The sequence below is a fragment of the Halomonas citrativorans genome (assembly GCF_900163645.1).
Lineage (GTDB): Bacteria > Pseudomonadota > Gammaproteobacteria > Pseudomonadales > Halomonadaceae > Vreelandella > Vreelandella citrativorans.
This window is the reverse complement of sequence record NZ_FUKM01000017.1, coordinates 1-115,343: the sequence shown is the minus strand read 5'-3', so window position 1 is coordinate 115,343 and position 115,343 is coordinate 1. Positions and strand designations below refer to the sequence as shown.

Genomic DNA, 115,343 nt, shown 5'->3' with positions numbered 1-115,343 from the left:
TATCCAGGTAAGGGTTGTTCTCAAACCCGTCTTCATTGACGTTAGCGATGTACATGGTGGGCTTTAGGGTTAAAAAGCCAAAGCTTTTCACCTGACGCTTTTCGTCTTCATCCAGACCGAAGCTGCGCAGTGGGTGGCCTTCGGCCAGGTGCGGCTCAATCTTGTCGAGGATGGTTTTGGTCGCGATGGCATCTTTATCGCCGCCTTTAACCGAACGCAAGAGCCGCTGACTGGCCTTCTCAACGGTGTCCAGATCCGCCAGGGCGAGCTCAAGGTTAATCGTTTCGATGTCGGCGCGAGGATCAACCTGGTTGGCAACATGGATAACGTTGTCGTTATCAAAGCAGCGCACCACGTGGGCAATCGCTTGGGTTTCGCGAATGTTGGCAAGGAATTTATTGCCCAGACCTTCACCCTTGGAGGCACCTGCCACCAGGCCCGCGATATCGACAAACTCCATGGTCGTGGGCAGGACTCGTTCAGGTTTGACGATCGCTGCCAGCTTATCCAAACGTGGGTCAGGCATGGGGACGATGCCTACGTTGGGTTCTATCGTACAAAACGGGAAGTTTTCCGCATCAATGCCTGACTTTGTCAACGCATTGAAGAGCGTGGATTTGCCTACGTTGGGTAGGCCGACGATACCGCAGTTAAAGCCCATAAGTTCATTCCTGGCCGCTAGGCGCGCGCTAACGAAAGGATGTGTTCAGCGCGGGTCTAAAGTGAAAAAAAATCGATAGTAACTATTTTACGCTATGCAGGCGATTCATGGCTTTAGCCCAATCGCCATCAAGTGCAAGCGGGAGTGTGGCTTCGCATTCGTTAAGCACATGATCAATGGCCGCCTGCTCGTCTTTGCCGGGCCGACCAAGCACGTAGTGAGTTACCTGACGTGCCTCACCTGGGTGACCGATGCCGATGCGTAGACGGTGGAACTGCTTTTGATTGCCAAGTGCGCTGATGATATCGCGCAGGCCGTTATGACCACCGTGGCCACCGCCTGTTTTATAGCGCGCCTGCCCCGGGGGGAGGTCTAGCTCATCATGAGCGACCAGTAAATTCTCGGGGGCAAGTTTAAAAAACTGGGTAAGCGCTGCCACAGAGGCACCGCTTCGGTTCATGAAGGTGGTAGGGTTGAGCAGATGAAGCTCGTGGTCGCCCACGCGGGCCTTGGCATACAGGCCGAGGAATTTCTTCTCCGGGCGCAGTTCGGTATGGGCGCTGCGCGCAATGGCATCGACCAGCCAGAAACCCGCATTGTGCCGGGTGGCATCATACTCGGCGCCGGGGTTGCCTAGTCCTATCAGGGCCGTTACCTGACTCATTGACCTACCTCCAAAAAAATCCGGGCGTATTCTTGACGTCGTGCGTCATTGACGGCTTGAGGTGCAGTTGCAAAAAGGCAAGTCGCAAAAAAGATCAAGCGCCGAAGCGCTTGATCTTATCATTCCCGGGTCATACGGGTATGGCCCGGGCCAGGTACGTATTCAGCCATTAAGGCGATGCGCACCCTTATCGGCCTTACTCAGCGCTGGTGCTTTCTTCGCCTTCGCCTGCTTCTTCGTCATTACGTACTTTAACTTTCGTAATGCTGAGAATGGCGTTGTTGTGTTCCTCACCGTGAGACAGGTCAACGGAGGAAACGCCCTTCGGCAGTGTCAGGTCAGACAGGTGCAAAATCGTGCCCAGCTCAACCGCGGAAATATCAACTTCCAGGTAGTCAGGCAGGTCTTTCGGCAGGCAGCTGATAGCAACTTCGTTAGCCAGTACGTGCAGTTCGCCGCCCTGGTCTTTGATGCCCACACACTGCTCTTCGCCGATTACGTGAAGCGGTACGTTCATGGTGATTTCATGAGTAGCGTCAACACGCAGGAAGTCAGCGTGAGTCAGAAGCGGCTTGTAGGGGTGACGCTGAAGATCACGTACCACTACTTGCTCTTCTGTACCATCGATAACCAGCTTGATTACTGAGGAGAAGAAGACTTCGTCTTCAATCGCTTTGTAGAAAGCAGTCTTTTCTACAGAGATTGATTGCGCGCCTTTTTCACCGCCGTAAACAACGGCCGGTACTTGTTGGTTCGCACGACGCAGGCGGCGGCTCGCACCTTTCCCCAGGTCGTTACGAACGCTGGCTTTCAGGATAAAATCAGACATGTAATTTGCCTCTTGGTTTAAGTAAGGAAACGCCGCCGCCCGCGACCAGACGACGACGCTCCCAAGGCCCCAGAAGGGGGCTATATCGTTAGGCGATCAGTGGAACATCGCGCTAACAGATTCTTCGTTGCTAACCCGGCGGATCGCTTCTGCAATCAAACCGGCAACGCTCAACTGACGAATTTTTCCACTGCGACGCGCATGGTCGGCAAGCGGAATAGTGTCGGTCACGACAACTTCGTCCAGTACAGAGTTGGTGATATTGTCAACGGCAGGGCCGGACAAGATCGGATGTGTAGCATAGGCCACTACGCGTGCAGCGCCATGATCTTTCAGTGCTTCACCGGCTTTGCAAAGCGTACCAGCGGTGTCGATCATGTCGTCAACGACTACGCAAGTACGGCCTTCAATTTCACCGATGATGTGCATCACCTGAGCCTGATTGGCTTGGGGGCGACGCTTGTCGATAATCGCAAGATCAGCATTCAGCTGTTTGGCGATAGCGCGAGCACGAACGACACCGCCTACGTCGGGTGAAACCACGACCAGGTCAGCGTAGTTTTGGCGCTCGATATCATCCAGAAGGATCGGCGAGCCGTAGACGTTGTCTACCGGTACATCGAAGAAACCCTGAATTTGGTCGGCGTGCAGGTCCATCGTCATTACGCGATCAACACCCGCTTTTACCATCATGTCCGCAACCACTTTAGCGGAGATAGGTACACGAGCAGAGCGTACGCGGCGGTCCTGACGTGCATAGCCGAAATACGGCACGACCGCCGTAATCCGCGCCGCTGAGGCACGACGCAGAGCATCAACCATCAGGATCAGCTCCATCAGGTTGTCATTCGTCGGTGCACAGGTGGACTGGAGGATAAACACGTCCTTACCGCGCACGTTCTCATTGATCTCGACTGCGATTTCGCCATCGCTAAATTGGCCAACCGTGGCATTACCCATGCGGCTGTCCAAGCTCTCGGCAATTTTTTGAGCGAGTTCGGGATTGGCGTTCCCGGTGAAAACCATCAATTTTGACACGCGCAGCCACCTTTGCAGTGTTTGGAATCAGGGGAGAAAACGCAGATCATGTCAGGTTGGCTGGGGTACCAGGATTCGAACCTGGGAATGCCGATACCAAAAACCGGTGCCTTACCACTTGGCGATACCCCAGCAATAACCTAATGCGATGACCGGGCGCTTTCAGCAGCCCAGAGCATCTTGTAGGGGAGAGGTGTTCAGTCCGCGTGTGACCCATGTCGGCCAGCGTTGACCTGCCAATTCAGCGACGGTACGTGCGGTTTGTTCAGACTCAAACGTCGCAAACAGACAAGCGCCAGTACCGGTCAGCCGAACAGGTGCATACTGCGCGAGCCAATCAAGCGCTTCCGCCACCAGCGGATAGCGTTTTTTAACGATGGCCTCGCAGTCGTTACGCCACTCAGACGCTCCCCCCTGCAGTGCGCGCGCCATAGTAATGGGGCGACTGTCGCGTGTCAATTCCGGGTCCTGGAAGATCAGGGGGGTTGAGACACTCACTTTCGGATGAATAATCACAAACCAGGGCGTATCCAGCGTCACGGAGGTCAGCTTTTCACCGATACCTTCAGCCCAGGCGCTGTGTCCATAAATAAATACCGGGACATCGGCGCCAAGCTGCAAGCCCAGCTTGGCCAGTGCCGTCGCTGAAAACCCTAATTGCCACAGCTTATTTAACCCCAGTAACACGGTGGCAGCATTCGAACTCCCTCCGCCAAGCCCGCCTCCCATCGGGAGCTTTTTCTCTATGGTCAGCGTAGCCCCTGGCATAGCCCTTGGAATAGCCCCTTGCGCAGTGCCTGCTGAGCGCTGAAGCAGGCGGGCTGCGCGAACCATCAGGTTGTCATCGTGAGCCACACCGTTTACCGGAGTGGCGAGCGTGATATCGCCGTCATCGCGCAGGGTGAGTGTGAGCTGATCACTGATATCAACGATTTGAAACAGGGTTTGTAATTCGTGGTAGCCGTCGTCACGACGGCCCACAATATGCAGCATGCGATTGAGCTTCGCAGGGGCGGGCAGTGTTAAAGAAGCAGACATTAAAGCTCTCACGTGACTTGAATTAGGCGCGACAACTCAACGGGCGCATAAACCGTTATTGAGAGCGCCACTGGTTAACGACCAGGGTGATGCGTACATCGTCATAGTTCATCACCAGGCGGCGAGGTAGCCACATACCTTCAACCTCTTCCCAGTCGCGGTAATCAATTTCCCAGCCATCCTGCTGCATGTGCTGCGGAAAGCCCAGCTCGTCGGTTTCCAACTGATAACTTGCATGTTCACCGGGCAGGCCGCGCACCCAGTCAGGCATGGCGCTAACTGGAAGCGACCAGCCTAACTGCTCTTCCATCAGTGCTTCCGGTGTTTCTGCTTCAAATCGGCCATCACCCGTGGTTAGCGAGAAGCGACCTTCACGACCTTCAAGTACGCTGCGGCCCCCACCAAACGGCCCGCTGATCAGCATGCGAAAATAGTGGGGGTGTTGGCTCCAGTCCAGGTTGGCGCTCTGATTCTCTTGTGGTGTGCGAAGGCCTGCTTTGCCAATCAACGTCCAGGTATCAAAGGCGTCAATATCAGCTTGCTGGCGTTCCCATTGACCTGCTTGACGGCCACCTTCTTCCATCGGGCCTTGCGTCGCGCACCCGGCAAGTAGCAGTAACGCTATGCTGGCAAGAAAGAGGCGAGGGGCGCGTGCAGTGCTGGTAAAGCGCATAAAAGTGGGCAGTGTGTTCAACATAACAGGCTCCATGTCAATGTGTTGAAAGGGTAATGGCAGCATCTTAATGGCGTATCGAGCATAAAGGGAGGCGCCAGCCCCGTTAGGGAGCACCTGACGGGGTTAGTTCAGGATGACGTTCAAGTAACGCGTCAACCTGCGGGTGACGCGTTGTGCTATCAAGCACCATTTGGATTAACGTGCGAGCCTCATCGCTACGACCAAGGGCATGTAAGACTTCGGCCAAATGAGCGGCCACTTCTTGGTCGGGCATCTGGTTATAGGCACTTTCAAGCCAGGCAAGCGCTTCTTCATTTTGGTCCAGTCGGAAATATACCCAGCCCATGCTATCAAGTATCGCCGGGTTGCTGGGGTCTTCTTCGTAGGCGCGCTCAACCAGCTCGCGGGCTTCTTCCATGCGTCCTGGCAAGTTAAGATCTGCCAAGGTATAGCCCAGTGCATTTAAGGCATTTGCGTTGTTGGGTTCAATACGCAAAAGCTGACGTAAATCTTGCTCCATTCCTGGGAAGTTGCCTCTCTCCCAAGAGCGCATGGCACGTAAATAAAGCAGGTTAACGTCATCTGGCGTGCGAGCCAATTCGCGGTCAAGTAACGCTAGTGCTTCATCGGGCGCGTTCAGTTCGTCCAGCAGTTGAACTTCCAGGGCGACCAAGTCGCCAAAGTAATTTTCATAGCGCATTCGCTCAATGCGTAAAAAAGCCCGCGCATCCATCACACGGTCATCGTCAATCAACATTCGAGCGGCTGCCGCCCGGGCGGGTAAAAACTCGCCTCCCTCGCTTACCTGGCGGTAATAAATCAGTGCGTTATCGGTATCGCCTTGGGACTCCGTGATAGCGCCCAGCAGGTAGTAGGCAAGATCGGGAACGTTGTCCTGACTTGTGAGTGGCTGCAACAGGCGGTAAGCAGGCTCGCTGTAGCCTTCCTCAAGGTAAAGTTGCGTTAGGGCCAAGCGTAAACGCTGGTTACCGTCATGGCTTTCCAGTAGCGCATCCGTTTGTACTTCTGCGGCGGCAATATTATTCAAACGAATTTCGGCTTGAGCCAGCAGCAGCGTAAACCGTACGTCATCGGGGACAATGCTGGCGCCTTGTTGCGCGGCTCGCCTGGCGGTGTGTAGATCGCCAGCTTCGAGCGCCAGTTGCGCTTGGGCAAGCCAAAGCGTCGCCGATTCTGGCGCTTGCTTTGCAACGTCGTCCAGATGCGCTTGCGCTTGGCGGGTATTACCAAGCGCTGATTCAAGTAGCGCAGTGGCAAGCAAGGCATCGCTATGATACTCAAGCTGCTCTGCACTGGGTTGAGCCAAGTGGGCGCGCATCGACTGGGCCAGTAAGTTGAGCGGTGCGCTCCCTTCCGTGATAGCGATGTCGACGAAGGCCGTAAGCTCGCCATTGCCGCCTGCTTGAGTGATCGCTAGCCGCTGTTCAAGGCTGTCCAGCCAGTCACCTCGCTGCAAAGAGATCGCAGCCAGTAGCTGGTTGGGCGCTTCTGCCGAGGGGGCCAGCTCACGCCAACGCAGTGCGGATGCCTCCATTAACGCTACATCGTCACCAAACCGAGCCGCAAAGGTGGCGCGTTCAGCCAGCGCCGGAGCGCTATAACGTTGCGATGCCTCCAGGTAGCCTTGGCTGGCAGAGCGGTAATCGCCACGTTGGCCCGCTAATTCCGCCGTAAGCAGCGTACGTAGCCCATCGGCGTCCAGACCACGGGTAATAGGTGGGGCCGACTGCATGGGGTCAGAAGCTATCAGGTCTGGCAAGCCGCCTTTATAAGAGGGTGCTGACTGGCAGCCGCTCAGGAATACCACGGTGGCGGCCAAGGGCAGTAGGGATGAACCCAATTGTAGTGAGCGAAGGGGCATGCGTCTCTCATTTTAGTGGCCGAGCGTTCAGCATAGCGGCTTGGCTGGCTGCGGCAAAGTGATGTACGCCAGATGTTAGTCTGCTGTGATAGAATAGTCGGCCTTGAAAGGCTGGCAGATAAGCGCAATTGAGTAATGATCAGCCGTTGCCCAGACTTGCGCTAATTCAGCGTAAGACGTAAACCACTGAGACTTCAAGACCGATAGCAACGTGATGACCGAACCACTAGCGAAGACGCATACCGCATGACGCTTCTTGCCTTGGGAATCAATCACCGTACTGCCAGTGTGGCCGTACGCGAGCAGGTAGCCTTTACTCCGGCGCAGTTAGATCACGCGCTGGAGCAACTGCGTGGTCTGTCACATATTAGCGAAGCGGCGGTGCTCTCCACCTGCAACCGCACTGAGCTATATTGCGTAACGGACGCTGCTGGCGAGCAAGCCGTGCTTGAGTGGCTAGGGCGTTTTCATAACTTGAGTGTTGAAGAGCTGACCCGCTGCGCGTACCACTATTTAGACAACGACGCTGCGCGCCATTTAATGCGTGTGGCCGTTGGTCTGGACTCCATGGTATTGGGTGAGCCGCAAATACTTGGGCAATTGAAAGATGCCTATCAACAGGCGCGCCAAATGCAGGGGTTGGGTGGCGAACTTGAGCGTCTTTTTCAACATACCTTTGCAGTCGCCAAGCAGGTACGTACCGAAACCGGGATTGGCAAAAATCCGGTTTCGGTGGCCTATGCTGCGGTGAGTATGGCTAGCCGAATTTTTGATGACTTTAGCCGCTCGCGGGCGTTGCTAATTGGTGCGGGTGAAACCATCGAGCTGGTCGCGCGTCACCTACATGAAGCCGGTGTATGTCAATTAACCGTGGCTAACCGCACACGTGAGCGTGCTGAGCTTGTCTCCTCGCGACTGGGTGGTAAGGCAATTACGCTTTCTGAAATTCCGGCCGCGCTGGAAGACGCCGATATCGTTATTTCTTCCACCGCATCGCCTCTGCCAATTCTGGGCAAGGGGATGGTTGAAAGTGCACTCAAAAAGCGTCGCCACCGCCCGGTCTTTATGGTGGATATCGCCGTGCCACGGGATATTGAGTCCGAGGTAGGCGAGCTTGCCGATGTGTTCCTTTATACGGTCGATGATCTGGAAGAGGTGATCGAAGAGAATCGTCGCTATCGCCAAGTGGCTGCTGACCAGGCCGAGTCTCTGATTGAGCACGGTGTCAGTAGTTGGCAGCATGAAAAACGAATTCGTAACGGTGGTGAGTTGATTCGCGACTACCGTCAGCACGCCGAAACCCTGCGCGATCAATCGCGTGATCAGGCGTTGGAGCGCTTGGCGCGCGGTGAAGACCCAGCCAAAGTGATTGAGCGCCTGGCTCATCAACTGGCTAATCGCTTAATGCACCAGCCCACGCAAGCAATACGCGATGCCGCCTCGCAAGAGCAGCATGACTTGCTGGAGGCCGCGCCACGCTTACTATTGCCTGTTAAACCCGCTTTTGAAAAGCCCGCGCCCACGGCTAACCGCCAGAAGGATAATACGCCCGCATGAAAGATACCTTGCGCCAACGCCTCGATAGCTTTACCGAACGTTTTGAAGAGCTGGCGATGTTGCTGTCTGATCCTGAGGTCATTAATAATCAGCAGCGTTTTCGCGACTATTCACGCGAGTACGCCGAGCTGGATGAGCTGGTCGCGGCTTGGCAGCGCTATCGCAGCGTTGAAAACGATATTGAGGCAGCCCAGCAGCTTAGTCGGGACGATGATCCTGATATGCGTGAGCTTGCCGAGATGGAAGTCAGTGAAGGGCGCGAGCAGCTAGACCTACTGGATACTGAGCTAAAGCGTTTGCTGGTGCCTAAAGACCCGGATGATGGCCGAGGCGTGTTTTTGGAAGTACGTGCCGGTACCGGAGGCGATGAAGCAGCGATTTTTGCAGGTGATCTGTTTCGTATGTACTCACGCTATGCAGAAAAACGTGGCTGGCGTGTCGAAGTAGTGAGTACCAACCATGGTGAACAGGGCGGTTATAAAGAGATTATTTCCCGTGTTAAGGGCGATAGCGTCTACGCGCGTTTGAAATTTGAGTCGGGAGCCCATCGGGTACAACGCGTTCCCGCTACTGAATCTCAAGGTCGTATTCATACGTCTGCCTGTACGGTGGCGGTGATGCCTGAAGTTGATGATGTTGGCGATATCGATATTAATCCATCGGATTTACGCGTCGATACCTACCGTTCAAGTGGAGCCGGTGGCCAGCACGTTAACACCACCGACTCAGCGATTCGTATTACCCACATACCGACAGGCGTAGTGGTTGAGTGTCAGGAAGAGCGTAGTCAGCATAAAAACCGGGCCAAGGCGATGTCGCTGCTTGCCGCGAAGTTGAAGCGTAACGCGGTCGATAGCCAGCGCCAGGAGCAGGCGGATGCCCGCCGCTCACTGGTAGGCTCTGGTGATCGCAGCGAACGTATTCGCACTTACAACTTCCCTCAGGGTCGAATTACCGATCACCGTATCAACCTGACACTTTATAAGCTCAATGAAGTGGTGAGTGGTGAGCAGTTGGATGAGGTGATTGAGCCCTTGATCCACGAGTATCAAGCCGAACAGTTATCGGCGCTTCAGGACACGTAATGACGTTTGATGCGCTTTTACAGGCCGCGGCAGAACGCTTAAAAGCCGCGGGTTCAGCCTCGCCGCGGCTGGATGCCGACGTCCTGCTTGCCCACGTAATTAAACGGGACCGCACATGGCTTTATACCTGGGGCGACCGTGATTGTTCCGGGTGGGAGCATGCGCGCTTTGATGCACTGGTGGCGGCGCGTGCTCAGGGCCAGCCGGTAGCCTACCTGACTGGTGAGCGAGAGTTTTGGGGATTGCGGTTGGCCACTTCAAAAGAGACGCTAATACCGCGGCCGGATACCGAAACGCTGGTAGAAACAGCACTCAATCGCGTTGCCTCTCCTGCCGGGCGCCTGTTGGATTTAGGTACGGGCACCGGGGCCATTGCACTGGCCTTTGCCAGTGAGCAGCCTGGTTGGCAGGTGGTTGGTGTCGACCTTCGCTCAGAAGCGGTTTCTTTGGCACAGCAAAACGCAGCTGCATTAGGGATGAATAACGTAGCGTTCATGCAAAGCAATTGGTTTGCTGCCTTTGAGCAGGATGCGACACCCGTAGAGCGATTTGATCTTATTGTGAGTAATCCGCCGTATATTGCCGCTGACGATCCGCATTTGCACCAAGGGGATGTGCGCTTTGAGCCGCTGAGTGCTTTGGTGGCAGAGGGCGATGGGCTGGCCGATTTGATGCATTTAGTTGCCACGGCGCGGCGCTATTTAACAGCCTCAGGATGGTTGTTGCTAGAGCATGGCTATCGTCAGGCAGCCTCAGTGCGCGCAGCGCTGATAGATGCGGGTTATCAAAACGTTGAAAGTATTCGCGACCTCGGTGGGCATGAGCGTATTACCCTTGGGCGCTGTTAGCTCGTCTGGCTTATCTGTAATGGATCCTGCTATGAAACCTAAGAATAGAACGCTGGACCGTATCGACCTTAAAATCCTGCGCTGCCTGCAGGAAAATGCACGTATTTCCTACGTTGATTTGGCATCAGAGGTTGGTTTATCCACAACTCCTTGTTTGGAGCGCGTTAAGCGCCTGGAGCGCGCGGGTATTATTCGTGGCTACCAGGCTATTCTTGACCCACAGGCGCTAAAAGCCAATTTACTGGTCTTTGTTGAAATTAGCCTGGAAACTCAGTCGCCAGCCGTATTTGATGAATTTCGCCGAGCCGTTGAAAAGCTGCCGCAAATTCAGGAGTGCCATCTGGTCTCTGGTCAGTTTGACTACATTTTAAAATGCCGCATTCCAGAAATGGCCGCCTACCGTCAGCTATTAGGAGACGTGGTGCTTACTCTCCCCGGCGTCAAAGAGTCTAAAAGTTACGTGGTTATGGAAGAGGTGAAAGAAAGCTTTAGCCTGCATGTACCCGACGTTGAGCACTTTGAGGATAAGTAAGTCGATGATGGATGATCAGACACTGCTGCGCTACAGCCGTCAAATTATGCTGCCTGAAGTGGATATTGAAGGGCAAGAGCGCTTGCGTAGTGCCCACGTGCTGATCATCGGTGCGGGAGGGTTAGGCTCGCCGGCAGCACTTTACCTGGCCGCTGCGGGTGTCGGGCGGATAACGATTGCAGATGCTGATCATGTCGAGTTGTCTAACCTTCAGCGTCAAATTGCTCATCAGCAGGCAAGCATTGGGCAGAACAAGGCGGCTTCTGCCAAGGCCAGTATGAAGGCACTGAACCCGGATTGCTGTATTACAGCACTTGAAACGCATGCTGAGGGTGAAGCCCTGGAGCAGCTCGTTGCTTCTGTCGATGTGGTGCTGGATTGTACGGATCGTTTTTCCAGCCGTTATTCCATCAATGCTGCCACGCAAAAGGTAGGTGTTCCGTTGGTGTCAGGCGCTGCCATTCGCTTTTCCGGTCAGCTTGCAGTGTTTAACCCCCGTGACCCAAACTGCCCCTGCTATGCCTGCCTTTACCCGCCGGACGATATGGGCGATGAGGCTCTTGGCTGCGCAGAAAGTGGAGTCATGGCGCCGTTGGTGGGGTTAATCGGGTGTTTTCAAGCAGTTGAGGCGTTCAAATTGCTAAGCGGCGCCGGGCAAACCCACCAAGGGCTCGCAACCTTTGATGGTCTACGAGGCCAGTGGCGACACTTCAATGTACCGCGTGATCCGGCTTGCACTGTGTGCAGTGTGATACCTGAACAGGGCGATGTTTCGCAGAAGATGCATTAGTTGGTTCATTTGCAAGCGCTGCCCTGCTCAGAATCCCCCTCTTTTTGATGAGTTGCTGCGACTATCTTGTTGCTGGCCGGTGGGTTAAAGACAAAAAATCCGGCCTCCAGGGGAGAGGGCCGGATTTTCTTAGAGCCTTCGGTATCGGCAAGCCTTAGCCGAATAGCATTACGTAGGGCAGCGGGCGTGACGTCACGGTCTTATACGTCAAAGGGATAGAGGAGCGGGTAGTGGAAAACCACTACCCGCTTTTTGGTGTTGGTGCTTGGCGATTAGTTGCGGATCAGGTAATCAAACGCGCCAAGTGAGGCTTTAGCGCCTTCGCCCATGGCAATAATAATCTGCTTGTAAGGCACCGTGGTAACATCACCCGCGGCAAATACGCCGGGTACCGAGGTCATGCCGTGAGAGTCGACGATGATCTCCCCGCGCGGCGTCATTTCGATGGGCGAGCCTTTCAGCCACTCGGTATTTGGCACCAGGCCAATCTGGACAAAGATGCCTTCCAGCGCGATGTTTTTAGTCTCATCGGTGTTGCGGTCTTTGTAAGTCAGGCCATTAACGCGGCTGCCGTCACCGGTTACTTCGGTGGTTTGAGCATTTAAAATAATGTCCACGTTGGGCAGGCTCTTAAGCTTTTTCTGCAGTACCGCATCGGCACGCATTTCACCCATAAATTCGAAAAGGGTGACGTGAGCAACGATGCCTGCCAGATCAATGGCAGCTTCAACGCCAGAGTTGCCGCCGCCAATAACCGCGACGCGCTTGCCTTTAAATAGCGGACCGTCGCAGTGCGGGCAGTAAGCAACGCCTTTGTTGCGGTATTGCTGCTCGCCGGGGACATTCATTTCGCGCCAACGGGCTCCGGTCGCCAGAACCAGTGTTTTGCTCTTGAGTTTTGCACCTGACTCAAAGGTCACTTCGTGCAAGCCACCTTCGGCCTCAGCGGCTTTAAAGGCAGTTGCCGTTTGCAAGTTCATTACATCAACGTCGTAATCCTTGACGTGCTCTTCAAGCGCGCTAACAAGCTTGGGGCCTTCTGTATGAGTAACCGAAATAAAGTTTTCGATACCCATGGTATCTGATACCTGGCCACCAAAACGCTCAGCCGCAACACCAGTATTAATGCCTTTGCGTGCAGAATAAATGGCAGCCGCAGCACCAGCGGGGCCACCGCCGATCACCAGCGTATCGAATGCGGCTTTGGTGCTTAGCTTTTTGGCTTCGCGGTCGGCGGCGCCCGTGTCCACTTTGGCCAGAATTTGCTCAAGGGTCATACGGCCCTGATCGAACGGCTTACCGTTTAGATAAATACTGGGCACTGACATAATTTCACGCTCTTCAACTTCGTCCTGGAAGAGCGCCCCATCAATCGCCACATGGCGGACGTTGGGGTTAAAGATCGCCATCAGGTTTAACGCCTGAACCACATCAGGGCAGTTCTGGCAGGACAGCGAGTAGTAGGTCTCAAAGAGCATGTCGCCTTCGAGCGCTTTAATCTGGTTAAGCACCTCGTCAGAGGTTTTCGGTGGGTGTCCACCTACTTGCAGCAGTGCCAGAACCAGCGACGTAAACTCGTGGCCCATGGGAATACCGGCAAATACAACACCCGTCTCTTCACCTGTACGGTTGATCGCAAAAGAGGGCGTGCGGCTATCCTGACCATCCGTTTTCAGGGTGATCATGTCACTCAGCCCGTTGATATCTTCCAACAGGCCGTGAAGCTCACGTGACTTGTCACCGTCATCAAGGGACGCAACGATCTCGAACGGTTGAGTCACTTTTTCCAAATAAGCTTTCAACTGATTTTTTAAATTAGCGTCCAACATGACAGTGAATTCCTCGTAATCTGTAAAAGGTGTTCTCAACCCATAGCCACATTTAGCCCGCGCTTGTGAAAATCACAGCGAAGATCGGTATAAAAGGGAGAACAAATAGCGCGATGTAAAGAGAACACCCGGGTGAAAAAAGCCCGGGTGTCAGGCTGCCACCTGGTTAAGCCGTTATCGTAAGCGGCGCTTCAAGAGCGATTAAGATAACGAAGATGGCAGCACTCGCCGTTTAGATTTTGCCAACGAGGTCTAAAGAGGGCGCGAGTGTTTCTTCGCCTTCTTTCCATTTGGCCGGGCATACTTCGTTGGGGTTTTCACGAACATACTGGGCAGCTTTAACTTTGCGCAGTAGCTCTTCGGCATTACGGCCGATGTTGCCCGCATTGATTTCAACGATCTGAACTTTACCGTCGGGATCGATAACAAACGTGCCGCGCTCTGCAAGGCCTGCTTCTTCAATCAGGACTTCAAAGTTACGCGAGATTTGCAGCGTGGGGTCAGCCAGCATTGGGTACTGAAGCTTGCCGATCGTTTCGGAGCTATCGTGCCATGCTTTATGGGTGAAATGGGTATCGGTTGAAACGCTGTAAATTTCAACGCCCAGCTTTTTGAAGGCTTCGTAGTTGTCGGCCAGGTCGCCAAGCTCCGTTGGGCAAACAAACGTAAAGTCAGCCGGATAGAAGAAGAAGATGGACCATTTTCCCTTCAGGTCAGCTTCGGTGACATCGATAAATTCGCCATTTAGATAGGCGGTAGCTTTAAACGGTTTTACTTCAGTGTTGATCAAGGACATTCAGATTATCTCCGTGTCTTGTGAATGAAGGTGAAAATGTTATGGACTATAGTAGGGATATTTTTCTGATAGTTAAAATTGAAAAATGCCATTCAGCGTATAGTTTTTTACTATTTCGCAGCAGCCTATCTACGCTCCGCAGACCTTGAAGTGGGGGCAGGCCCACTATAATGCAAGAATCTTTCACATTGACTTGCGGTAGAGACCGCTGCGACGCAAAATTCGCACGTTCAGTAGAAAAGCCTACGCTAACGGCGAGTGGCTGATGGCTGGCGTTAATCTAGATGGTGCTGTTTTGAATAGCTGTTTTGAATAGCTGTTTTTGAATAACCGTTGTTGAATAACTGTTTTTTGGATAATGAGGAGCACGAAATGGGGAACATTCACAAACTTTCAGGCGCCGTTGCGGCCGTTTCTTTAGCCGCAGCGGCGACAGTCGCCCATGCCGATGAGGTACGGGTATATAACTGGTCAGATTATATAGCACCGGAGACGCTTGAAAAATTTACCGAGCGTACCGGCATTGATGTTACCTACGATGTTTACGATAGTAATGAGACGCTTGACGCTGCCTTGCTGGCAGGCCGTTCGGGGTATGACGTAGTGGTGCCTTCTACGCACTTTTTTACGCGTCAACGCCAAGCGGGCGTTTATCAAGCGCTTGATAAAGAGCAGTTACCTAACCTGGAAAATCTCAATACCGGGTTGATGGAAAATTTAGACGCGATTGACCCTGATGGCGACTACTCAGTGCCTTACATGTGGGGCACTAACGGTATTGGCTACAATGTTGAGCGCGTGAAAGAAATCCTGGGCGATGATGCGCCGGTCGATAGTTGGGCAATGCTATTTGACCCTGAAATTACCTCTGCGTTAAAAGATGCTGGTTGCGGTATTTCGATGCTGGATACGGGTGAGGAAATGCTGCCCGCGGCCATGGCATACCTGGGCCTGAGCCCGCTAAGCGAAAACGCGGAAGACTTTGAAGCCGCCGGTGAAGTGATTAGCGCCGTGCGCGATGATGTTACCTATTTCCACTCTTCACGCTACGTATCTGATTTGGCCAATGGCGATATTTGTGTGGCAGGCGGATATTCCGGCGATGTATTCCAGGCTGCTGAGCGTGCCGAGGAAGCAGGGCGTGATTTTGAAATTGGCTATAGCATTCCTAAAGAAGGCGCAGCCTTGTGGTTTGATGTTATGGCGGTCCCAGCGGACGCGCCCAATGTTGAAAACGCCCATGCTTTTATTAACTTTATCCTTGATCCGGAAATTGCCGCAGAAATTACCGATTACGTAAGCTATGCCAACCCCAATGCGGCGGCCGATGCTTACCTTCCGGAAGAAATTCTGAATGACCCGGCGATCTATCCCGAAGCCGAGGTTATGCAAAACCTGTATGTGGCGCTTGACATGCCACAGCCGGTACAACGTATCCGTACGCGTGTGTGGAACCGTGTAAAGTCTGGCCGTTAAGCTAAACCTCATCCGGCAGCGAGCCAGGCCCTATGCCTGTCTCGCTGTTCATCTTTTAATGCCCGGGTTTCCGGGCCTTTTGATGGGAGTGGCGAATGGTCACTACGCCCCTGTCGGACGGAAATTCGGCGAACGAACCCTCGGCAAACGAACCTTCAGTGAACGAAACGGCAGCGTCTGCCTTGGCGATACAACGCCCGCAAGGCAAAACGCCGCGGTTTGCAGAAGACATCGTGCTAGAAGTTAAAGGCTTATGTAAGCGCTTTGACGAGGCCTTGGCGGTAGATAATGTAAATTTACAGGTGAAGCGTGGTGAGATTTTTGCGCTTTTAGGCGGGTCGGGTTCGGGGAAGTCGACGCTGTTGCGTATGCTTGCCGGGTTTGAAACTCCCACGGACGGGCATATTTTGCTTGGCGGTAAAGACATTACTGCGGTCCCGCCCTACAAGCGCCCGATTAACATGATGTTTCAATCCTATGCGCTATTTCCGCACATGACGGTGGCGCAAAATATTGCCTTTGGGCTAAAACAGGACAGGCTTGCCAAGGGTGAAGTAGATGCGCGCGTGGCGCAAATGCTGAAACTGGTGCATATGGAGCGCTTTGCCAAGCGTAAGCCGCATCAGCTTTCCGGTGGCCAGCGTCAACGGGTGGCGCTGGCGCGTTCCCTCGCCAAACGGCCAAAACTGTTGCTGCTTGATGAGCCCATGGGCGCGTTGGATAAAAAGCTGCGTACCGAAATGCAGTTGGAAGTGGTCGAGATTATTGAGCAGGTCGGCGTGACCTGCATTATGGTGACCCACGATCAGGAAGAGGCCATGACCATGGCGGATCGTGTCGCCATTATGGCCGATGGCTGGATTGAGCAGGTCGGCTCGCCGGTCGATGTGTACGAAAGCCCAGCCAGCCGTATGGTGGCGGAATTTGTTGGTACGGTGAACCTGTTTGAAGGCGAGATTGTGGAAGATGCCGCTGACCACTGCCAAATCGTATCGCCTGAGCTTGAACGCCCCATTTATATTGACCACGGCATTACAACTCAAGCGGTTGATCGGCGGGTGTGGGCAGCGCTGCGTCCGGAAAAAATCTGGCTAACACGTGAAAAACCCACGTCGGACTACAACTGGGCAGAGGGTAAAGTCCACGATATCGCCTACCTGGGTGGTTTTTCGCTTTACTACGTACGCACCGCCTCGGGACAGTTGATTAAAGTCAGCATGGCGAATACCGAACGGCGGGGTGACCGGCCAACCTGGGAAGACAGTGTGTATGTCTACTGGGAAGACCACAGTGCCATCGTGTTGAACCGCTAATGGCCCTTTCTGGCTACTTGGGAGATTGCTTGCGATGATGCCATCTCAACTCACCGCCCTGTTCAAACGCTTACAGTTAGGGCGTCGGGCGGTGATTGCCTTGCCGCTTGTATGGCTACTGCTGTTTTTTTTGCTGCCCTTTGCCCTGGTACTGAAGATCAGTTTGTCGGAAGGTGTTGTGGCGATCCCCCCTTATGGGCCGCTGCTTGAGTATACCAACCAGACCCTGCATATCTTTTTAAACGTGGGCAACTATCTGTTCTTGCTCTCCGATTCGCTGTATGCAGCCGCCTATTGGGGGTCTGTAAAAACGGCGTTTATCTCAACCGCGGCCTGTTTGTTGATCGGCTACCCGATGGCGTACGCCATGGCCCGCGCCCCGGCACGTTGGCAGCTTCTATTGTTGTTGCTGGTGATGTTGCCCTCCTGGACCTCGTTTTTGATTCGGGTGTATGCCTGGATGGGGATTTTAAGTAACAGCGGCCTTATCAATAATCTACTAATAGGGCTTGGTCTGATCGACACGCCTTTACGAATGATGAACACGCAGCTTGCCGTGGTGATAGGTATTGTCTATGCCTATCTGCCCTTTATGGTGCTGCCTCTTTATGCCCATCTAACCCGGCTGGATAACTCACTACTGGAGGCCGCTTCGGACCTTGGGTCACGTAAGCTCAATACTTTTATCAAGGTAACACTGCCCCTTTCGATGGGAGGAATTATTGCGGGGTCAATGCTGGTATTTATCCCGGCCGTGGGCGAGTTTGTTATTCCTGAGCTATTGGGCGGCCCGGATACGCTGATGATTGGTAAGGTACTTTGGGAGGAGTTTTTCCTTAATCGCGATTGGCCCGTTGCCTCGGCGCTGGCAATGGTGATGTTACTGCTGCTGCTAATACCGATTGTTTGGTTTCACCGTTACCAGTCTCGGGGGCTTGAAGAATGAGCGGAGTACGACGGCGGCCGAATTTCTCAACCGTGATGCTGATACTCGGCCTGGTGTTCCTCTATCTGCCGATGGCGGTGTTGGTGGTGTACTCTTTCAACTCATCCAGGCTCGTTACCGTGTGGGCAGGCTTTTCAACCCAGTGGTACGGGGCGCTGTTCCAGGATCAACAAATTCTCTCGGCAGTATGGACGAGTCTAAAAATCGCGTTTTTTGCCGCGAGCATGGCGGTATGTTTGGGAACGGTCGCGGCGTTTGTAATGACGCGCTTTGGTCGCTTTCGTGGAAAAACGGCGCTTTCCAGCATGGTAACTGCACCACTTGTCATGCCCGAGGTCATTACCGGACTGTCGCTGCTACTGCTATTTGTTCAAATGGCACAGCTGACAGGCTGGCCCGCCGACCGGGGTGTAGGCACTATTTGGATTGCGCATACCACCTTTTGTAGTGCTTACGTTGCCATCGTAGTGGCGGCGCGCCTGCGCGAGCTGGATAGCTCGATAGAAGAGGCGGCAATGGATTTAGGTTCACCACCGCTTAAAACGTTCTTTTTTATCACGCTACCCATTATTGCCCCTGCGCTGGCGGCGGGCTGGCTGCTCGCCTTCACTCTGTCGTTGGATGACCTCGTCATCGCAAGCTTCGTGTCAGGCCCTGGCGCCAATACGCTGCCCATGGTGGTGTTTTCATCTGTACGCATGGGCGTATCGCCGAAAATTAACGCGCTGGCGACGTTGATTATTTTGACGGTATCGCTGGTGACGTTTTTGGCGTGGTACCTGATGCGTCGTAGCGAAGCCAAGCGGCAAATAAATTAGCAATAAGGAGGCGTCTGGCTAGAAAACGTCATCGTCTCGGCCGGTTAACACGGCTTCAAGTTCGCCGGTCATGGGCGAGATGATGATTTCAAGTTGAATAGGCGCACAGCATTGATGGCAGTCTTCCCACGTGGCGTGGCTGCCTTGAGAAGTATCGATGACAAACGTCAGAGGCGCATCGCAATAGGGGCAGTTAAAATCGTGGTTTACCAAGGCATCATCGTGCATAAGCAGCTACCTTTAAAAGTTTTGGAGCTTAGCGCCAGTGTAGCAGTCAGCGCGAAGCCGGGCATGGCGGTGATGAATCAGGTAGGATATAAGCGGTTTTCCACGGACTGTTTTTCAACGTGCTAAAGAGAGAAACGATGATGTTACGAAACATGGTAGTAGCGGCCACTTTGGCCTTCCCGATGGTCGCCTTGGCGGAAGCGCCGAATGTTACCCCAGGCGAGTGGGAGTTCGTCAGCGTGACCAGCATTAGTGGCGACATGGATATTCCAGATCAAACGGAAACCGAGCGTCAATGTATTACTCAGGATGACCTTGAAGGTGCCGAGTTTGGGTTTATCGAAGAAGAAGATGGTTGTGAGCTTCTCAATCAGGAAATGAGTGCTGACGGTCTCTCTTACAGCATGGTATGTCGCGCAGAGGGTGGTGAAGCCAATATTGATGGCGATATGAGCTTTATGGGCGAGCAAATCAGCGGCAGCGTTGATATTCTCACTCAGTCGCCAATGGGCGAGCTGACCATGAATACCGCTATTGAAGGTCAGCGTGTAGGTGAATGTGAATAATCACTTGCGTTGATGCCTGAGAAGGGCGCCTCTTTTTAAAGAGGCGTCCTTTTTTTGACCTATAGCCTTTTTTACCTCTAGAAAGAAAGTAGCAACACGTCGCTAACCGGCTGAGTCGGAAATTTCCTCTTCCAGACGCCGTTTAACCGCACCGGGGGAGCCGGTATGACGTGCCAGAAGGTCGTACGCAACGGGTACTACAAATAGCGTGAACAGTGTCGCCGCACCAACGCCTGCCATTATCACCGTGCCAATCACCAGGCGGGACTCAGCGCCTGGTCCGCTTGAAATAATCAGTGGTATGGCACCTGCCATGGTGGTAATTGCGGTCATCAAAATAGGCCGTAGCCGGGTGACGGAGGCTTCAATGAGCGCTGTACGAAAGGCTTTACCCTCATCACGTAGCTGGTTGGCAAACTCGACGATCAAAATACCGTTTTTGGCAGCCAGACCAATCAATAGTACCAGGCCAACCTGACTATAAATGTTAAGCGACTGCCCGCTTAGCAAAAGGGCCAGTAGAGCGCCGCTCATCGCAAGCGGTACCGTCAGCATAATAACAAGGGGGTGGATAAGGCTTTCAAACTGAGCGGCCAGCACTAGAAATACCACGATGGCACCTAACACCAGCAGAAAGGTGGTCGCACCACTTGCCTGCTGAAAATCACGTGAAGGGCCTGCCAAATTGGTTTGTGCTTCTTCGGGCAGCAGCGTGTCGGCGGTAGCTTGTAGGTATGCAAGCGCCTCGCCAAGCGGATAGCCGTCAGCCAGGTTGGCCTCGATGGTAATGGCTCGAATACGGTCAAAGCGGTTTAACGTGCTGGCGCCAGCAACGTCGGTAAGCGTCACGAGGCTTGCGAGAGGGATTAGTTCACCAGAGCGTGCCGAGCGTACCTGTATATTATCCAGGGCGCGGGGGCTGTTCTGCCGATCGCGATCACCTTCGATAATCACGTCGTACTCTTCGCCGTTATCCACGTAGCGGGTAACGTTGCGACCGCCTAACAGTACTTCAAGCGTACGGCCTATTTCGGTAATCGTTACGCCCAACGCTGCTGCCCGTTCATAGTTAATCTCGACACTTAGCTGTGGCTGGGTCTCGTTATAGTTGCTTTCAAGCGCAGTAATGCGTGGGTTATCTTCCCGCACATAGTCCATCAGCAGGGTGCGCCAGCGAGCGAGCTCTGCGTAATTACCGCCGCCAATCACAAACTGCACAGGCTTTTGTGTGCGTTGTCCGAAGCCTTGACGCATAACGGGGAATGCCTGAACGCCGGGCAGCGGCCTTAGCAGCGCTCGCACGTCATCTATTACCTCCCATGCGCTGCGGCGGCTGCCCCAATCGGCCATATTGATGATGACAAAACCGCCGTTAAAATTCTCGATATTGCCAAAGCCGCGTGGCGCACGTACGACCACACGCTCAAGCTCACCCGTTTCTATAAGGGGAGCAAGTCGTGCTTCGATTTCATCCATGTAGTCCATCATGTAATCGAAGGTGGCGCCTTCAGGACCATTCACCAATACGATAAAGTTGCCACGATCCTCTTGTGGGGTGTACTCATTGGGTAGCTCGGTGGCAAGCCATGCCGTCATGGCGATCAACAGCGCAAATACCCCGACAACTATCCAACTGCGTGCAAGCAGCCACTCAAGGATACGCTGGTAACGTCGCTGAGTAATACCCAGTAGCCACTGGACACCTTTACCCACGGCGCTGTCGTGCATGCCAGGTTTAAGAATCTTGGACGCCATCATGGGAGTTAGGGTAAGCGCCAAGAGTGTCGAGAAAACAACGGCTGCCGCCATCGTGAGGGCAAACTCGGAAAAGAGCCGACCGATGTCGCCCTGCAGCATGCTTAACGGAACAAATACCGCGACCAACACCAGCGTGGTGGCAATAACCGCAAACGCGATCTGGCGTGTTCCTCTAAAAGCGGCTACCAGCGGCGTTTCACCATAGTCGTGCATGCGGCGATTGATATTTTCCAGTACCACAATAGCATCATCAACAATCAAACCAATCGCCAATACCAGCGCCAGCAGAGTGAGTAAGTTGATTGAAAAGTTCATTACGGCAAGAGCGGTAAAAGCCCCAATGACCGCAATAGGAACGGTAACGGCAGGCACCAGCGTGGTCCGCAGATTACCCAGGAATAAAAAGATCACCACGACGACCAGGCCCATGGCAATAAACAGCGTCATCACGACTTGTTCAATGGCACCGGAAACAAAGACCGAGGCATCATGGGTTAGGCCAAGCGTCATGCCCTCGGGTAGCGTCTCTTGAAGGCGCTCCAATTCATTCCGAACTGCACTTGAAAGCTCAATGACATTAGCGGTCGACTGCATAACGATGCCAAGCCCGACCATGGGAATGCCATTGGCGCGAAATACGGAGCGATCTTCTACAGAGCCGACCTCTACCCGTGCAACATCAGCCAATCGGACCAGGTAGCCATTATCACTTTGATTAAGGGCCAGGCGTTTAAAGTCATCGGCAGTTGCAAAGCTGCGCGGGAGGCGAACGATAAACTGGCGGTCTTGTGATTCGATGGAGCCTGCCGGTAGCTCAACGTTTTCGGCGCGCAGGGCATCTTCAATATCGCCGACGGTCAGGCCGCGAGCGGCAAGCGCATTGCGGTCCAGCCATACGCGCATGGCATAGTCCCGGCCACCGCCGATACGAACGCGGGCAACGCCTGGTTGCACAGACAGGCTGTCAACCAGAAAGCGGTTGGCGTAATCCGTAAGCTCGGTAATTGAGTAGTCGGCGCCCGAGAGGCTTAGCCATACCACAATCTCTTCGCTGCTATCGGCCTTGGTGACTTCCGGAGCGTCGGCATCGTCGGGCAGGTTACGCAAGGCGCCCGAAATTCGGTCACGGATATCGTTCGCCGCCGCGTTGATATCCATTTCAATGCCAAACTCAATTTCAATGCGCGATCGGCCATCTTCGCTCCGTGAGGTGATTAACTCAATGCCCTCGACGCCTGCAATTCGGTCTTCCAATACTTGGGTAATGCGCGTTTCGACGACATTGGCAGAAGCGCCCGGATAGCGGGTATCAATACTAACGATGGGAGGATCCACGGTGGGATACTCTTGCAGAGGAAGCCGGTTAAGCGCCAGTAAGCCAAAGGCAATGATCAGTGCGGCGATGACCATGGCAAGCACGGGTCGCTGTACGGAAATGTCCGATAGACGCATTAGCGATCGGCCTCCAATAAGGCGCGAATACTCGTTTCATCGTCCACGATGCCCAGTAAACGTACTTCCAACCCATCTCTTGCCAGTTGCAATCCGTGAACAACCACCAGGTCGCCTGCTTCAACGCCTTCAAGAATTTCTACCTGCCCATAGCGCCGTTCACCTATCACTACGCTGTGCCTTTCAAGGCGCGGAGTAGGGCCACTTTGGTCAATCACCATGACATGGTGTTGGTCGCCACTGGGTTCGAGTGCCGCTTCGGGCAGCACGATGGCATCGCGTACGCGCTGTTGAACGACCACTTCCATCAACATACCCGGCCGAAGGCGCATATCCGGGTTTTCAAGCACGGCACGCACGTTAACGCTTCGCGAGATAGGATCAATGCGTGTACCGATACTGGCAATATCGCCACTAAATATGTCGTCGGGGTAGGCTGCTGTCGTAGCACTGAGCGGCAGCCCGATTGAGAGGCGGCTTAGAAAGCGTTCAGGAACGCTAAAATCAAGTTTCATCACATCCAGCTTGTCGAGCGTTACCAATTCCATGCCGGGCGTTACCAGTGTGCCGGTACTAATGGTACGCAACCCCACGCGGCCGCTGAAAGGAGCTTTGATTTGGTAGTTGGTAAGCCGCGCTTCGATAACCTGCGTGTTGGCCTGCGCTTGGCGAAGCTGTGCTTGAAAGTCTTCCAGGTCCGCCCGAGCGGCCAGGTTGCGCTCCTGTAGCTGGGTGGTACGACCAAGCGTGTTACGTCGTTCGTCACTGATGGCCTGAGCTGAGCGCAGCTGGGCTTGCTCTTCGGCATCGTCAAGGTGAATCAGTACTTGCCCCTGTTCAACCTGGTCACCATCCTCAAAATTGATCTCGGCCACAATATCGGTGACCGTTGCAGAAAGCGTAACGCTCTCATCGGCACGCAGGGTGCCCAAGGCTTCCAGTGGGTCAGACCACGTCATTATTTCTGCGCGGCTGCCAATCACAGAAGGTGCGGGGTGTGCTGCGGTTTGCCCCAGGGCGGGACTTGAGAGTAAAACGGTGAGCAAAACAAGCAAATACGGTCGGGCATACGCGGACATAGGCTTCTCGGTATCAGGCGTGGAGGTAATCCTGGTTAGCACTCTTATATGATGTCATGAAACGCGAAGAAACATTTTCTCCTTGCCTTGAACTGTTAAAATGCGGGTCTTCTCCCCCAAGAGCAATTCTCTATGGTTTATGATGTCGTGGTTATCGGCGCCGGTGCCGCAGGCCTAATGTGCGCTGCACAGGCTGGTTATGCAGGCCGACGCGTGCTGGTACTCGACCACGCCAACAAGGCAGGTAAAAAGATACTGATGTCAGGCGGTGGCCGCTGCAACTTTACCAACCTTGGCACCACACCTCAGCATTTTTACTCTGAAAATCCGCATTTTTGTATTTCCGCGCTTAAGCGCTATCGGCCGGAACACTTTGTAGAGCTGGTTGACCGGCATGGCGTCGAGTACGTGGAAAAAGCCCCTGGGCAGCTATTCTGTGCAACGTCGGCTAAAGAAATTGTGCGAGTGCTATGGACCGAGTGCGAATGGGCGGGCGTGGAGATAACCCTAAATACCCAGATCAAGACAGTCACCAGGCAAGGTGACGCCATGCGCCTGATGACATCGATGGGGAGCATTGATGCTGGGATTGTCGTGGTGGCGAGCGGCGGCTTATCGATTCCCACGATGGGCGCCACCGGGTTTGGTTATGAGCTTGCACGCCAGTTTGGCCTGGACGTGTTACCTACTCGGCCTGGGCTAGTGCCTTTTGCCCTGAGTGATTTCTGGAAGGAGCGCAGTGCTGCACTTTCCGGACTCAGCTTGCCTGTCGCGGTGAGCTGTGCAGGGCGGCGGTTTGTTGAGCCGATGCTGTTCACGCACCGGGGCTTGTCGGGCCCCTCTATGCTACAGATATCCAGCGTATGGCAGCCCGGTTCCTCCATAGAGATTGATACATTGCCGGGCGAGGATGCCGCCGCGTCACTGCGTGAGGCGCGTCAAACAACACCCAAACGTCAGTTATCCACCTGGCTGGGAGAGCGCTTTCCCAAACGCTTTGCACAGGCACTTTTAGAGTGGTACCCAGACGCGAATCAGGCAGCGCCGCTTGCTCAATACAGTAACGATGAAGTAGATCAATGGGCCTATCGGCTTAACCAATGGCAGCTTAAACCAGCGGGCACTGAAGGGTGGCGTACGGCAGAGGTAACCATGGGAGGGATCAATACAGACGCTATCTCATCGAAAACGTTTGAGGTGAAAGATGTGCCTCAACTGCGCTTTATAGGAGAAGTGCTGGATGTAACCGGTGAACTTGGAGGGTATAACTTTCAGTGGGCGTGGGCGAGTGGGGTTGCTTGTGGGCAAGCTTGCTAGGCCGCTTGTGCGGCCCGGCATTAAGTAACAACGTTAGAAAGCAGCTTCAATTTGCGAAATAGCATATAGCCTGCAAGCGCTTTTCTACCTGCTGCCATTACTCCGCCCGGTCTGCGTAAAAATTTGTAGGCGAGTAGGCCGCCAGCGGCATAAAGTGGCAGCTTGATGCTGCGCCACTTTTGATCAAGTGGGGAGGCCGAACGCTGTAGATAATCGCTGCATACCAAAATATCAACGCGCTGCTGCTCAAGCTGTGCAAGTAATGCTGCTTTGCGTTCCGCACGGCTTATACGCTCAGGGCGGTTGGCCGGCTTAACGCTCTTGTTGGTTTGCTTCATCGCCTTTCACCTCAAGCAGAGCACGATCAGCCGCTAGTTGTTTAAGCGTTTCTTTTAAAAACGTATGCCGTTTGGCCTGACGAATAGCAATGGCCGCCAATAATAAACTGGCTGCTATCAGGACACCCGCGCTGACACCGATCGCCAACAGCCTATAAGAGTCCCAAAAAACCACGATGACTAGCGCGGTAAGCGTTATTACACCTAGCAATAAAAGTAATAAGCTGGCGCCGGTCAACAGAAACAGTGTGACTAAACGAGCGCGCTCTTCTTCTAATTCTAAAACCGCCAAACGCAGTCGGGTTTCACTGTTAGCAACCAGTGACCTTACTAAGCGCTTGGCGGCAGAAAATACGCGTTGGGTTGGCCCCAAAGACATTAGCGGCGTCCGAGCAGCATACCTACCAATAGACCGACGGCTGCGCCGATACCGATGCTGGACCACGGGTTTTCGCGTACGTACCGATCACAGCAGTCGACTTGATTTGAAAGCGTTTCACGGGTTTCATCATAAATTCGCTCGCCGCGAGCTTCCAAGCGTTCACGGGCGCTTTTAAGACGGCTTTCAGCACGAGCACGAAGGTCGCGCATTTCGCCGCTGGCATCCTTGGACGTTGCGTTAACCAGTTCTTCTACGGTGTCGCTTAAGTGGCGCAGATCTTCTTTCCACTGATCAGCGCGGTGATCAGTATCGAATTGACGCTTAGCCATTTTGTCTTCCTTTGACGAATGAATGAATTAATCTATATCAGCATAGCAGCCGACACATGATAGACAAGGCCATTTTTTATCGGTTCAAACCCGTCGCACTAAACAGGGGATTTAAACTAAAACCAATGCTTAGACGATTAACACGATCATTATAGTCAATCATGCTTTCACCATAGCCATAGTAATACTGGATGTGTCCGCGCAGGTTGCCAAACGTAGGCCAACTATAGTCAATTTGAGTGCCGTAGTTACCTGCGCTCGGGTTCCCTCGTAGTAACGTGCTGATTTCATGATTATTGTTGAGCCGCTTGGCGATATGGATATCGCCATAGCCCATATAGTGCTCAATATCAGGGTTATCGTCGTCACTGGCAGATTCAGGGACGCGCCAAAAAGGAGCGAGCGTTACTGCCCAGTCGCCACGCTGAAACGTACTTTCCAGATACACGCGGTTCCAACTGCGCGAGAGGGGGTCTGAACGTCCATTGGACTGATGGTTAAAAGCAACCCGGTTGCGCGTGTTTACCCATCCAAGGGCATCCCAGGCATTATCGAAGTCGATAAACAGCTCGGGTTCATAGTTGGTTTCCCTAAACGGGGAGGACGCATCGGTATTGTAAGCCTGCCACCAACTGCGCTGGGTATAGCCAAAATAGAGATCGCCTACATCACCGAAAATATTTTCTGCCAAATTTGCTTTAACGCTTATCTGAAACTTGAGCTCATACCGCTCAGCGTCTGAATCGGTCGTGATATTACGAAAATTCTCAGCATTCGGTTTTGCGTTATAGCTGACGGGAAACAAGTAGTTAAGGCGGTGTGTGGTAATCGAAAAGGGATTACGTGTTGATTCTTGCTCAAGCAGCCTGCGTTCGATGATATCTTCACGAGCGGCTACTTCGGGTGGTTGCTCTACCGTTACTTTTGAAGGCGTGTCGCCAAGTGCTGCTTGGTTATCTAGCTGTTGTTGAAGCTGGTAGAGTTCACTATTGAGCTCACGAATACGCGCTTCAATTTCTTCCTGGGAGTCGGCTAAGGCAGGGCTACTGTACGTTACTGTGCTTAGCAAGGCTATTACGCTTGCATACAGCAGTTTTCGGGTGACCATTTTTCGGGTGACCATTGAAGCGACTCGCAAATAATAAGGGGAAGGATCAATTATCAGAATCGTTTCTATACATGCCAAGAGAGTAAGTCAACCTCTTCGTTGCGCAGATCAATGGAACCCCTGACAATGTCTGGTATTTAAATTTTACCACTATCAATTTTTTTCTGAGGGTATATCAACCGTGGTTAGATGTATCTGTAATTATACTTTGAAGGCGCTATTTGCGCTTTATTTGATGACGGTGTGCGTTAGCGTTCAGGGCGCCTTTGACGTTGATCAAGTCCCCTCACAAGAGACAGTAGCGGCGCGCTTGGCAACGCTCGATTCAGTAGACGGTGAACTGCCCGCGCAGCAGGTTAGCGAGCAGACCAATTTAAGGGCCGCGCTGGAAATTTATAAACGTCTGGATGCCAACGATGAACGTTTAAAGGTACTTAACCAGCGGGTTGATGAGGCGCCTGAGCAGTTGCACCAGTTAGAGTTTGAGCTGGGTGAGGTGGAAGAAAGTTCTCAGCAGCTGACTGCCCAAACGTTCGCCGATATGCCGTTGGACGATTTAACGTCACAGCAGGCAGATGCTGTCCTTGAGCTGCAGCAGCTGCAAGGGGAGTTGGCCGAAGTGAACTCGCAGTTACTGGCCTCGATTACGTTACCCGAGCGAGCCCAGCAGGCAATCTCCAATGCCCTTCAACGTGTTGAAACGCTACGTCGCGAGTACGATGATCGCGAAGCACTATTAACGGATAGCCAGCTCTCACTCTCAAAGGATGCGCAGCTCATACAGCTTGGCTTGGCACGTATCTTGGCGGAACGAGATGCCGCTTATAACCAACGGGAGTTAAGCGTTAATAGCCGATTGCGTGAACTCGCGCAACAACGGCGCGATCTCTTTTCGTTGCAAATTTATTATCAAGAAAAGCGCTTGGGTTTACTTGAGGATGCCATTGATCTTCAACGTACCCTTGAGTCTGAGCAAGTGGCGGCCGAGGCCATCGCGGATAATTTGCTTTTGGCTGAGGACAACCCTGTCATACTCAATGCCCGGCAAGATAATCAACGAATAAACCAGGAACTGCTGCAGGCAACTGACCGTATCAACATTCTCTTACGTGAAAATTTTGAGGCGCAGCGTGATCTGGATTATGTGCTCCAATTGCAGCGTAGTCTCAATGAACAGATCGATGCCATGCGTGGGAATCATTTGTTATCACTTATTTTAAATGAGCAGCGCCAATCATTGCCTACGCTCGTTCCGCATCGACATTTGCAGGATGAAATTGCTGATCTTCGATTGAAGCAGTTTGATTTAACCCGCCAGAGTGACCAGTTGCGCCACAGCAGGCGGTTAGCCATTCAGCGCGTGGAAGAGGCAGGCCTTGATGCAACCCCAAGTGTGATCGACGCATTGAACCAGATTTATAGAGTGCGTCGTGAGTTGGTAGAGCAACTGGAGCAATCCTACAGCAGCCTTTTAAGTTCTGCGATTGAGCTACAGCTTAATCAGCAGCAGTTGCTCACCACGACACGCGAGCTACGTACCACCATTGATGAGCAGTTATTCTGGGTCGCTAACAGTCAGCCTGTGGATATTAACTGGCTGCGCCAGTTGCCCAGCAATATTCGGCTGGAGTGGCGAGAAGGCGAGTGGCGAGTCATTTTTTCAAATCACTGGCAGGCTCTTTCCTGGAAAATAGTGTTTGGGCTGCCATGGATGCTGCTTGGTCTGTTGCTCATTGGCTTACGCGCGCGGATAAAAGAGCGCTTGGCGACGATCCATTCACAGATTGGCCGTTTAAAAAGCGATACTCAGTTACACACACCAAAAGCAGTGCTGTTAAACGCGCTATTGGCTATTCCGGGGCCGTTGATGCTAGCCGGTGTTGGAGTAGGGCTTCGTGAAACAGCCGATGTATTAGCCCACAGTATTGCGCCTGCTTTAATGCAACTCGCGTTAAGCTGGGTGGTGGTGGCGTGGGGGCGGCGTTTGCTCGCACCTGACGGCGTTGCCGAACGGCACTTTACCTGGCCTGCTCGTTATAACGCCCAGCTTCGTAAGCTATTACGTTGGCTGGGGTTTGCGCTGGTGCCGGTGATAGCGATTGCGACAATATCGGGGCAGGTGCAAGCACCTTTAGCCTTGCGTCCCATTGCACTGGGCCTGATGGTCGCGGGGTTGTTAGCCATGAGCTGGTGGCTCACGAAGCTGATTTTGGCACATGTTCCTTTTTTTGGGCTTCGCTTATTTCGTTTGGTGTTGGGACTCGCCATGGCCGCCATCCCGCTCATATTAGTTGGCTTGATCGTATGGGGATATGAATATACCGCACTACGCTTGGCGGGGCGGTTTGCTATCACGCTTTATTTATTGGGGCTGTGGGTGGTTGTTGAGGCGACGGTAGTGCGTAGTTTGGCTGTTGCTGCCAGACGCTTGGCTTACCGACGAGCGCTTGCCCGACGTGCTCAAGCGCAGGAGGAAGCTGAAGGGGGGCTTGAGGTGGTGGAAGAGCCGCCGCTGGATATGGAGAAAATCAATACTCAGTCGCTACGCCTCTCCAAGCTGATTTTGTTAATCGGCTTCAGCTTACTTTTATATCTTGTCTGGTCGGATCTTTTATCCGTGGTGGGATATCTGGATCATGTTTCCCTGTGGGATTCTGGCGATGAGGATTTGATTGGCAGTGAACTGTCTGTCACGGATGTTATTACCGCGCTGCTGGTGGTCGCAGTTACCTTTATTATGGCGCGCAATCTGCCTGGCCTTTTAGAGGTAATGGTCTTGTCTCGCTTGTCACTAAAACAGGGCAGTGCCTATGCCATCAGTTCGCTGCTCTCGTATGCGATTGTGGGCACGGGCATGCTGATTGCGCTGGCCACTCTGGGCGTTTCCTGGGACAAGTTACAGTGGCTGGTGGCGGCGCTCAGTGTGGGACTGGGCTTTGGGTTACAGGAAATCTTTGCCAACTTCATTTCAGGTTTGATTATCCTGTTCGAGCGGCCTATTCGCATTGGGGATACGATTACGCTGGGTAACTTGCACGGGACCGTGAACCGCATAAGGATACGAGCGACAACCGTTACTGACTTTGATCGAAAAGAAATTATTATTCCCAATAAAACCTTTGTGACTGATCAGCTTATTAACTGGTCACTTTCAGATAACGTGACCAGGGTCGTGCTGACGTATGGCGTTGCGCATAACTCGGACCTGGCCAAAGTGCATCAGCTTTTACGCCAGGCGGCAGATGAAAACGAGCGGGTGTTGATTGATCCGGAGCCACAGGTGTTCTGTTTGAGCTATGGCAACCATAGCTTCAATTTTGAGCTGCGCATTTTTGTTGATGACATCAAGGAGCGCTTGCCTGCGACGGATGAAATCAACTGTCGGGTAAATGAGCTGTTTCAAAAAGCAGGTGTTCGTGTGGCTTTTGAGCAGATGGATGTATGGCTGCACCGTGACCAAGGGGAGTCGGTCAAAGTGCAGTCAATTAATAAGTTACCGCCGTCTACGCATAGTTAGGCGTATTCAGAGGTGCAGGTTTAAGAGCATGAAGAAGAAACTCCCGGTTACCGTCTCCTCCGGTAATCGGGCTCCAGGGGCGTCGTCGAACAGTCGCTGTGTATCCTCTGGCTACTTTTCAACTGGCTAACCCTTTGGCTGACCAGTAGTTGATCAAGTCTTAACATTGATGACATGGTTAATTAAACGCGTGGCTATAGCGGGTTAAGTGGCGAGTGAGACCCTTCAAGGGCCTGTAACTCGGTATCTGGCACGCGAGAGGCTCCCCAACTGCGATATAAATACTGTTTGACGTTATCAAGCTCTTCATCCGTTACCGTGGCTAATTCACCGTGCTCCAGCGGGTCAAAGTGAAAGATATAGAGCCTCGACGTAAATTGGTCGAAGGGCAGTGATGCCTCGCCGAAGCGTTCGCCGTTACCTGCGGTACTCACAATAGCGCCATTACCCCAATCTTGACCGCTGTCATTATTGGGGTTGTAAAAATAGAGCCGCATTATATCGGTTGGATCAAGCGATGCGCGCAGTATCGTAATGGCATGCCAGCCGATAAAGCGGGCGGCGCTGTCGGTAATCGCAATGCCCGCAGGCTGAGGATGAATAAGCGGTTGGTTACCGTTATAAAAGGGGTGGTAACAGGCGTAAAAGTGGCGAATAAAAGCATCAAGGTTAGCGAGTTGCCCGGTGGCAACGTCGACATTGATACAAAAACCGCGGCCTGACCACCAGCCATGAAATTCCGGGTTCACCCAGCGGTGCGGGTCGCCTGCGCGGCCCTGGCAGCGTCGGCCCATTTCTGCGTAAATGCGGTCAAGATGAGGCACCACAATCAGTGAGACGGGGTCTAAATCGACAGGCAGTTCTGATGCGACACCCGACAGGCTCTCGTTTGAGGAGAGGGGCTGACCTTCAAAATGCATGATGATTTCATCATCTCGTGCGGCCCAAGCCACCATTTGCAGTAAATAGTCGGGGTCGTTGTAGGCCCACATGGAGAGCGCTCTGGCTGACTGGCAGGTAGGATTATTGCCTTGGCCCACACCTAAAGGCTGCCCCAGCATACATAAAACCCCTTCAAGCAGGCGCGCACGGGGTGTGGTTGTCTCGCCGTAGGCAAGGTTCAGGCGTGCCTGAGTCCAGTCGGAAAGCGACAGATTAAGCTGACGCCACATGGCGGGAGCAACCGGTGGCTGGTAAAGAATGCCCCGCTCAAGCAGAAGCGCCAAGCCATAAACGGCCTGCGCAGTGGCAGGGTAAACACTGCTGCGAATAAGCGCGTGGACAAGTTCACGATAACACAGCAGGCAGTCGCGGCCGGTAGAGGAGAGTCCCATCGCCTCGGTCAGTAGGTAGTCGCTCTCTTCAAGTAGGTAGCGCATCAACACGGCATGATACGGCGACACCAGCCCCGTATCGTGCATGGCGCGGGCACATCCTGTGGCCTCTGCTTGTAACGCGGTGGTGTCCATACGCTCAAGGCGCTCGCGGTAGACATCCACGCCGGGGTCTTCGCGGCACGCTTGGGTAGGCCCATAGAGTGAGCTCACCAGGCGATCAGCGCCTTGCCCGCTGGTGGCCAGGTCAATTTCCGGGTTGGCTTGGCACAGGGCAATCTGGGTAATCATCTGTTTAATAGCATCGACCTGGATAGGCCGCTGCTTCAAGATACGCCAGATTTCATCTATCAACTGATCAATAACATGCTCATAGCCGATGCGTTTGGCAAGGTGGTTAAACAACTGACGCGTAATGGTCGCAAGTCGCCCTTGGATTTCACGCTCGGCTTCGCTGGGCGCTGAAAACAGCAGCCACAGATTAATCGCCATTACTTGTGTCAGGTAGTGGTGCGCCTGCTCCTGGGAGAGCAGCGCATGTTGATAGTCACCTTTGGCGACCGCCAGCAGACGCAACTCGCTTAGCGCTTCAATAACGACCACATTGGCATCGGCACTTTTCAGTGAGAACGTGGTTAGCGTAGGCACCAGAAACTGAGGTGTTTCCCAGTCAGAACCCGCAAAAACGCCTGAGGCTTCAATCACTGCCGAACGCGCTTCAAGCGCCGCACTGCCACCGGGTTGCAAGAGTACCCGGCGAGCGGTGTCCAGGACGCGAGGCAGTTTTTCTAGCTTGGTAAAAGAGGGCGCCTCTGCCAATAAGGCGACAGCCTGGTCTAGTTTTAAAAGCAGCTCATCAAGCTTGCACGTATCGTTTGAAAGTGACTCGTTATGAGGCGTCACAATGACTCCTTGTCCCGGTGGTCACTGGGATTATACATAGAAGTCGAGGTCTTCCTGTCGTTTTAGAAGATCACGCAGGGTATGGGCATCATCGCCTTTGAAATAGATTAGCCCCCAGTGGGTGCCAAAGGCGGTGCGCTTGGTAACCGTCTCTTCAACGGGCGAGGTCAGCTCATGGGACTCAAAGTAAGCGTGGTCCTCTGTCTCTTCGGGAATCTCAAGACGGCTGACAACGCGTCGACGAGGATAAACACCAAAACAGCCAGCAAACCCATTGGCGTCCACTACTTCCTTGGGAAAGAAGGCGGCCACTTCCTCAGGCGTGCTTTTAGGGTCAAACACCAGTATGGAGGCCTGGTAAGCGTTAAAGCCATAAACCCGTTCCAGTAGCTCAAACACTTTAAAGCCTGGTGGCCGGTAGGCGACTTCGCCAAAGTACATTTCACCATCGCTGGTGACAAAGTATTCGGGATGAATCAAGCCAAATTCAATATCAAAGGCCTTGATCAGTTTTTCGATCTGAGCGGTGATTTGTTCGCGGTACCTTTCAAGTTCTGGAGAAGCGGGAACAAATACCGAGTAACCTAACGTGACGTATTCAGAAATATTCAAAAAAGCGATTTTGCCGTTATGAATCCACGCCTCGACGGCGAATTCCCAACCGTCAAGGTGGGACTCCATCAAGACAGGAAATTCCTCATCAGGAATAGCATCGATTTCATCCGGGGTACGGATGACGCGATGCCCCAGGCAGCCTGCTTTATCGAAGGCTTTAAGGTGGATGGGATCGTTGGGGTCGCCATCAAGCTTAAGCAGTGTTTGGTTAACGCGCTTTAGAAAACGCACCACATCTTCTTTATCGTGGGCTTCTTCAAATATGCCTACGCGGATGCCGCCCAACTGGGCGCGCCGCTTCATAAGGGCTTTGTCACGTAACAGCAGTGACTGCCCGTAAAGCCTAGGGTTATCCAGGAGTACTGAGTTAATGGCACCTGCCCACTCGACGGTCTCTTCAAAAAGTGGGATCGCCACATCAACGCCTTTCTCTTTGAGCGTTTCGGCGATCTCAAGTGAACGGTCGTTCAGACGTTCAAAATTCCACGAAACATAGGGAATCTCATGCTGTTGGCAATACTCCTCAGCCCAGTCAGGCGCTACCACGATATAGCGTCGGTCAAACTTTTCAGCCGCCTCGATAGCGTTTAGGCTCCAGCCTAGTAGCGCGATGTAGCCTTTGTTCGGATCCTTTTGCATGACCGTTACTCCTATAGGGTGAGAGCATTTCCGCTTCACTCTCTTCACCCTACACGAGGCCTGCTATATCGGCTAATTAGTAGATCGTAAAGTGGACAGTTAGCGTTTATTAACGCTTTGAGGCAGGTCAGCTAAGGCCCTGCTGATAGGGTTATGGTACGCTAGGGCGGAAAATTTTATGTTCATAGGGCAAGAGGGATAGGCCAAAATGGCGGCCAAGCCGATTTATCGAGTAGTGGTGCACCAACAGGGTGAAATTTGGGATTTATACGTTCGAGAAATATTTCAAAGCGAACTCTGGGGCTTTATTGAAGTCGAGGAGTTTGTCTTTGACGATGCGTCACGGGTAGTTGTTGATCCTGCAACTGAAAAATTGCAGCGAACCTTCGAGGGTGTCAAACGTAGCTACCTGCCTCTTAATGCGATTGTGCGTATTGATGAGGTGGAGCGTGAAGGCCCTTTGAAGGCAGTCAAAAGCGATGCCCGCGTTGCTGAGTTTCCTCGTCCCTTCCCCCTACCACCACGTAGCGAAGGGTAAGCGCTCAAGACAGGCGCGACGCTGTAAGCGCTGGTGGCCTCGTCCGCTATACAGCGTTTTTTTTAATCAGGACATGACGTTATGCAAGCAGATAAATTTCGTTTCTCTTATATCGCGGCCGGTGTTTTATTAAGTGTGGCCAGCGCACAAGCAATTGCACAAACCGACGGCCAAGCGTGGGTGAGCGATAAATTGAGCACTTACGTGCGCAGCGGGCCTACTGATGGATACCGCATTATTGGCACGTTAAATGCCGGTGAGCAGGTAGAGGTGCTGGAAGAGAGCGGTGATTACACCCGGGTACGTGGCCAAAGCGGCGACACCGTGTGGGTATTGACGAACGAAATCCAGGAAACGCCTAGTGCCCGCGAGCAGTTGCCGGTGCTTCAAGCCCGGGTCGATGAGCTCACCGCAGAGCTTGATGGTATTAACGATACCTGGGAGCAGCGCACCTCCTCGATGACCGAGACGCTTGAACTGCGCGAGCAGCGCATTGCTGACCTTGAAACGCGCAATAACGAGCTTGATAACGAGGCCGAGCAGTCGCGCCAGCAGGTGCGCGCGCTTCAGGCTCGGCTGGACACCCAGGAAGAAGACCTGTTAATGCGCTACTTCATGTATGGCGGCGGTGTGGCGGGTGCCGGGCTGTTAGTGGGGCTTATCGTTCCGCACTTGCCGCGTCGGCGTAAAAAGCGTGATCGCTGGTTCTAGGTTCTAGGTTCCAGGTTCCAGGTTCCAGGTTCCAGGTTCCAGGTTCTAAGCATCAGGACCAGTTTTTTAGGTTCTGGATTCAAGGGTAAAAGGGCGTCTAATGAGCACTTCCTGGCGGCAGCGCTGGCAAGAAGGCCGGATTGGTTTTCATCTATCTCAGCCACATCCAGCGCTGCTTGAGTACTGGCCCACATTGGGCGTTGAGCAGGGCACTAAAGTGCTGGTGCCCTTGTGTGGTAAAAGCCTGGACATGCGCTGACTGGCTGATGCGGGACATCCGGTGCTAGGCATTGAGTTGGCGCCTGAGGCAATAGCGCAATTCTTGACCCAGCGCCAGACGCCTGTATCGCGCTATACCCAAGCGGGATTTGAAATATCACGTCAAGGTAGCGTGGAACTCTGGTGTGGGGATTTTTTTCATTTGCACATACGCCAGGCCGCCGAAGTAGGCGCGTTTTATGATCGTGCGGCACTGATTGCGTTACCGCCTGCCACGCGAGAGCGCTATGCATTCCACTTGGCCCAGCTGGTCCCGCCCGGAGCCGCTGGGCTGTTGGTTAGCATAACGCACGAGGGTGAGGGCGCGGGCCCGCCGTATAGCGTGCCTGACCAGGAAGTGGCTCAATTGTTTACACCCAACTTTCGTGTCACGCTGCTTGAGCAAGGAAGCCCCGATGAACGGGGCCGAACTGAATCTGTTTGGTCATTAGAGCGGCGCGGACCACACAAGTAGTGCGTGCCAGCGCGCTCAATGTATATCAGCGGGCGAGTAGCTGACCAAGCTCTGGGTCGTTGAAGGCCCGGTTAAGGCCGTCGCTGAGCAGGTCATTCAGCATACGTGTATTAGCATCTTCGCCCGGCCTAACGGCATAGCCTTGTGTGCGGCGCGAGGTGTAGGTGCCGGTATACGTGGTGCCTTTATTCTGGGCAATGGCCCGGAAAACGCCCTCAATACGCGCCTCGTCTACCAAGGGCTGACCACTATCGCCACGACCATACTGTAGGCTAACAAGCTCCAGGGTAAGCGTGGGTCTGCCTTGGGCCTGCTCAGTGGTGGGGTTAAAGCCCATATCGTGAACCGCGCGCTCTGCTTCTGCTTGCAGTTGGGGAATAAGCTCATGGCTGCTCACGGTAATCTGAGCCGTTGACATGCTGCCGCCAGCCCTTGTACCAATAACCTCGCTTTCTCGACCATCAACGGCGACGACCGTGACGTGTTGGCCTGACCCGGTTTGCGGCACGTTCGTACTACGCTCCGGGCTAAGCTGAAGGTATTGAGGACCTGAGCAGCCTGCTAACCAGAGGCCTGCCAACAGCACTCCTGAAAGACGTAAAAACTGGCGCCGAAGCATATTTTCTCCCCCGCAGTAACGGTTTGTTCCAATAACTGGTTCTAGGCTTTGTACGAAAACTGCTTGCGCTCGACCATACGGCGTTAAAAATCAGCTCAAAATACTCATTTACCCATGTAAACTCCGTTTTTTCGATGATTTTTGCCTTGTCTGGCCTTCGCTCAGCAACTTTTCGTACAAACCCTGATAACCTGTTTCAAAGAGCTTGTTTCAAAGAGCCCCCTGAACAACTATGCCGTTGTTATACGTAAAACGCCAGCAGGATAAGTGGTGGGCGCTGTTGGCGATTTAAGCGGCTCGTGTCTGTTTTTCTGAATCCGTTACCCCGTCTTTAAAACGGTGCCACTGGCGCGGGTGGGCATAAAGGCGTTGTCCGCGGCGCATCGCTAAACGTTCAAAATCCGCATGACGCACGGTCGCAAGCCAGGGCTTCTCCAGCCAGTCAGCTTCCAGCTCAACACGCACTTCGGCACCCACGGGGGAGATCGCCGTTATCACTACCGGTAGATGGCAGGTATCGCTTGGCTGTTCTGCCAGGCGTACCTCATGAGGGCGCAAAAGTAGCTCTTCGCTACCTTCGGGTAGGTCAACGTGCAAATAGGCATCGCCGCAGGTCAAAATGCCGTTACGAACGCTGCCTTCCAAGTGGTTGACGTCACCCAGAAACTCGAAGACAAAGCGATTTTTTGGCGAATGATAGAGTGTGTCCGGAGCATCAATTTGCTCAATGCGCCCGTTGCTCATCACCACGACCCGATCGGAAAGCTCAAGCGCTTCTTCCTGGTCATGGGTAACAAAAACGCTGGTAAAATTTAGTTCGCTGTGCAAGCGTCGAAGCCAGCGGCGTAAGTCCTGGCGTACCTTGGCATCCAGCGCGCCAAACGGCTCATCAAGTAGCAGTACGTCGGGTTTTACCGCTAACGCACGGGCGAGAGAAACACGCTGCTGCTGGCCGCCTGAAAGCTGGGCGGGGTAACGCTTGGCCAGGTGTTCAAGCTGAACCATTTCAAGCAGACGAAACACACGCGCGCGAATTTCACCGCTGGAAGGGCGCTCTTTTTTGGCCATCACCGTCAAGCCAAACGCGACGTTATCGTAAACGCTCATATGACGAAACAGCGCATAGTGCTGAAATACGAAGCCGATACGCCGGTCGCGCACATGTACATTTGTGACATCGCGTTCGCCGAACATGATTCTGGCCGACTGGGTAGCGCGGTCAGCACTTTCAAGGCCGGCAATAATCCGCAAAAGCGTGGTCTTGCCTGACCCCGAGGGCCCCAGAAGGCCGACTAATTCGCCCTCATGGATATCCAGATTGACAGGCTCAAGGGCCTGCGTGTTGCCAAAGTGTTTTGCAATATTTTCTAAGCGAATGCTCATAAGAGCGCCTCCCGGCGCGATGCGCGCCATTCCAGGCTTGCCTTGGCCGCCAGGGTAAGCAGGGCAATCAGTGCTAACAGTGCCGCGCATGCAAATGCACCAACCGCATTGTAGTCCTGGTAAAGCTGTTCAAGGTGAAGAGGAAGTGTATTGGTTTGACCACGTATCGCGCCCGAGACCACCGATACCGCGCCAAATTCACCGACGGCGCGGGCGTTAGTTAAAATAATCCCGTAAAGCAGTGCCCAGCGGATATTCGGCAGCGTGACTCGCCAAAAGGTGGCCCATCCTTTGGCTCCTAGCGTGGCGGCTGCCTCTTCCTCACGCGAGCCCTGCGCCTGCATCAGCGGAATCAGCTCGCGGGCAACGAAGGGGCAGGTAACAAACACGGTCACCATCAAAATGCCAGGCCAGGCAAACATCAACTGAATATCATGGCCATCCAGCCAACTGCCGATCCACCCGTTGCGGCCGTAAAGCAGCAGGTAAATAAGACCGGCAACAACAGGGGAAACAGCAAAGGGGATATCAATCAAGGTTTGCAGAATGCGCCGACCAGGAAAGCTAAACCGCGTGACCAGCCACGCCAGGGCCACGCCAAACACCAGGCAGATAGGAATGGTGAGCAGGGCGATGACCAGCGTTAGACCAATAGCATGCAGGGTAAAATAATTGCTTACATTGACCCAGAAAGTCGCCACGCCCTGAGAAAAAGCCTGAGCGAAAATGGCGACAAGCGGCAGCAACAAAAACAGCGCCGACAGGATTAACGCCGCGCCAATTAACAGGCGCTTGACGCCCGGTGCATCACCAATTCTACGCATTATCCCTTACCTCCGTGCAGGCGGCGGACAAAACGGCCTTGCCAAATGTTGATGGCAAGCAGCAGCGCGAGCGAAACAAACAGCACCACGGAGGCCACTGCGGAGGCGCCTGCGTAGTCATACTCCTGCAGCTTGACGAAGATCATTAACGCGGTAATTTCCGTTTCGTAGGGCATATTGCCTGCGATAAAGATAATCGCGCCAAATTCGCCAAGCGAGCGCACAAACGCAAGGCCTGTTCCTGTAACCAAGGCGGGCCATAAATGCGGCATGATCACCCGGCGAAAGGCCACCCAGTCGGTCGCGCCCAGTGACATGGCAGCTTCGTCAACCTCAGCGGGTAAGTCTTCTAATACGGGCTGCACGGTGCGCACCACAAACGGGATACTGGTAAACGCCATGGCCAGTGCGATACCGACCCAGGTGTAGGCCACCTGAAGACCCAAAGGCTCAAGCAGGCGCCCCATCCAGCCACTGCTGGCATAGAGAGTGGCCAGCGTAATGCCTGCTACCGCTGTGGGGAGAGCAAACGGTAGGTCCATTAAAGCATCCAGCAGCCGCTTGCCGGGAAACTCGTAGCGCACCAATACCCAAGCGAGTAGTAGGCCGAAGACCGCATTAATTAACGCCGCCACCGCCGCCGCGCCCATGGTGACCATATAGCTTGCGACCACTCGGCCTTCGGTAATAATTGACCAGTATTGGGCAAGGCTTAGCTCGGCAAGCTGCCCGAAAAGCCCAGTGATAGGCAGTACCAGTACCAGCGAGATAAACAGCACGCTGATACCCATGGAAAGACCAAAACCCGGCAGCACGCGAGTGCTGCCGGTTAGTCGTAAAGCGCGTTGATTCATAATGTTTTGATAACGACTGACGTCCTGTTAACGGCGCTGTAGTTGATCGAGCAGCGCGCCACCCTCGAAGTGCGTTTCCATTACTTCGTCCCAGCTACCAAATACGTCTTCTACGCTGAACAGCTCAGTCTCCGGGAATTGGTCGGAAAACTCTTCAACCACGGTTTCGTTATGTACGCGATAGTTAAAGTTCGCCAGTAGTCGCTGGGCATCTTCTGTGTAGAGATACTCAAGGTATCCCTGCGCTAAATCGGTATTGCCGTTGCGCTCAGCATTTTCAGTAACGACCGCGACGGGGAATTCGGCTAAAACGCTCATGGGAGGAACGATCACCTCGTAGTCGTCGCTGCCGTACTCCTGGCGAATGTTATTCACTTCGGATTCAAAACTGATAAGCACGTCACCGATGCCACGCTCTATAAAGCTGGTGGTCGCGCCGCGGCCGCCGGTATCAAAAACGGCCACATTGCCCAAGAACGTGCGCATAAAGTCTTGAACCTGCTCTTCATCACCGTCAAATTCCTTGTCGGCGAACCCCCAAGCGGCTAAATAGGTGTAGCGAGCATTGCCGGACGTTTTGGGGTTAGGGAAGACAACTTGAACATCTTCTTTTACCAGGTCATCCCAGTTTTCAATTCCTTTGGGATTGTCCTTGCGAACCAGAAATGCCGTCGTGGAGTAGTAAGGCGATGCGTTGTTATCCAACGCGCTCTGCCAATCCTCATTCACCAAGCCAGCATCCGCCAGTACCTGGACGTCGGTTACCTGGTTAAACGTGACGACGTCTGCTCGCAGACCCTGCAGGATGGCACGCGCCTGAGCAGAAGAGCCGCCGTGGGACTGGTTAACGCTGATTTCTTCGCCGTTCTGTTCTTGCCACCAAGCGATAAATTCAGGATTGACCGCGCTAAATAGCTCGCGCGCAATATCGTAGGAGGAATTAAGCATTTCGCGCTCTTGCGCCATGGCAGGGCTAGCGATGCTAGCGCCTAGCGTAATGGCAAGCAGGCTGCGGCGGAAAAAGAGTGGCAGAGTCATGGCAAGCTCCTTCTTAAAGCGGTAAACGATATAGATCGCAATTGGCATAAGATTAAACCTGACATTGTGGAATTACAATTGTGATTGTTATTCTTTTTGGAAATAACGGTGTGCCTAGCTGGTAAAGATGAGGGTCAGACACAGGGTTGGAAATGATTAACTGCAATGTGTAGCCAAAACAGAGCCTGTTTTTTAAATTGCTCTGTTAAAATGCCCGTTTTCCAAGGGCATCACCAGGTTGTCGCTGCACCACCTGGTTATCCCACATTTCAACGGCTAGTCAGGAGTGCCCATGACCGCTGCGCATGATTATTTAATTGCCCCTTCTATTCTCTCCGCTGATTTTGCACGCCTAGGGGAGGAAGTGGATAACGTGCTGGCCGCGGGCGCTGATATTGTCCACTTTGATGTAATGGACAACCATTACGTGCCGAACCTGACGATTGGCCCCATGGTATGTAAAGCACTACGTAATCATGGTGTAACGGCGCCTATTGATGTCCATTTGATGGTGAAGCCAGTTGATCGCATGATTAGCGACTTTATTGAGGCAGGGGCCAGCTATATTACGTTTCACCCGGAAGCGTCTGAGCATGTCGACCGCTCGCTTCAGCTGATTCGTGATGGTGGCTGCAAAGCAGGGCTGGTGTTTAATCCGGCAACGCCGCTCTCTTATCTTGATTATGTGATGGATAAGGTCGATATGGTGCTTCTAATGAGCGTTAACCCAGGGTTTGGTGGCCAGTCGTTTATTCCTGGCACACTGGATAAGCTGCGCGAGGCGCGAGCACGTATTGATGCATCCGGTAAAGCGATTCGTTTGGAAATTGACGGCGGCGTAAAAGCCGACAATATTGCCGAGATCGCAGCGGCAGGGGCGGATACCTTTGTGGCGGGCTCCGCTATTTTTAACGCGCACCAGGCCGGCGACCCACACGGCTATGACTCGGTTATCAAGAAAATGCGTGCGGCGCTGGCCAAGGTTTAAGACGCTTAATGTAGCTTCATGCGAGGCCTGAGGTAGCGGTTAATCTTATCGACTAGCCACGTAAGCCCGGTTTTCGGGACGCCATGGATCGACACTTGATGCATGCGATAAAGCGATGCGTAGCACTGGCGAGCAAACCAGCCTTCTAAAAAGAGGCCGCGCGATGCGGAGCTGCGCATCAGATTACCCACCGCGTCGTAGCGTGCCAGCGAAACAAGCGAGCCGTGGTCGCGGTAGTGAAATTCGTTAAGTGCTTTGCCTTCCAGCAAATGGTTGATATTTTTGGCTAGCAGTTTCGCCTGCTGATGAGCCGCTTGAGCGCGTGGAGGTACGGTGCCATCTTCACCCTGCGGGCAGTTGGCACAATCACCCAAGGCAAAAATGCTGGGGTCATCAACACTCTGCAGTGTTTTTTCAACGTTAATCTGATTTTTCTTGTTGGTTGAAAGCCCCAGTTTGGTTAAAAACTCAGGGGCTTTAATGCCCGCCGCCCATACGTTTAAGTCGGTTTCAATGATGTCGCCGTCGGCTGTAATGAGTTGGTTGGCTTGGACTTCTTTAATCGCCGTGTCGGTATGCACCGTTACGCCCATTTTCTCCAGTTCTTGTTGCACGGTCTGGCTAATGCGTTCGGAAAGACCGGACAGCAGTCGAGGCGCCGCTTCAAGGATATGTACGCTAATTTGCTGATGATCCAGCGCGGTTACCCCATAAGCGTTAAGTAAGCGAGAAGCGTCGAAAAGTTCGGCAGCAAGCTCAACCCCTGTGGCGCCTCCACCCACAATACCAATGGTCAGCACGGTATGCTGACGTAATGAGGGGTCGGTATAGCGCAAAAACGTATTGATCATCTCTCGTTGAAACAGTTTGGCCTGCTGGGGGGAGTCGATGAAGTGGCAGTGCTCGGCCACCCCTTGAGTGCCAAAGTCGTTGGAAACGCTGCCCAAGGCAAGCACCAGGAAGTCGTATTTTAGCGTGCGCTCGGGGAGCACTTCATTGCCGTCTTCATCATAAATAGGCGATAAATGTAGTACTTTCTGTTCGCGATCCAGACCATGCAGTGAGCCGCGTTGGTAGCGGTAGAAATGCGCAGACGAGTGTCCGCGATAATCCACCTCATCCATGCTGGAGTTTAAAACCCCCGTCGCCAATTCATGAAGCAGCGGTTTCCATACATGGGTTGCATTGCGGTCAAGTAATACAATTTCAGCGCGTTTGCGTTTTCCTAACGTATGCCCTAACCGAGTCGCAAGCGCTAAACCGCCTGCGCCGCCACCGACAATAACAATCCTGGGTATGGCCATTGGTTTCTCCTTGGCTAATCTGGCTTTAGCATAGAAGTTTCTCTCACTTCTGACTAATGCGCTAGCGCCATAGACGCAGTAAGATGCTGAGCAATTTGGCAGGTTAAGACATTGAAAATGGTATGCGTGCCATTGCCAATGTTTATATAAGGCAGCGTTAAGGGAGCAGGGCAGTGCACTCAATACTCGCGGGAAAACGATTAGTCGCGTTCGATTTAGACGGCACGCTGGTTGATTCCGTACCTGACTTGGCCGTTGCGGTGCAGAAAATGTTAGGCGAGCTTAATTTTCCCGCACCTGATGATGTTCAGGTGCGCGACTGGGTGGGTAATGGTGCGCCGATCCTGGTGGAGCGAGCGCTTACCTGGGCGTTGGGCCGGTCTCCTGAAGAAGCGCTTCAAGCGCGCGCCTTTGATGCATTTATGGCGTATTACGGTGCGGCACCGAATGCGTTAACGACGCTCTATCCCGGTGTGAAAACAGCACTCGAAGCGCTGCATGGCGCGGGCTTTACGCTGGTGCTTGTCACCAATAAGCCAGAGCGGTTTATTGTACCCATTCTTGATCACTTCGGGATTCGTGAATGGTTTACGCTATGGGTAGGAGGAGACACCTTGGCGGAGAAGAAGCCTTCCCCCTTACCCCTTTTACATGCCGCGCATGCGTGCCAGTTTTCGCCAAGTGAGTGTCTCATGGTCGGCGATTCTCGTCATGATATTGCCGCGGGCAAGGCGGCCGGGTTTGCCACTCTCGCACTGCCTTATGGTTATAACCATGGCGATCCTATTGAGCTCAGCCAGCCTGATTATGTGATGGCGTCGCTGCTGGCGCTTGTCACTTAAGATTTACTGACTGCCTGGATGCAAAAAGGCTATTCCGGGCGAGCGCCACCTAATGCGCCATGAATAAGCTCGGCGTTATAGCGCAGCATGGCGGGGTAGTCATAGGCTTGATCGTCTTGTGAGCTAAACGCGTCAACATGGAGCGGGCCAGCCAGTGAGATGCCGGTGGCGCGTGACAATGCATCCATGTGGATACAGGGAACAGTGCTTTCATAAAATAGTGCCGGGGCGCGTGTTTTGGCCAAGCGTTCGTTCATCTCGGCCATTGCTCGGGCGTTACCCTGTGTTTCGTTATTCAGCCCCCAAATGGCGTCGTACTCAAAACCATAGGCGCGCGCAAAGTACCTAAATCCGGCCTCGCTGGTCACCAGGAAACGGTTCGTCTTGGGGATGCCTTCCAGACGCTCGTTGATGGCCTGGTCTAACGTATCCAGCGCGCGATAGGTGTCCTCCGCACGGGCATAGAACGCCTCCGCTTTTTCGGGGTAGTGCTTGGCCAGCGTTTCAGCAATCACCTTGATATAGGCGGCCGCACCTTTCGGATCCATCCACATATGCGGGTCATTTGCGCCTTGATACTGCCCTGTAATAATAGGGAGCGGCGCAAAGTCAGCGTTTTCAGCCACAGCCTTTAGGGTAAGCGAATCATCTGCAATGGCCTCTACATGGCGTAGCCAAGGCTCTAGCCCAAAGCCGTTATAAAATATGATGTCGGCTTCTTCGATGGACAGCACATTGGGCGGCGTCAGTTCCCACGTATGAACATCCGCACCGGGAGGCACGATAACGTTTACGTTAATATCTTCGCCGGCAATGCGCTTGACCAAGTCTTCAAGTATGGAAAAAGAAGCGATAACGTTGAGTGTTGAAGCGCCTGCTAGCGGTGACACACTTACCAAAGTCCCTAGCAAGAGCGTGCTTACCCAGCTCACTTGCTTTTTCATTTCACGCTCCCACTCGTTTGAAGGCTCAAGATAATAAAGACTGATACGCTCTGTGGCTAGTTCCTCCAGACTAAAAAATGGATATAAGTTATTGTTCTTTTTGGCGTATGCATCGTACAGACGCAGTGTCGCTAGCGATGCGACTGTATTTAGATAACTAACGTTAAAAATAGAGCGCTGGCCAGTGTTACTTGACCATTACAACCGTTTTCGCGCTGTAATAGCAAAATATAGCCTTAACGGAGTAAGTTGCTAACAGTAGCACTTGGGAAGGCTCTCTCAGGCCGATAACACCTCTGTTGTCTCCTACGCTACCCGCCAGGAAGCCGAGAGCGAGGCAAAGCGCCTCAATGAAAACTCACTTGGTTAACGGTTGAGAAAATCTCGTTTCGTACCCTAACAGAAAGCCCAAAGGCTTGCTGTTAGGGGCTTGTTGTATAAGGTTATACCGTACTTGGTATTACTTCTTTTTTTTCATAAAGGGGAGAACCTTGGCCGTGGCGTCAGCGAGCTGCTGGTCAAGCGGCGTATGGTCCAGGCTGATAGCGGCTCTCGCAGCGGTATAGGTGCCCTTGTACTGCTTGGCGATCTCGCTATCGGTCATGTGGTCGGGTAGCTGTTCATTTTCTCGAATAACGTCAATGATGGCCTTATCCATGGCGCGCTCCTTCTGATCGGACCTTGTCGAACATGTTGTTCAGCATATTGCTCGGCGTACTTTCCAGCATACTTTCCAGCATAGCCCAGAGCGACGAAAACGTAACTGCGCGCAACTGTCGTAGCGATTAACCTCGTCTGGCGATACAATCCAGCACACTTACGTAAAATCGCTAGCAATGGCACGCCTGGCTAATAGTCTGGGTAACGATACGCTGATTGCCATGCAATAATTAAGGTAATCAATAGGCTATGCCGAAAAAAGTCATGATGTTGGACAATTACGACAGCTTCACTTTTAACATTGTCCAATACTTGAATGAATTGGGCGCAGAGGTGGTAACGCACCGAAACGATGCGATTACCATTGAACAGATTGAAGCCCTGTCGCCTACGCATCTGGTTATCTCCCCGGGGCCATGCACACCCAACGAATCGGGGATTTCAATGGCCGCTATTCGCCACTTTGCCGGTAAACTGCCTATATTGGGTGTTTGTTTGGGGCATCAGGCGATTGGTCAGGTATACGGTGCTCAGGTGGTCCGCGCACCCCAGGTGATGCATGGTAAAACATCGGCTGTTTTACATACCCATCAGGGTGTTTTTGAAGGATTGGATAACCCTGTCGAAGTGACTCGCTATCACTCGTTAGTGGTGGAAAGGGAAACACTCCCCAGTTGCCTGGAAATAACGGCTTGGACGACAGACAATGACGTGACGCCTGGTTTGATCATGGGACTGCGCCATAGCACACTGGATGTAGAAGGGGTGCAGTTTCACCCTGAATCAATACTGACTCGCCAAGGCCATGAGCTATTGGCAAATTTTTTAAAACGTGGCTGATTGCCTGGTTCACACGCTTTAGAGGCTCCTCTGTTCATGCAAATGCGAGATGCAATTAATGCGGTGATACACCGTGAAGACCTCCCTTTTGATGTTATGCATGCCCTGATGCGCCAGATAATGACGGGTGAAGCGTCCGATGCTCAAGTAGGCGGCTTATTGGTCGGGCTTGCCATGAAAGGGGAGAGCGCGGTGGAAATTAGCGCTGCCGCTCAGGTAATGCGTGATTTAATGCGCCGTGTTGAGCTGAACGCTGAAAATGTCGTAGATATCGTTGGTACCGGCGGCGATGGCGCTAATCTATTTAACGTATCCACCGCGTCCAGCTTTGTGGCCGCAGCAGCGGGTGCGCATGTCGCAAAACACGGTAATCGCAGCGTATCATCGTCTTCCGGCAGCGCCGATCTTTTTGATATCGCCGGTATTTATCTCGACCTTAAGCCTCAGCAGGTCGCTCGTTGTATTGAACAGGTGGGGGTTGGCTTTATGTTTGCGCCGAATCACCACCCGGCGATGCGTTACGCCATTGGCCCGCGCCGTGAGATGGGCGTGCGCACGCTCTTCAATATTCTGGGCCCGCTGACTAACCCTGCGGGGGCGCCCAATCAGGTAGTTGGTGTGTACTCGCCAGAGCTGGTGCCGCTGATGGCCGAAGTGCTTAAAAAGCTGGGCAGCCGCCATGTCATGGTGGTCCATTCAGAAGATGGTTTGGACGAAATATCGCTGGCAGCTTCCACGCGAGTGGCTGAGCTTAAAGAGGGCGAGATCACTCAGTACACGGTTTCTCCTGAAGAATTTGGCATCGAGCGCCAGAGCTTGGCAACGCTGAAGGCCGCTAACGCAGAAGATAGCCTGCGGTTGGTAAAGGCGGCATTGAGCGGTGAAGGGCCCGCATCCGACATGGTGGCCTTGAACGCAGGTGCCGCCCTTTACTGTGCGGGTGTTGCTGACAGCCTGAAAGAGGGCGTTCTGATCGCTCAGGACGCTCAGGGGTCTAAACTGCCGCTTGAGAAGCTCAGAGAGCTTTCACACTTCACCAGCGTTTTCAAAGAGTAAGTGACCGCTATGAACCAACAGGCAACACCCACTATTTTGACGCGAATTCTTGCCCGCAAGGATCAGGAAGTCGCCGAGCGCCAGCAGGCGGTATCCGAGACGGATCTGCTCGCGCTTGCCAAGCAGCAGAGCGCTCCGCGCGGGTTCATCAACGCACTTAATCAGCGTATCGCGGTCGGTGACCCGGCGATTATTGCAGAAGTTAAAAAGGCGTCGCCCTCCAAAGGGGTCATTCGGGAAGAGTTTCATCCGGCGGATATCGCCAAAAGCTATGCTCAAGGCGGTGCGGCCTGTTTGTCAGTGCTGACCGATGCGGATTTTTTCCAAGGGCATGAAGACTATTTGATCGTCTCGCGGGATGTCTGCGAGCTGCCGGTTATCCGCAAAGACTTTATTACCCACGGTTACCAGGTCTCTGAAGCGCGCGCCATTGGCGCTGACTGTATTTTGCTGATTGTCGCCGCACTGGATGATGCCAAACTGCTTGACTTGCATCAGCAGGCCAATCAACTGGGAATGGATGTGTTGGTGGAAGTCCATGATGCCGATGAGCTAACGCGTGCGCTTAAGCTTGATTTGGCGTTGGTGGGCATTAACAACCGTAATCTGCACACTTTCGATACCAGCCTCAACACGACGCTGGATTTACTGGCGCATATTCCTGACAGCGTGACCGTTATTACTGAGTCGGGTATCCATACTCAGGCGGATGTTCAGTTAATGCGGGATCACCACGTTAATGGGTTTTTGGTAGGGGAAGCCTTTATGCGCCAAGCCGACCCTGGCCTGGCGCTTAAAAAGCTGTTCTTCTAAGCCTTGTTAATCCTTGGGGTGTTCACCCGCGCTGCGTAAGGCATAAAGCAGGGCTTGCAGCGGATGGTGAAGCGTTTGTTCTGAAAAACGCTTCACCTGGCTGCGGCACGAATACCCCGTGGCCAGCAGCCTGTCGGTGTTTTCCTCTGCCTCGACCTGGGGTTGCCAGGATTGGGCGTAAATCGTTTTGGACGTTTCGGCGTTGCGCGTCTCATGACCGTAGGTGCCGGACATTCCACAGCAGCCGGTATTGACCAACTCCAACGGCAGGCCGAACGCGGCAAACACCTGCTGCCATGCCTTCGGGCTTCCGGGGGCGTTGGTTTTTTCGGTGCAGTGTGAAAGCAGCTTAAAGCCGGAGGCATTGGGCGTTAGCTGTCGGGGCATCAAAGTGGGCAGTCGGATAGCCAGCCACTCCTGCAGCATCAATACCTCGGGCACGGCGTCGGGCCCCAGGGCTTTCACGTACTCCTGACGGTAGGTCAGCGTCATCGCCGGGTCGATCCCCACCATGGGCACCTCAAACTCGCTTAAGGCGCGCAGACGCTTGGCCTGCTTTTCGGCCGTACGCTCAAACGCGCCCAAAAAGCCCTGGACGTGTAGCGGTTTGCCGTTGGCGCTATAGGGCATCACAAACACGCGCAGGTTGAGTCGGGAGAGCAGTTCGACCACGTCCATGACAAGTTTGGCTTCAAAATGGGTGGTGAACGCATCCTGAACCACAATCACGCTCTGGGCGCGCTGCGGGTCGGTAAGCAGTGCAAGCGAGGTAGGCGTGGCTTCCGCCACGCTCCAGGCACGCAGCTGCTTTTTAACGCTGGCGCGGGAGAGCAGTGGCGAGTCGCTCATGCCCACACTACGGCGCATCAGCGTTTCCACCCAGCGCTGGCCGATCAAAGCGTTATACAGCGGCGCTGCCCGGGCAAGCGTGGGCAGCATGAACTCTGTGCTGCCCATCACGTAGTCGCGCAGGGGGCGTAAATAGCGCCCGTGATAGACCTCTAAAAACTGTGAACGGAACTGCGGCACATTGACCTTGATGGGGCATTGCCCCGCGCAGGACTTGCACGCCAGGCAGCCTGCCATGGCGTCGTAGACCTGGTGAGAGTAGTCATGATGCTGCTGGCGGCTGAACGTGTTCGCCAGGCGTTTCGGGAAGTGTCTAACAAAGCCCCATCGGCCTTCCTCCTTTTTCTTGCGCGACTCTTCCACCACGTCAATGCCCGCCTGGGACTGCAGGCGCAGCCATTCACGCATCAGGCTGGCGCGCCCCTTGGGCGAGTGAATACGGTTGCGGGTCGCCTTCCACGACGGGCACATGGGGTCGTCCACATCGTAGTTGTAGCAGGCGCCGTTACCGTTGCAGTACACCGCTGCGTCATAGGCCTGCCAGGCGCGCTCATCAATGGTGCGGTCCAGTTGGCCGCGCATCGGCACGGCGTCAATCCTTAGCAGGTTCGGGTCGCTGTCTTTGGCGATCAGCGCGCCGTCTTCTGCCGGTGAAGCGATCTTGCCAGGGTTAAGCTGGTTAAATGGGTCAAACGCGGCCTTGACCCGCTGCAGGCTGGGGTAGAGCTCGCCAAAAAACCTGGGCGCATACTCGGAGCGTACCCCTTTACCGTGCTCCCCCCACAGCAGGCCGCCGTATTTTTGGGTCAGGGCGGCGACTTCATCGGAGATGTCCCGAATCAGCGCTTCCTGGACCGGGTCTTTCATGTCCAGCGCGGGGCGCACATGCAGCACCCCCGCATCAACATGCCCAAACATGCCGTAAGCGAGCCCGCGCGCGTCCAGCGCGGCGCGGAACTCGCTAATAAAGTCGGCCAGATGTTCTGGTGGTACCGCGGTATCTTCAACAAACGGCAGAGGGCGCTTCTCACCCTGCACATTGCCCAAAAGGCCCACCGAGCGTTTGCGCATGCCGTAAACCGTGCTGATCTGCTCACGGCCTTCGGCCAGGGTATAGCCCAATCGCGTGACCGTGGCATCCTGGTTCAAGTGACGGGTAAAGGCCTCAACCTGTTCGGCCAACGCAGCCGGGTCGTCGTCGCTAAACTCGACCAGGTTGATACCCCGAATCGGTGTGTCGCTCTCGGGGAAGAACTCGGCCACGCTGTCCCACACAAAGTCGGCCATGGCGAGCGTGAGCACCGTATCGTCGATGGTTTCGATCGACACAGGCCTGGCGCTGGTCATCAGTGTCTTGGCATCGCGCAGCGCATCCATAAAGCGGGTATAGCGCACGTTAACCAGGGTGGCGTGTTGGGGGATGGGCAGTACGTTCAACACGGCTTCGTTCAGAAACCCCAGCGAGCCTTCCGAGCCACACAGCAGGCTGTTGAGATCAAGCGCATGCTGGTCGTTGCGCAGGTGGGCCAGGTCGTAACCGGTCAGGCAGCGGTTAAGCGGCGGAAAGGTTGCCTCGATCAGTTCGCGCTGCTGATCAATAATGCTGGCCGCTGTGCGGTGCACCTGCCCGACAATACCGTCCTGCTGGCAGGCCTGCTGTTCCTCATCGGCACTGAGTGCCCGGCTATGCAGGTGCTGGCCACCCAGCAGTACCGTGTCGAGTTCCCGTACGTGATTGCGGGTTTTTCCGTAAGCACAACTGCCCTGGCCGCTGGCATCGGTCGAGATCATGCCGCCGATGGTCGCTCGATTGGAGGTCGAGAGCTCCGGGGCAAAAAACAGCCCATAGGGCTTTAAGGCGGCATTCAGCTGGTCCTTCACCACTCCCGCTTGAACGCGTACGCGACGGTTCTCGACATCAATGTCCAGCACCTGATTCATGTGCCTGGAGATATCCACCACGATGCCATCGGTGAGCGACTGACCGTTGGTACCGGTGCCGCCGCCTCGCGGCGTTAACACCACCTCGCGGTAAGGCGCTTCAGCGGCCAGTTTGGCCAGGCATTCCAGGTCTTCTGCATGGCGGGGAAACACCGCCGCCTGGGGCAGACGCTGATAGATCGAGTTGTCGGTTGCCAGCACCGTGCGGTGGGCGTAGTCAGGGGCAATCTCACCATCGAAGCCGCGTGTTTTAAGGGCTTCCAGAAAGCGCATGTAGTGGGAGGCCAAGCGTTCAAACGGGGCGGTCCGAGAGTCCAGCGATGCAATCATAATCGTTCAAGCCGTCAGTGCCAGGGCATCAAAAAAAGAGAGCACTACTTTACCTCAGTGCCTGCCTGGCTGCACCCTGCGCTAAAAATGCTAGCTCAAAGCTTCTTTTACCAGGGCGGCAGAAGTAGGTGACATGGGCAGTGTCAGGGCTAATTCATGGGCTTGGGGTGACATCTTGCGCCAGGTTTTTTGAATAATTCGCACCATATGGTCATGTTCGACCTTGCGCGAAAAATCGGCAAAGTAGTTTTCCAAAAATACCAGACAGGCGCAGTCTTCTAGTGTCTGTACGTCGGTGTCACGCCCCAACCCCTTTTTGGTGATGAGTGTGATCACTCGCTCGGCGTCCTCTGCGCTATAGCTTGCTTCACGCATTAATTGGGCGGCCGTGTCGCCCGCGCGGATACCCTGGTCGCGCCGCCAGGTTAAGTAGCCTACTCGACCTTCGGGGTACGCTTCGCGCGTTACCTGCCAGCGCTGCAAGTGCTGGGCGCGGACAGCAATTTTTAAGCACTCGCTGGGTGTCTGGTTAAGGTGAGCAAGCCATTTGCTCATGCGCTGTGCGTAAAGCAGCTCGGCGGGTAACGGCTCATCGGCCACGTTGACCATTTTCGGGTCTTCGCTATGAAGCTGGTCCAGCGCGGTTAATACCTGTTCAAGGCGGTGGGACATGATGCTCTCCTGGTTAGCTGTCGCGATACTCTGCAACGGTCTCGTCGCAGAGTATTCTGGCGTGGGGCGGGCTGTCAGGCTTTATTATCGGCGTTATAAACGTCGAGGTTCAATTCGCCTTCGCTTTTACCCACTAGGGTAGTGACCATAATGTCGCCTGCGACGTTAACGCTGGTGCGCGCCATATCGAGAATGCGGTCGATACCTGCTACGACAGCGATGGCTTCAAGCGGTAGGCCAATTTGAGCCATGACAATGGAGAGCATGATAAGACCCGCACCGGGTACGCCCGCGGTGCCAATGGAGGCAAGCGTGCCAGTGGCGACAATCATGCCGTAGTCGACCAGGCTCAGCTCAATACCCAGCATTTGGGCAATAAACAGCACGACGACGCCCTGGTAAAGCGCTGTACCATCCATATTAATGGTCGCGCCCACTGGCAGTACAAAGCTTGAAACGCCTTCAGATACGCCCAGGTTTTTCTGGGCACAGCGAATCGATACCGGCAGTGATCCTGCCGAAGAGGCGGAGGAGAATGCTATCATCATGGCGTCCAGGCTGCCCTGGAGATACCGCACTGGATTAAGCCGCCCCAACAGGCGAATAAAGCCTGAATAAATCACAAGAACATGCAGCGCACAGGCCAAATACACTACGCCAATCAGCTTGGCGAGTGGTAACAAGATTTCCAGTCCGTATTGGCCAGATACATGCGCCATTAGGCCAAACACCCCAAAAGGGGCAAAGGCCATAACAATGCCCGTGAGCTTGTACATCGCCTCGGCAAAGCTATCGAACACCACAACCAGTGCTTCACCCTTTTCACCAATCAGGGTCAGTGAAATGCCCAAGCCAATCGCAAATACAATAATTTGCAGAATGTTGCCGTTGGCCAGCGCATCAATGGGGTTGCGGGGCACCAGGTTAATCAAAATGGACGCCAGGGTAGGCGCCTCGCTTGCATCCACGCCGCTATCAAAACTGATGTTAACGCCTGCCCCAGGCTGTAACAGTGTCGAAAGCAGCAACCCAATACTGATAGCAAAGGCCGTGGTCAAAAGATAAAGGCCTATGGTGCGGGCGCCAATGCGGCCCATTTTTTGCGGGTCGCGCATCGACGTAATGCCGACAACCAGTGTTGAGAATACCAGCGGTACGATCAGCATCATGATCGCGTTAATAAAAATATCGCCCAGTGGCTTAAAGATGCTGGCGTTTTCACCCAGTAGCGCACCCGCCGCTATCCCTAGCGCTAAACCTACGAGAATTTTCTTCCAGAGGGCGATGCCTCTCCACCAGCCGAAGGCGCCTTGTGATGTGCTCACGGATCTCTCTCCTTGGAGTTTTATTTACGGTTGATCAATAGCAGGATTACGATTCGGCGCGCACTTTATCACTTTTTAGTAGGAGGGGCGGGGGCTTGTAATGGGCGAAGTGAGCGCTTACGGGCGGCCGCGGCTTGGAAGCGGCCTCTGGTTATTTACCCGTCGACGTGAGTTGCCGGGCACGTTGCTATAACGCCCCCATAGCTCCCCGCCGTGCTTTTGCCTACAATAGGGGCCTTTGATACTGGCGTTTGGCGCCGTGTTTAACTGAATACAGGCCAAGGAATAACTCATGCTCGATCCGAAACTGCTACGCGGTGATCTGGACGCGCTAGCGCAACAACTAGCTCGTCGCGGCTTTGTACTGGATAAAGAGGGGCTTCAGACGCTGGAGTCGCGCCGCCGTGAATTGCAAACGCAGACCGAGCAACTGCAAAGCGAGCGTAATACGCGCTCAAAAGCCATTGGCAAGGCCAAAGCCAGTGGCGAAGATATCCAGCCGCTGTTGGATGAAGTCAGCGATTTAGGCGATCGTCTGGATAATGCCAAGCGTGAGTTGGCTGAGGTGCAAGCGGCCTGGGATGATGCGGTCAGCGGTATTCCTAACCTGCCCCATGAGAGCGTCCCTGAAGGTGAAAAAGAAGAAGACAACGTTGAACTGCACCGTTGGGGTGCACCGCGTGAGTTCGATTTTGACGTGCTCGATCATGTCGATTTAGGCAAAAAATCCGGTTATCTGGATTTTGAATTGGCCGTCAAACTGACCGGTGCCCGCTTTGCCGTTATGCGTGGGCCCATTGCTCGTCTGCACCGCGCGCTGGCTCAATTTATGCTGGATACCCAAACCGAGAAGCACGGCTATGAAGAGTGCTACGTGCCCTATATGGTGAACCGCGACTCACTAACGGGCACCGGCCAGTTGCCGAAGTTTGGCGAAGATCTGTTCAAGCTGGATGATGAGCGCGAGTACTACTTGATACCTACTTCTGAAGTGCCTCTCACCAACTTTGTGCGTGACGAGATTGTGGATCAAGCGGCATTGCCGATGAAACTTACGGCGCACACGCCGTGTTTTCGTAGCGAGGCTGGTTCGCACGGGCGTGATACTCGCGGCATGATCCGTCAGCATCAGTTTGATAAAGTGGAAATGGTGCAAATTGTAGAACCAGAGAAGAGCTATGAAGCGCTGGATGAAATGCGTGGTCATGCAGAGGCGATCTTACAAGCGTTAGAGTTGCCGTACCGCGTAGTGACACTTTGCACGGGCGATATGGGCTTTGGAGCATCGAAGACCTACGACCTGGAAGTCTGGCTGCCCAGCCAGAGCACTTATCGGGAAATTTCGTCTGTTTCCAACTGCGAAGACTTTCAGGCACGACGTATGCAGGCTCGCTTCCGTCAACCGGATGTGAAAAAGCCACAGCTCCTGCATACGTTAAATGGTTCTGGCTTGGCCGTCGGCCGTTGCCTGCTGGCAGTGCTTGAAAATCACCAGCAGGCAGATGGCTCGGTGGTTATTCCCGCGCCGCTACGTCCCTATCTTGGTGGTCAGGAGCGTCTGGCTCTTTAAGCATCCATTCGACATTAACCCCGGCATCAATACGGATGGTGCCGGGGCTGTAATCGCTTTGTGATCCGCTGCTGGCCATATCACTCTCAGCCCGCATGGCCATCATGCGGGGCTGAAACATAGGCGCTTGCGTCTCTTCAATACGCTGAACGTGGCCGAGCTCGGTTTCCAGCGTGCTGGCCATCAGGTTGGCTTTGTGGCGAGCTTTCTCCAGCGCTTTTACCAGCGCTTCATCGGTGGCGGCTTCTCTGTCCTGTAAATCAAATTGTACGCCGTCCATTGCATTCACACCCACCCCGATCAGCGCGTTGAGCACATCGCCCAATTGATCAAGATCGGTTAGTTCTATGCTGAACGGGCGTTCAAGACGCGTACGTTGGAGCATCTCCTGATCGCCATTTTCGCTGCGCGGTGCAGCGACATAGTCAGGATAAACGTTCAACGACCCGGCATTGATGGCGCGTCGCTCGATTCCCAAGGCTTCAATGGCTTCGATCAGTTCGCTGGCGCGATTCTCAAGGCGTTCACGGGCTTCTCCTAACGCTTCGCTGTCGGTATCTTCCAGTGAAGAAACGGCAGGCGTGTTTTCCCAAAGGCGCGCAGTGAAAGTAGCCTGGTCGGGTTCAACCTCAACCCAGGACTCCGCTTGGACACTTAAGCTTGGCGGTGCAGGCGGGGCCGCAAAGGCGAGGGGAGTGCTCAGAAGCGCCAACAGAGCGCCACTTAAAATTCCATAACGAAAACGCGGTAAACGTGCCGATACTGGGCTCATAGAGAAACTCCTTGAGGTAGAGAAAACTATCCTGGTGCGCGTCAATTAAAAGTATAGACGTTTGCTTGGAATAGCGACTACGGGGAAAGTTCAGCGTAAAAGAGGTGACGCAAAACAGTTGCTTATTATTTGCACGGTTTGTGCAATACCTTTATTACCGCCATTATGTACGGGTAACGAGCTAAGGATGAGGCTATGTCGAAATTATCGGATGAGGATTATCGAAGTATCCCCTTAAATGCCACGTTGGCGCTAGCGGCATTAGTGGTGATTATTGCGGGAATGAAAGTGGGGGCAGATTTACTTGTACCCTTGCTACTGGCGGTATTTATCGCGGTAGTGTGTACCTCTCCGGTGCAGTGGCTACACCGTTGTGGCCTGAGCATGAGAATGTCGGCTTTTTTAACCCTGATGGTGTTGTTGGGGTTTCTTTCACTGATTGGCGTGTTGGTCGTCAACAGTTTTAGCACCTTTGTGGCGGCGCTGCCTGATATTGAGGAGCGGCTTTACGAGCACTACTGGGATTTGCTTAATACGCTCGCCATGCATGGCTTCAATATTGACCCTGATGAGCTTAGCGCCGTCTTTTTCAATACGGATGAGGAAGGCTCTTCTTGGGTGGCGATGCTGTTGAGTGAACTGGGCAACCTGGTGATGCAAAGTATCATCGTGGGGTTGCTGGTTATTTTTATGCTGTTTGAAACGCTGAACCTTCGCCAAAAAGTTTCGCGTGCCTTGGAAAACCCTGCGCCTAGTCTAAAGCGATTTAGCGAATTCAGCTTAACGCTAAAGCGCTATTTGGCCGTAAAAACAATGATTAGCTTGGCCACGGCGGTATTGATTTGGCTCTCCTGTGTGATTGTTGGGGTTGATTTCCCATTACTTTGGGGCGTTCTGGCGTTTGGGCTTAACTTTATCCCTAACATTGGCTCAGCACTTGCGGCCATCCCTCCAGTGCTGCTGCTTCTGGTGTCCCAGGACGGTGGCGCACTACAGGCGCTGCTGCTGGCGTCCGCTTATCTGGTCATTAACTTTGTACTTGGTAACCTGATTGAACCGCGTGTCATGGGGCAAGCGCTAGGGCTTTCAACGTTTGTGGCGTTTCTTTCGCTGGTTGTTTGGGGGTGGATTTTTGGACCGGCGGGGATGCTGCTATCTGTCGTGTTAACCATGACCCTAAAAATTGCCTTGGATAGCCATCCGCAGACGCGCTGGATTGCCCATTTTCTGGGACCAGGGAGACACCGCACCGGGCGTTATCTAAGCCAGCAAGATGCAGGTCGCGCACCGTGGAAACGTAAAAATAGTGATACGCACGAAGTGGATCTAAAAGAGGGGGAGAGTTAACAGGAGGGGCCGCACGGCCACCACCGGTTGTGCCGGCGGTGGCCAATTCATCAAGCGTTTTGGTCGATGAATTGCGTTAGTTGAGACTTGGATTGCGCGCCTACCAGTGAGGCAACTTTGGTACCAGACTTGAACAGCATAACGGTCGGTACACCGCGTACGCCTTGTTCAGCGGCAATTTCAGGCGCGTCGTCAACGTTTACGCTGACAACTTTTAAGTTATCACCGCGCTCGGCAGCCACTTCATCGACAACCGGTGCCATAACTTTACAGGGGCCACACCAAGGCGCCCAAAATTTTAGCAGCACAGGCTGGTCGGCGTTGAGGACTTCTTGCTCAAAATTAGCGTTAGTGACGTCAACATTATTAGCCATTTGCTTCTCCCGTTTGCGTTGCTCTTGCAGTGTCGTTGCCTCAAATGGAGCAACGGTCATTACGCGTTAAACCTGCGCACTTTCATTGCGCCAAGTCGGCAGATGTTAGCGGGCGCGGCGTTTGCTGGCAAATATCTGCGCTTATTTTTGTGGTTAATTACAAAATTAATAGATGCTAATAGAGGTTATCTCTTATAATATAAGTGAATTATAGAATGTTTTTTTATGCCAAATAGTGCTTTGTGGCGAGTGCAAGATAGGCGGTGCCAGCGTTAGATGACCTGCCTGCTTATCGGTATAGATAATGAGGTGATGATATGAAGCTACAACAACTTCGCTATATTTGGGAAGTTAACCGACACAACCTGAATGTATCGGCGACCGCTCAAAGCCTGTTTACCTCTCAGCCTGGTATTTCCAAGCAAATACGGTTGTTGGAGGATGAGCTGGGCGTTGAGATTTTCGCGCGTAGCGGAAAACATCTAACCCGGGTAACGCCAGCAGGTCAGTCCATTATTAACCTGGCGGGCCAGGTGCTCAAGCTTACCGAAAATATTAAACAGGTGGCCCAGGAGCATAGCGATGAGCGGCGGGGAAGCTTATCTATTGCGACCACGCATACCCAGGCACGCTATGCGCTTCCGCCGATTATCAGTGAATTTACACTGAAATATCCGGAAGTCGCGCTACATATGCAGCAGGGTACGCCTAAGCAAATTGCTCAAATGGTGAGTGAGGGGCAGGCCGATTTTGCGATTGCCACTGAATCGCTGGAGCTTTTTACAGATCTGGTACTCTTGCCTTGTTACCGTTGGAATCGCTGTATCCTGGTGCCTAAAGGGCATCCCTTGGCAGCGCTGAGTGGACCTTTAACGCTGGAAGCATTGGCAGAACATCCGCTGGTGACGTATGTCTTTGGATTTACCGGTCGTTCACAGCTGGATGATGCGTTTAAAGCGAAAGGTTTGACGCCTAACGTTGTGCTAACGGCGGCGGATGCCGACGTGATTAAAACCTATGTGCGGCTCGGTATGGGCGTTGGGATCGTGGCGCATATGGCAGTAGACGATAAGTTGGATGAAGATTTAGTCGCGGTGGATGCCAGCCACCTATTTGCGAGTTCAACGACTAAAATTGGCATTCGCCGAGGCACCTTTATGCGCGGCTATATGTACGATTTCCTGGCGCGTTTTGCGCCACACTTGACGCGAGACCGTGTGGATGAGGCGCTCATTGCCGGCCCGCGCTTTGAACAAGCGCTGTTTGAAGGGATAGAGCTGCCTGAGTACTGATATTTTGTGGGTACTGACGTATTACGAGCATAATGTATTAACGCTTTAAGCGCCCACGTTGTTAGGGGGCATGATGCCAGCGAAACCGCTGGAAAGCCGCTAACAACGTGAGTCGTACGTTCCTAACCTCGGTGCCAGGGTTTTCAGTACCTGGCTTTTCAACGACGGGTTTTCAGTGACAGATTTTCAGAGAAAGGTTTAATGCTGTAGGTGCAAGCCACACTCGCGTTTCTCTTCCACCTTGGTGGGGTCGAAGTAATCGAAGTTGTTAGGCAGGTCGTGCGCCTGTAAATATTGATACATCTCTTTGGCACTCCAATGCAACACCGGCGCCACTTTAACCAGCCCATCACTGTTACGGCTGACGGGCTGCATTTTGGCCCGTTCGGGCGTGTCTTCTGCACGAAGCGCTGTAAACCATACGTCAGGGCGCATCTCACTTAATGCACGTTCAAACGGCTCGATTTTGACCTCTTGGGTGAACGCCGCATGGTGCGAGTCATCAATGCCCGGCATGGGGCCTTCGAGCGCTTCACGGTGCGCGCGTGTCCGCTTGGGTATATAGCTGACCATGTTCAGGTTCAAGCGCGTTATTAGCTCGTCGGCGAATTGATAAGTGGCTTCGGTGTTATAGCCACTGTCCATCCAGACAATCGGCATGTCAGGACGGACCTGCGTCACCATGTGCAGAATAACGGCTTCAAAAGGGCGAAAGTTCGTCGTACAGATCGCCCTTTCACCTTGTGTTAACGCCCACTCAATAAGTGCTTGTGGGTTCTTGCTAAAACCGGTCTCGGAAAAATCACGATTGATCGCATCTAGCGATGAGGACATGCTGCCTCCTTGTCATATTAATGAACCATACCGCTAGGCTATCAAATTGCCTGTCGTTCCCCCCAATACCGTTTGGTTTGGCTTTTATATTCCTTTTTGATTTAAGTACGGTGGCTGTTATTCCAGTGCCTTAATAAGATGACGAATCTTATCCAGTGTCTCCACGTACTCTTCCTCAAGCGCTGAGTCGGCAACCAGGCCGCCGCCGCCCCATACGTGCAGCTTGCCTGCATCAGCCACCAGCGTGCGGATAGTAATCGATGTATCCATGCTGCCGCGTATATCGACGTAGCCCATGCTTCCGCAGTACGCGCTGCGCTGGCAGGGTTCCAGCTCTGCAATAATTTCCATCGCACGAATTTTGGGGGCACCCGTGATCGAGCCCCCGGGGAAGGCGGCGGCTAATAAAGTCAGCGGCGAGGCGCCCGGTGCAAGCTGGCCCTGCACCACGCTGACCAGGTGGTGGACGTTAGGGTAGCTCTCTAACTGGCAAAGCTGAGGCACATGAATAGTGCCAGGTTTGCATACGCGACCAAGGTCATTGCGCAACAAATCAACGATCATCACATTTTCGGCGCGATCTTTCGTGCTGCTCATCAGTTGGTTGGCGAGTGCAATGTCCTCTTCTTTTGTCGCGCCTCGAGGGCGAGTGCCTTTAATGGGGCGTGTCTCCACAGCGCCGTTTCGGCACTGAATAAAGCGCTCTGGCGAAAGGGAAAGGAGAGCCTGGTCGCCCCACGCCATAAACCCTGAGAAAGGAGTGGGAGTGGCGTTTCGTAAGCGCAGATACGCCTGCCACTCATCGCCTTGATAAGCGGCTGAAAGGCGTTGGGCAAGGTTGATTTGATAACAGTCGCCTGCTCGTATGTAACGCTGAACGGCCTGGAAGCGTTTTGAATATTCACTTCGGTTAAGCTCGGCCTGGAAGGGCTCGGTTAAGATAAACGGTTCGCGGTTAACCGCCGGTTGGCTTAACCACTGAAGCACCTGTTCGCGGCGCTGCGCGGTGGCAATCAGCCAGGCTTGCTGAGTTTCGTGGTCGAGCGTAATACACCAGTCGTATAAGCCCAGGCGTGCTTGGGGTAAGCGGGTGGCATTGGGTTGGTGAGTGCTTGCCAAGGGCTGGCGCCCTAAGTCATAACCCCAATAACCTATTAGCCCACCCATAAAAGGCAAGTGGTCATGCTGGGCGTGTAAGCCTTGCGCGCTAATTCGGCTCGGCAATTGATCGAGTAGCCACTGCTGCTGGAAAAAGCCGTCATCCGGCGGCAGGGCTGATACCTCAAGGTAGTCGCTAGTGAGCGCTGACTTTCCTGAAACATCGACTTCCAGTGTCGCTAACGGGTCACTGCTCATAATGTCATAGCGCCCTGTAGCGGCAGGGCGTCCACTATCCAGCAATACGGCCCCGGGGCGTTGGCGAAGCGCATTAAATAAATGTAATGGGTCGAGGGAGTAGGGCAGAGTAAAGGCCGACAATGCCTTGGTCATGTAGCGAACGCCTAGCGAATGAAAGGGGTGCCTATCTTAGAGGGCGAGCAAGATTGACACCAGTCGTGCCATCGACGCATTTCTCACGTTTTTTGGAAGATTGTAGACATTGGGTCAAGCGCTAGACTTTCTGCGTACAACGAAAGATGCATCATATCGCCTATATTGAAGGGTTGACGGTTTAAAGTCATAAAGCTAAAGTTTCATCACCTTCTCTAATTGTCGACAATCAAACATGCGCTTACCCGTTTCCTCTTCTAATTGTGACGATTCGCCGCTTGAAATGGTACCGCCTGAAGTGCGAACGCTTGCCGAGCGGGTATTTCATCAGCTTCAAAGCGATATTGTTCGTGGCGTCCTGGCGCCAGGCAGCAAAATCACTGAGCCCGGGCTTTCAAAAACGTACGGCATTTCTCGTGGTCCGCTTCGCGAAGCCATGCGGCGTTTAGAGTCTCACCGCTTGATTGAGCGCGTACCTCACGTCGGCGCACGCGTCGTTAAGCTCTCTATGAAAGAGCTGATAGAGCTCTTTGATGTACGCGAAGCGTTGGAAAGCATGGCCGCAAGGCTAGCGGCGGAGCATATGTCGGCAGAGGAAATACAAGGCCTTCGTGATGTGCTGGCATTGCACGAAGGGCAGGCCGATTTACAACGCGGTGAAGCTTATTATCAGCGTGAGGGCGATCTCGACTTTCATTACCGCATTGTGCAAGGCAGCCACAACAAGATGCTAATGAGCCTGCTGTGCAATGACTTGTACTACCTGGTGCGCCTTTATCGTACGCAGTTTAGTGCCAGCGGTACGCGCCCGCAGCGCGCCTTTGTTGAGCACCACCGGATCGTGGATGCCATTGAAGCAGGTGACGCCGAACTTGCTGAGCTATTAATGCGCCGCCACGTCAGTGCCTCGCGTGCCAATGTTGCCGACCGTTATGCCGCGATTCTTAAACAGCAATCATCTGAGCCTGCCGAGGAACGGCAGGCCACTACCCTTCAGGAGACACGCTAATGTCAACGCTCACCCCTGGCGCCCGTTTTAAAGCCGCCCTTGACGCCCAGCGCCCGCTGGCCATTTTAGGCACTATTAATGCGTATACGGCGATGATGGCTGAACGTGTCGGCCATCAGGCGATCTACCTTTCCGGCGGTGGGGTGGCAAATGCCTCGTTTGGCCTGCCTGATTTAGGGATGACCAGCATGAACGATGTCGCAGAGGATGCGCGCCGTATCTGTGGTGCAACGGACCTGCCGTTGCTGGTGGATATTGATACCGGATGGGGCGGCGCGTTCAATATTGCCCGTACAGTGAAAGAGATGCAGCGTGCTGGCGTCGCCGCCGTTCATCTGGAGGACCAGGTGGCGCAAAAACGTTGTGGTCATCGACCCAACAAGGCAATTGTTTCCCAGGCTGAGATGGTTGATCGTATCAAAGCCGCCGCCGATGCCCGAATAGACCCCGATTTTTATCTGATTGCACGCACCGATGCTTTTCAAAAAGAGGGTCTGGACGCGGCTATTGAGCGCGCCAATGCCTGCGTTGAAGCCGGTGCGGATGCCATCTTTGCTGAAGCCGTATATACCCTTTCAGATTACCAGGCATTCTGCGAGCGAGTGGATGCCCCGATTCTGGCCAATATCACCGAGTTTGGTGCGACGCCGCTCTTTACTCAAGCCGAGCTTGGCGAGGTTGGTTGCCGCATGGTGCTTTACCCGCTCTCTGCGTTTCGAGCGATGAACGCTGCTGCCCTGAATGTCTATCAAAGCATTCTGGATAACGGGCATCAAAAAGAAGTCGTTAACACCATGCAGACGCGCGATGAACTCTACGATTTCCTCAACTATCACGATTTCGAGCAGAAACTAGACGCGTTATTCGCCGAAAAGGGCGAAGAGCCGCAATAAGGCGTGCACGTAAACACTGTTATCTGCAATTAATGATAGGTACAACGATAAGCACACCAGGAGACTCGTCATGGCTGATAAACCGCTAGCGGGAGCAGGGCTGCGTGGACAAAGTGCGGGAACTACCGCCTTGTGTACCGTTGGAAAGACTGGCTCGGGCCTAACGTACCGTGGCTTTGATATCAAAGAGCTGGCTGAAAAGGCTAAATTTGAAGAAGTAGCGTACCTGCTCTTGAAAGGTAAATTGCCTAATCAGGCAGAGCTTGACGACTACATCCGCAAATTAAAGGGCTTGCGTGGGTTGCCCGATGCGCTGAAAACGGTGCTTGAGCAAATTCCGAAAGATGCTCATCCCATGGATGTCATGCGTACCGGCACTTCCATGCTGGGTAATCTTGAAACCGAGCAGAGCTTTGACGAGCAGCAGGACGTCGCCGATCGGCTGCTGGCCGTGTTGCCTTCGATCATTTGCTACTGGTATCGCTACTCTCATGACGGAGTGCGGATTGATACCCAAACCGACGCTGCATCGGTTGGCGGGCATTTCTTGCATCTGCTGCGCGGCGAGCCGGCCTCTGAACTCCATGCGCGAGTGATGAACGTATCGCTTATTTTATATGCCGAGCATGAGTTTAATGCGTCGACCTTTACCGCCCGGGTGTGTGCCTCAACGCTTTCTGATATGCATTCTTGCGTCACCGGCGCCATCGGTTCGCTGCGTGGCCCGCTGCATGGCGGTGCCAATGAAGCGGCCATGGCGATGATCGAAAACTGGAAATCGCCGGAAGAAGCGGAAAGTCAGATCATGGGCATGCTGGCGCGCAAGGATAAGATCATGGGCTTTGGGCACGCCATCTACCGAGAATCTGACCCACGCAACGAGATTATCAAGCAGTGGGCCAAAAAGCTTGCCGATGACGTAGGCGATACGGTGCTTTATCCCGTATCTGAAAGGGTCGAAGAAGTGATGTGGCGTGAGAAAAAGCTGTTCTGCAACGCAGACTTCTTCCATGCCAGCGCCTATCACTTTATGGATATCCCCACCAAGCTGTTCACGCCGATTTTTGTCATGTCCCGGCTAACGGGCTGGGCCGCACATGTCTTTGAACAGCGCGCCAACAATCGAATTATCCGCCCCAGCGCTGACTATATTGGTCCCGAGAAAAGCGAATGGGTGCCGATAGAAGCGCGAGATTAATCAGCGTGCTGCCCGGCGGCTTGGCTGCCGGGCTTGTTTAAGCTCCCCCTTTCGCGAGCCTGTTTTTATGAATAGCCAATATCGTCAACCACTGCCAGGCACCAGCCTTGATTACTTTAATGCGCGCCAAGCCGTTGAGGATATTCAGCCAGGAGCCTACGCCACGCTCCCTTACACGTCGCGCGTGCTGGCAGAGCAATTGGTACGCCGCTGTGATCCTGAGCTGTTAACGGATGCGCTTAAGCAGCTTATCGAGCGTCGGCGCGATCTCGATTTTCCGTGGTACCCGGCACGCGTGGTATGCCACGATATTTTAGGCCAGACGGCGCTGGTTGATTTGGCCGGGCTGCGCGATGCCATTGCCGAGAAGGGCGGTGATCCGGCCAAGGTTAACCCCGTTGTTCCCACTCAGTTGATTGTTGACCACTCGTTGGCGGTGGAGCACCCAGGCTTTGAAGAGGGAGCTTTTGAGAAAAACCGCGCCATTGAAGACCGGCGCAACGATGATCGCTTTCACTTTATTAACTGGACCAAAACGGCCTTTGAAAATGTCGATGTCATCCCGCCTGGCAACGGCATCATGCACCAGATTAATCTGGAGAAGATGTCGCCGGTAGTGCAGAACCGAGATGGCATTGCTTACCCCGATACCTGTGTGGGAACCGATAGCCATACCCCCATGGTAGATGCGCTCGGCGTCATTTCAGTCGGTGTGGGTGGCCTGGAAGCCGAAAGCGTAATGCTGGGGCGCGCTTCCATGATGCGCTTGCCGGATATCGTTGGTGTAGAGCTGACCGGCAAGCTGCAGCCGGGAATCACGGGCACTGATATGGTGCTGGCGATCACCGAATTTTTGCGTAAAGAGCGCGTGGTGGGTGCCTACCTGGAGTTTTACGGCAAAGGCGCCGATGCGCTGACGGTCGGCGATCGTGCCACGATATCGAACATGACGCCTGAGTACGGTGCGACGGCGGCGATGTTCTATATCGACAGCCAAACCATCGATTATTTGAAGCTCACCGGTCGTGAAGACGAGCAGGTGGCGCTGGTAGAAACTTATGCCAAGCACACCGGCCTCTGGGCGGACAGCCTGACGCAGGTTGAGTACGAGCGAGTGCTGACCTTTGATCTTTCATCGGTCGCGCGGACGTTGGCAGGGCCTTCCAACCCGCATGCTCACCTGCCTACTTCCGAGCTTGTTCAGCGCGGTATTGCGGTAGGACTCGATGCTGCGCGCGAAGAAGAGAGAGCGGGAAAAATGCCCGATGGCGCCGTTATTATCGCCGCCATCACCAGCTGCACCAATACCTCTAACCCGCGCAATATGGTGGCGGCTGGGTTAATCGCGCGCAACGCCAACCGGCTCGGCTTGTTGCGTAAACCCTGGGTAAAGTCATCCCTGGCGCCTGGTTCAAAAACGGTCAAGATGTACCTGGAAGAAGCCGGTTTGATGAACGAGCTGGAGGGTCTGGGTTTTGGCGTGGTGGCTTATGCGTGTACCACCTGTAACGGCATGTCGGGTGCGCTTGACCCTGTTATTCAGCAGGAAATTATCGACCGGGATCTTTACGCCACGGCAGTGCTTTCCGGTAACCGCAATTTTGATGGGCGAATTCACCCCTATGCCCAGCAGGCCTTTTTGGCCTCGCCGCCGCTGGTGGTTGCTTACGCCATTGCGGGCACTATTCGCTTTGATATTGAAAAAGACGTGTTGGGCATCGATCAGGCGGGCAATCCCGTTACTCTGAAAGATATCTGGCCGGAGGATGAAGAGATCGACGCTATTGTAAAAGCGTCGGTGAAGCCCGAGCAGTTCCGCCAGACCTATATTCCCATGTTTGATCTCGACAAAAGTGCCCGCACCCAAGTAAGCCCGCTGTATGAGTGGCGTCCTCAGAGTACCTATATTCGTCGCCCGCCGTACTGGGAAGGCAATATGGCCAAAGAGCGCGAGCTTAAGAACATGCGCCCGCTGGCGATTCTGCCCGACAATATTACAACCGATCACCTATCACCCTCTAACGCGATTATGCTGGATAGTGCGGCAGGCGAATATCTTGATCGAATGGGGCTGCCTGAAGAGGACTTCAACTCCTATGCGACGCACCGTGGCGATCATTTGACGGCGCAGCGGGCAACGCTTGCCAACCCCAAACTCTTCAATGAAATGGTGCGCGATGAAGAAGGCAACGTCGTCCAGGGGTCGCTGGCGCGGGTAGAGCCTGACGGGCAGGTTATGCGCATGTGGGAGGCCATTGAAACCTATATGGCGCGTAGACAGCCGCTGATTGTGATTGCCGGTGCCGACTACGGCCAAGGCTCATCAAGAGACTGGGCTGCCAAAGGCGTTGCGCTTGCTGGCGTCGAAACCATTGTCGCCGAAGGGTTTGAGCGTATTCACCGTACAAACCTGATTGGTATGGGAGTAATGCCTCTGCAGTTCGAAGCGGGTACTACGCGTCACACTCTGGGTATTGAAGGAACGGAGGTCTTTGATGTGGAAGGAGTAGCGACACCGGGCGCCATGTTGACGCTGGTTATCCATCGCCAGAATGGCAGCACCGAGCGTGTGCCCGTTATCTGCCGGCTGGATACTGCTGAAGAGGTTACCATTTACTCGGCAGGCGGCGTATTGCAGCGGTTTGCGCAGGATTTCCTGGAAACAAGCGTGGGTGTCTCTCCCTGATTAAATCATGCACTTGTAGATAAGCCCGGCACTTAAGCCGGGCGGCCGGAGTTGAGTATATGTCCTCAGTGCCACAGATAAAAATCCCTGCCACTTATATGCGTGGCGGTACCAGTAAAGGCGTATTTTTTAAATTAAGCGATTTACCTGAGGCCGCCCAAGTGCCCGGTAAAGCCCGCGACCAGTTGCTCCTGCGCGTCATTGGTAGTCCTGACCCTTACCAAAAACAGACAGATGGTATGGGCGGCGCGACATCAAGCACCAGCAAAGCAGTGATTATTGCTAAAAGCAGCTCGCCTGAGCATGACGTGGACTACTTGTTTGGCCAGGTCGCCATTGATCGTCCTTATGTGGATTGGAGCGGTAATTGTGGCAACTTGTCGTCTGCCGTAGGGCCTTTTGCGGTTGCCAATGGTTTCGTAGACCCTGCCCGCATACCCGATAACGGGGTGGTTGAGGTGCGAATCTGGCAGGCTAACATTCAAAAAACCATCATCTCGAAAGTGCCTGTCACCAATGGTGAGGTACAGGAAACCGGGGATTTTGAGCTTGATGGCGTAACGTTTCCTGCCGCTGAAGTCGCGGTCGCTTTTATGGACCCTGCCGATGGTGAAGGTGCCATTTTTCCCACCGGAAATGTCGTCGATGAGCTTGAGGTGCCTGGTTTCAAAACGCTAAGTGCCACCATGATCAACGCGGGTATCCCCACTATCTTTATTAACGCAGCAGACCTTGGCTACACCGGTACGGAGCTTCAGGAAGTTATTAACGGGGATGCCAAAGCGCTTGCAATGTTTGAGACCGTTCGTGCTCACGGCGCACTGCGCATGGGGTTAATTGAAGATGTCAGCGAAGCGGCTAATCGCCAGCACACGCCGAAAATAGCATTTGTAGCCCCGTCTGCTGACTACACGGCATCCAGTGGAAACGCCGTTCATGCGGAAGATATTGATTTGCTGGTACGTGCGCTCTCAATGGGTAAATTACATCATGCAATGATGGGTACCGCTGCCGTCGCCATTGCCGCAGCGGCGGCTATTGAAGGAACCCTGGTAAACTTGGCCGCGGGTGGCGGTAAGCGCCAATCCGTCACGTTTGGCCACCCTTCAGGCAGCTTGCGCGTTGGTGCAGAAGCCAACCTTATCGACGGGCATTGGCAGATCGATAAGGCAATCATGAGCCGCAGCGCTCGCGTGCTGATGGAGGGAGCGGTGCGTATACCGGGCAACAGCTTTTAACTCAATGCATTGATCGGGAGGCAACTCCATGAACCTCACAGCAGAGATAAATGAGCGGCCAGAATACGATGATGAGCTACAGCTAATCGCTGATTATGTGCTGAGCTTTGATACCCCCTCGCCGGCGGCACTGTCCACGGCTCGCTACTGCTTGATGGATACGTTGGGCTGTGGGCTTCTGGCGCTGCGTTTTCCAGAGTGCACCAAGCATCTTGGCCCGCTGGTAGAAGGCACCCAGGTTCCTTTTGGGGCGCGTGTACCGGGCACTTCGCTACGCCTTGACCCGGTAAAAGCGGCCTGGGATATCGGCGCAATTATCCGCTGGCTGGATTATAACGATACCTGGCTTGCCGCCGAGTGGGGGCATCCTTCTGACAACCTGGGCGGTATCCTCGCGGTTGCCGATCATCTGTCGCAAAAGCGGGTTGCTCAGGGTGATGCGCCTCTGACGATGCGTGATGTGTTGAACGCCATGATCATGGCGCATGAAATTCAGGGGGTGCTGGCCCTGGAAAACAGCTTCAACAGAGTGGGGCTTGATCATGTGCTATTGGTGAAAGTGGCTTCGACGGCGGTGGTTGCCAAGCTAATGGGCGCTACGCGCGAGCAGTTGCTGGCCGCGCTTTCCCATGCGTGGGTAGACGGCCAGAGCCTGCGCACCTACCGACATGCACCCAATGCCGGGTCGCGCAAAAGCTGGGCGGCTGGCGATGCCACTTCCCGAGGCGTTCGCTTGGCGGATATGGCGTTACGCGGCGAGATGGGCATCCCCAGTGCGCTCAGTGCACCGCAATGGGGGTTTTACGATGTGTCCTTTAGCCATAGTAATAAAGACCTGAGCCTTAAACCTGAAGCAGAGCGGCGACTGCGTTTTCAGCGCGAGTTTGGGTGCTATGTCATGGAGAATATTTTATTCAAGATCGCTTTCCCGGCGGAGTTCCATGCCCAAACCGCCTGCGAAGCGGCCGTGCTTCTGCACGCTCAGGTAAAAGATCGCTTGGTTGATATTGAGCGGATTGTAATTACCACACATGATTCAGCGATTCGGATAATTTCCAAAACCGGAGCGTTGGCTAACCCGGCTGACCGCGATCACTGTCTGCAATACATGACGGCCGTGCCGCTTATTTTCGGTACGCTTACCGCCGAACACTATGAAGACAGCTTTCATGCGGCTCATCCGCTGATTGATATACTGCGCGACAAAATGGTGGTCGAGGAGAATAGCGACTATTCAGCGGCCTACCACGACCCGCAAAAGCGCTCTATCGCGAATGCTGTGCAGGTCTTTTTCAGTGATGGCAGTGCAACCGACAAGGTCGTAGTGGAATATCCAATAGGCCATCAGCGTCGTCGAGACGAGGGAATGCCGCTACTGGTCGATAAGTTTGAGCGACATCTCGCCACCCGTTTCCCTGTACTTCGCTGCGAAAAGATTAGCCAGCTCTGCGGCAATCAAGCGACGCTTGAAGCAATGCCGGTGGATCAATTCATGTCACTTTGGATGATTTAAAAGCCTGACTAGTCACGGGCAGCAATGCAGAAGAGAGAGGAGTCGTTCGGTGAGTTTTTCAATGCTTGGTATGTGATAAACACTTACCCGGCAAACAGTGTCTGCGCTGCTGCCGGGCAATAGCAACCCTACTATGTAGTGCTAAGTAGCAAGACTTACTAAAAGGTTTAGTCTTCGAGCACGATTTGGTCGCGCATGCGATCTACGGTTGCTGCACCGATGCCGCTGACGCGCGTTAAATCATCAGCACTTGTAAATTCCCCCTTGGCGTCTCGTTCTTCGATAATGGCGGCAGCGCGGCTTGGTCCAATGCCGGGAAGCTCGCTCAACAGCTCAGCGTTTGCGGCATTCACATTGATAGGCGCGACGGCTTGAGCCAGTGCATTACTGGATAATCCCAGACTTAAACTAAGTAACAGGGCGGCAAACAAGCTTTTTAATGTCATGTTCATTACGCGTATTGTTCCTTCTTGTCGATAAAGAAAAGTAGCACTACCGGGTACAGCACTAACGAACACTGCATTAACGGGTGCCTTAATTAACTTAACGCGTTCGCTATCGTGTTGTTGTCAGTGATGTATGACATTATTTGTAGGAGTTTCGCTTGTACAGCGTGGCAAATAGCTTACAAGTGGGTCGTGTTGGGCTGATATAATGCTTAAAAATGCGTATGGAGTAGTGCTGTGTCTGAATCCCCGTTGATTATCGCGCTTGATTACCCGTCGCTTGACGCCGCCTTATGCATGGCGGATCAGCTAGACCCCGCTCGGTGTCGTTTAAAAGTAGGTAAAGAGCTTTATACCCGTAGCGGCCCGGCTATCCTTGAAGCGCTGCATGGGCGCGGGTTCGACGTGTTCCTTGACCTCAAATTTCATGATATTCCCAATACGGTGGCGGGGGCTGTTCAGGCTGCAGCAGAGCAAGGCGTCTGGATGGTGAATGTGCACGCCAGCGGTGGCCGCAAGATGATGGAAGCAGCCGCCGAGCGTTTGGTTAGTCAAGGTTTAGACACGCACCTAATCGCCGTTACCGTATTAACCAGCCTCCAGGAGAGCGACCTGCGCGAAGTGGGTTTAAACGTTTCACCCGCTGAACAGGTAGAGCGCTTGGCGCTGTTGACCCAACAAAGCGGCCTGCACGGCGTTGTATGCTCAGCCCAAGAGGCGTCACATTTACAGGCCGTGTGTGGTGAGTCGTTTTTAAAAGTAACGCCCGGTATTCGGCCGAGTTTTGCCGCCGTTAACGATCAGCAGCGTATTATGACGCCACGCGAAGCGATGCAAGCAGGGAGTACACATTTGGTGATAGGGCGGCCTGTTACTCAGGCATCTGACCCCATGGCGGCGCTGGCGGCTATCGAAGCAGAGCTTCAGTAGCACGATATGTGTGTGCGGGTTACTCGCCCTCTACACCGGTAATCGGCTTGATAGTGCCCCAGCGGCGGCAGCTGGGGCACTGCCAGGCAAGGGCATCACTCGTAAAACCACAGCGCCTGCATTGATGACGTGGGCGATCTTTTAAAAGCGCATCCGTGTGGTATTTCAGTAATGATAAGCGAGTGTCCGGCGCAGTTCTTCCACTTAGCTGCTGGCTTTCGACATACAGATCCAGCAGATAGTCCAACCCGCCAAGGCTCGGCGCATCACGTAGCCAGTTTCCGGTTAACTCAATGGCGGTATCCACGCCATCCCGCTGGTGAATAAGCTCGCCGAGCATCACGATAACGCTGGTGTAAGGTGCCTGACCCAGTAGACGGTACAAGTGTTTCTCCAGACCTGCTATATCGTCGTTATACGCATAGGCCCGCTGGAGGGTTGGCAGCATGGTTGGGATATGCGCGCCATCCTGCTCAGGGATATGGTCAAGACGTTCTATCGCGCGGCCATAGTGGCCGTTATCCATCTCAAGATCCGCCAGTAATAGCGTGGCGCGAATGCAGCGTTCATCCAGCAGTAAGGCTTTTTTTAGATGCTTTTTCGCGAGCGCACGGCTGGACTGTTGGATCTCTTCTATGGCCAACTCGCATAGCCAGTGTGACGCTGGGCGCCGCATACCTGGGTGCTGCTTTAGCAGGGGTTGGATTACCTCTAAAGCGGCTTGCCACTCCTTTTCTCGCTCCAGAAGGCCCACCAATAGCTGCTTGGCCGCATAGCGGCGCTCATCGTCGGTGGATTGCTCAAGCAGCGAGTGCAGCAGTCTCTGGGCACGGTCATGAACACCTAGCGCTATAAAATCGCGCGCAAGCTCAAGTTGGATGCGTTCGTTGGTGCCATGCGATAGGGCTGGGCGTGCAAGCAGGTTTTGGTGAATACTGACGGCTTTGTCTGCCTCGCCACGCGTGCGAAAGAGTTTACCCAGCGCGATATGGGTATCTACCGTATCGCTATTAACATCAAGTGCACTGATAAACGTGTTAATGGCTTCATCGGGCTGCTCATTCAGCAGGTAATTTAACCCAACGAAATATTCGCGCGACAGTTGAGAAGGCGGCGCTGTTGGCGCTTGCCGGTGGCGCCGGGCAGCGTATCGAATACCTAGCCCGAAGCCTATGGCAATCGCTGTCAGCAGTAGCCCTAGCAGCATGACATCATGCATTTACGCTAGTTCCTTAAACTCCTGGGTGCGTAAGCGATCAAGTTCTTTGCGCTGTTGTTTGTTATGGCGCTCGCTGCGCGCAAGACGTGCTTTCAATCGTACGTATACTCCCATCATCGCGAGCATGCCAAGTATTACGCCAAACGTTAATGTCGCCAGCAGCCATACAGAGAGTGTGATGGGGGGGAGTTCGACCCAGATCAGATTCAAGGCAATGGTTTGCTGATTATTGACGGCAAACAAGATGCCTACCAGTAGAACAACCAGCAAAATAATGGCGAGAATCAGCCCTTTAATCCAACGCATGAGAGTTTCCTAGTCAGTGACGTTCGCAGTATGGCCCTATTGTGTATGAGTCTTGGTGCGACGTCATCCCACAGTCACAGATTACCAAAGTATGGCGGCTTCGGGCTCTGTGTTAGTAACCCAGCGCACGGCTGGCATCTACCTGTTCGCGCAGCTCTTTGCCGGGCTTAAAGTGCGGTACATATTTACCGTCCAACTCGACCGGGTCGCCCGTTTTGGGGTTACGGCCAGTACGCGGCTCACGGAAATGCAGTGAGAAACTGCCAAAGCCACGTATTTCCACACGACCACCACTGGAGAGAGCGTCCGTCATATCGTCCAGTATAATACGTACCGCCGTCTCGACGTCTTTGGCGGATAGCTCCGGTTGACGCATCGCGATTTGTTCGATTAGTTCAGATTTTGTCATCGGTTGGCTCCCTGTAAACTGTGAAGGCTGCCGTTAACAATAGCGGCTGACCTTGATAACCTCGAATTCAGCATACTGTGCAAATTGATATTAAACAATTCAGATAAAACAAGGTACTAGACTGAATAACAGCATAGGCGAAGCTTGGCGCTGGCGCGACCCTTTAGCTTAGGTATACTGACGGTTCATTTTTACCAATGAAAGAGGCTGACCTTGAACGACGATACATCCCCAGCAGCCGTGCTACGTAAGCGACTCTACTGGCACTCGCGTCGCGGTATGTGGGAGCTTGATCTGTTGCTGATCCCGTTTTTAGAAAAACGCTTTGACACACTTAGCGAAGAGGAGCAGTTGACTTATCAGCGCCTAATTGAAGAAGAAGACCAGGACTTGTTTGTTTGGCTCATGCACCGTGAATGGCCTGAAGACCCAGCGTTAAAGCATATGGTGAAAATGATCGTTGAGCATGCGGAAAACACCGATAATTCTGCCTATCGTACCCTCTAAAACGGCTGCCCTGCTTCAGTCGGGCTTGGCGGTGGGGCTCTGTTCGTTGAGTTACTGGGTATTGGGGCTTTGGGTAGGCAGCGGCATTACCTTAGTCGTCAGCCTTTTACTGTGGCGTACTCTGCATAGGCAAGTCCATGGCGTGCTTTATCTAAGCAAGCGTGATACGGCTATTTATGGCCGTTGGCGACAGCCCTATGGAGAGTTGAGCGATGAAGTGACGGTTCGCTGTGATTACCTGGGGCCTTGGCTGGTGGGCTTGTGGGTGGGGCCACAGCGGCTTTGGCTGTGGCCCGATAGTTTCTCTCGCTCTCATCACCGTTTGTTGCGCCGTTTATACCACCGTGCCGGGCATTAAATCCGCCAGCGTCAAACAAGAAGCCGCAGGGGCGGGAAGGTGAGACGGCCAATCCATAGAGTAATGTAACCCGCGTGATTCATGCCGCTTCAATGCGGCGATAACGGTTAGTTGAGCCAGCCTGATTGCTTGGTGTAATTGCATGTACTCAGGTTGAAACTGACCGGCTCCTAAACGTTCCAAACGCTTATCCAATAACGCCAACTGCTCATGGGCGGCAGCCAGGCCTGAGTTGCTGCGTACAATCGACACCTGTTGGCTCATTATGGTTCGTAGCTCTTGGCGCCATTGAGCCAGTAGGTCCTGCTCTTCGGTGCTTAATCGCCGGGCAGATGGTGGTGTGGGCGTAATGGGCGGCGCGTGCCATTCGTTGAGATGTTGTTCTCGAAGTGCGCTTGCACAGCTACGCGCATACACCAGGCATTCCAGCAGTGAGTTGCTGGCCATGCGGTTGGCACCATGTAGGCCGGTACAGGCTGCTTCACCTACTGCATAAAGCCCCAGTATGCCTGTCGCGCCCTGATGATCGGTTGCAATGCCCCCGCAGCTATAATGGGCGGCGGGGACGACGGGGATGGGTTGCCGGGTAATATCAATCCCGCGCGAGGCGCAGTGCGCCAAAATGGTTGGGAAGTGGTGGTGAATGGCTTTTTCACCAAGGTGGCGGATATCCAGCCATACGTGTCCTTGGGTGCCTTGCTGAATTTGAGCATCAATTGCTCGTGCAACAACGTCCCTGGGAGCAAGTTCTGCGCGAGGATCAATGGCCGTCATAAACCGCTCGCCGGCTTCATTGAGTAAGTAACCACCTTCGCCACGTACCGCTTCGCTAATTAAAAACGCGGGGCCGTTAGGATCATACAGGCTGGTCGGGTGAAACTGCTGAAACTCCAGATTCATTAATCGCGCACCAAGCTCCGCAGCCATCACCATGCCTTCGCCGCTGCCAGGGGTCGGCGTTGTGGTATAGCGATAAAGGCCGCTAGCGCCACCGGTGGCTAGCGTGGTGTAAGTCGCGGTGAGTGTTTGCCGTTGTCGCTCTGTATCGACGCCATAGGCACCCGTGCAGTGCCCGTGGCTGTTTTGGAGTAATCCTAAAATAGTGATATCGCGGCGTAGGGTAATATTGGCATGCGCGGCGACTTTGTCTTGCAGGGTATCTACCACAGCGCGCCCCGTGGCGTCGTCGGCATGAATAATACGCCGGGCGTTATGGCCGCCTTCACGGGTCAGGTGATACGGATAGCAAGCGTCAGGAGCGGGGTCCGGGGTGAAATATACCCCTCGATCAATTAACCATTGGATAGCAGCCGGACCGTGGGTAACTGTGAAGCGTACGGCCTGCTCATCACATAAGCCGTCACCAGCGACAAGTGTGTCACGAACATGCGCTTCCAGGTTGTCTTCAGGGGAGAGCACCGCTGCAATACCACCCTGGGCCCATCGGCTGGCGCCTTTGTCATTGTGGGCCGGGTTTACCAGCGTCACCGACAGTTTGTCGGCAATATCCAGGGCGAGGGTTAACCCGGCGACGCCGCCGCCAATAATTAATACATCGGTTGTTGGCGTGCTCATGCGGCCCGCTCCTTATTTTTGCTATCTGGCGCTATGGCGCATAAAAGGTAAGCGTATAGCGTAGTCATTAGTCGTTGACGATGTATAGACGCAAAAAAATCCGCGTCGATCAAAATGATCTCGCAGATAATAAATTCATAGAGGGAGATAAAACAATGGTGCCCGGAGCCGGACTTGAACCGGCACGGAGTTACCTCCGAGAGATTTTAAGTCTCTTGCGTCTACCAATTTCGCCATCCGGGCAGTGCAATTGGTGCATCGTTGCACTTAACACAAAAGTGGAGGCTGGAGTCGGAATCGAACCGGCGTACACGGAGTTGCAGTCCGCTGCATAACCACTCTGCCATCCAGCCTAAAGAGTCGATGTAGCGGGAAGATAGATTCGACCGGGCTGGCGTTCCAGCTCTCGACCTAACCTGCTTGCCGCACAATCCAAGTTGGAGCGGGAAAAGAGATTCGAACTCTCGACCCTCGCCTTGGCAAGGCGATGCTCTACCACTGAGCTATTCCCGCTCGACTCGAGGGCGAATTATACGCATCGTTGAGAGGTTGTCAATCATCAATGATGCAAACACCATCTTCGAGGAATCAATTGCTTACATGGAGCGGCTAAGGTGCGGCCAGGCAGCCTTTAAATATTGGATCATGGACCAAAGTGTTAAGGCCGCAGCGACGTACAGCACTACCACACCCAGCAGGGCGATCTCATGTGTGGGCGGTAGCGCCAAAAGGATCAGCAGGGCCACCATCTGGAGCGTGGTTTTAAGTTTTCCTATCCAGGAAACCGCGACCAGGCCCCGTTTGCCCATTTCTGCCATCCATTCGCGTAGGGCCGATATCACGATTTCACGACCAATAATGACGAGCGCAGGCAAGGTCAGAATGAGTGTGTCGTAGCGCTCAATCAGCAGCGCTAGTGCCACAACGACCATTAGTTTATCGGCCACTGGGTCTAAGAAAGCGCCAAAGGGTGTTGACTGATTCCAGCGGCGGGCCAAATAGCCATCTAGCCAATCGGTCATCGAGGCTAGCGCAAAAAGGCCAGCCGCCAGTGGCATGCTCCAGTTAAAAGGCAAGTAAAACAGCACAACGAGCAAGGGAATAAAGGCAACTCTTGCCAGTGTAAGTACGTTGGGTATATTCATCGCGACGGGCGATCCTTACCGGAGAGTCATTAAATTCGAAATGTAGTAAAGGCTATTCTATCCGCCTTAGCGAATAGCATCTATGCCCAATGGTGGTTTATCCATTCAGGGCCAAATAAATACTCTCCGCAAGTGCAGCGCTAATGCCTGGGACTCTTGCCAGCTCGGCGCGGCTCGCTTTCTGTACACCTTGCAATCCGCCAAAAAAACGTAACAACTCACGGCGCCGTTTAGGGCCAATGCCGGGAATGTCTTGCAGTGTAGAGGTGCGCCTGGCCTTGTCGCGCTGGGCTCGGTGGCCTGCAATCGCAAAACGGTGCGATTCATCCCGGATATGCTGAATCAAGTGCAGTGCAGGGGAGGCTGGGTCCATGGGAAGTGGGTTATCCGATGTTTCCAAAAAGAGTGTCTCAAGCCCCGCTTTGCGTGTGGTGCCTTTAGCAACGCCTAGCAAAACGATCGTGGTAATGCCGAGTTGGTTAAGCACCTCTCGGGCCATATTAAGCTGACCTTTGCCGCCATCGACAATCAAAATATCCGGGGCGATGGCTTCGCCGCTTTCTACGCGTTTCAGCCTTCGCGTCAGCGCTTGCTGCATGGCGGCGTAATCATCGCCCGCAGCCACGCCTTCAATGCGGAAATGGCGATAGTCGCTCTTGCGCGGCCCTTGATGGTCAAAGACTACGCAGGAGGCCACGGTGGCTTCACCCTGGCTATGACTGATATCGAAACACTCAAGCCGTTCGGGCATGGATTCAAGGTCCAGCGCTTTCTGAAGCGCTGCAAAGCGTTGGGTGAGCTGCGTATGGTTCGCCAATTGAGACGCTAACTGCTGCTCAGCATTGGTCATTGCCAGCTGCTGCCACTGGGCGCGATGCCCGCGTACCTGGCTTGTCACGCGAATACGCTTGCCCGCTTGCTGTGTGAGTGCCTCGGCAATCAGGTCGCTGTCATCCAGCGCATGGCTGGTAATGACTTCACTGGGTACGTTATGCGGCTGGCCAAAATAGTACTGGCTAACCACCTCGGTCAGCAGGGCTTGTGGGGAAAGGTCCAGACCGTTTTTTGGTGCATGGTGGCGGGCACCGAGCATACGCCCATCGCGAACGCTTAACACCGAAATGCCTAGTGCGCCTGGCCGTTGGGCGAGCGCGAAAATATCGGCATCGCCGTTCTGGTTATCAACAAACTGACGCTGCTGTAGCTGGCGTAATTGCTGTATCTGGTCACGAAAGCGGGCAGCCTCTTCAAAATCCAGGTCTTTGCTGGCGGCTTCCATCGCCTCGGTAAGCGCTTGGGTTACATGCTCACTTTTGCCTTCCAGGCACATAACGGCGTGTTCAACGTCGCGGCGGTAATCCTCTTTTGTAATGTAGTCTACGCAAGGAGCGCTGCAGCGCTGGATTTGATGTTGTAGGCACGGACGAGAGCGATGGGCAAAAACGCTGTCTTCGCAGTTGCGAATGCGGAAGATTTTCTGCATGAGTGACAGGCTTTCGCGTACCGCACCGCTGCTGGGATAGGGGCCTAGATAGCGGCCGTCGCCGCGCCGTTGGCGTGCGCGTTTATATTCAAGTCTGGGATAATTGTGGCGGTCGGTGACGAAGATAAACGGGTAGGACTTATCATCCCGTAATAAAATATTGTAGGGCGGGCGAAGCTCCTTGATCAGGGTTTGCTCAAGTAGCAGTGCCTCGGTTTCGCTGCGGGTTACGGTGATTTGAATATCCGCAATCCGTGCCACCATCGCCTGCGTTTTAGTGTTCAGCTGGCCACGAAAATAGCTGGCAAGGCGTGCTTTTAAGCGTTTCGCTTTGCCTACATAGAGCGTATCGCTGTGTTCATCAAGCATACGGTAAACGCCGGGGGAGGTGCTTACCGAGCTTAAAAACTGTTTTGCATTAAATGTCATTGCACCGTATCGAACGCCGAGGAGTGGCTAAGGATGTTAGGTTTATCCCTGACTGGCGTCAAAGCCATCCACTAGCCCATGACGTAGTGCCAAGTGTGTCAGTTCGACATCGGTGGCCACCTGAAGTTTATCAAATAGCCGATAGCGGTATGTATTCACGGTTTTGGGGCTTAAATGCAGGCGGTCAGAAATATCCTGAACGCGCTGACAATTGACGATCATTAACGCAATTTGTAGTTCGCGATGGGAGAGATGGCTAAACGGGTTGTCTTCGTTAGTAAAGTGAGACAAGGCCAAGCGCTGGGCTATCTCTTGGCTGACGTAGCGACGACCATGAAATACCTGGCGGATCGCATCGGTCATTTCTGTTGCACCGGCGCCCTTGCTTAAAAAACCTGATGCGCCAGCCTCCAGCATGCGACGTAGTACACTGTCTTCCATGTGCGCCGTTAAGATCAGTACCTTGATATCTTCCATCGTACGATGGATGCGGCGCGTTGCTTCCAGCCCGCCTATCCCCGGCATGCGTATGTCCATCAGGACAATGTCCGGTTTTAAATGACGGCACTGGGTGACTGCACTTTCGCCATCGTCGACCTCACCGACAATTTTGATATCGCTCTCTTCATTTAGCAGATGAGCAATACTGGTTCTTACCAGATGATGATCATCGGCGATTAGAACGTTGATCAAGGGGGCTGGCTCCTGCGTGGAAACATAGTGGGCTCAGAAGGTAGCCTCTGACGCTGACCCATAGAGTGCCACAGCTGACTATAAAGTAGAATTAGCAAACGCGTATTTGAATGGGTTCTTGACCTTGGTTCGGTTTCATAATAGCATGCGCCTCGCTTAGCCCGTAAGGGCGACGGCATTGGGGCCTTAGCTCAGCTGGGAGAGCGCAACACTGGCAGTGTTGAGGTCAGCGGTTCGATCCCGCTAGGCTCCACCAGAATTAATCGAAAAAGCCTCGCTATTCATAGCGAGGCTTTTTCGTATGTGTGCATCAATGGCTCTTGGATGATAGTCGTCTGAAGCTAGCCATTTGATGCTAGCTATCAATATCAGTAGCCACCAAACAGGGCTCTTTGGCGGTTACTGGTGCGGGTTTATTCGCTAATCTGGCCAAGCAGTAGAAACTCGATTAGCGCCTTTTGCGCGTGTAAGCGGTTTCCGGCCTCTTGCCATACCACGGCGCGGGGGTCATCAAGCAGCGTATGGCTGATCTCTTCGCCACGGTGTGCAGGCAGGCAGTGCAAGAACAGTACATCGCTTTGCGCCTGATCCAGCATGGTTTCTGTGACCTGGAAGCCGGCAAAATCCGCTTCACGCTTGGCTTGCTCTTCCTCTTGACCCATGGACGCCCAAACATCGGTGGTCACCAAGTCTACGCCTTGGGTGGCTGCCTGCGGGTCGTGCATCAGCGTAACGTGATCCCCAGCGGCCTCCATGATATCAGCGCGTGGTTCGTAGCCTTTCGGGCAGCAAATGCGAAGATGGAACCCAAACTGGCGCGCCGCGTTAATCCACGAGTGACACATATTGTTGCCGTCGCCAATCCAGACCGCCGTGCGGCCCTTAACGCTTCCGCGCAGCTCGGTCCAAGTCATCACGTCGGCCAGTAGTTGGCAAGGGTGATAGTCATCGCTTAACGCGTTAATGACGGGAACGCTGCTGGCGCTAGCATAGGTTTCAAGGCCCGCATGAGAGAAGGTGCGGATCATAACGGCATCGACCATCTCGGAAAGCACGCGAGCGGTGTCTTCGATTGGCTCGCCACGCCCTAACTGAGTGTCGCGCGGAGATAAGAACAGCGCGTGACCGCCAAATTGCGCCATGCCGGCTTCAAACGATACACGTGTACGTGTCGACGATTTTTCAAAGATCATCGCCAGTGTGCGGTTCGCCAGCGGCGTATACTCCGGCCCGTTGGCTTTAAGATCTGTTTTAATTTTGATGGCACGCTGAATCAAATAACTCAGTTCATCGGGCGTCAAATCCAGCAGGGTAAGGAAATGGCGTGTCGCCATGGTTGCTTCTCTCCGCGTAAAAACACCATCCTAGCGAGGCGGCGGGGGATGCGCAACGCGAACGGCACGCGTAGAATGGCGTCCAAAGATTAAGGCCGAGTGGCGCACTCAGGTATTTAGCAAGGCGTTTAACCTGAGTGAATCACGGTTTATTTCGTGCGTATACTCACCTTGTCGTTTGGTTCTTTACTTAATGGAGTACTCACATGAGCACCACAGCCGAAAATATTCAGCGTCAAATCAGTGAAAACCCGATCCTTATTTACATGAAGGGCTCGCCTCAACTGCCTCAGTGTGGCTTCTCGGCGCAGACGGTTCAGGCGCTGATGAGCTGCGGTGAGCGCTTTGCGTTCGTTAATATTTTGGATAACCCGGATATTCGTGCTGAGCTGCCTAAAATCGCTAATTGGCCTACCTTCCCGCAGCTATGGGTTGAAGGTGAATTGGTCGGTGGCTGCGATATCGTCATTGAAATGCATCAAAACGGCGAACTCGAAAAGCTGGTTAAAGAAGCTGCTCAGCGGGCGGGTGCTGAAGACGGTGCAGATAACGCCTAACGATAACGCCCGAGTTGCCCGCTCGGGCGGTTGGCGGGCTGCGGCGTAGCCGCTAGAATGGCGTTTTATCACGCATTGTGGCACCTGCTGTTATTGAAAGATGCATCATCAGGACAGCCCGCCGAAGGAAGTATTGCTCAATGAGCTATCAGGTTCTGGCCCGCAAGTGGCGACCACGTACATTCCACGAACTCGTGGGCCAGGCCCATGTTCAGCGCGCCCTGGTCAATGCGCTTGATCAAGGGCGTCTTCACCACGCCTATTTATTTACCGGCACCCGCGGTGTCGGCAAAACCACGCTTGCACGCATATTAGCCAAATGTTTGAACTGTACGGCTAACGGACGCGGCGATGAGGGCATTACCTCAACACCGTGTGGTCAGTGCGATAGCTGCATAGCCATTGATGAAGGGCGTTTTGTCGACTTGATCGAAGTCGACGCGGCGTCGCGCACCAAGGTGGAAGATACCCGCGAATTACTGGATAACGTTCAGTACGCGCCCACCCAGGGTCGTTACAAGGTGTACCTGATTGATGAGGTGCACATGCTTTCAACCAGCAGCTTTAACGCGCTATTGAAAACGCTGGAAGAGCCGCCTCCCCACGTTAAATTTCTGCTTGCCACTACTGATCCGCAAAAGCTGCCTGCAACGGTGCTGTCGCGCTGCCTGCAGTTCACGCTTAAACACATGCCGCCGGAGCGTGTAGTGGAACATCTGACCTACGTGTTGGGTGAAGAGGGTGTGGCATTTGATGAAAGCGCGCTATGGCTATTAGGCAAAGCAGCCGAAGGCTCAATGCGTGATGCCATGAGCCTGACCGACCAGGCAATTGCCTTTGGGCAGGGCGCGGTCCGCCATGTCGATGTGGCGGCGATGCTGGGAACGCTGGACCACCGGCATATTTTAGCGCTGGTAAGCGCGCTGGCGGATGTGGATGTGCAGCAACTGCTGGCTGAAGTAGCACAGCTGGCAGAGCAGGGCCCGGATTTTGCCGCCGTACTAGACGAACTGTCGGCTATTTTGCACCGTCTGGCTGTTGCTCAGATGGTGCCGGACGCCGTCGATAACAGTCATGGTGATCGAGAGGCTATTTTACAGCTTGCCAGCCGCTTTACCGCTGAAGATATTCAGCTCTACTACCAGATAGGGCTTCAAGGCCGAGGCGATATGGCTCACGCGCCTGACTTGCGCAGTGCGCTGGAAATGACACTGCTGCGCATGCTCGCGTTCCGGCCGCAGGGCGTGCCCAAGCCGCCCCGCACGCCGCTACCGCTGCGTGCTGAGCCAACAGGGTCAGGGGGCAGCCAAAGTGTGGGGCAGGGCGCAGCGCCAGCCAGTACGGCGGCTCAGCCACCTGCCGCAGCCTCGGCCAGCAATTATGTTCAACCAGCGCCCGAAACGTCTGCCGCGTCTGCGGTTAGCTCTCTACCCGATGCCACTGTACCTGGGGCTGGGCATCAGCCAAAGGCAGACATAGACCATATAGATACGCCGCAAGCAGAGCTCGAAAAAAAACATGGCCAGCAGCCAGCGTCTGATGCACGCGTTGAAGGGGAAGATCCTGGCGAGAGTCCCGATATAGACATGGGCTCAACGGGCTATAAAACAGACGATAACGAGGCAACTGCCGCGGATAGCCCAACTCCGCCGCCATGGTCGCTTGATGAGGTAGAGCAAGCCGAAGCACATGAAAGCGGCCAAGCGGAACTGCCCTCGCCAAATGTTAGCAAAGCACCCGCTTCAGAGGCCGTGTTGGTGTCTGCGCCGGTATCAACCTCTGTGCCGGAAGTCGTGCCCGCCCCTGAGCAGACAGCGCCAGTCTCAGACGTCGGCAATGAAGTGTTGGACCATGCAAAATGGCTGCTATGCTTTGATTCTCTAGGCTTGGGCGGCTTAACGCGCAGTTTGGCGGCGAATTGTCTGCTGGAGAGCGACGATGGCAAGATTTTGATGCTGCGCCTGGATCCAAGCCAAGCGGCCATGCAGGCAGATGTCCATAAAACGCGCATCGAGCGCGCATTAAGTGAACAAGGGCTGCCGCGCCGGGTAGAGTTCATGGTGGCCGAACTCTCGACGGACAGTGAGACACCGCGTCAGCGCGAAGAGCGGTTGAATCAAGAGCAGCATGCACAGGCTGTTGATCTCTTGAATCACGATCCCAATATACAGAAATTACAGCAGGCGTTTGGTGCGACGCTGATAGAATCAACCGTCAAGCCAGCGACCGCCAAGCGTTAGCATTGCACCGGATACTCATTTTTTAACAAACCCGTCTTTGATTAGCCAGGAGAGCACACCATGTTGAAAGGTGGAATGGGCAACTTGATGAAGCAAGCCCAAGAGATGCAGGAAAAAATGCAGCGTATTCAGGAAGAAGCTGCTCAGTCAGAAGTACACGGCGAAGCCGGCGCAGGCATGGTTAAAATCACCATGAACGGACGCCATGACGTGAGCCAGGTCACCATCGATCCAAGCGTAATGGAAGAAGATAAAGAGCTGCTTGAAGATCTTTTAGCCGCCGCGGTGAATGATGCTGTACGTAAAGTTGAAGCAAACTCTAAAGCTCGGATGGAAGAAGCAACGGCTGGATTGAACCTGCCGCCGGGTTTCAAGATGCCGTTCTAAGTAATGCGATTCTCTCCTCTTATAGAACAACTGATGGATGCGTTTCGTGTATTGCCAGGGGTTGGGCCGAAGACGGCCCAACGTATGGCAATGCATTTGCTTGAGCGTGAGCGGGCAGGCGGTCAGCGTCTTGCTTCGGTCATTCAAAAAGCGATTGACGAGGTCGGCTACTGTCAGCGCTGTCGCACGCTGACCGAAGCAGATATTTGCGCGATATGCGAAACGCCTCGCCGCAACGATGCCTTGTTGTGTGTGGTTGAGTCACCCGCTGATCAGCTGGCGATTGAGGAAGCGGGCGGCTTTCAGGGCCGCTATTTTGTGCTTCATGGGCACTTGTCGCCTCTGGATGGTATCGGCCCTGACGCGATTGGGCTTGCGCAGTTGGAAACGCGTGTAGCAGAAGGCCATATCGAAGAAATTGTGCTGGCGACCAACCCAACCGTCGAAGGTGAAGCAACCGCGCACTATATCGCCGCTCAATTGGCCCACTACGGCGTGAAGTTTTCACGTTTAGCTTATGGTGTTCCTATGGGTGGTGAGCTTGAGTATGTCGATGGCGGTACATTAAGCCGTGCGTTTAATGGCCGACAGCCCTTTACCAGCGATTAACCCACCAACATTGCAAGCGCAATCGCGGTTGTAGCAACCTGGAAGTATGCTTTGTCTTCTCTAGCCTCCCCCGTATACCAGTGGATTGACAGCCCCGAGGCGCTTGACGCGGCCTGTGCACAAGTGGCCAACGCCCCTGTCATCGCGCTGGATACAGAGTTTTTCCGTGAAAACACGTTTTTCCCCGTCCCTGCATTAATTCAATTTGCTGCCGGGGAAGTTGCGTATTTGGTTGACCCGCTGGCCACGCCCTGCACGCCCGCATTTCGGCAGTTACTGCAAAATAGCGCCATTAAACTGCTGCATGCGTGTAGTGAAGATTTAGAAGTTTTTCAGCATTGGGCCGGGGTATTACCAACGCCATTAGTGGATACGCAGGTTGCTCAAGGGTTTCTTGGTGAAATGCCCTCGATGGGGTATCAAAAGCTGGTGGAGTTTTGGATAGGCGAAACGCTGCCCAAAGAGGAGACACGCTCAAACTGGTTAGAGCGGCCTTTGACGCCTTCTCAGTGTGACTATGCAGCGTTGGATGTTATTTACCTGCTTAAAGTATGGGCGCATCAGGCTGAACGACTGGAAGGGTTAGGCCGCGGCCACTGGTTGCATGAAGAGTGTGCCAGTTTGATTGAGCAGGCTGGGCGCAGCGTTGAAGCGGATGGCCAGTGGTACGCCCGTCACCGTCAGCTATGGCGGCTTGATTCGCGCCAATTAGAGGCTTATCGCCTGATGACCATTTGGCGGGAAGGCGAAACACGGCGGCGTAATTTGCCGCGCAATTGGCTTATGAGTGACAAGTTGCTGTTTGCGGCTGCTGACGCCATGCCGAAAAATCGCTATGAGTTGGCCGAGGTGGAAGGCTTTAAGCCAGCGCTGGTCAAAAAAGAGGGCGATACGCTATTGGCAATGGTTAAGAAGGCCCAGCACTGCGACGAAAATGAGCTGTTGGCGCGCTGGCCAGACCCGATGCAGCCCGCCTTTAAACAACGTTTCAAAGCCCTAAAATCCGTTATTAACACGAAAGCGGCCGGGCTTGGAATGGCGTCTGAAGTGTTGATGCGCCGCCGTGATATTGAGGCGTTGGTTATGCAGGACATGGCAAGCCAACCTTTAACTCTGCCACAAGGATGGCGGGGCGAATGTTTGGCCGATGAGCTTGAGCAAGCATTAAAGGAGTTGTCTAAATGAGTGACAAGCTGCTTTGTGAGGTTTTCAAAAGCTCGCGAAAAGATGAGATGTATTTATACGTTGATAAGCGCAAAGGGCTCAAGCTCGTTCCTGAAGCGCTGCTTGCAACGTTTGGAAAGCCAGTCGCGGTATTCACCATGATTCTCACCGCCGATAAAAAACTGGCCCGAGTAAATGTTGATGACGTTATAGCGGCTATTGATGAGCAAGGCTTTTATCTGCAGATGCCGCCTGCAAAAGAGGATTACTTGCTTGATGTACATCGCGCGCAATTAAACGCGCGCGATGCGGCGCAGTAGCCACTACCGTGAATTTCCTGGCTCATGCCTGGCTTGCCTGTGAAGGGAGTGATGATTTTCTTTACGGCAACCTGATTGCCGATGGCGTTAAAGGTAGCGACCTGGGGGATTGGCCAGTTGATGTCGCGCGCGGTATACAGCACCACCGTAAAGTGGATGCCTGGGTTGACCAGCACCCAAGCGTACTGAATGCTAAACATCGGGCGCCTGCAGGTAAGCGACGCTACGCTGGTATTGCGCTGGATATTGTGTGGGATCATTTTTTAGCGCGAGATAAGGCCGGCTTGCTTGAGCAGCAGCAAATGGTAGAGCGTTGTTATCGCCTATTGTCAGCGAGGCCTGCGCCCAATCGGCTGGAGGCGATGATGCCCTTTATGATCAAGCATGATTGGTTAAGAAATTACGCAGATTTCGACTTTACCTGCAAAGCAGTTGCAGGCCTTGGCCAGCGCTTGTCAGGACCAAATCGGCTTGCTGAGCTCATCCCTTGGCTTCAAAGCGACTATCGTTTACTGGAAGCGGATTATCATTCGCTATGGCCAGCGTTAAGCGCCACATTAAGCAGCGATGGGGCTGTAAATTACGCGTATAACCCGCAAGAGGAGTAAGGATGGAAACCGGAATGCGCGAGCGCTTTTGGGAGCGTTACACGCTGGAAGAGCTTACCCCGCAAGAGTGGGAGGCACTTTGCGATGGCTGTGGGCAGTGTTGCCTGTTAAAGCTACATGATGATGAAACTCAGGAGCTGGCCGTCTTGAACGTTGCCTGCCGCCTGTTGGATATTCAAAGTTGCCAGTGCAGTGATTACCCGAATCGCTTTGATAGTGTGCCCGACTGCACCCAACTGACGCCTGCACTGGTAAAAGAGTTTACCTGGCTGCCCGCTTCGTGCGCGTATCGCCGAGTATCCGAAGGGCGGAAACTAGCTGGCTGGCATCCGCTGCTGAGTAATGATGCCGAGCGCGTGCACCGTAAAGGCATCAGCGTGCGTAGCTTTGCGGTCTCTCAGGATGATGTGCCCGAACGAGCGCTTGAATCCCACATTATTGCTGTGCTGCCCATGTAAGTAAAAATCCAGCAAGTGGCAGCCCCAGCCCTTCCTTTTTGACGACATTAAGCCGGTTTACACAAATATCCAGCCTGACGTGATCGTTAGGCGACGGGCTTGTGTTTGGCCATATTTCTTAAGGCAAGCATTATGCCTTTGAACAAGGATGGCTGAGCGGTTCTGTTTTTAGCTGCTTTGTTTTTAACCGCCTTGGTGGACGGCTTAAGCGGCGTATCCCAAATGGTGGGGAAGTGGTCCTGGTACTTCATTGCTTGCTCCAATAGTAGAGGTAAAGGTGTTCGACTAAAGTTGAGTATGACGCAAAATTGTTTTTGTGGAAAGTATTTTCAAAAAAATAAAAGGCAGCGCGAAGGCTGCCTAACGGTGGGAGGTTTAAAACAGTGGGCTGCTTAGATGGCGCTGTCCTTGAAATCGGCGGCTAACCCCAATGCCCAAAGGATAAACGCGTCTTGTCTGGCGGTATCTTGCCACGCTTTAAATCGGCCGGATGCACCGCCATGCCCGCTGCTCATATCGGTATGCATCAAAACAGGGGCGCTGCCTAGCTGCTGCTGAGTGACTTGCGCGTAATATTTGGCAGGCTCCCAGTAGCTCACCCGTGTATCAAACCAACTGCCTTCAATCCAAAGCGCGGGATACTCCTGGGCCGTTATATTGTCCATGGGCGAGTAGTGACGAATGCGTTCGGCCACTTCGGGTGTTTCGGGGTTTCCCCATTCGCTGTACTCAGCGGTGGTTAGGGGAAGTTCGGGGTTTTGCATCGTGCGCAAGACATCCAAAAACGGCACATCAAGCACAGCGGCACAAAAAGCCTTGGGAGCACGATTAACACACGTGCCGACCAATAAACCGCCAGCGCTGGCGCCGTAAGCGGCTACTCGCGCAGGATCACTTACCCCGCATTCCACCAGCGCATCCCGCGCGGCCAGAAAGTCGTTAAAGCTATTCTCTTTATGCGCCATTTTACCCTGCAAGTACCAGGGTTCACCCCGCTCGCCACCGCCGCGCACATGAGCAACCGCAAACGCGGCGCCGCGTTCAAGTAACTCCAGGCGGGCAATGGAAAACCACGGGTCAAGCGCTTCCCCGTAAGCACCGTAGCCATAAAGCAGCGTGGGTAATGGCTCGCCGACCAGGTCCGCACGCATCACGATAGAGACCGGTACTTGCTCACCGTCTGCGCTGGTGGCCCATATCCGGCGGCTTACCAACTGCTCCGGTGTTAAACCACCATAAACGGGAACGCGCTTAAGGAGTGTTCGCTCGCCACTGGCAAGATCAAGTGCAAACCAACTGGGGGGCTGTGTAAAGGACTCCTCGCGTAAGCGTAATTCCTGGGTGTCAAAATGCGGGGCATCTTCCAGTAATTGGGAGCAAGGTTGCTCTGGCAGGCCAAGGTAGTCGTCAACCAAACGGTGATGCTGTGCATCCAGCACCCAGCGACGCAGCACTACCTGCGCTTGGGTATGGTCGCGCTCTGCGATAATCAGCCCCCAGGAAAACGCGTCAATACCTTCCAGTGTGGTGTCATCGCGCGGCGCGATAAGCGGCTGCCAGCGTGCTTCAGGGTTGCCCAGGATAGGTTCGTCCAGGAAATCGAGCTGAAAATGCGCGCTTGCCTGGTTATGGACGCGGTAAAAGGTGCCTGGCCGGTGATCAATCGTGTACTCAACGCCTGATTGACGGGGCTGCACACAGAGTGGCACGGCCGATGGCTGATGCGCGGGCAGCGCGTAAATCTCGTTGGTATCTTTCGAGCCGCTTTCAATCAATAACCACTGGCGCGAGCGGGTTTTGCCGATGCCCAGCCAAAACTCGGGGTCCTTTTCACGCAGCACCAGGGTAGGCGCTGAGTGCTTCTCAGGTGCGTTAAAAGGGAGCGATACTTGCCAAATACTGTCGGGGCGTTGGGTCGCATCAAACCGGGTAAAAAAGAGGGTTGCCGAGCTTGCTGTCTGGTCTTCAGCCCAACACAAGCCCGCGCCAATATCGCTGAGCAGAGAGATAGGCTCGCCGCTGGGCAGCAATTTTATCCAAAGCGTGTAGCGCTCGTCTCCTTGTGTGTCCTCTGTCCAGGCGAGCCACTGCTCGTCAGGAGAGAGTGCCATATCGCCCATGTCATAAAATTCTTCATCCGCAGCACGGGCTTGAACATCAAAAAAACATTCACGCTGTGCCGGTTGCCCGTTTGGGAAACGCCACCAGCGAGGGTAATCATCGTCGGCGCCGGTCTCGCTCCAGAACGTAAAGTGGTCAAGCGCTGTCTCAAGACTGGTGACGGCAAGCTCACGGCGCGCAAGATGGCTTTTATAGAGCGTTTCGGCCAGCGGAGCTAGTGGCGCAAACCATTGGGCCTGCTGCTGGTTGGCGGCTTCTAAAAATGCGCTAACATCAGGCGAATCTCGTGCTTCCAACCAGTGCCATTTGGGATCATTAGCGCGATAATAGCGCGCGACGGGTGAGCCTGCGAGCGTGTCTGGCTGTGCTTTCATAAATTGATAGGTACCATAGCGGGAAATTAACGTCGGGTGCATGCACCCACATGAGGGGTATTATGCTGTTTACAGGTTCAATGTCACAGCTGTGGCTAAGTTATTACGGTATTTCGCTGCTGGTCGTCATTGCCATCTATTTTGCGGTGGCGTTTCTACCGCGTTTGCCACGCCTGGTGGTGACGTGGGGAATGGCGGGCGCTATGTGGACGCCAGCGATGTTTCGTCTACCGCTAGTAGAAGAAGGTGAGTTCTATACCGGTTGGGCGCCTGCGGCGATGGTGGCCGCGGTTGGTTTTCTTGAGCATAACGTTAATGCACTGCGTGGCAGCCTGTTGTGCCTGGTCGCTGGGATTGCTATTGGTGCAGCGATAGGCATTGCTCTCTGGTGGTGGCGTCGGCCGCCAAGTGCGCCGCCCGCCAAGCGCGTGAAGCAGGAGGAAGAAGACCCACAGCCTACGCGTCGCCGCGAACCTGTTATTGGTTAATGCAGATAATGAAAAGCGGAAGGAGGCGCTGTTATGTGTGAGCTGTTAGGGATGAGCGCGAACGTCCCGACCGATATCTGCTTTAGTTTTTCAGGCTTTTTACATCGTGGTGGCGGCACTGGGCCGCACCGCGACGGGTGGGGTATCGCTTTTTATGAAGAGGGCGGGTATCGCGAATTTCGTGACCCGCATCCTTCTGTCAACTCGCCCATCGCGCGGTTAATCTGCGACTATCCGATTAAATCAAACGTGGTGATTAGCCATATCCGCCAGGCAAACGTTGGCTGTGTGCGCCTGGCGAATACTCATCCTTTTACGCGTGAAATGTGGGGGCGCCCTTGGTGCTATGCGCATAATGGTCAGCTAAGCGAATGGCAATGCTTACCGTTGGGGGTGTACACGCCGGTTGGCAATACCGATAGCGAGCATGCTTTTTGTTGGCTAATGGGGCAGCTGCGAGAAGCTTTTCCAGCGGCCCCGGCATCTCCCGAACCCTTGTGGGAAATTCTGCACGCACGATGTGAACAGCTACGCACGCTGGGCGTGTTTAACTTGCTGCTGTCCGATGGGCAATATCTTTATACCTACTGCTCAACAAAGCTTGCGCATATTACCCGGCGAGCACCCTTTGGTGATGCCGAGCTTTCTGATGCCGAACTCACGGTTAATTTTGCCGAGCACACGACACCCAGTGATGTGGTTTCTGTTATAGCCACCGAGCCGCTAACCCACAATGAAGCCTGGCGCACTATGGTGCCCGGCGAGCTTTTAGTTTGGCGTGAAGGAGAAATCGAGGCGCGTTATTGTCCATAAGGAACTGTCCGTAAGAACCGTCCATAAGAACTGCTCATAAGAACTGTCCATAAGAACTGTCCATTACGCTACATTGTTACGTAGACATTCAGAAAAGATGGGAGGAAAGTTAAGGGTGCGGCCCTCTATCGGCTAAAGTTGAAACATAAGTTTCAATCGATCGTTTTACAGCATGTCTGGGGTCGTATATCGTTGGTCCTCTTGCCTCGCGACAATAACAAGGTCGGTTATCACATCGACATGGATAGCGGAGATTGCCCATGAGCGAACACGCCACAGCGCCTATTTTACGCGGCCCAGCGCTTGAAGGGATGGATACGTACGACTCTGTCACAGATGTTTTTCACGCGGCTGTAAGCCGATATCAGCAAAAGCCTGCTTTTAGCTGCATGGGCAAAACGCTTACTTTTGCTGATCTTGATCGTCTTTCAGCAGACTTTGCCGCTTGGCTTCAGCACGAGACTGATTTACAGCCAGGCGACCGGATCGCCATTCAGCTGCCCAATGTCTTGCAGTTCCCCGTGGCGGTGTTTGGCGCAATGCGGGCAGGTCTGGTTGTGGTAAATACCAACCCGCTTTACACCGAACGGGAGATGACCCACCAGTTTAAGGATTCTGGCGCCAAGGCAGTGTTGATATTAGCCAATATGGCTAAAAAGCTTGAAAACGTCGTTGATAAAACCGATATCAAACATGTGCTGGTCACCGAGCTGGGAGACCTGCACGGCCTGCCCAAACGGTGGTTGATTAATGCGGTCGTGAAGCATGTGAAAAAGATGGTGCCTGCCTACTCGCTGCCTACCGCGTTAAGCTTTCGTGATGTTTTGAAAAAGGGCGCTTCTTTAAATCACACTGAGGTAAGCCGAGAACAGGATGATTTGGCCGTGCTGCAGTACACCGGCGGCACAACCGGCCTGCCAAAAGGGGCGATGCTAACCCACCGCAACTTGATTGCCAATATGCTGCAGGCGCGTGCCGCTATTGGTACGCATCTAAACGCGGGCGAGGAGTTAGTAATAGCACCGCTGCCGGTTTACCACATCTACACCTTTACAGTTAACTGCCTGTTTTTAATGGAGTCGGGCAATCATTCGCTGCTGATTACCAACCCCCGCGATCTGGATAGCTTTATAAAAGAGCTTAAAGGGCTAAAGTTCACAGCGTTTATTGGCTTAAACACGCTGTTCAATGCGCTGTGTAATCGTGACGACTTTAAGCAGCTCGATTTTTCCCATCTAAAGCTGACTATTTCTGGTGGTATGGCGCTAACAAAGGCCGCCGCCCAGCGTTGGGAGCAAACGACGGGTTGCCCAGTTGCTGAAGGGTATGGGTTGACAGAAACCTCGCCAATTGTGAGCTTTAACCCAACCGATGCTATTCAGCTGGGTACGATCGGTAAGCCCGTTGCAGGCACTTCGGTAAAAGTAGTGGATGCTAATGGTAATGATGTGGCTCTGGGCGAGCCGGGCGAGCTTTGCGTGCAGGGCCCTCAAGTGATGAAGGGATACTGGCAGCGCGACGATGAAACCCGTAACTCCATTGATGAGGATGGCTGGTTCCATACCGGTGATATCGCTGTGCTTCAGGACGACGGCTACATCCGCATCGTTGACCGCAAGAAGGATATGATTCTGGTGTCGGGCTTTAACGTCTACCCCAATGAGGTGGAAGACGTGGTCGCCGCCCACCCGGATATTATCGAAGCAGCGGTAGTCGGTGTGCCGGACGACGACGCAGGTGAAGTCATCAAGCTGTTTGTCGTCTCCAAAAACAGTCAGTTGGATGCCGAAACGCTGCGCAGTTGGTGCAAAAAAGAGCTAACCGGCTATAAAGTGCCCAAGTTCATCGAGTTTCGTGACGAGCTGCCCAAAACCAATGTGGGCAAAGTATTACGCCGTGAACTGCGCGATGAAAACAAGCCTGCGGCCAGTGAGGCAGATCGTTAGTGGAAGCGTCTATAGTGACGAAAATAGATAACGCACTGGTTAACGATTACGCCACCGGTTAGGCGTCGCGTTGGTGAAAGCGTTACAATATTCGGCCCGCTCGTGTAGCGGGCCGAATAGTTATTTGCCCTACCGATAATCCATTGGTACATCTGCTTTTCAATAACGAATGGAAACCGAGCCTAACGTGACCACCGATATGCCCTCTGATCTTACCGATAATCAACGCCTGGCTAAGCTTAATGAAACCATAAGCAACGTTATGCTGCGTGATGCCCAGCGTCTTGAGCGGCGCGTAGCAGGGCTGGCGCGTCGCCTGCGCGACAACAAGCCGATTGGTCACGGTTTGCATGAGGTGCAGCGCGATATTCACCGGGCACAGCAAGTGTTTAACCAGCGCGAGGCTTTGAAGGTGACCTTTAACTATCCGGCTGAGTTGCCGGTGGTTGAGCGTCGGGAAGATATTTTAAACGCCATTCGTGACCATCAGGTGGTGGTAGTGGCGGGGGAGACCGGGTCGGGAAAAACGACTCAGCTCCCCAAAATGTGCCTGGAGTTAGGCCGTGGACGTAAAGGACTTATCGGCCATACACAGCCGCGGCGTTTAGCGGCGCGCAGTGTTGCCGGGCGGCTGGCCGAAGAGCTTGAAGTGCCGCTTGGTGAGCAGGTGGGCTATCAGGTACGTTTTACGGATCAAAGTAGCCCCACCACGCTAGTGAAGCTAATGACCGATGGTATCTTGCTGGCTGAAACCCAGCACGATCCCTTGCTGCTGCGCTACGACACCATCATTATTGATGAGGCTCATGAGCGCAGCCTGAACATCGATTTTCTGCTGGGCTATTTAAAAAGGCTGTTGCCTAAACGTCCTGACCTTAAAGTGATTATTACCTCGGCAACCATTGATGTTGATCGTTTTGCCGCGCATTTTGGTACGCCTAAAGCACCCGCGCCTGTCGTTGAGGTATCAGGACGCACGTATCCGGTCGATGTGCATTATCGCCCTTTGGTACGTGATGAAGAAGATGAAGAGGATCGCACCTTACAGGAAGGGATTTTGCACGCCGTTCTCGAAATCGAAGCCATCGAGCGCGAAAAAGGCTGGCTACATGGCCCCCGGGATGTTCTGGTATTTTTGCCGGGCGAGCGAGAAATTCGTGAAACAGCCGATACGTTACGCCGGGCTGATTTGCAAGGGACGGAAATTCTGCCGCTGTACGCACGTCTCTCCAATGAGGAGCAGAACCGGGTTTTTTCTGCCCACCGTGGAAGGCGCATTGTGTTGGCCACTAACGTTGCGGAAACCTCGTTGACGGTGCCCGGCATTCGTTATGTGGTGGACCCGGGGCTTGTCCGGATTAGCCGCTACAGCTATCGGGCAAAAATTCAGCGCCTACCGATTGAGCCGGTAAGCCAGGCGAGTGCCAATCAGCGCAAGGGGCGCTGCGGTAGGGTGGCAGAAGGGGTGTGTATTCGTCTTTACGACGAAGAGGACTTCGTCTCGCGTCCAGCCTTTACCGATCCTGAAATTCAGCGGACCAATTTAGCCTCGGTCATTCTGTCGATGCTGGCGCTAAAACTGGGTGATATTGAAGCGTTTCCCTTTGTAGACCCACCGGACAGCCGCTTTGTAAAAGATGGCTTTCGGCTACTGTTTGAGCTGGGCGCGGTCAACGAAAAGCATCACCTGAGCGAGTTGGGGCGAAAGTTAGCGAAACTACCCATCGACCCGCGCTTGGCACGAATGGTGTTAGCAGGTGCGGAGCGCGGTAGCCTGCGTGATGTTCTGGTGGTGGTGTCCGCGCTTGCCATTCAGGACCCGCGAGACCGTCCGGCCGATAAACGCCAGGCTGCCGATCAGGCGCACCAGCGCTGGCACGACCCGGACTCGGATTTTGTCGCGCTGCTCAACGTGTGGCACGGCATTGAGAATGCCCGCGAAGCATTATCCGGCAATCAGCTGCGCCGCTGGTGTCGCGAGCACTATATTAATTATCTGCGCATGCGTGAATGGCACGATACGTTCCGCCAGCTTAGGCAGTTGCTACGCGATATGCAGATCGATGTTCCCGCCCCGCTACCGCGCAATGACGAGGAGAGCGAAGAGCAGGCGCGTCAGGCCAGGCGCAAGACCTCAGGCAAGTTACACCAGGCGCTTCTTTCAGGCCTTTTGTCTAACCTGGGCACGGTAGTGGAAAATCGCGAGTACCTGGGCGCGCGTAACCGCAAATTCATGATTCATCCGGGTTCTGGGCTCGCGAAAAAATCGCCCAAGTGGCTAATGGCATTTGAGCTGATTGAAACCACAAAGCTGTATGCGCGCACCGTTGCCAAGATCGATCCCCAGTGGATCGAACCGCAGGCTCAGCACTTGGTGAAACGCAGCTATAGCGAACCTCATTGGGAACAAAAGCGCGCGCAGGTCGTTGCTTTTGAGCAAGTAACGCTGTTTGGTCTGCCTATTGTCGCGCGTCGGCGTGTGCACTATGGTCCGATTGCCCCCACAGAATCGCGCGAGCTATTTATCCGTCGAGCACTGGTTGAAGGCGAGTTTACGACGCAGGGCGCGTTTTTTACCCATAACCGCGCACTCATTGACGAAGTGGAGGCGCTTGAAGACCGCGCCCGCCGCCGTGATATTCTGGTCGATGAAGAAGCGTTGTTTGCGTTTTACGACGCGCGTATTCCTGACGACATCGTCAATGGTAAAGGCTTCGAGCACTGGCGCAAGCAGGCTGAGCGCCAGACGCCTGCGCTGTTGAATTTTGATCTGGATGCGCTGAAAGCGCGTGACGCCGCCGATGTCACCCAAGCGCAGTACCCCGATCATTTAACACTTGCCGGGGTGGCTTATCCGGTGAGTTATCATTTTGATCCCAACGCTGACGATGATGGCGTCACATTGACCGTACCTGCCGCCATGCTGCCTCAATTGCCTGTGCACACATTAGAGTGGCTGGTGCCTGGGCTTTTAAGAGAAAAGTGCATTGCGCTTTTAAAGTCGCTACCTAAAAGCATTCGCCGCCAGGTGGTACCCATTCCTGATTGGGCCGATGCAGCGTTGGAAACCCTAGTGCCCGATCAGCGCCCACTCACAGAAGCATTGGGCGAATTTATACGTCGACGTACCGCAACGCGTGTGCACCCGGATGACTGGCGGCTGGATCTACTCAATGCCCACCTGATTATGAACATTCGAGTCGTCAATCATGCTGGAGAGCTGCTGGGTCAAGGGCGTGATGTGAGGGCGCTGGAGCAGCGCTTTGAAGCGGCAGCCAGTGCCGGTGCCCAAGCGCTGGCCGAGCAGGCAAACCAGGCGCCTACGCTTGACGGCCTGCCTGAGGAGCCATTGCCTGATTCGCGTGTGACTACCCAAGCGGGCATTCGTGTTGAGGCCTACCCGGCGTTGGTGGCTGAAGCCAGTGAGTTTAAGGTCGCACTTTTTGATCATCCGGCAAAGGCATTGGCGGCGCATCAAGAGGGCGTTGCCCGGCTGGCAATTGCCAAACAGCCTGACCAGGTAAAAGCGATTAAGCGCCTACCCGGTGTTGAAAAATGTGCACTGTTGTTTGCCAAAGTGGGCAGCAAGCAAGCGCTGCTGGATGACCTGATGTTAGCCGTCTTTACTCGAGTAGTTGCCCAGCATCCTTTGCCGCGCTCATCGGCCGAGTTGAGCGCTCGCCTGGACGCTACCAAAGCAGAGTTGGTTGATTACGCGACTTCCCTGTTTGAACAGGTCGAGGCGGCGCTAAAAGGTCACTTGGCAGTGAGTAAAGTGCTTAAAGGAAAGCTCAATTTTGCGCTTGCCCTAGTGTATAACGATATCAGCGTACAGATGCAGCGGCTGGTCTATCCTGGTTTCATTCGTGATGCAGGCCAATGGCTGACAGAGTATCCTCGTTATACCGAAGCCGCGCTCATCCGCCTTGAAAAAGCCGCACGTGAGCGCGGGCGTGACCAGATGCTGATGCATGACGTTCAGGCCCTTGAAACTCGCTTTGATACGCGGCGTAAAAGCGAGCGCCGGGGGTGTGTTGAAGACCCCGAGTTGGTGGAATTTGGCTGGTGGATACAGGAGCTTCGCGTTTCCCTTTTTGCTCAGCAGTTAGGAACGCTCATGCCCGTATCGGCAAAGCGCCTTGAAAAGCGCTGGCAAGAAATAATTAGCGTTTAGAAGATGACTGGTAAATCCCGAAAATAACGCACACAGTAATATTAAGCGCGAGCCTTGGGCCTGAGTCTGAACAGCAAGCAATAGGGGCAAATGCCGCTTAGAGGAGATAGGCATGACAAACGTGGTGATAACCGGGACAGGGCTTTATACACCGGAACACGCCATTGATAATGCGGCGCTGGTGGCTGCATTTAATACGTGGGTGGATAACGAAAATGCGCGTCATGCGGATGCGATTGCACGGGGTGAGCGTGAGCCGCTAGCCCACTCCAGCAGCGAGTTCATCGAAAAAGCCTCTGGTATTAAAAGTCGTTACGTATTGGATGCTTCAGGTATTTTAGATCCTGAGCGGATGTGTCCCCGGCTGCCATTACGTCAAAATGACGAGCCCTCTATTCAGTGTGAAATGGCCGTCTCTGCCGCACATCAAGCGCTGGAAAAGGCCCAGGTAGCACCTGATGACATCGAACTGGTGATTGTGGCTTGCTCCAATATGGAGCGTGCCTATCCTGCGTTAGCGGTAGAAGTGCAGCAGATGCTGGGTGCCAAGGGGTATGGATTTGATATGAACGTGGCTTGCAGCTCGGCTACGTTCGCCCTTGAATCGGCCGCTAATGCTATTGCGTCCGGCAGTATTAAGCGCGCCTTGGTGGTTAACCCGGAAATCTGTTCGGCACATTTAAACTTTCGAGACCGTGACAGCCACTTTATTTTCGGCGATGCTTGCACCGCTGTGGTCCTGGAAAACAGTGTCGATGCAGTGGCTGATGAGCGCTTTGAAATTATAGGTACGCGGCTTGTTACCCAGTTTTCCAACGCCATTCGTAATAATGCCGGTTTTTTAAACCGTGTGACGGACAGTGATCCGTTAGCAATTGATAAGCTCTTTGTGCAAGAAGGGCGGCGGGTTTTCAAAGAAGTATGTCCCATGGTAGCCCAGTTGATTACAGATCACTTGACGTCGTTGGAGCTATCGGGAAGCGATCTCAAAAAAATGTGGCTGCATCAGGCTAATCGCCATATGAACGATCTTATCGCTCGCAGGGTATTGGGTTTTGAGCCCAGTGAGGCGCAAGCGCCCATCATTTTAGATCGCTATGCCAATACAAGCTCCGCAGGCTCCATTATTGCCTTTCATTTGCATCATGAGGATATGGTGGAGGGCGACATTGGTGTGATTTGCTCCTTTGGAGCAGGCTACAGCGCAGGTAGCGTCGTAGTTCGACGTCAGTAACAGTGCGACGTCAGTGACAGTACGTTAGTTTTTGAAGAGGAATGACCATGCAGCGGTTGTTAGCCAAGCAAGCCCCCACTTTTTCACTGCGTAATGCAGCCCTACCTGCTGTGCTGCTTATCACCATGGCGGCTAGCGGTTGTGCCAGCACGCAAATGTCTCAAGATGCGAATCCGGATGATCCGTGGGAGGGCTTTAATCGCCGCGTTTTTGCCTTTAACGATGTCGTTGATCAGTATACGTTGAAGCCGGTAGCCCAAGGGTATCGCACGATTACGCCGAGCCCCGTACAAACCGGTGTCAGCAATTTTTTCTCCAACCTTGGAGAAATTCGTACGGCCATAAATAGTCTTCTTCAAGGAAAACCGGCTAACGCTGGGTTGGCAACATCCCGTTTTTTGATCAACACAACGGTGGGTATCGGTGGGTTGCTTGATTACGCGACGCTGATGGAGATTAACGCAAGCGACGAGGATTTCGGGCAGACGCTGGCGGCCTGGGGATGGGATGACTCACGTTATCTTGTCTTGCCGTTTTTGGGGCCCAGTACGTTACGTGATGCGACGGGTCGGCCTGCTGATATCATGACCTATCCCATCGTTTACGTGGATGATAACACCACCGAGTTTGCATTAAGCGCTCTCAATATTATTGATCGACGCGCCGCATTACTTGATCGGGAAAACTTGATTAGTGGTGATCGCTACAGCTTTGTGCGCGACGCTTATTTGCAGAGCCGCCAGTTTGAAATTAGTGACGGCGAGTTAGGCGATGACCCGTTTGCAATGGATGATTTTGACTTTAACGACAGCGATTTTAGTGACGACGATTTCGCCGATTGAGGCTTGATATGGATCATTCCAGGCAGCTGGTTGCGGTAATTGACGCGCCCGGTCCGGAGCGCGATGCGCTGGCAGAAGCCATCACGTGTGACGGTATGGGCGTATATGCTGCAGATAATATCGACTATCTTCCGGCAGAAACCGCTTTGATTGTTGCGCATGCGCACTCGGTGCCTCAGCAGCAGTGGTCGCAGTTGACGCGTCGCTTACCCACATTGGTGGTAAGCGACTCACGTCAGGATGCGGACCTGATCAAGGCGATTGACGTAGGGTTGGTGGACTATATCGTTCATCCTCTACGCCATGCTGAACTGCTGCGGCGAATGATTCGTAAGGCTATTGAACTCAATGAGTTAGCCATCGAGCGAGACCATGATAGAGAAAGACTCGCTGAATTAAACGAGAGCCTGGAGACACATCTGGCGCTGCTGCGCATGGACCAGCAAAGTGGGGGGCATATTCAGCGTCGGTTATTGCCTGCTCGCCCCAAGGTGATGAACGGCGTTTACTATGATTACTGGTTTGCGCCCTCGCTTTATCTATCCGGCGATTTTCTGGATTATCAGCGTTACAACGACCGTTACAGTGCGTTCTATTTTGCAGACGTTTCTGGGCACGGCGCATCCTCGGCGTTTGTGACCGTGCTGTTAAAGTATTTATGCAACCGTTGGCTGAATGAGTGGGACGGCCAAAAGCCTGAGTGCTTGGCGCCGGACTGGTTGGCCGCTATGAATCGAGAGTTGCAGGGGACCGATATCGGTAAACATGCAACGTTGTTTGTAGGCGTTATTGACCATCACTCTCATACACTTCACTATTCGCTCGGTGCGCAGCTGCCTATGCCTTTTTTGGTTGCGGGCGGCAAGCTCTCTCGGCTTGAAGGAGAGGGGATGCCAGTAGGTCTTTTCCCCGATATAGAGTATCCTTCGCTGAGCTGTGCTTTGCCGGCCGAATTTCGATTATGGCTGTGTTCAGATGGTGTATTGGAATGCTTGCCGGGTAAAACGCTCGACACGCGGATCAAGGAGCTTGAGCAATTAGTAAGCGAGAGTGTCACGCTTGAGCAGTTGCGCGAACGGCTAGCCAAAACAAGTGTCCTGCTTGCAGCAGGGGATACGGATGAGGCGAACCAGGAACGCGGTGCTTTACCCGATGATCTAACAATCATGATGGTGAGCGGATTTGGTCATGCTGATTGATGAAGGCCGTATTAAAGCGGCGTTCGACTCCGGTGTTTTTGTCTTAAAACTCTGTGGCGATGTGCGGTTAACGCTTTGTGCCACGCTGGATACCCAGGCACAACATCTTGCTGAAACGCCTGGATTACGTGCGGTAATGATTGATTTGCGTGAAGCGACCAACGTCGATTCAACGGCATTGGGCTTTCTTGCAAAGGTGGCGATGGCTGTAAAAGGGCGCTTGGCGCACCCGCCTACTATCATTGCGGATAATCCTGATGTTCGTAAAATGCTCGATGTTATGGGCTTTGCGCGTTTTTTTACATTGATGGAGGCGCCGCTTCAACAGCCGCCAGTGCTTAGTGATGCGCTTGTTGAGCTGCCTGAAGAGCCTGCGGATGAAGAAGGGCTGCGCGAGCGAATTCTGGAAGCGCATCGTATTTTAATGCACATGAATGAGCATAATCGCGAGCAGTTCCAGCCGTTGGTTGAGATGTTGGAAGCGCAGAATACAGAAGCCCACCATTAAAAAAGCCTCCCTGATAAAGGGAGGCTCCGACGACTGACAACCCCTCACTTTTGTGGGGGTTGTCGTTTAAGCGTGGCGCAATTTAATAACTTATGACTTTCGCAGTGTGCCGAGTAATGTTTCCAGCTCACGCTGGTCGGCCATAAACTTGCGAATACCTTCCGCTAGTTTATCAGATGCCATTTCATCTTCATTCATGGCCCAACGGAAATCGCTTTGAGTTAATGGCTCGTCCGCTGAGCTACTCGCGCCCATCGGCGTTAGCTGGCGAGTTAGTTCACCCTGCTGTTCATCCAACTCGGTAAGCAATTTGGGCGAAATGGTCAGACGGTCACAGCCTGCCAAAGATACAATCTCGCCGATATTACGAAAGCTTGCGCCCATTACAATGGTGGCGTAGTTATGGCCCTTATAGTAGCTGTAAATCTGTTTGACAGACTGTACGCCTGGGTCATTGTTACCGTTAAAATCGGCTTCAGGCTGACGAGATTTATGCCAATCGAGGATGCGCCCGACAAACGGCGAAATCAAAGTGACGCCTGCATCGGCACATGCTTGAGCCTGAGCAAAACCAAACAGCAGCGTGAGGTTGGTACGGATGCCTTCACGCTCAAGCTGCTGCGCTGCCTGAATACCCTCCCAAGTGGAGGCCATCTTGATTAATATGCGTTCAGGACCCACGCCCTTTTGGGCATACCGCTCGATCAATGAGTGCGCGCGCGCAATAGTGGCATCACGGTCAAATGAAAGCCGAGCGCTTACTTCGGTGGATACGTAGCCGGGCACCAGTTCACTAATCTCACTGCCAATCTCGACAGCCACGCGGTCAACCGCATCATCAATATCCTTGCTTTCCTTGGCAATAGCGGCCAAGTGGGCGCGGCGCTGCTCTTGCTGAGCGGCCTGCAGGATGAGTGAAGGGTTCGTCGTTGCATCTTGTGGCGCAAAACGTCGGATGGCTTCAAGGTCGCCGGTGTCGGCGACTACCGAGGTCATTTCTTTAAGCTGTGTTAGCAGGCTAGTGGCCATTCATTACTCCTTGCGTCGTTAGTCCTTTACTGTAGCAAGGCAGGCGCTCGCTGAATATTATCCGATGTGGGTGTATTGGATAAGTTGGGTGCTGGCGGAGAGGCCTGCCAAATAAAATCATCGCTGGATATCTCTCCGACTTTAAAGCGCGCGGCTTGTTCACGCATCCTTTCTGCCGCGGCTTCAAGCGACATTGCATCCTGAGCGGTGGCTTCAACCTGCTTGGTATTGGCCCGATTAACCTGGGTCTGTTCGTGCAGAGTTGAATTCAGATGTTCAATGTGGCGGTGCTGCTCATTAGCAGCATCAGCGATCTGAAGCATGATGCTATTGGCTTGTTCGGTCGTTTCAGCAATGGCGTTCATGCCTTGGCTGGCCTTGTTGGATAAGGTATGGCCACGCTCAATACTGTTGCCTGATGCGGCAAGTAAGGTTTGGATTTGGCGTGCAGCCTCAGCGCTTCGTGAGGCTAGTTGGCGTACTTCGCCCGCCACTACGGCAAAGCCTCGGCCTTGTTCGCCTGCGCGAGCGGCCTCTACAGAGGCGTTCAACGCAAGAATATTGGTTTGAAAAGCGATGGAATCGATAACGTTAACAATCTCATCGACTTCTTTCGAGCGTGCGTGAATCTCCTCCATGGTGGTCAGGAAATTGGTCATTATCTGGCTACCGTCTTGGGTTTGTGCCGCCGCCGTAGACGTTAGTTGGGTCGCATCGGCTGCAAAACCAGCGGTGGTGGCAACGTTTTCTGTCAGCTCATCCAGGTTAGCCGCGGTCGTTTCGTGGGACGCGTTTTGCTGGCGCGTTCGGATAGCAAGGTCTTCATTGCCTAGCGCTAGGCGTTGAGCGCTATCGAAAATATGGCGGCTATTACCATGAAGCTCTGAAACGGTTTCAATGAGTGCACGCTGCATATTATCCAACTCTTGGTAGAGCTGGCCTATTTCATTATTGCCTTGAGCCGGGACCTTAACGCTTAAATCGCCCTCTGCCATTGTACGAAAGTGTGCGACCAAGCGGTTAATGGGTAATAGAACATGACGCTGTCCAATCCAGGCCATTAAACCTAGCAGTGCCAAGGCAATAACAATGCCACCTGACAGCAATTGACCAATCAACTGACCACGGCGTTGAGCGTTAGTCATTAGCTCTGTACCCTGACGGTCAGCCAGTTGATAAAAGCTGCGTGCCTCTTCGGTTAGGGCTTGGCTATGTGCTAACGCATCAAGCGTCAATTGCCGGTAGCCGCCGCGGTCACCTGTCTGAACGGCATTTAACTGTTCGTTCATCGTGCCAATAAGCGCTGTTGCCTGCTGCTCAATAGCGTCTCGAAGTGTAGGGTGCGATGTTTCAGCGGTTGCTTCCAAAAACGTTGCCAGCGCTACTGCCATTTCAGAGAGCTCATTTTCGACCGCTTGAAGCGCCTCTGTCGGGTCTCCCAGTGAAGGGCGCAATTGGCGTTCAAGCGCTCTGTCCAAACGGTGCAAACCCTCAAGGCCCGCTATATGAAGCCGATTTAGCGATGACGACTGTTGAACATTAACCTGCTCAAGAAGCGCTAAATCGTTTTGGCTCTGCTGCATCATTTTCCATGTCAGTAGGGCAAACATGAGTACACACAGTGCCACAAGCAGTAGGGCGGATAGGCTTAGCCAGCGTAGTGGGATATTTTTCAGCGCTCTAAAATTCATAGTGTTCCCATCAGTTGGTCTTGGAAAAGGCTTATGAATCCTAGGCTAAGCAGTTTATGTTTCAGTTTTTCGGGGCTGCAGTGCTTAATTTTCATCACCGCGTTACTATTAGCGGCCTATCGATTGCTGCCGTGCTTGATTGTGGCTAACTAATTCAGGGAGTCCTATGGAACTTAGCCCACGACGGGTTGCTTTGTTGGTTGCTGCCAACACAGCGCTTGCCCCTTTTGCGATTGACGCCTATTTGCCTGCGATTGGTGTGTTAGCGGAATCCATTAATGCCAGCATTCATCACGCGGAGCTTTCGATTAGTGTGTTCCTGTTTGGTTTTGCCATTGGGCAACTTGTCTTTGGACCGCTTTCTGACCGGATAGGGCGCAAGCCGGTGCTAATGGGCGGCTTGGTCGTATTTATGCTGGCAAGCCTGATGATTACAACGGCTGATAGCCTCAACTCGCTCTTGATTTGGCGATTTATCCAGGCACTGGGTGGCGGAGCCTGCGTGGTTAACTCTGCCGCCATTGTACGCGACTGCTTTAGCGGCCGAGAGGCTGCCAAAGTGATGTCGACTATGGCCATGATCATGATGTTGGCTCCCCTAGTGGCACCGGCGGTGGGGAGTATGCTGCTGCATGTTGCAGGCTGGTGGCTGATTTTTGTTTTTCTTGCGGTATATGCCGGTTTTTTGCTTTGGTTGCTGGGGACGCGGTTACCCGAAACCCGTGATATGACGTTGCCCACAGCGTCGCCTCGTCAGGTACTCGGCAACTATGTAAGCGTGCTGCAACATAAAGAAGGCATGGGTTATATATGTGCAGTGGCTGCCTCTTTTGCCGGTCTTTTCGCCTTTGTAACAGCATCGCCTTTTGTCTATCTCGATTATTTTGGCCTCTCTCCGGGGATGTATCCGTTGATTTTCGGGGTCAACGTCGTTGTTATTGCGCTCTCCAATCGCGTTAATATTTATATGCTGCGTCAACGCACACCCCAACAAAACCTGCGCTTGGGGCTAACGATTCAGATGATCGCGGGTTTGGGCTTGGTGATCGTTACGGCGCTGGATATAGTCACGCTATATACCGTTGTACCTCTGGTAATGGTATTCACTGGCATGATTGGCCTGATCACTCCGAATGCCATCTCGTCACTACTGGACCACTTTGGGCATATCAGTGCGACCGCTACGGCGTTGTTGGGCGGCATCCAGTTTAGCTGTGGCGCGCTCGCCGGGGTGCTGGTAGGAGCGTTTGAAGTTGCCCACCTATGGCCCATGGTATTGACCATGCTGGGGGCGTCATTGCTTGGAAATATTGGAGTGCGGATGCTAACCGCCAACTCAGAATAGAGTCGCTAGTCGTTTTATCCTGTCGTAGAGTTCTCATTTGCTATACGACGTTTTGCTTATTTAACGATTTAGAGATTGTCATATTTCTGCAATGATACGTGTGCAAACTCTCCTTTGTGAAAGGCCAGAAGGCCAACTTTTCCGGTAAGCATCAGCTGGCCGGATATCAAACCAGAGGGGAACACGACGTGAAAAAGCATACGCTAAGTGTTGCAGTAGTAGCCGGTCTAGCGGTAGGTGTTTCAAGCGCTGCCATGGCTCGCGACACAATCCAAATTGCGGGCTCTTCTACTGTACTGCCGTTTGCAGGTATCGTGGCTGAAGAGTTTGGTAATACGTATTCTCAGTTTAATACGCCGGTGGTTGGTTCTGGTGGTTCAAGTGGCGGCCTTCGTCAGTTCTGCCAGGGCGTTGGTGAAAACACCATCGATATCGCTAACGCTTCTCGCTCAATTCGTAGCGGTGAAGTGGAAAGCTGTGCCGAAAACGGTGTTAACGAAATTCTTGAAATTCAATTCGGCTACGACGGCATCGTATTTGCCTCGCGTCTTGATCGTGGCGAGTTTGCACTAACACCTGAGCACGTTTTCAAAGCGGCTGCTGCTCAACTGCCGCAAAACGGCGAGCTGGTTGATAACCCCTACACCCGCTGGTCTGAAATCGACAGCAACCTGCCTGACCAGGAAATCGTGCTGGTTATCCCAGCTTCCAACCACGGTACGCGTGAAGTCTTTGAAGAAAAAGTCGTTCACCCGGGCTGTGACACTGTCGCTGAAGTAGAAGGCGACGCTTGTAACAACCTGCGTGGCGATGGCCGTATCGTTGAAATTGCCGGCGATTACACCGAAACCCTGGCGCGCCTGGATGCTCAGGAAGATGCAGTAGGTGTCTTCGGTCTTAGCTTCTATGATCAAAACCGTGACCGCTTGCAAGTGGCGACCGTTGATGGTGTAACACCTAGCCTGGAAACGATTGGCTCTGGTGAGTACCCGGTTTCTCGTCCGCTGTTCTTCTACGTGAAAGGCGAGCACATTGACGTGATTCCTGGTCTGGCGGAATACACTGAGTTCTTCCTGAACGAAATGACCTCTGGCTATGGCAGCCCGCTGGAAGACGCTGGTTTGATCCCAATGGATGAAAACGAGCGTAGCCAAGCGCTTGAGCAGTTCGAATCACGCACGGTCGTAAGCGTCGACTAAGTGCGGCACTGCTTCAGATTCGGTGTACCTTATTAAGTTTGTTTTTGCGCCAGCATCATGCAGTTGATGCTGGCGCTTAAACGTAGCAAGTCAAAGGCGGAAAGATAATGAGCAACTTTGCCTTGATAGCCACGCTGCTGGTGTTGATGGCCTTGGCATACCACTTAGGCTTGACGCGCAGCCGTGCGGTTGCGGCAACTCAAGATGTACGAATGCATTCGCGGCCGGGCTATTACGGTACGCTTGTGGCGCTTTGGTGCGGCTTGCCTGCACTCGCTATATTTTTATTATGGTCATTTTTAGCCCCTCAGTTAATTGACATGCTGGTTGTTCAGCAGTTGCCTGCTGACATGGTTGCCAGTATGAGCGACCGTGAAATGCAAACGTTTCTGGGTCGCGTAACTGCCTTGGCAAACGAACGTGGCGTAGCGGGTGGTGGTAGTCCTGAAGAGTGGGCCGCTGCGGCACATATGGCAAGGCTTCAAACGTTTGAAAATTTTAGCCTGGTGGCGTTAGTCGCCGTGCTATCTGTGGCGGGCCTGGTCATTGCACGGCGGCGTATCACGCCCCAGTGGCGCGCCCGTAATCAGGTTGAACGGGTTATTATGTTTGCGCTAGCCGCAAGCTCGGCTGTCGCTATATTTACAACGATTGGCATTGTGCTCTCCATGCTGGGCGAGGCAATGAGGTTCTTTAGTTTTATTAGTCCCGCCGACTTCTTTTTTGGCACTACCTGGAACCCTCGGTTTAGCACCTCTGGTACCTCTGACCAAGGGGAGTTTGGTTTATTGCCCCTCCTCTGGGGCACCATAATGGTCAGTGGCATTGCACTGTTGGTAGCGATTCCTGTTGGGTTAATGACCGCAATCTACATGGCAGAGTACGCGCCGCCTTGGTTGCGCAATGTGGCCAAGCCGGTGATTGAAATTTTGGCGGGTATCCCGACCATTGTTTATGGCTTTTTCGCGCTGATGGTTGTGGGCCCCTTTCTCTCCGCTTTTGGTGATCTGATTGGCATTAATATTCGCACAACCAGCGCGATAACAGCGGGCCTGGTCATGGGGATCATGATCATTCCTTTTGTCTCCTCGCTGTCTGACGACATTATTACCCAAGTGCCTAAGTCGCTGCGGGATGGCGCGCTGGGTTTGGGTGCCACCAAGTCAGAAACGATTCGGCAGGTAGTATTGCCCGCCGCACTTCCCGGCATCGTGGGTGCTTTCTTGCTGGCAGCTAGCCGTGCGATTGGGGAAACCATGATTGTGGTATTGGCCGCTGGTAATAATCCTGTACTGCATGCCAACCCTTTCGAGGCGGTATCGACTATTACCGTAACGATTGTTAACCAACTGACCGGGGATATGGATTTTGCAAGCCCCCAGTCACTGGTTGCGTTTGCCCTTGGTCTTACCCTGTTTGTGATCACCTTAGGCCTAAACGTCATCGCACTGGTTGTCGTGCGTAAATATCGCCAGCAATACGAGTAAGTGACTATGTCCATAACGATTGAGCAGCGTCGGCAACATCGGCTGATGACGATTGAAAAGTCGCTGGCGAAACGGCATCGCAAAGAGAACGGCTTCCGGCGGATGGGTCTCGCCGCTGTTATCACCGGTATGGCGCTGGTCGCCATCCTGTTTATCAGTATCCTGATGCGTGGTGTGCCTGCGTTTTGGCAAGCCACCATGTATATGGATGTGTATTTCGACCCTGAGATTATCCAGCTTGAGCCCAAGCCTGAACGCGCTAGTGGCGAGAGCCTGTTTGAGTTTGAAGAGCGTTTTTTACAGTGGGAAACGCAGGCAGGGCAGGTTAATTGGCAATCCTTAATTGATAACGCTCTGGAAGAGGCATTGGGGGTAGAGGTAGAGGGGCCGCAGTTACGTGATCTGCGTGCGCTTGTCACCTCCGGCGAGCGCTATGCGTTGCGTGATCGGTTTGTTGAAGATCCTTCGCTATTGGGGCAAACCGTCGAACTCAAGATGCTGGCGAGTGCGAACGTGGATGTCTGGATCAAAGGTAATATTGATCGTGATTTGCCTGATGCACGCCAACAGCTAAGTGCTCAAACGCGTGCCTGGGCTGATCAGCTTGATGCGTCTGGCGTCATTCGTAACGCGTTTAGTACCTCGTTATTTTTAAATACTGACTCACGCAGCTCTTTGGCATCAGCGGGCCTGGCCGGTGCCTTTATGGGTTCGCTGTTTATGATGATAATCGTCATCGCGCTGTCTGTGCCGTTAGGGGTATCAAGCGCTATTTATCTGGAAGAGTTTGCGCCCAAGAATCGCTTAACCGATCTAATTGAAATCAATATCAATAACCTGGCAGCGGTTCCTTCCATTGTGTTTGGTTTGCTGGGCGCATCTATCTTTATTGGCTATTTAAGATTGCCTATTTCAGCGCCGCTGGTAGGGGGGCTGGTGCTTACGTTGATGACGTTACCGACCATTATTATCGCTACGCGGGCATCGTTACGCTCAATTCCGCCCTCTATTCGTCAAGCGGCGTTGGGAATCGGGGCATCGCGAGTGCAGACGGTATTTCACCACGTATTGCCCTTGGCGCTTCCCGGTATTTTGACAGGCTCTATTTTGGGTGTTGCTCAAGCATTGGGGGAAACAGCTCCATTGCTTCTGATCGGTATGAACGCGTTTGTCGCGAGTGTGCCAGCAACACCGTTGGATCAATCAACCGCGCTGCCAGTACAGATTTATCTATGGCAAGGCAATGAGCTGCGGAATTTCTTCGAAGCACGCACGTCTGCGGCCATCATTGTATTGCTGGGACTAATGTTAAGCTTGAATGCATTGGCGATTTGGTTGCGTAAAAAATTCGAGACGAGGTGGTAAGTGAATACTTCTACAGAGCCGATGACAACAACTCCCATGGTTAGCGTCGGGGGCGGTGAAAGCCGCACCAGCAAGGCGAAAGACAAGGTCAAAATGAGTGCCGAAGCCGTTAAGGTGTTTTACGGTGACGCTCAGGCAATTAACGGTATTGACCTGGATATCTACGAAAATGAAGTGCTGGCCTTTATTGGGCCTTCCGGTTGCGGAAAATCGACATTTTTACGCTGCTTAAACCGCATGAACGACACCATCGATATTTGCCGTGTCGAAGGCAAAATCACGTTAGATAAAAACGATATTTATGCGGCCAACCGTGATGTGGTGCTGCTACGTGCTCAGGTGGGGATTGTGTTCCAAAAGCCTAATCCCTTCCCGAAATCCATCTACGAAAATATTGCGTATGGGCCGCGCCTGCATGGCTTGGCGCGGCGTAAGGCCGAGCTTGACGATATTGTAGAAAGCAGCTTGCGCCGCGCAGGGCTTTGGGAAGAGGTAAAAGACCGTCTTGATCAGCCAGGTACCGGGTTGTCAGGTGGTCAGCAGCAGCGTTTGTGTATTGCACGAACGGTAGCGGTAAGTCCGGATGTCATTTTGATGGATGAGCCGTGCTCCGCACTTGACCCGATTGCCACTGCCAAAGTAGAGCAGCTGATTGATGAGCTAAGTGAGAGCTATACCATCGTCATGGTTACCCACAATATGCAGCAGGCCGCTCGTGTGGCAGACCGCACCGCGTTCTTCCATATGGGTGACCTGGTAGAAGTGGACACCACTGATCAGATATTCACTAACCCCCAGGACCAGCGTACTCACGACTACATTACCGGGCGGTTTGGTTAGGCAACGACCTGCTATCGTGAGCGGGAGAAGGGCGCGGGGCTAACGCTGAAAAGCGTTGGCCCCGCGTCGTTTATGTCAGTCGATAAGCTCAACGGCAACCGCCGTGGCCTCGCCGCCGCCAATACACAGGCTGGCAATGCCACGTTTGCCGCCTTGAGTACGTAGGGCGTGAATAAGCGTGGCAATGATGCGTGAGCCGGTAGAGCCGACAGGGTGCCCTTGGGCGCAGGCGCCGCCAAAAATATTGACCTTGCTGTGTGGCAAGCCCAAATCGTCCATTGCCATTAGCGTCACTACGGCAAAGGCTTCGTTAATCTCAAATAAATCAACATCGTTGACACTCCAGCCAAGCTTTTTCATCAGGCTTTCTATGGCGCCTACTGGTGCAATCGTAAACTCGCTGGGGTGGCGAGCGTGGGTTGCATGCCCCAGCATTCTGGCTAATGGCTTCACGCCGTGGCGTTCGGCTGCTTCTGCGCTGGCCACAATAAGCGCTGAAGCGCCATCGGAGATAGAGCTGGCGTTTGCTGCGGTGATGGTGCCGTCTTTAGAAAAGGCTGGTCGCATGTGGCGAATTTTGTCGAGTTTGGCTTGAAACGGCTGTTCATCATGTTCAATAAGCGTGTCGCCTTGGCGCGTAGATACGGTGGCAGGCGCCATTTCAGCTGTTAGTTGCCCGCCGTTGGAAGCCGCGATAGCGCGCTCGAGCGAGGCAATGGCAAAATCATCCAAACGCTCCCGCGTGTAGCCTCGCCGTGAAGCGATATCCTGAGCGAAAACGCCCATTAATGTGCCCGTTTCAGCATCTTCAAGGCCATCCAGAAACATGTGGTCTTTGAGCTCGCCGTGGCCCAATCGATAACCGCCGCGGGCTTTGGTCAGCACGTAGGGTGCGTTGGACATGGACTCCATGCCACCCGCCAGTAGAATTTTTCCACTACCCGCTTTAATCACGTCGTGGGCGAGCATGGCGGCCTTCATACCCGAACCACATAGCTTGTTAATCGTCATTGCGCCGCACGCATCTGGTATACCGGCCTGACGCATGGCTTGGCGAGCGGGGCCTTGTTTGACACCACCTGGAAGCACGCAGCCCATAATGCCTTCATCAATTGCATCGGGCTCAATACCCGCACGTTGAATCGCCGCACGAATAGCAACCGCGCCCAGTTCAGGGGCGCTCATGCTCGATAAGCTGCCCATCATGCCTCCCATCGGGGTGCGTGCAGCGGATAGAAATACGATATCGGTTGCAGTATTCATTGGCTAACTCCTTAGGATTTATTGTGATTATTCTGCTGGGCAATAAGCGATGCGTTGACCCATTGGCGGGGCTGTGGTTTTCTCGTGGATAACCAAGCAAGCGCTAGTGTGAGTGAAATGAATGTAATAAATACATCTGTGCGTCGCAAGGAATTGACGCGTTTAGCGGCTCAGCTTTTTGTTCAGGAGGGCTTTGATCGTACCACTGTACGTATGCTGGCGCAGGAAATGGGTATCAAGTCCGGCAGCCTGTTTCATCACTTTAAAGACAAACAGGAAATCCTTGCTGCGGTGATCGAGGAAGGAATGCAGAATGCGTTAACGATTGCTCGCCAATCAATTGAGCACTGCTCGTCTGATCCTGAAGCGCGGCTGCGCGCGATGGCACGTGCTCATCTGGAAACACTTTTTACCGACCGCAATGCCCATGTGGTGGCCCTGTTTGAATGGCGGCGCTTGGACCCTGTCGCTAGTGCCCATTTAAGCCATTTGCGCGATGCGTATGAGGCCTTGTGGGTGCAGGTTATAGACGATGCGCTGGAAGCGCAGCTTATCCGTGGGGATCGCTTTCTGGTTTCGCGATTTATATTGGGCGCTTTGAACTGGACCGTGCGCTGGTATGACCCCAGTGGCCCGCGTACGCCAGATGACCTTGCGGATGAGTTGGTGGCGATGATCATGGCTCATTAACGGGCGTTTGCTTCTTTTTTGAATCAGCATTGTTAGTTTTCGCTATCTATCTGTGTGGTGCTTGCACCCTCAAGCGAAGCAGTCTATTACCCTGAATGCTCTGGATAGTTGGCGCTATTGTGCGTATAGCTTTTAGCGTTGTATTTACGTTAACGTAAACGAGTGCTTGTAGAAATCTAACATAAAAGATGGACGCCCCTGTGTTAAGGCGGAGCTGCCTAAAAGGCGTGGCGGTAGAAATCCAGCGTTTCAAGCAGTGTGTATAAATCCCTTGAAAGAGCGCGTATCCATTAATAGTACATTCGCGAATAACAAATAAAGGAGCGCTATTATGCAGGTAAAGGAGAGTACGTTTTTAATTACGGGCGCGGCGTCTGGGTTGGGCGCAGCAACGGCTGAGCGGTTGGTGGCCGCTGGCGCCAAGGTGGTCCTGTGTGATGTAAGCGACAGTATTAGCCGTCATGCTGCCCAACTAGGAGAGCGCGCAAAAGCCTGTATGGCCGATATTACTTCTTCAGAACAAATGCAGCTGGCGTTCGATGTCGCTGCCAAATTAAGCGAAGAAAAAGGGGTGGCGGGCGTTATTCACTGTGCTGGCGTGATTAGTGTGGCCAAGCTGGTAGATCGAGAAGGCAATCCGGCTGACCTTGACGCCTATGCCAAAACAATCAATATCAATCTGGTGGGTACCTTCAACGTCATGCGCTTGGCAGCGGCGACCATGGCAAAAAACACGCCCAATAAGGATGGCGAGCGTGGCGTGATTATTAACACGGCATCTATAGCCGCCTTCGATGGCCAGGTGGGGCAGTGCGCTTACAGCGCCTCTAAAGCAGGCGTGGTGGGGATGAGTTTGCCTGCCGCTAGAGAGCTTTCTCGGCATGCTATTCGTGTCATGGCGATTGCGCCGGGCGTGTTTGAAACGCCGATGATGGGCGACATACCTGATGAAGCCGCCCAAGCGCTTGCCGCCTCCGTTCCTTTTCCAAAGCGGTTAGGCAAGGCAGAGGAATTTGCCCAGCTAGCCGAGCATATCATTGTTAATTCCATGCTTAATGGTGAGGTGATTCGGTTGGATGGTGGTATTAGGATGCAGTGAAAGCGCATCCGTTGCTCAGACATCAACTCGCCAGCAATTCGGCTGGCGAGTTTTTTGCGTTTAGCCGATCAATTCTCAATGCTTCGACCAAAGGACTAGCGGTAATGTGGCTTTAATTCAAACGCTCGCTTGACTCGCTTTGCGGTGCGCGCTAGCTTTCAAACATGTGTTTGAAAGCTGTTTTGAAATCTAGTGCTGCTTTCAACTCCCCGTTTAGGAGAAGTGCTATGCCAAGTTATCAGGCCCCTCTGCGTGATATGCGTTTCGTCATGGACGAAATGCTTGATTATCCTACTCACTACGCTGCATTGCCTGGAGGTGATGACGCTTCACCCGACGTAGTGGCCGCCATTCTGGAAGAGGGCGCGCGCTTTGCTCGTGATGTTCTCCTGCCGATTAATCAAAGCGGCGATGAAGAGGGCTGTGTGCTAGAGGGCGGTGAGGTGAAAGCACCTCAAGGCTTCAAGGAGGCGTACCAGCAGTACGTAGAAGGCGGTTGGCCAAGTCTGGCGGCTGACCCCGAGCACGGTGGGCAAGGGCTGCCGCCTTCGCTTGCTATGGTACTTTCGGAAATGATCTGCGCGACCAATTTGGCTTGGGGCATGTATCCAGGGCTTTCTCATGGTGCCGCTGACGCGCTGCGCCATCATGGCACCGACGAGCAGAAAGCGACGTATCTTACCAAGCTGGTTGAAGGCGTTTGGACGGGCACCATGTGCTTAACAGAGCCTCATTGTGGTACCGATCTCGGGTTAATCAAGACTCGCGCCGTGCCAGCCGCTGGAGAGGCTTATACCATTACCGGCACCAAGATATTTATCTCCGCTGGAGAGCATGACCTGGCCGAAAATATCGTTCATCTGGTTCTCGCCAAACTGCCTGATGCGCCAGAAGGGTCAAAAGGTATTTCACTCTTTGTAGTGCCTAAGTTTTTACCTAATGCGGATGGCAATCCCGGTGAGCGCAATGGGGTAACCTGCGGCTCCCTTGAGCATAAAATGGGCATTCATGGTAACGCGACGTGCGTCATGAACTTTGATGGTGCCACTGGTTATCTGGTTGGATCGCCTAATAAAGGGCTGGCGTGCATGTTTACCATGATGAATGCTGCGCGCCTTGGCGTGGGTATCCAAGGGCTTGGCCTCATTGAAGCCAGTTTTCAAAATTCGTTGAGCTACGCCCGTGACCGCCTGCAGATGCGTGGTTTGTCAGGCAAGCAGGCGCCCGAAAAACCTGCCGACCCGATTATCGTTCATCCGGATGTGCGCCGGATGCTGCTAACGCAAAAAGCGTTTGCCGAAGGTGGGCGCATGCTGGTGCTTTACGCCGCCCAGCTGCTGGACACCGTTGAGCTTGGCCAGCCTGGTGAAGAAAAAGAGCGTGCTGAAACCTTGCTGGGACTGCTCACGCCGATCGTTAAAGCGTTTTTAACGGAAGTCGGTTTTGAGAGTACTAATGAAGGCGTGCAGGTTTTTGGTGGTCACGGCTTTATTAAAGAGTGGGGGATGGAGCAGCTAGTGCGTGATGCACGTATTACGCGGCTCTATGAAGGTACTACCGGCATTCAGGCACTCGACCTGTTGGGTCGAAAAGTGCTGATGAGCCAAGGGGAGTCGCTCAAGGTCTTTACCAAAGAGATTCATAAATTCTGTAAAGCCGAGGCTGATAACCCTACGCTTAAAGAGTTCATTACGCCGCTGTCTAAGCTCAACGCAGAGTGGGGTGAGCTTACGATGGGGGTTGGCATGAAAGCGATGCAGGATCGTGAGGAAGTTGGGGCGGCAAGTGTCGACTATCTGATGTATTCCGGCTATGTCACGCTTGCCTACCTGTTTGCGCGTGCTGCTAAGCAAGCATCTGTTGCGCTTGAAGGTGATGATAAGGCGTTTTATACCGCTAAGCTTAATACTGCGCGATTCTACTATCAGCGGCTACTGCCGCGTACGAAAGCGCATGCACAAATGATCCAAGCCGGTGCTGCCAGCCTAATGGCTATTTCCAGCGAAGATTTTGGGTTGGGCTTTGAGATTTAACCGGCAGCTTGTGTAGGCGTGCTCTTGGTACCAGTCAGATGTTTTTGTAAGTACTGTGTTCGGTGGTTTGCGGCAGCCTCTTGCTATGGAGCATATCCATAATGAAGGTTTGCCGCTTTTTTATAGGGCGCTGGATCTTTTTAAAGATAGTGCTTGCCAAACGCCTGGTGAACCCGTAAAGTACGCATCCGCTGCCGGGGACGCCCAGCGTTACCAGCGGTGAGTGAAGGTGAAAACCTTCGGTTTGTCAGGAAGTTAGCGTCGTTTTGGTTGCTTGCTTCACCCGCTAAAAACAGCGGTTGACAAACACCAGGAAATGCGTAGAATACGCCTTCCTCGCTGAGGCAAACGGCTCCGGTCATCGAGTCGAGTGGTTCTCCACTTACCTCAAGCGAAACAGCTCTTTAACAATTTGATCAGGTAATTCATGTGGGCGTTTGCCGATGAGGGTGACAAGTCACCAGATATCAAGGCAGGCGCACAAGAAGAATTTTCGAATTCTTCAAATTCGTTTGAACCTTGAGCCAGGATTGATTCACCTTTGTCACTTTCGAGTGACAAGTAAGAATCACACTGATTTTAAACTGAAGAGTTTGATCATG

101 protein-coding genes, 5 tRNA genes and 1 pseudogene (1 of these 107 running past the window's edge) are annotated in these 115,343 nt (G+C 53.5%); 57 read left to right on the top strand and 50 right to left on the bottom strand.

The genetic code is table 11. From position 1 onward, the window contains the following. From ychF to CZ787_RS04935, 8 genes are all read right to left on the bottom strand, one after another. A protein-coding gene (gene ychF, locus CZ787_RS04970) for a redox-regulated ATPase YchF (protein ID WP_087106787.1) crosses the window boundary here: on the bottom strand, positions 1-661 show its 5' portion. Its footprint begins 431 nt before the window's first position; only the first 661 of its 1,092 coding nucleotides appear in the window; it begins with the start codon at positions 659-661; its stop codon lies off the left edge, out of view. An 82-nt stretch (positions 662-743) separates the two neighbouring features. After that, complete coding sequence (gene pth, locus CZ787_RS04965; protein ID WP_087106784.1) at positions 744-1,325, bottom strand: aminoacyl-tRNA hydrolase; 582 nt, start codon at positions 1,323-1,325, stop codon at positions 744-746. Positions 1,326-1,521: 196 nt separating this feature from the next. Further along, positions 1,522-2,154, bottom strand: a complete 633-nt coding sequence (locus tag CZ787_RS04960) for a 50S ribosomal protein L25/general stress protein Ctc (RefSeq protein WP_087106782.1) — start codon at positions 2,152-2,154, stop codon at positions 1,522-1,524. 96 nt (positions 2,155-2,250) lie between these two features. Continuing rightward, a complete protein-coding gene (locus CZ787_RS04955) occupies positions 2,251-3,192 on the bottom strand; it encodes a ribose-phosphate pyrophosphokinase (RefSeq protein WP_018916716.1) in 942 nt (313 codons plus the stop codon). Between the two features lie 57 nt (positions 3,193-3,249). Then, positions 3,250-3,324: transfer RNA gene (locus CZ787_RS04950), tRNA-Gln, on the bottom strand. A gap of 30 nt (positions 3,325-3,354) precedes the next feature. Beyond that, the gene (ispE, locus tag CZ787_RS04945; protein ID WP_087106780.1) at positions 3,355-4,230 is read right to left on the bottom strand and encodes a 4-(cytidine 5'-diphospho)-2-C-methyl-D-erythritol kinase; all 876 of its coding nucleotides are present in this window, start codon (positions 4,228-4,230) and stop codon (positions 3,355-3,357) included. Between the two features lie 55 nt (positions 4,231-4,285). Beyond that, entirely contained in the window at positions 4,286-4,927 is a 642-nt protein-coding gene (gene lolB / locus CZ787_RS04940) for a lipoprotein insertase outer membrane protein LolB (RefSeq protein WP_087106778.1), read from the bottom strand. A gap of 82 nt (positions 4,928-5,009) precedes the next feature. Next, a complete protein-coding gene (locus CZ787_RS04935) occupies positions 5,010-6,788 on the bottom strand; it encodes a tetratricopeptide repeat protein (RefSeq protein WP_087106776.1) in 1,779 nt (592 codons plus the stop codon). Between the two features lie 246 nt (positions 6,789-7,034). On the opposite strand from CZ787_RS04935, the gene hemA reads away from it, so the two are divergent. The 5 genes from hemA to CZ787_RS04910 are packed head-to-tail and all read left to right on the top strand — an operon-like array spanning position 7,035 to position 11,600. After that, positions 7,035-8,345 carry a glutamyl-tRNA reductase gene (gene hemA / locus CZ787_RS04930; protein WP_087106774.1) on the top strand — a complete coding sequence of 437 codons (1,311 nt, stop codon included), beginning with the start codon at positions 7,035-7,037 and terminating at the stop codon, positions 8,343-8,345. Continuing rightward, complete coding sequence (gene prfA, locus CZ787_RS04925; protein WP_087106772.1) at positions 8,342-9,430, top strand: peptide chain release factor 1; 1,089 nt, start codon at positions 8,342-8,344, stop codon at positions 9,428-9,430. Before hemA ends, prfA begins: the two co-directional genes overlap by 4 nt. Beyond that, positions 9,430-10,278, top strand: a complete 849-nt coding sequence (gene prmC, locus CZ787_RS04920) for a peptide chain release factor N(5)-glutamine methyltransferase (RefSeq protein ID WP_087106770.1) — start codon at positions 9,430-9,432, stop codon at positions 10,276-10,278. Before prfA ends, prmC begins: the two co-directional genes overlap by 1 nt. A 31-nt stretch (positions 10,279-10,309) precedes the next feature. Continuing rightward, positions 10,310-10,810 carry an Lrp/AsnC ligand binding domain-containing protein gene (locus tag CZ787_RS04915; protein WP_087106768.1) on the top strand — a complete coding sequence of 167 codons (501 nt, stop codon included), beginning with the start codon at positions 10,310-10,312 and terminating at the stop codon, positions 10,808-10,810. Positions 10,811-10,814: 4 nt separating this feature from the next. Beyond that, positions 10,815-11,600, top strand: a complete 786-nt coding sequence (locus CZ787_RS04910; protein WP_087106766.1) for a HesA/MoeB/ThiF family protein — start codon at positions 10,815-10,817, stop codon at positions 11,598-11,600. A gap of 272 nt (positions 11,601-11,872) precedes the next feature. Here the strand turns inward: CZ787_RS04910 and ahpF are convergent, their stop codons facing one another. After that, the gene (gene ahpF / locus CZ787_RS04905; protein ID WP_087106764.1) at positions 11,873-13,429 is read right to left on the bottom strand and encodes an alkyl hydroperoxide reductase subunit F; all 1,557 of its coding nucleotides are present in this window, start codon (positions 13,427-13,429) and stop codon (positions 11,873-11,875) included. Positions 13,430-13,661: 232 nt separating this feature from the next. Next, positions 13,662-14,225 carry an alkyl hydroperoxide reductase subunit C gene (ahpC, locus tag CZ787_RS04900; protein ID WP_087106762.1) on the bottom strand — a complete coding sequence of 188 codons (564 nt, stop codon included), beginning with the start codon at positions 14,223-14,225 and terminating at the stop codon, positions 13,662-13,664. Positions 14,226-14,597: 372 nt separating this feature from the next. Here ahpC and CZ787_RS04895 point away from each other — a divergent pair, with 372 nt between their 5' ends. The 4 genes from CZ787_RS04895 (at position 14,598) to CZ787_RS04880 (ending at position 18,778) form a co-directional block, all read left to right on the top strand. Then, a complete protein-coding gene (locus CZ787_RS04895) occupies positions 14,598-15,701 on the top strand; it encodes a polyamine ABC transporter substrate-binding protein (RefSeq protein WP_087106760.1) in 1,104 nt (367 codons plus the stop codon). 95 nt (positions 15,702-15,796) lie between these two features. Beyond that, positions 15,797-17,014: a polyamine ABC transporter ATP-binding protein gene (gene potA / locus CZ787_RS04890; protein ID WP_087106758.1), complete on the top strand. Its 1,218-nt coding sequence runs from the start codon at positions 15,797-15,799 to the stop codon at positions 17,012-17,014. 34 nt (positions 17,015-17,048) lie between these two features. Next, positions 17,049-17,960, top strand: coding sequence for an ABC transporter permease subunit (locus CZ787_RS04885; RefSeq protein ID WP_087106756.1), 912 nt, complete (start codon positions 17,049-17,051; stop codon positions 17,958-17,960). Next, complete coding sequence (locus tag CZ787_RS04880; RefSeq protein ID WP_087106754.1) at positions 17,957-18,778, top strand: ABC transporter permease subunit; 822 nt, start codon at positions 17,957-17,959, stop codon at positions 18,776-18,778. Before CZ787_RS04885 ends, CZ787_RS04880 begins: the two co-directional genes overlap by 4 nt. A gap of 18 nt (positions 18,779-18,796) precedes the next feature. Here CZ787_RS04880 and CZ787_RS04875 read toward each other — a convergent pair whose 3' ends face one another. Next, entirely contained in the window at positions 18,797-19,006 is a 210-nt protein-coding gene (locus CZ787_RS04875) for a CPXCG motif-containing cysteine-rich protein (RefSeq protein WP_087106752.1), read from the bottom strand. Positions 19,007-19,143: 137 nt separating this feature from the next. Between CZ787_RS04875 and CZ787_RS04870 the strand changes: the two genes are divergently transcribed. Beyond that, positions 19,144-19,572, top strand: a complete 429-nt coding sequence (locus CZ787_RS04870) for a DUF3617 domain-containing protein (RefSeq protein WP_087106750.1) — start codon at positions 19,144-19,146, stop codon at positions 19,570-19,572. 102 nt (positions 19,573-19,674) lie between these two features. Here CZ787_RS04870 and CZ787_RS04865 read toward each other — a convergent pair whose 3' ends face one another. Next, positions 19,675-22,782 carry an efflux RND transporter permease subunit gene (locus CZ787_RS04865; RefSeq protein WP_087106748.1) on the bottom strand — a complete coding sequence of 1,036 codons (3,108 nt, stop codon included), beginning with the start codon at positions 22,780-22,782 and terminating at the stop codon, positions 19,675-19,677. Next, positions 22,782-23,861, bottom strand: a complete 1,080-nt coding sequence (locus CZ787_RS04860; protein ID WP_087106746.1) for an efflux RND transporter periplasmic adaptor subunit — start codon at positions 23,859-23,861, stop codon at positions 22,782-22,784. Before CZ787_RS04860 ends, CZ787_RS04865 begins: the two co-directional genes overlap by 1 nt. A gap of 132 nt (positions 23,862-23,993) precedes the next feature. On the opposite strand from CZ787_RS04860, the gene CZ787_RS04855 reads away from it, so the two are divergent. Further along, on the top strand, positions 23,994-25,178 hold the full coding sequence (locus CZ787_RS04855) for an NAD(P)/FAD-dependent oxidoreductase (protein ID WP_087106744.1): 1,185 nt from the start codon (positions 23,994-23,996) through the stop codon (positions 25,176-25,178). 20 nt (positions 25,179-25,198) lie between these two features. Here CZ787_RS04855 and CZ787_RS04850 read toward each other — a convergent pair whose 3' ends face one another. From CZ787_RS04850 to CZ787_RS04835, 4 genes are all read right to left on the bottom strand, one after another. Next, positions 25,199-25,516, bottom strand: a complete 318-nt coding sequence (locus CZ787_RS04850; RefSeq protein ID WP_087106742.1) for a YqjK family protein — start codon at positions 25,514-25,516, stop codon at positions 25,199-25,201. Continuing rightward, the gene (locus tag CZ787_RS04845) at positions 25,491-25,895 is read right to left on the bottom strand and encodes a phage holin family protein (RefSeq protein WP_087106740.1); all 405 of its coding nucleotides are present in this window, start codon (positions 25,893-25,895) and stop codon (positions 25,491-25,493) included. The genes CZ787_RS04850 and CZ787_RS04845 overlap by 26 nt, the downstream gene beginning before the upstream one ends. Next, the gene (locus CZ787_RS04840) at positions 25,895-26,227 is read right to left on the bottom strand and encodes a DUF883 family protein (protein ID WP_087106738.1); all 333 of its coding nucleotides are present in this window, start codon (positions 26,225-26,227) and stop codon (positions 25,895-25,897) included. Before CZ787_RS04840 ends, CZ787_RS04845 begins: the two co-directional genes overlap by 1 nt. 76 nt (positions 26,228-26,303) lie before the next feature. Beyond that, positions 26,304-27,335 carry a phospholipase A gene (locus tag CZ787_RS04835; protein WP_087106890.1) on the bottom strand — a complete coding sequence of 344 codons (1,032 nt, stop codon included), beginning with the start codon at positions 27,333-27,335 and terminating at the stop codon, positions 26,304-26,306. Positions 27,336-27,543: 208 nt separating this feature from the next. Between CZ787_RS04835 and mscK the strand changes: the two genes are divergently transcribed. Further along, positions 27,544-30,852, top strand: a complete 3,309-nt coding sequence (gene mscK, locus CZ787_RS04830; RefSeq protein ID WP_254908569.1) for a mechanosensitive channel MscK — start codon at positions 27,544-27,546, stop codon at positions 30,850-30,852. A gap of 194 nt (positions 30,853-31,046) precedes the next feature. On the opposite strand, the gene CZ787_RS04825 is transcribed toward mscK, so the two are convergent. Together CZ787_RS04825 and CZ787_RS04820 are read right to left on the bottom strand one after the other, a co-directional pair. Continuing rightward, the gene (locus tag CZ787_RS04825) at positions 31,047-33,089 is read right to left on the bottom strand and encodes a hypothetical protein (RefSeq protein ID WP_087106734.1); all 2,043 of its coding nucleotides are present in this window, start codon (positions 33,087-33,089) and stop codon (positions 31,047-31,049) included. 30 nt (positions 33,090-33,119) lie between these two features. Further along, complete coding sequence (locus CZ787_RS04820) at positions 33,120-34,343, bottom strand: ATP-grasp domain-containing protein (protein ID WP_087106732.1); 1,224 nt, start codon at positions 34,341-34,343, stop codon at positions 33,120-33,122. A 208-nt stretch (positions 34,344-34,551) separates the two neighbouring features. Between CZ787_RS04820 and CZ787_RS04815 the strand changes: the two genes are divergently transcribed. The 3 genes and pseudogenes from CZ787_RS04815 (at position 34,552) to CZ787_RS04805 (ending at position 36,325) form a co-directional block, all read left to right on the top strand. Continuing rightward, positions 34,552-34,881 (top strand): DUF1820 family protein, encoded by a 330-nt coding sequence (locus tag CZ787_RS04815; protein WP_018916745.1) that lies wholly within the window; start codon positions 34,552-34,554, stop codon positions 34,879-34,881. Positions 34,882-34,962: 81 nt separating this feature from the next. After that, the gene (locus CZ787_RS04810) at positions 34,963-35,592 is read left to right on the top strand and encodes a TIGR04211 family SH3 domain-containing protein (RefSeq protein ID WP_087106730.1); all 630 of its coding nucleotides are present in this window, start codon (positions 34,963-34,965) and stop codon (positions 35,590-35,592) included. 100 nt (positions 35,593-35,692) lie between these two features. Next, positions 35,693-36,325: pseudogene (locus tag CZ787_RS04805) on the top strand (thiopurine S-methyltransferase). A gap of 25 nt (positions 36,326-36,350) precedes the next feature. Here CZ787_RS04805 and CZ787_RS04800 read toward each other — a convergent pair. From CZ787_RS04800 to cysP, 5 genes are all read right to left on the bottom strand, one after another. Continuing rightward, positions 36,351-36,944: a YajG family lipoprotein gene (locus CZ787_RS04800; RefSeq protein WP_087106728.1), complete on the bottom strand. Its 594-nt coding sequence runs from the start codon at positions 36,942-36,944 to the stop codon at positions 36,351-36,353. 288 nt (positions 36,945-37,232) lie between these two features. Then, a complete protein-coding gene (locus CZ787_RS04795) occupies positions 37,233-38,327 on the bottom strand; it encodes a sulfate/molybdate ABC transporter ATP-binding protein (protein ID WP_087106887.1) in 1,095 nt (364 codons plus the stop codon). Then, the gene (cysW, locus tag CZ787_RS04790) at positions 38,324-39,151 is read right to left on the bottom strand and encodes a sulfate ABC transporter permease subunit CysW (protein WP_087106726.1); all 828 of its coding nucleotides are present in this window, start codon (positions 39,149-39,151) and stop codon (positions 38,324-38,326) included. Before cysW ends, CZ787_RS04795 begins: the two co-directional genes overlap by 4 nt. Then, on the bottom strand, positions 39,151-40,005 hold the full coding sequence (gene cysT / locus CZ787_RS04785) for a sulfate ABC transporter permease subunit CysT (protein ID WP_087106725.1): 855 nt from the start codon (positions 40,003-40,005) through the stop codon (positions 39,151-39,153). The genes cysW and cysT overlap by 1 nt, the downstream gene beginning before the upstream one ends. A 27-nt stretch (positions 40,006-40,032) precedes the next feature. Beyond that, complete coding sequence (cysP, locus tag CZ787_RS04780) at positions 40,033-41,043, bottom strand: thiosulfate ABC transporter substrate-binding protein CysP (RefSeq protein WP_087106885.1); 1,011 nt, start codon at positions 41,041-41,043, stop codon at positions 40,033-40,035. 292 nt (positions 41,044-41,335) lie between these two features. Between cysP and rpe the strand changes: the two genes are divergently transcribed. After that, complete coding sequence (rpe, locus tag CZ787_RS04775; protein ID WP_087106723.1) at positions 41,336-42,031, top strand: ribulose-phosphate 3-epimerase; 696 nt, start codon at positions 41,336-41,338, stop codon at positions 42,029-42,031. A gap of 5 nt (positions 42,032-42,036) precedes the next feature. Here rpe and CZ787_RS04770 read toward each other — a convergent pair whose 3' ends face one another. After that, positions 42,037-43,335, bottom strand: a complete 1,299-nt coding sequence (locus CZ787_RS04770; protein WP_087106721.1) for an NAD(P)/FAD-dependent oxidoreductase — start codon at positions 43,333-43,335, stop codon at positions 42,037-42,039. Positions 43,336-43,508: 173 nt separating this feature from the next. Here CZ787_RS04770 and CZ787_RS04765 point away from each other — a divergent pair, with 173 nt between their 5' ends. Further along, complete coding sequence (locus tag CZ787_RS04765; protein ID WP_087106719.1) at positions 43,509-44,177, top strand: phosphoglycolate phosphatase; 669 nt, start codon at positions 43,509-43,511, stop codon at positions 44,175-44,177. 29 nt (positions 44,178-44,206) lie between these two features. Here CZ787_RS04765 and CZ787_RS04760 read toward each other — a convergent pair whose 3' ends face one another. Together CZ787_RS04760 and CZ787_RS04755 are read right to left on the bottom strand one after the other, a co-directional pair. Continuing rightward, the gene (locus tag CZ787_RS04760; protein WP_087106717.1) at positions 44,207-45,121 is read right to left on the bottom strand and encodes a metal ABC transporter solute-binding protein, Zn/Mn family; all 915 of its coding nucleotides are present in this window, start codon (positions 45,119-45,121) and stop codon (positions 44,207-44,209) included. 460 nt (positions 45,122-45,581) lie between these two features. Beyond that, a complete protein-coding gene (locus CZ787_RS04755) occupies positions 45,582-45,779 on the bottom strand; it encodes a hypothetical protein (protein ID WP_087106715.1) in 198 nt (65 codons plus the stop codon). 251 nt (positions 45,780-46,030) lie between these two features. Between CZ787_RS04755 and CZ787_RS04750 the strand changes: the two genes are divergently transcribed. The 3 genes from CZ787_RS04750 to trpC are packed head-to-tail and all read left to right on the top strand — an operon-like array spanning position 46,031 to position 48,490. Next, complete coding sequence (locus tag CZ787_RS04750; protein WP_087106713.1) at positions 46,031-46,621, top strand: anthranilate synthase component II; 591 nt, start codon at positions 46,031-46,033, stop codon at positions 46,619-46,621. A gap of 36 nt (positions 46,622-46,657) precedes the next feature. Beyond that, a complete protein-coding gene (gene trpD / locus CZ787_RS04745; RefSeq protein ID WP_087106711.1) occupies positions 46,658-47,677 on the top strand; it encodes an anthranilate phosphoribosyltransferase in 1,020 nt (339 codons plus the stop codon). 9 nt (positions 47,678-47,686) lie between these two features. Continuing rightward, a complete protein-coding gene (gene trpC, locus CZ787_RS04740) occupies positions 47,687-48,490 on the top strand; it encodes an indole-3-glycerol phosphate synthase TrpC (protein WP_087106709.1) in 804 nt (267 codons plus the stop codon). A gap of 6 nt (positions 48,491-48,496) precedes the next feature. Here trpC and CZ787_RS04735 read toward each other — a convergent pair whose 3' ends face one another. The 3 genes from CZ787_RS04735 to CZ787_RS04725 all read right to left on the bottom strand — a co-directional run bounded on the left by CZ787_RS04735 (position 48,497) and on the right by CZ787_RS04725 (position 53,607). After that, entirely contained in the window at positions 48,497-51,610 is a 3,114-nt protein-coding gene (locus CZ787_RS04735; protein WP_087106707.1) for an FAD-binding and (Fe-S)-binding domain-containing protein, read from the bottom strand. Positions 51,611-51,700: 90 nt separating this feature from the next. After that, the gene (locus tag CZ787_RS04730) at positions 51,701-52,282 is read right to left on the bottom strand and encodes a DUF4202 domain-containing protein (protein WP_087106705.1); all 582 of its coding nucleotides are present in this window, start codon (positions 52,280-52,282) and stop codon (positions 51,701-51,703) included. A 74-nt stretch (positions 52,283-52,356) separates the two neighbouring features. Beyond that, positions 52,357-53,607: a dicarboxylate/amino acid:cation symporter gene (locus CZ787_RS04725; RefSeq protein WP_087106703.1), complete on the bottom strand. Its 1,251-nt coding sequence runs from the start codon at positions 53,605-53,607 to the stop codon at positions 52,357-52,359. Positions 53,608-53,899: 292 nt separating this feature from the next. Between CZ787_RS04725 and serS the strand changes: the two genes are divergently transcribed. Continuing rightward, complete coding sequence (gene serS / locus CZ787_RS04720) at positions 53,900-55,177, top strand: serine--tRNA ligase (protein WP_087106701.1); 1,278 nt, start codon at positions 53,900-53,902, stop codon at positions 55,175-55,177. Here the strand turns inward: serS and CZ787_RS04715 are convergent. Beyond that, positions 55,122-55,949 carry an SIMPL domain-containing protein gene (locus CZ787_RS04715; protein ID WP_087106699.1) on the bottom strand — a complete coding sequence of 276 codons (828 nt, stop codon included), beginning with the start codon at positions 55,947-55,949 and terminating at the stop codon, positions 55,122-55,124. The genes serS and CZ787_RS04715 overlap by 56 nt on opposite strands. Positions 55,950-56,144: 195 nt before the next feature. On the opposite strand from CZ787_RS04715, the gene CZ787_RS04710 reads away from it, so the two are divergent. After that, complete coding sequence (locus CZ787_RS04710) at positions 56,145-57,296, top strand: AI-2E family transporter (protein WP_087106697.1); 1,152 nt, start codon at positions 56,145-56,147, stop codon at positions 57,294-57,296. Positions 57,297-57,346: 50 nt separating this feature from the next. Here CZ787_RS04710 and trxA read toward each other — a convergent pair whose 3' ends face one another. Next, positions 57,347-57,730, bottom strand: a complete 384-nt coding sequence (gene trxA / locus CZ787_RS04705; RefSeq protein ID WP_140398967.1) for a thioredoxin — start codon at positions 57,728-57,730, stop codon at positions 57,347-57,349. Between the two features lie 257 nt (positions 57,731-57,987). Between trxA and cysB the strand changes: the two genes are divergently transcribed. Then, positions 57,988-58,962, top strand: a complete 975-nt coding sequence (gene cysB, locus CZ787_RS04700; RefSeq protein WP_087106693.1) for an HTH-type transcriptional regulator CysB — start codon at positions 57,988-57,990, stop codon at positions 58,960-58,962. A gap of 198 nt (positions 58,963-59,160) precedes the next feature. Here cysB and CZ787_RS04695 read toward each other — a convergent pair whose 3' ends face one another. After that, positions 59,161-59,796, bottom strand: coding sequence for a phosphoadenosine phosphosulfate reductase family protein (locus CZ787_RS04695; RefSeq protein WP_087106691.1), 636 nt, complete (start codon positions 59,794-59,796; stop codon positions 59,161-59,163). 117 nt (positions 59,797-59,913) lie between these two features. Beyond that, positions 59,914-61,287, bottom strand: coding sequence for an aminodeoxychorismate synthase component I (gene pabB, locus CZ787_RS04690; protein ID WP_087106689.1), 1,374 nt, complete (start codon positions 61,285-61,287; stop codon positions 59,914-59,916). Between the two features lie 235 nt (positions 61,288-61,522). On the opposite strand from pabB, the gene CZ787_RS04685 reads away from it, so the two are divergent. From CZ787_RS04685 to prpD, 6 genes are all read left to right on the top strand, one after another. Continuing rightward, a complete protein-coding gene (locus CZ787_RS04685) occupies positions 61,523-62,296 on the top strand; it encodes a GntR family transcriptional regulator (RefSeq protein ID WP_087106687.1) in 774 nt (257 codons plus the stop codon). Then, complete coding sequence (gene prpB / locus CZ787_RS04680; protein WP_087106685.1) at positions 62,296-63,189, top strand: methylisocitrate lyase; 894 nt, start codon at positions 62,296-62,298, stop codon at positions 63,187-63,189. The genes CZ787_RS04685 and prpB overlap by 1 nt, the downstream gene beginning before the upstream one ends. A gap of 70 nt (positions 63,190-63,259) precedes the next feature. Beyond that, positions 63,260-64,387 carry a bifunctional 2-methylcitrate synthase/citrate synthase gene (prpC, locus tag CZ787_RS04675; protein WP_087106683.1) on the top strand — a complete coding sequence of 376 codons (1,128 nt, stop codon included), beginning with the start codon at positions 63,260-63,262 and terminating at the stop codon, positions 64,385-64,387. Positions 64,388-64,454: 67 nt separating this feature from the next. Then, positions 64,455-67,073 (top strand): Fe/S-dependent 2-methylisocitrate dehydratase AcnD, encoded by a 2,619-nt coding sequence (gene acnD / locus CZ787_RS04670; RefSeq protein ID WP_087106681.1) that lies wholly within the window; start codon positions 64,455-64,457, stop codon positions 67,071-67,073. 59 nt (positions 67,074-67,132) lie between these two features. Continuing rightward, positions 67,133-68,311: a 2-methylaconitate cis-trans isomerase PrpF gene (gene prpF, locus CZ787_RS04665; RefSeq protein WP_087106679.1), complete on the top strand. Its 1,179-nt coding sequence runs from the start codon at positions 67,133-67,135 to the stop codon at positions 68,309-68,311. A 28-nt stretch (positions 68,312-68,339) separates the two neighbouring features. After that, complete coding sequence (gene prpD / locus CZ787_RS04660; RefSeq protein ID WP_087106677.1) at positions 68,340-69,824, top strand: 2-methylcitrate dehydratase; 1,485 nt, start codon at positions 68,340-68,342, stop codon at positions 69,822-69,824. Between the two features lie 167 nt (positions 69,825-69,991). Here the strand turns inward: prpD and CZ787_RS04655 are convergent, their stop codons facing one another. After that, entirely contained in the window at positions 69,992-70,276 is a 285-nt protein-coding gene (locus CZ787_RS04655; protein ID WP_087106675.1) for a ComEA family DNA-binding protein, read from the bottom strand. A 231-nt stretch (positions 70,277-70,507) separates the two neighbouring features. Here CZ787_RS04655 and pyrF point away from each other — a divergent pair, with 231 nt between their 5' ends. After that, positions 70,508-71,200, top strand: coding sequence for an orotidine-5'-phosphate decarboxylase (gene pyrF / locus CZ787_RS04650; RefSeq protein WP_087106673.1), 693 nt, complete (start codon positions 70,508-70,510; stop codon positions 71,198-71,200). A 19-nt stretch (positions 71,201-71,219) separates the two neighbouring features. Here pyrF and lapB read toward each other — a convergent pair whose 3' ends face one another. From lapB to CZ787_RS04635, 3 genes are all read right to left on the bottom strand, one after another. Continuing rightward, positions 71,220-72,419 carry a lipopolysaccharide assembly protein LapB gene (gene lapB / locus CZ787_RS04645; RefSeq protein ID WP_087106671.1) on the bottom strand — a complete coding sequence of 400 codons (1,200 nt, stop codon included), beginning with the start codon at positions 72,417-72,419 and terminating at the stop codon, positions 71,220-71,222. Then, positions 72,420-72,725, bottom strand: a complete 306-nt coding sequence (locus CZ787_RS04640) for a lipopolysaccharide assembly protein LapA domain-containing protein (protein ID WP_087106669.1) — start codon at positions 72,723-72,725, stop codon at positions 72,420-72,422. Between the two features lie 112 nt (positions 72,726-72,837). Continuing rightward, positions 72,838-73,134, bottom strand: a complete 297-nt coding sequence (locus CZ787_RS04635) for an integration host factor subunit beta (RefSeq protein ID WP_087106667.1) — start codon at positions 73,132-73,134, stop codon at positions 72,838-72,840. Positions 73,135-73,347: 213 nt separating this feature from the next. Here CZ787_RS04635 and CZ787_RS04630 point away from each other — a divergent pair, with 213 nt between their 5' ends. Next, the gene (locus tag CZ787_RS04630; RefSeq protein ID WP_087106665.1) at positions 73,348-73,641 is read left to right on the top strand and encodes a succinate dehydrogenase assembly factor 2; all 294 of its coding nucleotides are present in this window, start codon (positions 73,348-73,350) and stop codon (positions 73,639-73,641) included. Then, positions 73,601-73,999 carry a hypothetical protein gene (locus CZ787_RS04625; RefSeq protein WP_225733804.1) on the top strand — a complete coding sequence of 133 codons (399 nt, stop codon included), beginning with the start codon at positions 73,601-73,603 and terminating at the stop codon, positions 73,997-73,999. The genes CZ787_RS04630 and CZ787_RS04625 overlap by 41 nt, the downstream gene beginning before the upstream one ends. Here CZ787_RS04625 and nadB read toward each other — a convergent pair. The 7 genes from nadB to uvrY all read right to left on the bottom strand — a co-directional run bounded on the left by nadB (position 73,976) and on the right by uvrY (position 79,324). Beyond that, positions 73,976-75,574, bottom strand: a complete 1,599-nt coding sequence (gene nadB / locus CZ787_RS04620; RefSeq protein WP_087106663.1) for an L-aspartate oxidase — start codon at positions 75,572-75,574, stop codon at positions 73,976-73,978. The genes CZ787_RS04625 and nadB overlap by 24 nt on opposite strands. Positions 75,575-75,730: 156 nt before the next feature. Next, positions 75,731-75,817, bottom strand: a tRNA-Leu gene (locus tag CZ787_RS04615). Positions 75,818-75,853: 36 nt separating this feature from the next. Further along, a tRNA-Cys gene (locus tag CZ787_RS04610) sits at positions 75,854-75,927 on the bottom strand. Between the two features lie 85 nt (positions 75,928-76,012). Beyond that, positions 76,013-76,087 (bottom strand) — tRNA-Gly (locus CZ787_RS04605). Positions 76,088-76,170: 83 nt separating this feature from the next. Continuing rightward, the gene (gene pgsA, locus CZ787_RS04600; protein ID WP_087106661.1) at positions 76,171-76,719 is read right to left on the bottom strand and encodes a CDP-diacylglycerol--glycerol-3-phosphate 3-phosphatidyltransferase; all 549 of its coding nucleotides are present in this window, start codon (positions 76,717-76,719) and stop codon (positions 76,171-76,173) included. 97 nt (positions 76,720-76,816) lie between these two features. After that, positions 76,817-78,631, bottom strand: coding sequence for an excinuclease ABC subunit UvrC (uvrC, locus tag CZ787_RS04595; RefSeq protein ID WP_087106659.1), 1,815 nt, complete (start codon positions 78,629-78,631; stop codon positions 76,817-76,819). Positions 78,632-78,673: 42 nt separating this feature from the next. Next, positions 78,674-79,324, bottom strand: a complete 651-nt coding sequence (gene uvrY, locus CZ787_RS04590; RefSeq protein WP_087106657.1) for a UvrY/SirA/GacA family response regulator transcription factor — start codon at positions 79,322-79,324, stop codon at positions 78,674-78,676. 180 nt (positions 79,325-79,504) lie between these two features. On the opposite strand from uvrY, the gene CZ787_RS04585 reads away from it, so the two are divergent. Beyond that, positions 79,505-79,580 (top strand) — tRNA-Ala (locus CZ787_RS04585). 157 nt (positions 79,581-79,737) lie between these two features. On the opposite strand, the gene argF is transcribed toward CZ787_RS04585, so the two are convergent. Then, the gene (gene argF / locus CZ787_RS04580) at positions 79,738-80,658 is read right to left on the bottom strand and encodes an ornithine carbamoyltransferase (RefSeq protein ID WP_087106655.1); all 921 of its coding nucleotides are present in this window, start codon (positions 80,656-80,658) and stop codon (positions 79,738-79,740) included. A 206-nt stretch (positions 80,659-80,864) separates the two neighbouring features. Between argF and grxD the strand changes: the two genes are divergently transcribed. The 8 genes from grxD to CZ787_RS04540 all read left to right on the top strand — a co-directional run bounded on the left by grxD (position 80,865) and on the right by CZ787_RS04540 (position 87,001). After that, positions 80,865-81,215 carry a Grx4 family monothiol glutaredoxin gene (gene grxD / locus CZ787_RS04575; protein WP_087106653.1) on the top strand — a complete coding sequence of 117 codons (351 nt, stop codon included), beginning with the start codon at positions 80,865-80,867 and terminating at the stop codon, positions 81,213-81,215. 140 nt (positions 81,216-81,355) lie between these two features. Next, the gene (gene dnaX, locus CZ787_RS04570; protein WP_087106652.1) at positions 81,356-83,455 is read left to right on the top strand and encodes a DNA polymerase III subunit gamma/tau; all 2,100 of its coding nucleotides are present in this window, start codon (positions 81,356-81,358) and stop codon (positions 83,453-83,455) included. A gap of 60 nt (positions 83,456-83,515) precedes the next feature. Further along, entirely contained in the window at positions 83,516-83,842 is a 327-nt protein-coding gene (locus CZ787_RS04565) for a YbaB/EbfC family nucleoid-associated protein (RefSeq protein WP_087106649.1), read from the top strand. Between the two features lie 3 nt (positions 83,843-83,845). After that, positions 83,846-84,451, top strand: coding sequence for a recombination mediator RecR (gene recR / locus CZ787_RS04560; RefSeq protein ID WP_087106647.1), 606 nt, complete (start codon positions 83,846-83,848; stop codon positions 84,449-84,451). Positions 84,452-84,502: 51 nt separating this feature from the next. Further along, complete coding sequence (gene rnd, locus CZ787_RS04555) at positions 84,503-85,636, top strand: ribonuclease D (RefSeq protein ID WP_087106645.1); 1,134 nt, start codon at positions 84,503-84,505, stop codon at positions 85,634-85,636. Beyond that, the gene (locus tag CZ787_RS04550; RefSeq protein ID WP_087106643.1) at positions 85,633-85,935 is read left to right on the top strand and encodes a YcgL domain-containing protein; all 303 of its coding nucleotides are present in this window, start codon (positions 85,633-85,635) and stop codon (positions 85,933-85,935) included. Before rnd ends, CZ787_RS04550 begins: the two co-directional genes overlap by 4 nt. Positions 85,936-85,943: 8 nt before the next feature. Further along, positions 85,944-86,543, top strand: a complete 600-nt coding sequence (locus CZ787_RS04545; RefSeq protein ID WP_087106641.1) for an ACP phosphodiesterase — start codon at positions 85,944-85,946, stop codon at positions 86,541-86,543. Between the two features lie 2 nt (positions 86,544-86,545). After that, the gene (locus tag CZ787_RS04540) at positions 86,546-87,001 is read left to right on the top strand and encodes a YcgN family cysteine cluster protein (RefSeq protein WP_087106640.1); all 456 of its coding nucleotides are present in this window, start codon (positions 86,546-86,548) and stop codon (positions 86,999-87,001) included. Between the two features lie 392 nt (positions 87,002-87,393). Here CZ787_RS04540 and CZ787_RS04535 read toward each other — a convergent pair whose 3' ends face one another. After that, the gene (locus tag CZ787_RS04535; protein WP_087106880.1) at positions 87,394-89,496 is read right to left on the bottom strand and encodes a S9 family peptidase; all 2,103 of its coding nucleotides are present in this window, start codon (positions 89,494-89,496) and stop codon (positions 87,394-87,396) included. 62 nt (positions 89,497-89,558) lie between these two features. Here CZ787_RS04535 and CZ787_RS04530 point away from each other — a divergent pair, with 62 nt between their 5' ends. The 8 genes from CZ787_RS04530 to CZ787_RS04495 all read left to right on the top strand — a co-directional run bounded on the left by CZ787_RS04530 (position 89,559) and on the right by CZ787_RS04495 (position 100,700). Beyond that, entirely contained in the window at positions 89,559-89,984 is a 426-nt protein-coding gene (locus CZ787_RS04530; RefSeq protein WP_087106638.1) for a hypothetical protein, read from the top strand. Between the two features lie 33 nt (positions 89,985-90,017). Further along, a complete protein-coding gene (locus CZ787_RS04525; RefSeq protein WP_087106636.1) occupies positions 90,018-90,797 on the top strand; it encodes a class II glutamine amidotransferase in 780 nt (259 codons plus the stop codon). A 260-nt stretch (positions 90,798-91,057) separates the two neighbouring features. Then, the gene (locus CZ787_RS04520) at positions 91,058-92,743 is read left to right on the top strand and encodes an AMP-binding protein (protein ID WP_087106633.1); all 1,686 of its coding nucleotides are present in this window, start codon (positions 91,058-91,060) and stop codon (positions 92,741-92,743) included. A 169-nt stretch (positions 92,744-92,912) separates the two neighbouring features. Continuing rightward, entirely contained in the window at positions 92,913-96,917 is a 4,005-nt protein-coding gene (gene hrpA / locus CZ787_RS04515; protein WP_087106631.1) for an ATP-dependent RNA helicase HrpA, read from the top strand. Positions 96,918-97,029: 112 nt separating this feature from the next. After that, positions 97,030-98,151: a beta-ketoacyl-ACP synthase III gene (locus CZ787_RS04510; protein ID WP_087106629.1), complete on the top strand. Its 1,122-nt coding sequence runs from the start codon at positions 97,030-97,032 to the stop codon at positions 98,149-98,151. A gap of 47 nt (positions 98,152-98,198) precedes the next feature. Further along, positions 98,199-98,993 carry a VacJ family lipoprotein gene (locus tag CZ787_RS04505; protein WP_087106627.1) on the top strand — a complete coding sequence of 265 codons (795 nt, stop codon included), beginning with the start codon at positions 98,199-98,201 and terminating at the stop codon, positions 98,991-98,993. A gap of 8 nt (positions 98,994-99,001) precedes the next feature. After that, on the top strand, positions 99,002-100,192 hold the full coding sequence (locus CZ787_RS04500) for a PP2C family protein-serine/threonine phosphatase (protein ID WP_087106625.1): 1,191 nt from the start codon (positions 99,002-99,004) through the stop codon (positions 100,190-100,192). After that, positions 100,182-100,700, top strand: a complete 519-nt coding sequence (locus tag CZ787_RS04495; protein WP_087106623.1) for an STAS domain-containing protein — start codon at positions 100,182-100,184, stop codon at positions 100,698-100,700. The genes CZ787_RS04500 and CZ787_RS04495 overlap by 11 nt, the downstream gene beginning before the upstream one ends. Positions 100,701-100,790: 90 nt before the next feature. Here CZ787_RS04495 and tal read toward each other — a convergent pair whose 3' ends face one another. Continuing rightward, positions 100,791-101,729, bottom strand: coding sequence for a transaldolase (gene tal, locus CZ787_RS04490; protein ID WP_087106620.1), 939 nt, complete (start codon positions 101,727-101,729; stop codon positions 100,791-100,793). A gap of 26 nt (positions 101,730-101,755) precedes the next feature. Further along, the gene (locus CZ787_RS04485; RefSeq protein WP_087106617.1) at positions 101,756-103,420 is read right to left on the bottom strand and encodes a methyl-accepting chemotaxis protein; all 1,665 of its coding nucleotides are present in this window, start codon (positions 103,418-103,420) and stop codon (positions 101,756-101,758) included. A 166-nt stretch (positions 103,421-103,586) separates the two neighbouring features. Here CZ787_RS04485 and CZ787_RS04480 point away from each other — a divergent pair, with 166 nt between their 5' ends. The 5 genes from CZ787_RS04480 to pstB all read left to right on the top strand — a co-directional run bounded on the left by CZ787_RS04480 (position 103,587) and on the right by pstB (position 109,656). Next, positions 103,587-104,765: a multidrug effflux MFS transporter gene (locus CZ787_RS04480; RefSeq protein ID WP_087106615.1), complete on the top strand. Its 1,179-nt coding sequence runs from the start codon at positions 103,587-103,589 to the stop codon at positions 104,763-104,765. A 188-nt stretch (positions 104,766-104,953) separates the two neighbouring features. Then, positions 104,954-105,964 carry a substrate-binding domain-containing protein gene (locus tag CZ787_RS04475; protein ID WP_087106878.1) on the top strand — a complete coding sequence of 337 codons (1,011 nt, stop codon included), beginning with the start codon at positions 104,954-104,956 and terminating at the stop codon, positions 105,962-105,964. Between the two features lie 107 nt (positions 105,965-106,071). After that, entirely contained in the window at positions 106,072-107,451 is a 1,380-nt protein-coding gene (gene pstC / locus CZ787_RS04470) for a phosphate ABC transporter permease subunit PstC (RefSeq protein WP_087106613.1), read from the top strand. 6 nt (positions 107,452-107,457) lie between these two features. Then, positions 107,458-108,816, top strand: coding sequence for a phosphate ABC transporter permease PstA (gene pstA, locus CZ787_RS04465; RefSeq protein ID WP_087106611.1), 1,359 nt, complete (start codon positions 107,458-107,460; stop codon positions 108,814-108,816). 36 nt (positions 108,817-108,852) lie between these two features. Beyond that, the gene (gene pstB / locus CZ787_RS04460) at positions 108,853-109,656 is read left to right on the top strand and encodes a phosphate ABC transporter ATP-binding protein PstB (protein ID WP_087106609.1); all 804 of its coding nucleotides are present in this window, start codon (positions 108,853-108,855) and stop codon (positions 109,654-109,656) included. Between the two features lie 75 nt (positions 109,657-109,731). Here the strand turns inward: pstB and CZ787_RS04455 are convergent, their stop codons facing one another. Further along, entirely contained in the window at positions 109,732-110,919 is a 1,188-nt protein-coding gene (locus CZ787_RS04455) for an acetyl-CoA C-acyltransferase (protein WP_087106607.1), read from the bottom strand. Positions 110,920-111,036: 117 nt separating this feature from the next. Here CZ787_RS04455 and CZ787_RS04450 point away from each other — a divergent pair, with 117 nt between their 5' ends. The 3 genes from CZ787_RS04450 to CZ787_RS04440 all read left to right on the top strand — a co-directional run bounded on the left by CZ787_RS04450 (position 111,037) and on the right by CZ787_RS04440 (position 114,741). Beyond that, a complete protein-coding gene (locus CZ787_RS04450) occupies positions 111,037-111,609 on the top strand; it encodes a TetR/AcrR family transcriptional regulator (RefSeq protein ID WP_087106605.1) in 573 nt (190 codons plus the stop codon). A gap of 331 nt (positions 111,610-111,940) precedes the next feature. After that, entirely contained in the window at positions 111,941-112,708 is a 768-nt protein-coding gene (locus CZ787_RS04445) for an SDR family NAD(P)-dependent oxidoreductase (RefSeq protein WP_087106603.1), read from the top strand. A 227-nt stretch (positions 112,709-112,935) separates the two neighbouring features. Continuing rightward, positions 112,936-114,741 (top strand): acyl-CoA dehydrogenase C-terminal domain-containing protein, encoded by a 1,806-nt coding sequence (locus tag CZ787_RS04440; RefSeq protein WP_087106601.1) that lies wholly within the window; start codon positions 112,936-112,938, stop codon positions 114,739-114,741. Positions 114,742-115,343: the final 602 nt, after the last annotated feature.

Bases quoted from the DNA above. Each gene is read 5' to 3' on its own strand.
- pth (WP_087106784.1), bottom strand. From the start codon at position 1,325: ATGAGTCAGGTAACGGCCCTGATAGGACTAGGCAACCCCGGCGCCGAG.
- CZ787_RS04960 (WP_087106782.1), bottom strand. From the start codon at position 2,154: ATGTCTGATTTTATCCTGAAAGCCAGCGTTCGTAACGACCTGGGGAAA.
- ispE (WP_087106780.1), bottom strand. From the start codon at position 4,230: ATGTCTGCTTCTTTAACACTGCCCGCCCCTGCGAAGCTCAATCGCATG.
- lolB (WP_087106778.1), bottom strand. From the start codon at position 4,927: ATGTTGAACACACTGCCCACTTTTATGCGCTTTACCAGCACTGCACGC.
- CZ787_RS04935 (WP_087106776.1), bottom strand. From the start codon at position 6,788: ATGCCCCTTCGCTCACTACAATTGGGTTCATCCCTACTGCCCTTGGCC.
- hemA (WP_087106774.1), top strand. From the start codon at position 7,035: ATGACGCTTCTTGCCTTGGGAATCAATCACCGTACTGCCAGTGTGGCC.
- prfA (WP_087106772.1), top strand. From the start codon at position 8,342: ATGAAAGATACCTTGCGCCAACGCCTCGATAGCTTTACCGAACGTTTT.
- prmC (WP_087106770.1), top strand. From the start codon at position 9,430: ATGACGTTTGATGCGCTTTTACAGGCCGCGGCAGAACGCTTAAAAGCC.
- CZ787_RS04915 (WP_087106768.1), top strand. From the start codon at position 10,310: ATGAAACCTAAGAATAGAACGCTGGACCGTATCGACCTTAAAATCCTG.
- CZ787_RS04910 (WP_087106766.1), top strand. From the start codon at position 10,815: ATGATGGATGATCAGACACTGCTGCGCTACAGCCGTCAAATTATGCTG.
- ahpF (WP_087106764.1), bottom strand. From the start codon at position 13,429: ATGTTGGACGCTAATTTAAAAAATCAGTTGAAAGCTTATTTGGAAAAA.
- ahpC (WP_087106762.1), bottom strand. From the start codon at position 14,225: ATGTCCTTGATCAACACTGAAGTAAAACCGTTTAAAGCTACCGCCTAT.
- CZ787_RS04895 (WP_087106760.1), top strand. From the start codon at position 14,598: ATGGGGAACATTCACAAACTTTCAGGCGCCGTTGCGGCCGTTTCTTTA.
- potA (WP_087106758.1), top strand. From the start codon at position 15,797: ATGGTCACTACGCCCCTGTCGGACGGAAATTCGGCGAACGAACCCTCG.
- CZ787_RS04885 (WP_087106756.1), top strand. From the start codon at position 17,049: ATGATGCCATCTCAACTCACCGCCCTGTTCAAACGCTTACAGTTAGGG.
- CZ787_RS04880 (WP_087106754.1), top strand. From the start codon at position 17,957: ATGAGCGGAGTACGACGGCGGCCGAATTTCTCAACCGTGATGCTGATA.
- CZ787_RS04875 (WP_087106752.1), bottom strand. From the start codon at position 19,006: ATGCACGATGATGCCTTGGTAAACCACGATTTTAACTGCCCCTATTGC.
- CZ787_RS04870 (WP_087106750.1), top strand. From the start codon at position 19,144: ATGATGTTACGAAACATGGTAGTAGCGGCCACTTTGGCCTTCCCGATG.
- CZ787_RS04865 (WP_087106748.1), bottom strand. From the start codon at position 22,782: ATGCGTCTATCGGACATTTCCGTACAGCGACCCGTGCTTGCCATGGTC.
- CZ787_RS04860 (WP_087106746.1), bottom strand. From the start codon at position 23,861: ATGTCCGCGTATGCCCGACCGTATTTGCTTGTTTTGCTCACCGTTTTA.
- CZ787_RS04855 (WP_087106744.1), top strand. From the start codon at position 23,994: ATGGTTTATGATGTCGTGGTTATCGGCGCCGGTGCCGCAGGCCTAATG.
- CZ787_RS04850 (WP_087106742.1), bottom strand. From the start codon at position 25,516: ATGAAGCAAACCAACAAGAGCGTTAAGCCGGCCAACCGCCCTGAGCGT.
- CZ787_RS04845 (WP_087106740.1), bottom strand. From the start codon at position 25,895: ATGTCTTTGGGGCCAACCCAACGCGTATTTTCTGCCGCCAAGCGCTTA.
- CZ787_RS04840 (WP_087106738.1), bottom strand. From the start codon at position 26,227: ATGGCTAAGCGTCAATTCGATACTGATCACCGCGCTGATCAGTGGAAA.
- CZ787_RS04835 (WP_087106890.1), bottom strand. From the start codon at position 27,335: ATGGTCACCCGAAAACTGCTGTATGCAAGCGTAATAGCCTTGCTAAGC.
- CZ787_RS04820 (WP_087106732.1), bottom strand. From the start codon at position 34,343: ATGCAAAAGGATCCGAACAAAGGCTACATCGCGCTACTAGGCTGGAGC.
- CZ787_RS04815 (WP_018916745.1), top strand. From the start codon at position 34,552: ATGGCGGCCAAGCCGATTTATCGAGTAGTGGTGCACCAACAGGGTGAA.
- CZ787_RS04810 (WP_087106730.1), top strand. From the start codon at position 34,963: ATGCAAGCAGATAAATTTCGTTTCTCTTATATCGCGGCCGGTGTTTTA.
- CZ787_RS04800 (WP_087106728.1), bottom strand. From the start codon at position 36,944: ATGCTTCGGCGCCAGTTTTTACGTCTTTCAGGAGTGCTGTTGGCAGGC.
- CZ787_RS04795 (WP_087106887.1), bottom strand. From the start codon at position 38,327: ATGAGCATTCGCTTAGAAAATATTGCAAAACACTTTGGCAACACGCAG.
- cysW (WP_087106726.1), bottom strand. From the start codon at position 39,151: ATGCGTAGAATTGGTGATGCACCGGGCGTCAAGCGCCTGTTAATTGGC.
- cysT (WP_087106725.1), bottom strand. From the start codon at position 40,005: ATGAATCAACGCGCTTTACGACTAACCGGCAGCACTCGCGTGCTGCCG.
- cysP (WP_087106885.1), bottom strand. From the start codon at position 41,043: ATGACTCTGCCACTCTTTTTCCGCCGCAGCCTGCTTGCCATTACGCTA.
- rpe (WP_087106723.1), top strand. From the start codon at position 41,336: ATGACCGCTGCGCATGATTATTTAATTGCCCCTTCTATTCTCTCCGCT.
- CZ787_RS04770 (WP_087106721.1), bottom strand. From the start codon at position 43,335: ATGGCCATACCCAGGATTGTTATTGTCGGTGGCGGCGCAGGCGGTTTA.
- CZ787_RS04760 (WP_087106717.1), bottom strand. From the start codon at position 45,121: ATGAAAAAGCAAGTGAGCTGGGTAAGCACGCTCTTGCTAGGGACTTTG.
- CZ787_RS04755 (WP_087106715.1), bottom strand. From the start codon at position 45,779: ATGGATAAGGCCATCATTGACGTTATTCGAGAAAATGAACAGCTACCC.
- CZ787_RS04750 (WP_087106713.1), top strand. From the start codon at position 46,031: ATGCCGAAAAAAGTCATGATGTTGGACAATTACGACAGCTTCACTTTT.
- trpD (WP_087106711.1), top strand. From the start codon at position 46,658: ATGCAAATGCGAGATGCAATTAATGCGGTGATACACCGTGAAGACCTC.
- trpC (WP_087106709.1), top strand. From the start codon at position 47,687: ATGAACCAACAGGCAACACCCACTATTTTGACGCGAATTCTTGCCCGC.
- CZ787_RS04735 (WP_087106707.1), bottom strand. From the start codon at position 51,610: ATGATTGCATCGCTGGACTCTCGGACCGCCCCGTTTGAACGCTTGGCC.
- CZ787_RS04730 (WP_087106705.1), bottom strand. From the start codon at position 52,282: ATGTCCCACCGCCTTGAACAGGTATTAACCGCGCTGGACCAGCTTCAT.
- serS (WP_087106701.1), top strand. From the start codon at position 53,900: ATGCTCGATCCGAAACTGCTACGCGGTGATCTGGACGCGCTAGCGCAA.
- CZ787_RS04715 (WP_087106699.1), bottom strand. From the start codon at position 55,949: ATGAGCCCAGTATCGGCACGTTTACCGCGTTTTCGTTATGGAATTTTA.
- CZ787_RS04710 (WP_087106697.1), top strand. From the start codon at position 56,145: ATGTCGAAATTATCGGATGAGGATTATCGAAGTATCCCCTTAAATGCC.
- trxA (WP_140398967.1), bottom strand. From the start codon at position 57,730: ATGACCGTTGCTCCATTTGAGGCAACGACACTGCAAGAGCAACGCAAA.
- cysB (WP_087106693.1), top strand. From the start codon at position 57,988: ATGAAGCTACAACAACTTCGCTATATTTGGGAAGTTAACCGACACAAC.
- CZ787_RS04695 (WP_087106691.1), bottom strand. From the start codon at position 59,796: ATGTCCTCATCGCTAGATGCGATCAATCGTGATTTTTCCGAGACCGGT.
- pabB (WP_087106689.1), bottom strand. From the start codon at position 61,287: ATGACCAAGGCATTGTCGGCCTTTACTCTGCCCTACTCCCTCGACCCA.
- CZ787_RS04685 (WP_087106687.1), top strand. From the start codon at position 61,523: ATGCGCTTACCCGTTTCCTCTTCTAATTGTGACGATTCGCCGCTTGAA.
- prpB (WP_087106685.1), top strand. From the start codon at position 62,296: ATGTCAACGCTCACCCCTGGCGCCCGTTTTAAAGCCGCCCTTGACGCC.
- prpC (WP_087106683.1), top strand. From the start codon at position 63,260: ATGGCTGATAAACCGCTAGCGGGAGCAGGGCTGCGTGGACAAAGTGCG.
- acnD (WP_087106681.1), top strand. From the start codon at position 64,455: ATGAATAGCCAATATCGTCAACCACTGCCAGGCACCAGCCTTGATTAC.
- prpF (WP_087106679.1), top strand. From the start codon at position 67,133: ATGTCCTCAGTGCCACAGATAAAAATCCCTGCCACTTATATGCGTGGC.
- prpD (WP_087106677.1), top strand. From the start codon at position 68,340: ATGAACCTCACAGCAGAGATAAATGAGCGGCCAGAATACGATGATGAG.
- CZ787_RS04655 (WP_087106675.1), bottom strand. From the start codon at position 70,276: ATGAACATGACATTAAAAAGCTTGTTTGCCGCCCTGTTACTTAGTTTA.
- lapB (WP_087106671.1), bottom strand. From the start codon at position 72,419: ATGCATGATGTCATGCTGCTAGGGCTACTGCTGACAGCGATTGCCATA.
- CZ787_RS04640 (WP_087106669.1), bottom strand. From the start codon at position 72,725: ATGCGTTGGATTAAAGGGCTGATTCTCGCCATTATTTTGCTGGTTGTT.
- CZ787_RS04635 (WP_087106667.1), bottom strand. From the start codon at position 73,134: ATGACAAAATCTGAACTAATCGAACAAATCGCGATGCGTCAACCGGAG.
- CZ787_RS04625 (WP_225733804.1), top strand. From the start codon at position 73,601: ATGCGGAAAACACCGATAATTCTGCCTATCGTACCCTCTAAAACGGCT.
- nadB (WP_087106663.1), bottom strand. From the start codon at position 75,574: ATGAGCACGCCAACAACCGATGTATTAATTATTGGCGGCGGCGTCGCC.
- pgsA (WP_087106661.1), bottom strand. From the start codon at position 76,719: ATGAATATACCCAACGTACTTACACTGGCAAGAGTTGCCTTTATTCCC.
- uvrC (WP_087106659.1), bottom strand. From the start codon at position 78,631: ATGACATTTAATGCAAAACAGTTTTTAAGCTCGGTAAGCACCTCCCCC.
- argF (WP_087106655.1), bottom strand. From the start codon at position 80,658: ATGGCGACACGCCATTTCCTTACCCTGCTGGATTTGACGCCCGATGAA.
- grxD (WP_087106653.1), top strand. From the start codon at position 80,865: ATGAGCACCACAGCCGAAAATATTCAGCGTCAAATCAGTGAAAACCCG.
- dnaX (WP_087106652.1), top strand. From the start codon at position 81,356: ATGAGCTATCAGGTTCTGGCCCGCAAGTGGCGACCACGTACATTCCAC.
- CZ787_RS04565 (WP_087106649.1), top strand. From the start codon at position 83,516: ATGTTGAAAGGTGGAATGGGCAACTTGATGAAGCAAGCCCAAGAGATG.
- recR (WP_087106647.1), top strand. From the start codon at position 83,846: ATGCGATTCTCTCCTCTTATAGAACAACTGATGGATGCGTTTCGTGTA.
- CZ787_RS04550 (WP_087106643.1), top strand. From the start codon at position 85,633: ATGAGTGACAAGCTGCTTTGTGAGGTTTTCAAAAGCTCGCGAAAAGAT.
- CZ787_RS04540 (WP_087106640.1), top strand. From the start codon at position 86,546: ATGGAAACCGGAATGCGCGAGCGCTTTTGGGAGCGTTACACGCTGGAA.
- CZ787_RS04535 (WP_087106880.1), bottom strand. From the start codon at position 89,496: ATGAAAGCACAGCCAGACACGCTCGCAGGCTCACCCGTCGCGCGCTAT.
- CZ787_RS04530 (WP_087106638.1), top strand. From the start codon at position 89,559: ATGCTGTTTACAGGTTCAATGTCACAGCTGTGGCTAAGTTATTACGGT.
- CZ787_RS04525 (WP_087106636.1), top strand. From the start codon at position 90,018: ATGTGTGAGCTGTTAGGGATGAGCGCGAACGTCCCGACCGATATCTGC.
- CZ787_RS04520 (WP_087106633.1), top strand. From the start codon at position 91,058: ATGAGCGAACACGCCACAGCGCCTATTTTACGCGGCCCAGCGCTTGAA.
- hrpA (WP_087106631.1), top strand. From the start codon at position 92,913: ATGGAAACCGAGCCTAACGTGACCACCGATATGCCCTCTGATCTTACC.
- CZ787_RS04510 (WP_087106629.1), top strand. From the start codon at position 97,030: ATGACAAACGTGGTGATAACCGGGACAGGGCTTTATACACCGGAACAC.
- CZ787_RS04505 (WP_087106627.1), top strand. From the start codon at position 98,199: ATGCAGCGGTTGTTAGCCAAGCAAGCCCCCACTTTTTCACTGCGTAAT.
- CZ787_RS04500 (WP_087106625.1), top strand. From the start codon at position 99,002: ATGGATCATTCCAGGCAGCTGGTTGCGGTAATTGACGCGCCCGGTCCG.
- CZ787_RS04495 (WP_087106623.1), top strand. From the start codon at position 100,182: ATGCTGATTGATGAAGGCCGTATTAAAGCGGCGTTCGACTCCGGTGTT.
- tal (WP_087106620.1), bottom strand. From the start codon at position 101,729: ATGGCCACTAGCCTGCTAACACAGCTTAAAGAAATGACCTCGGTAGTC.
- CZ787_RS04485 (WP_087106617.1), bottom strand. From the start codon at position 103,420: ATGAATTTTAGAGCGCTGAAAAATATCCCACTACGCTGGCTAAGCCTA.
- CZ787_RS04480 (WP_087106615.1), top strand. From the start codon at position 103,587: ATGGAACTTAGCCCACGACGGGTTGCTTTGTTGGTTGCTGCCAACACA.
- pstC (WP_087106613.1), top strand. From the start codon at position 106,072: ATGAGCAACTTTGCCTTGATAGCCACGCTGCTGGTGTTGATGGCCTTG.
- pstA (WP_087106611.1), top strand. From the start codon at position 107,458: ATGTCCATAACGATTGAGCAGCGTCGGCAACATCGGCTGATGACGATT.
- pstB (WP_087106609.1), top strand. From the start codon at position 108,853: ATGGTTAGCGTCGGGGGCGGTGAAAGCCGCACCAGCAAGGCGAAAGAC.
- CZ787_RS04455 (WP_087106607.1), bottom strand. From the start codon at position 110,919: ATGAATACTGCAACCGATATCGTATTTCTATCCGCTGCACGCACCCCG.
- CZ787_RS04450 (WP_087106605.1), top strand. From the start codon at position 111,037: ATGAATGTAATAAATACATCTGTGCGTCGCAAGGAATTGACGCGTTTA.
- CZ787_RS04445 (WP_087106603.1), top strand. From the start codon at position 111,941: ATGCAGGTAAAGGAGAGTACGTTTTTAATTACGGGCGCGGCGTCTGGG.
- CZ787_RS04440 (WP_087106601.1), top strand. From the start codon at position 112,936: ATGCCAAGTTATCAGGCCCCTCTGCGTGATATGCGTTTCGTCATGGAC.